Origin of the sequence: Streptomyces anulatus, assembly GCF_014650675.1 — a bacterium.
Classification (GTDB): Bacteria; Actinomycetota; Actinomycetes; order Streptomycetales; family Streptomycetaceae; genus Streptomyces; species Streptomyces anulatus.
Map to the genome: position 1 here is coordinate 224,483 of NZ_BMVK01000008.1, position 112,170 is coordinate 336,652.

Below are 112,170 nucleotides of genomic sequence, written 5' to 3' on the forward strand. Positions count from 1 at the left end.
GGTGGACGACGGGCCCGCCACCGCGATGTCACACGCCGCCAGCAGGCCCAGACCGCCCGCACGGACGTGGCCCGCCACCCGGGCCACGACCGGTCTGGGCAGCGCCACGATCTCCCGCATCAGACCCACGAACGCCTCCGGGTCCGGCGGCGCCTTCAGGTCCGCCCCGGCGCAGAACGTCGTGCCGGTGTGGGTGAGCAGCACCGCCCGTACGGTGTCGTCCGCCGCGCACGCCGCCAGTGCCGCGCGGAGTTCGCCCACCAGCGACGCGGAGAGCGCGTTGCGGTTCGCCGGGGAGTCCAGCGTCAGCGTCGTCACTCCCCGGTCCGCCGTCCGTCCGATCAGGGTCACTTCTCCTCCGATGTTTCCGCGTGGTCCGTCTTCTCCCGGTCGCGCAGCTCGCGCCGGAGGATCTTGCCGGACGCCGCCCGGGGCACCGCCTCGATGAACTCGGCCTGCCGCACCTTCTTGTACGGGGACACGCGCTCGGCGACGTACGCCATGACGTCGTCGGTGGTGAGGTCCCCCGCGGCCGGGCTCCGGACCAGGAACGCCTTCGGGACCTCGTTGCCCTCCGCGTCGTACACCCCGATCACCGCCGCGTCGGCGAGGTGCTCGTGTGTCAGGAGCAGGGCCTCCAGCTCGGCGGGGGCCACCTGGTAACCCTTGTACTTGATCAGTTCCTTGACCCGGTCGACGACGAACAGCCAGCCGTCCGCGTCCACCCGCCCGACGTCGCCGGTGTGCACCCAGCCGTCCGGGTCGATCATGTCGGCGGTGGCGTCGGGCCTGCCCAGGTAGCCCTTCATCACCTGGGGGCCGCGGATGAGGATCTCGCCGTCCGCCCCCGGCTCCGCGTCCTTCGCCGGGTCCTCCAGCGACACGATCCGCATCTCGGTGCCCGGCAGCAGCTTGCCGACCGTGCCGGGCGGCGGCTGCTCGACGGAGAGCGGCACCACGTGCGTACCGGGCGACAGCTCCGTCATCCCGTACGCCTGCCGTACCGGCGGCAGCCCCAGGCGGGCCGAGCAGGCGACGGCCAGGTCGGCGTCGAGCGGGGCGGCGGCGCTGACGATGTACTGGAGCGAGGAGAGGTCGTACTCCCCCACCAGCGGGTGCTTCGCCAGGGCCAGCACGATCGGCGGGGCCACGTACAGGCCGGAGATCCGGTGCGTCTGGATGGCCTCCAGGAACTGCGCCAGGTCGAAGCGGGGCAGCACGACGACCGTCGAGCCGCAGCGCAGCGGGGCGTTCATGAGCGCCGTCAGACCGTAGATGTGGAAGAAGGGCAGAACCGCCAGGATGCGGTCGCCCTCGCCCATCGGGATGAACGGTCTCAGCTGCTCCAGGTTGGTCGCGATCGAGCGGTGCGTCAGCATCACGCCCTTGGGCGTGCCCGTCGTGCCGGAGCTGTACGGGAGCGCCGCGACGTCCTCGCCGGGGTCGATGGCGATCTCCGGCTCGGGGGCGGTGGAGGACAGCATGTCCAGGACGGAGGTGTGGCCCTCGGCCTGGTCGCAGACGTAGATCTCCCTGATGCCGCCGGTCAGTTCGGCCGCCCGGCGGGCGGTCGTCAGGAGCGGGGAGACCGTGACGATCCAGGTGGCCCCGCTGTCGGCGAGCTGTTTGGCGAACTCCTCGGGCGTGGCCAGCGGGTGGACCGTGGTGACGGAGGCCCCGGCGCGGGTGGCCCCGTAGAAGACCGCCGGGTAGGCGATGGTGTTCGGGCTGTGGAGGGCGAGGACGTCGCCCTTCCGGAGCCCCGCCCCGGCCAGCGCGGCGGCGATGCGCCGGTGGAAGCCGTCGAGCTGGGCGTACGTGAGGGAGACGCCGTTCGTCCCGTCGATCAGGGCGACGGTGTCACCGAACCCGGCGGCCCCGCCGAGGACCGCTTCGTGGATGGGTGTGTCGAGGGCCGGTACGTCTGCGTACTCGCTGCGGAACACCATGGCGGTCCCCTGTCGTCGCGGATGCCCGCGCCGCCCGGGTGGCGGCGCGGGACGCCGTGCGGGTGTGGAGGGTCAGAATCACCCCTGTGGGGGAGGGATGGGGAGAGGTCGGACGGAAGAAGGATCAGGAAGGCCGTGGGGCTCAGTACGACTTCGGCAGGCCCAGCGTCTGGTGCGAGACGTAGTTCAGGATCATTTCGCGGCTGACCGGGGCGATCCGGGCCACCCGCGACGCGGTGATCAGGGACGCGAGGCCGTACTCGCGGGTCAGGCCGTTGCCGCCGAGGGTGTGCACGGCCTGGTCGACCGCCTTCACGCACGCCTCGCCCGCCGCGTACTTCGCCATGTTCGCCGCCTCGCCCGCCCCGACGTCGTCGCCGGCGTCGTACAGCCGGGCCGCCTTCTGCATCATCAGGCGGGACAGCTCCAGGTCGATGTGGGCGGTGGCCAGGGGGTGCGCGATGGCCTGGTGGGAGCCGATCGGGGCCTTCCAGACCTGCCGGGTACGGGCGTACTCGACGGCCTTGCCGAGCGCGAAGCGGCCCATGCCGATGCCGAACGCGGCCGTCATGATGCGTTCGGGGTTGAGTCCCGCGAAGAGCTGGAGGAGGCCCGCGTCCTCGTCGCCGACCAGGGCGTCGGCCGGGAGGCGCACGTCGTCCAGGACCAGCTCGAACTGCTTCTCCGGGGCGTGGAGTTCCATGTCGATCTGATTCCGCCCGAAGCCGGGGGCCTCGCGCGGGACGATGAACAGGCACGGTTTCAGGTTCCCGGAGCGGGCGTCCTCGGTGCGGCCGACGATCAGCGTGGCGTCGGCTATGTCGACGCCGGACACGAAGACCTTGCGGCCGGTGAGCAGCCAGTCGGCGTCCGGGCCCGTGCCGTCGCGGCGGGCGGTGGTGGTGATGCGGTGCGAGTTGGAGCCGGCGTCGGGCTCGGTGATGCCGAAGGCCATGGTGAGGCTGCCGTCGGCGAGGCCCGGCAGCCACTTCTGCTTCTGTTCGTCCGTGCCGAAGCGGGCGATGACCGTGCCGCAGATCGCGGGCGACACGATCATCATGAGGAGAGGCGATCCGGCCGCACCCAACTCCTCCAGGACGATGGAGAGTTCGGCCATGCCGCCGCCTCCGCCGCCGTACTCCTCGGGGAGGTTCACCCCGAGGTAGCCGAGCTTGGCGGCCTCCGCCCACAGTTCACCGGTGTGGGAGCCCTCGCGGATGACGGTGGTCATGTAGTCGCGCCCGTACCGCTTGCCGAGGGCGGCGACGGCGGCGCGCAGGGCCTGGTGCTCTTCGGTTTCGAGGGCGGTGCTCATGCGGTCTCCTCCGGTACGGGGATGGCGGCCGGGTCCTCCTGGACCACGGCGAGCAGCGCGCCGACCTCGACCTGGTGGCCGGGGGCGGCGTGCAGGGCGGTGAGGAGGCCGGAGGCGGGGGCGAGGATGCGGTGCTCCATCTTCATCGCCTCCAGCCAGATCAGCGGCTGCCCGGCCTCGACGGGGACGCCGGCGGCCAGGCCCTCCGCGAGGCGGACGACGGTCCCGGGCATCGGGGCGAGCAGGGAGCCCGGTTCGGTGTGGGTGGCGGGGTCGGTGAAGCGGGGCAGGGCGGTGAACGTGTACGAGGCGGCGTCGGTGTCCACGAACACCCGGTCGCCGTCGGCCCTGACCGTGAAGTGCCGGGCGACACCGTCCAGTTCGAGGGTGACCCGGTCCGGTGTGACGGCGAGGACCCGGACGCCCGGGGCATCATGCGGTTCCGGGGCGCCGGTGCGCGGGGTGCGGTAGGCGACCTCGTGCTCGGCCCCGTCGGGTTCGCTCCGGTAGCGCTTGAGCTGCGGCCCCGAGGGCACGTTGCGCCAGGCCCCGAAGCGGGTGGGGGCGGGGCCGCCCGAGGTGGCGGTGACGGCTGCCGCCAGGGCCCCGGCGAGGGCGGCCCGGGCGGGGTCGCGGCCGGCCGCCGGGGCGGTCAGGGCCGCCAGGTGCCGGTCGTAGAACCCGGTGTCCAGGCGTGCCGCCGCGAAGTCCGGGTGGCGCAGCGACCGTACGAGCAGCTCGCGGTTGGTCACCGGGCCGTGGATCCGGGCCCGCTCCAGGGCGCGGGCCAGCAGCCGGACGGCCTCGGCGCGGGTCGGGGCGTGGGCGATCACCTTGGCGAGCATCGGGTCGTAGTGCACGCCGATGGTGTCGCCGCCGGTGTACCCGGTGTCCAGGCGCAGGCTCGGCACGTCCGGCAGGTCCAGTGCGAGGAGGGCTCCGGTCTGCGGCTGCCAGTCGCGGGCCGGGTCCTCGGCGTAGAGCCGGGCCTCGACCGCGTGGCCGGACGGCGACGGGGGCGTCGCCCCCAGCGGCCCGCCCTCCGCCACACGCAGTTGCAGGGCGACCAGGTCGAGCCCGAACACGGCTTCCGTGACGGGGTGTTCGACCTGGAGGCGGGTGTTCATCTCCAGGAAGTACGGCCGCCCGTCGGCGGAGACCAGGAACTCCACGGTCCCCGCGCCCCGGTAGCCGACCGCCCGCGCGGCGGCGGTCGCCGCGTCGCGCAGCCGGGTGCGCAGGGCGTCGTCCAGGCCGGGGGCGGGGGCCTCCTCGATGACCTTCTGGTGGCGGCGCTGGAGCGAGCAGTCCCGGGTGCCGAGCGCCCACACGGTGTCGTGCTCGTCGGCCATCACCTGGACCTCGACGTGCCGTCCGCGTTCCACGTACGGCTCGGCGAAGACCTCGCCGTCCCCGAAGGCGGACGCCGCCTCGGCGGCGGCGGCCAGCAGTTCGCCGGGCAGCGCGCCGAGTTCGCGGACGATCCGCATCCCGCGTCCGCCGCCGCCCGCCGCCGCCTTCAGCAGCAGCGGCAGATCGTCCTCCGCGGCCGTCGCCGGGTCCACGGGGGCCAGCAACGGGACCCCCGCCCCGGCCATCAGCTCCTTGGCCCGGGTCTTGGACGCCATCAGCTCGATGGCCTTCACCGGCGGGCCCACCCACACCAGGCCCGCGTCCTGCACCGAGGCGGCGAAGGCGGCGTTCTCGGAGAGGAAGCCGTACCCGGGGTGCACGGCGTCCGCCCCGGCGGCCAGGGCGGCGGCCACGACGAGATCGCCGCGCAGATAGGTGTCGGCGGGGGCCGCCCCCGGCAGCCGTACGGCGAGGTCCGCCTCCCGTACGTGCAGGGCGCCGTCGTCCGCGTCGGAGTACACGGCGACCGTGGTGATGCCCAGGTCGCGGCAGGTGCGGAAGATCCGGCAGGCGATCTCGCCCCGGTTGGCGACGAGCAGGGTCTGGATCACGTCACTCCTCATGGGCGGGTCACATCCGGCAGGTGTCTCGTGGGCCTCATGGGCGGGTCACATCCGGAAGACGCCGAAGCCGCCGCGGGCGCCCTCGACCGGTGCGGTGTGGATCGCGGACAGGCACATGCCGAGGACGGTCCGGGTGTCGCGCGGGTCGATGACCCCGTCGTCGTACAGCCGCCCGGACAGGAACGTCGGCAGCGACTCCGCCTCGATCTGCTGCTCCACCATCGCCCGCAGCCCGGCGTCGGCCTCGTCGTCGTACGGCTGCCCCTTGGCGGCGGCGGAGGCGCGGGCGACGATGGACAGGACCCCGGCGAGCTGCTGCGGGCCCATGACGGCGGACTTGCTGCTCGGCCAGGCGAAGAGGAAGCGCGGATCGTAGGCGCGGCCGCACATGCCGTAGTGGCCGGCCCCGTAGGACGCCCCCATCAGGACCGACAGATGCGGGACCTTCGAGTTGGCGACCGCGTTGATCATCATCGCGCCGTGCTTGATGATGCCGCCCTGCTCGTACTCCTTGCCGACCATGTAGCCGGTGGTGTTGTGGAGGAAGAGCAGCGGGATGTCGCGCTGGTTCGCCAACTGGATGAACTGGGCGGCCTTCTGCGACTCCTCGCTGAAGAGAACACCCTGCGCGTTGGCGAGGATCCCGACCGGATAGCCGTGCAGCCGCGCCCAGCCGGTGACCAGGCTCGTCCCGTACAGCGGCTTGAACGCGTCGAAGTCCGAGCCGTCGACCAGCCGGGCGATGACCTCGCGCGGGTCGAAGGGGGCTTTCAGGTCGCCCGGCACGATGCCGAGCAGCTCGTCCTCGTCGTACTTCGGCGGTTCGGCGGGACCCGGGTCGGCGTGCGCCTTGCGCCAGTTGAGGCGGGCTACGATGCGTCGGGCCTGGCGGATCGCGTCCTGTTCGTCGACGGCGAAGTGGTCGGCGAGCCCGGAGGTGCGGGCATGCATCTCGGCCCCGCCGAGGGACTCGTCGTCGCTCTCCTCGCCGGTCGCCATCTTCACCAGGGGAGGTCCGCCGAGGAAGACCTTGGACCGCTCCTTGATCATCACGGTGTGGTCGGACATGCCGGGGACGTACGCGCCTCCGGCGGTGGAGTTGCCGAACACGACGGCGACGGTGGGGATTCCGGCGGCGGAGAGCCGGGTGATGTCGCGGAAGAGGGCCCCGCCCGGGATGAAGATCTCCTTCTGGGACGGCAGATCGGCCCCGCCCGACTCCACCAGACTGATGCAGGGCAGCCGGTTGGCGAAGGCGATCTCGTTGGCGCGCAGGGCCTTCTTCAGCGTCCACGGGTTCGACGCCCCACCGCGCACGGTCGGGTCGTTGGCGGTGATCAGGCACTCGACGCCCTCCACCACCCCGATCCCCGTGACGAGCGAGGCGCCGACCGCGTAGTCGCTGCCCCAGGCGGCCAGCGGCGACAGCTCCAGGAACGGGGTGTCGGGGTCGACGAGCAGCTCGATCCGCTCGCGGGCCGGGAGCTTGCCGCGCTTGCGGTGGCGGGCGACGTACTTCTCGCCGCCGCCCGCGAGCGCCTTGCCGTGCTCGGCCTCCAGCTCGGCGAGCCTGGCCACCATGGTGGCCCGATGCGCCGCGTATTCGGGGCCGTTGGTGTCGAGCCCGGTGGGCAGGACGGTCATGCGGTCACCTCCGGGGCGGGGACGCCTTCCAGCAGCGGTACGGGGACGGGCAGCGACCGGGACCGCAGCCACTCCCCCAGCGCCTTGGCCTGCGGGTCGAACCGGGCCTGGGCGGCGACGCCCTCGCCCAGCAGGCCGTGCACGGTGAAGTTCAGGGCGCGGAGACGGGGCAGCACATGGCGGACGACGGTCAGTTCGGCCGTCTCCGGCAGGAGTTCCTTCAGCCGCTCGACGGTCAGCTCGTGCGCCAGCCACCGCCAGGCGTCGTCGTCGCGCACCCAGACGCCCACGTTGGCGTCGCCGCCCTTGTCGCCGCTGCGGGCGCCCGCGACCAGACCGAGGGGTACGCGCCGGGTGGGGGCGCCGGAGGGATACGGCTCGGGGAGCGGCGGCGCGTCGAGTTCTGCCAACTCCTGGGTGCGGGCGGGTGGTTCCTGGACCTCTCTCCGTCCGTCCGGCAGTACGGCGGTGTGCTCGACGTCCGCCGCCGGTACGGGCCTGGCCTCGAACACCCCGTAGGGCGCGCCCTTTCCGGGCGGGGCGGTGACATGGAAGCCCGGGTAGCTGCCGAGGGCCAGCTCCACGGCGGCCCCGGAGACCGCGCGGCCGACCGCGTCGGCCTCCCGGTCGCGGACGACGAGCCGCAGCAGCGCACTGGCCCGCTCCTCGGTGGCGGCGTCGGCGTGGTCGGTCCGGGCCAGCTCCCAGCGCACCTCGGCCGGCGGGCGCCCGCCGGCCCGCTCCAGGGCGTCGGCGAACTGGTCCTTCACGAGGGCCGCCTTGGCCTCGATGTCCAGGCCGGTGAGGACGAAGACGACCTCGTTGCGCCAGCCGCCGAGCCGGGTGAGCCCGGCCTTGAGCGTGGGCGGCGGGGCCTCCCCGCGTACGCCGTCGATACGGACCCGGTCCGGGCCGTCCGGGGTCAGCGTCACGGTGTCGAGGCGGGCGGTGACGTCGGGGCCCGCGTACCGGGCTCCGCCGGTCTCGTAGAGGAGTTGGGCGGTGACGGTGCCGACGTCGACGACCCCGCCCGTACCGTCGTGCTTGGTGATCACCGAGGAGCCGTCGGCGTGGATCTCGGCGAGCGGGAAGCCGGGGCGGCGGAGGAGGCGGGCGTCGTGCTCGCCGAAGAACGCGTAGTTCCCGCCGGTCGCCTGCGTACCGCACTCCAGCACGTGCCCGGCGACGACGGCCCCCGCGAGCGCGTCCAGGTCGTCCGGGCCCCAGCCGAAGTGGGCGGCGGCGGGCCCGGTGACCAGGGCCGCGTCGGTGACCCGGCCGGTGACGACGACATCGGCCCCGGCCCGCAGACAGGCGGCGATCCCGGAGCCGCCGAGGTAGGCGTTGGCGGTGAGGAACCCGTCCGGGACGGGCAGGCCGTCGCCCTCGACGTGGGCGACGGTGACGGGCACACCGACTTTCTCCGCCAACTGCCGTACGGCGTCGGCGAGTCCGGCGGGGTTGAGGCCGCCCGCGTTGGCGACGATCTTCACCCCGCGCTCGTGGGCGAGGCCGAGCCCTTCCTCCAACTGGCGCAGGAAGGTGGTGGCGTAGCCCTTCTGCGGGTCCTTGAGGCGGCTCCGGCCGAGGATGAGCATGGTCAGCTCGGCGAGGTAGTCGCCGGTGAGGACGTCGAGGGGGCCGTCGGTGAGCATCTCGCGCAGCGCGTCGAAGCGGTCGCCGTAGAAGCCGGAGGCGTTGCCGATCCGGAGGGGCGCGGGGGCGGCGTTCACCGGTGGCCGTCCGGCTCCGCGCGGGGCGTGCGGCCGGGTCCGGGAGGTCCGGCGAACGCCTGGGCGATGGAGAGCCACTGGTCGGCTCCGCGCCCCTCGGCGGTGACCGCGAGGTCGGACCGGTGGGCGCGCTGGGTGACCAGGAGGCAGAAGTCGAGGAGCGGGCCGGTGATCCGCTGGGCGGCGTCCTCCGGTCCGTACGCGATCATCTCGCCGTCCGGGGTGTGGAGTTCGACGCGGAACTCCTCCTCGGGCGCGGTGATCCCGCGTACCGCGTAGGCGTAGTTCCGGGCCCGGACGCCGATCCGCGCCACGTGCCGGAGCCGGGCGGTGGGGGTCCGGGTCACCCCGAGGGCGTCGGCGATGTCCTGGCCGTGCGCCCAGGTCTCCATGAGCCGGGCGGTCGCCATGGACGCGATGCTCATCGGGGGCCCGTACCAGGGGATCCGGGTGCCGGCCGGGGCGTCCCTCAGCACCTTGTCGAGCCGCTGCCAGCCCTCCCGCCACCGGGCGAGCAGGGCATCCGGGGCATGGGCGGCGACCAGGGCGTCGGCCGCCTCGTCGACGAAGGTCTCGGGCGCGGCGAGGGCCCTGACCACCTCGTCCCCGAAGCGGTCCGGCTCGGTGGCGGCCAGCAGCGCGACCTCGTCGGTCCAGCTGAGGTGGGCGATCTGGTGGGCGACGGTCCAGCGCGCGGCGGGCGTCGGGCCGCGCCAGGCTCCGGCATCCAACACCCCCACCAGGGCATCGAGTTCGTCGCTCTCTTCGCGCAGATCGTCGATCACGGCTACGACAGCGGACACGTGCGCTCCCCTCGGGACCGGGTGTGGTGTCCAGGAGCATGGCAGCGCGCCAGGAAACAATCAAGCACGCTTGCATGATTTTCTGCTCGGGTGGTGCGGGGGGACGCGCAGCGCGTCCCCCCGCCGCCCGTCACTCGCCGCCCATGGCCGCCTTCGCCATCTGTTCGGTGGTGCTGGCCCCGTCGAGCGCCTCGCGCACGATGTCCGCGTGGCCGCTGTGGTGGGCGATCTCGCGGAACACGTGCAGCAGGACGTGCCGTACGGTCCAGACGAGGGGCTGCGGCGGTGACCAGGGGTAGCGCGGCAGCGTGACCGCCCGGTCGAGATCGGGCTCCTCGCGGACCGCGCGGTCGAAGGCGTCGGCCGCGGCGTGGAACGCGTCCAGGTGGCCGGCGAGGGTCTCGTCCTCGGTCATCCGGTTGCCGTCCGGGTCGAGGTCGGCCCAGCCGACCTCGGGGGCGGCGGTGCCGTCGATCACGGACAGCCAGCTCAGCTGGGTCGCCGCGAGGTGCTTCACGAGTCCGCCGAGGGTCAGCTCGCTGACCGTCGACCGGGCGCGGGCCTGCTCGTCGGTGAGTCCGGCGACCGTGTAGAGGAAGTTGGTGCGCTGGTCGACGACCATGGCCAGCAGGTCGTGGCGTTCACCCGCCCGCGGGTGACTCCCGGTCGGCTCGGCGGGTCCGGCGGGTCCGGTCGGTTCGGTGTGCTCCATGGCTGGGTCTCCTGGTGGGCGGGCGCGGGGCGGAAGTCGATCCGGCGACTGTAAGGTCCGGCCCCGCCCGGACGAGGGCATTCCGGCAGCCGTCGGCCGTGGCGCGCTGTTAGCCTCCGTCGATGACTGCCGAACCCCACGCGGTGACCGTCCGGTTCGACGCCGACAGGCTGGTCCTGGAGCCCCGGTACGACGACGAGGGCCCGCACTACGTCTTCCCCGACGGGCACGGCGGTGATCCCGGTGCGCCGCGCGCCGCGCTGACCCTGGCGGAGGCGGTGCACGCGCGCATCCGGCCCGCCGGGACGGCGGAGCGAATCCTGCGCGCCTGGGCGGAAGGAACACCCCCGCGGGGCCCGGCGGGCCTGGAGGATCCTGCGGCCGTGCCGCCGGTACGGGTGCGGGCCGGGGCGATCGTCATCCGTGACGGGGCCATGCTGCTGATCCGCTTCGAGGAGGACGGCGCGCCCTACTACGAGATCCCGGGCGGCGGGGTCGAGGCGGGCGAGACCCCCGAGGCGGCCGTCGTGCGCGAGCTCGACGAGGAGACCGGCCTGGCGGGGACCGTCGGGCCCGAAGTGGCGCGCGTCTGGAAGGGCGGACGCCGCGAGCACTACTTCACCGTGTCCGCGACGGGCGAGATCGGCCCGCCGGAGACGCTGGACAACTACGGCGGCGCCCCGGTCTGGATACCGGTGGAGCGCCTGCCCGTCACCCCGCTGTGGCCCCGGCGGCTGTCCTGGCGCATCGAGCACTGGCACCGGACGGGGTGGCCGGAGCGCCCGGCCGAGCTGGCCGACTCCATCACCGAGCTGGGCAGGCCGTGCAGTTGGTGAGGCGCTCCCGTGCCGAGCCGGGCCCGCGGTGCGGTCGATGAGGCGCTCGCGCTGAGCCCGCCCGGCGCGCGGGCCGCTACCGGGAGACGCCGGACGGTCCGGCCGCGTCCAGCGCCGGGGCGAGGAAGGCGAAGGCCCGGTCGGTGAGTGCGGCGGGGTCCTCGGCCCCGTCACTGTCGCTCCAGCGCCGCAGCACGGTGTCGAACGCGGCGAGCGCGGCCCCGGCGGCGAGGCGCGGGGAGAGGTCCCCCTCCGGGTCGAGCCCGAGCCGGTGGGCCGTCTCCACGGCGAGGTCGTCGCGCCACTGGGCCTGGTGCTCCAGGAAGCGGGCGCGCAGGGCGGGCGTGCGCAGGATCAGCTGGACGACCCGGAGGGCCCGGCCGGAGTGCTCGACGCCGTCGGCGCAGGCCGCCATCGCGACCCAGACGGCGTGGCGCAGCGCCTCGGAGGGGGGTTCGGCCGCGGGGCGGGCGGCCAGTTCGGCGCGCATGCCCGCCCCCATGCCGGCCAGGAACTGGACCACCACGTCCTCCTTGGACGCGAAGTACCGGAAGAAGGTCCGCTTGGACACTCCGGCGGCGGCCGCGATCGCGTCGACCGTGACGGCGTCGAACCCTTCCCGTGCCATCAGCTGGAGCGCCGCTTCGGTCAGTTCGTCCGTGACGAGCTGACGTTTGCGCTGGGCCATGGTCACTGCGGGGCGGGTACTCACGCCCACCATCGTAGCGCCATGCCATCTTTGGCACTCGGTATCCCCATGACACCAAGCACCTCCTTGACACCGAGTACCTTCTTGACACCGAGTGACACTCACGACAACGTGTGCCGCATGACGAAACAGGACGGGAAGCAGAAGAAGCCGCGTTGGACCGCCGAGCAGATCCCCGACCAGACCGGCCGGGTGTCCGTGGTCACCGGGGCCAACAGCGGCCTCGGCCTGGCGACCGCCCATGCCCTCGCCCGCCGGGGCGGGCACGTGATCCTCGCCGTGCGCGACGAGGAGAAGGGGCGCCGGGCCGCCGCAGGCATCACCGCCGACCGGCCGGGGGCCTCGCTGGAGGTGCGCCGCCTGGACCTGGCCGACCTCGACTCCGTACGGGCGTTCTCCGACGCCCTGCACACGGACCACGCGCGGCTGGACACGCTGGTCAACAACGCGGGAGTGATGGCGCCGCCCCGCTCGGCCAGTGCGCAGGGGCACGAGCTGCAGTTCGCCTGCAACCACCTCGGCCACTTCGCGCTCACCGGGCTGCTGCTCGACCTGCTGGCCGGGGGCCGGGACCCGCGCGTCGTCACGGTGACCTCGGTCAACCACCGGAAGGCACGGCTGCACTTCGACGACCTGAACGGCGAACGCGACTACGGGCCGATGGCCTTCTACGACCGGTCGAAGCTCGCCAACGCCGTCTTCGGGCACGAGCTGCACCGGCGGCTGACCGCGTCCGGCAGCCCGGTCCGGAGCCTGCTGGCGCACCCGGGCTACACCGCCACCGGCCTGCAGACTAGCGGGCCGACCGGCCTGGTGAAGCTGCTGTTCGGCCGCGTTCTGCGGCCCCTCGCCCAACATCCCGGCGCGGGCGCGCTTCCCCAGCTGTACGCGGCGACCGCCCCGGACGCGCGGGGCGGCGAATTCATCGGCCCGGACGGCCCCGGGGAGCTGCGCGGCGGACCGACCCGGGTGCTCCTCGCCCCGGCGGCCGTCGACGCCCCGACCGGGCGGCGGCTGTGGGAGGTGTCGGAGCGGCTGACCGACGTCCGCTTCCCGTCCGGACTGGACTCCTTCCGGATCCCGCCCGCCGACGACTGAGGGCCGGGGCCGGACGCGTCGCCCCGCCGCGGCTCACCCCTCGCGGCGTCGGCCCGTCCGGCTGCGCACCGCGCCGACGCTGGCCCCGATGACCAGGGCGATGGCGAGGGCGTCCGTCGTGGAGAGCGCCTGGTCCAGGATCAGGAAGCCCGCACCGGCGGCGATGGCCGGCTCCAGGCTCATCATCACGGCGAACGTGGGCGCGGGCAGCCGGCGCAGCGCCATCAGCTCCAGGGTGTACGGAAGGACCGAGCTGAGGAGGGCCACCGCCGCGCCGAGCGCCACGGTGGAGGGGACCGTGAGTTTCGCGCCGGACTCGATGATGCCCAGGGGCAGCGAGAGGACCGCGGCGACCACCATCGCCAGCGCCAGCCCGTCCGCCTGCGGGAAGCGGCGGCCGGTGCGGGCGCTGAACACGATGTACGCCGCCCACATCGCCCCGGCCCCCAGGGCGTACGCCGCGCCGACCGGGTCGAGGCGGTCGAAGCCCCCGCCGCCCAGCAGGACGACGCCGACGAGGGCCAGGCCCGCCCACACGAGGTTGATCAGGCGGCGGGAGGCGAACACCGAGAGGGCGAGCGGGCCGAGCACCTCCAGGGTGACGGCGATGCCGAGCGGGATGCGGTCCAGCGCCTGGTAGAAGAGCGTGTTCATGCCGCCCATCGCGACGCCGAAGGCGAGCACCGTGCCCCAGTCGGCACGCGAGTGGCCGCGCAGCTTCGGGCGGCAGATCACCAGCAGGATCAGCGCGGCGGCGGCCAGCCGCAGGGTGACGACGCCCAGCGCGCCCGCCTTCGGCATCAGGAGCGCCGCGACGGCCGAGCCGAACTGGACGGAGAGGCCGCCGGCGACCACCAGCACGATCGGCGTCAGCGCCGCCCGGCGGTCCGCCCCGGTCCGCCCGGCGGGCGCTCCGGTGCCCGCGCCCCCTTCGAGTGCCGTCACCGCTTCGGGTACGGCGACGGCTGCGGCGGCCGGTTCGGCGGCGCTGCGCTGGTCGTTCACGGGGGACCTTCCGAGGGAACGGGACAAGACAAGACGGGATGGGACGGCTCAGTACACTGTAATGGACTGGACGGTACGACAGGACGCACTGTCCTGCCAGAGGTTTCCTTTCACCGTATGGACACCCGCGCGTTCCGTGAAATACCGATCAAGCTCCCGTTATGCTCCCCACGCATGAACGAAGCGCCCCTCACCGGCCGCCCCGTGGAACTCCGGCATCTGCGGGCCTTCCTCGCGGTGGCCGACGAGTTGAACATCACGCGCGCCGCCGCCCGTCTCCGGCTGACCCAGCCCGCCGTGTCCCGCACCCTCGCGGCGCTGGAGCGGCACCTGGGGGTCCGGCTCGTCGACCGTTCCACCCACCACCTCGCCCTGACCCCCGACGGCGCCGCCTTCCGCGACAAGGCCGCCGCGGCGGTCGCCGCCTTCGACGAGGCCCTCGACTCCGGGCGGCTGCGCACCTGGCCGCTGCGGCTCGGGCACGCCTGGTCCGCGTTCGGGCCGTACACCACACCGCTGCTGCGGGCCTGGCAGGAGCGGCACCCGGGGACCCCGCTGGAGCTGCTCCGGATCGACGACCGCACCGCCGGACTGACCCGGGGCGAGGTCGACGCGGCGCTGCTGCGGGGGCCCGTGGACGCGCCGGGGCTCGTCGCCGAGGTGCTGTTCACCGAGGTCCGGGTGGCGGCGGTGACCGCGGACGGGCCGCTCGCCCGGCGGGGCTCGCTCTCCCTCGCCGACCTCGCCGACGGCCCCGTCGTCCTGAACACCGTCTCCGGCACCACCACCGTCGACCTGTGGCCGCCGCGCGCCCGTCCGGCCGCTACCGTCACGGTCGGGAACACCGACGACTGGCTCACCGCCATCGCCGCCGGCCGCGGCAGCGGGGTGTCCACCGCGTCGACCGCGACCCTGCACCCGCACACGGGGGTCGCCTACGTCCCGCTCGACGACGCCCCGGGCGTCCCGGTCCTCCTCGCCCGCCGCGACGCCCCCGGCCACCCCGCGCTGCCGGAGCTGGCCGCGCTGGCCCGGGAGATCGTCGCCCGGGGCGCGACGCACTGAGCCCCGGGCGACGCCCTACGCGCCGCCCCCCCGCCCCTCCCTCACGGCCGTCGAGGCCTCCTCGACGGCCTCGGCGACGACCTCCGCGAGGTGCCGGGCCCGCCGTCCGGCCAGCTGGTCGAGCTGCGTACGGCAGGAGAAGCCGTCCGCGAGGAGTTCCGTACCGGGTTCCGCGTTCCGTACGGCGGGGAGCAGTCGCTCCTCCGCGCAGGCCACGGACACCTCCCAGTGGCCCTTCTCGAAGCCGAAGTTCCCGGCGAGCCCGCAGCAGCCGCCGCTGAGTTCGCCGGTGAGGCCCATCCGTTCGCGCAGCCTGCGCTCCGCCGCGTCGCCGAGGACCGCGTGCTGGTGGCAGTGCGTCTGGCCGGCGACCGGGCGGTCCAGTCGGGGCGGGGTCCAGTCGGGGGCGTACTCCTCCAGGTACTGGGCGAACGTCCGCACGGAAGCGGCCAGTTCGGCGGCGCGCGGGTCGTCGGGGAGGAGTTCGGGCAGATCGGTGCGGAGCGTCGCGGCGCAGCTCGGTTCGAGGACCACGAGCGGGTGGCCCGGCAGGAGCCGGAGGCGGTCCAGGGTGCGGCGCATCACGCGGCGGGCCGCGTCGAGCTGGCCCGTCGACACATAGGTGAGGCCGCAGCACAGCCCGCGCGGGGGCGGCAGCACCGTGCGCCCCGTCGCCCTCTCCAGGACCCGGACCGCCGCCCGGCCCGCCTGCGGGTACAGGTGCTCGGTGAAGGTGTCCGCCCAGAGCGCCACCACCCGGTCCGACGAGAGGATCCGGGTCCCCTTCCCCTGGCGGCGGAGCAGCCACCGGCTGTACGTCTCCGTCGCCAGCACCGGGATCGTGCGCTCGGGCGCGATCCCGGCCAGCCGTTTCGCGAGCGCGGCGAGGGGGCGCAGCCGGGCCAGTGCGTTCAGCGGCCGGGCGAGGGGGGCGGCCAGGCGCAGCCAGCGGGGGAGGCGGCCCATCGCGTAGTGGGCGGCGGGGCGGAGGCGGCCCCGGTAGTGGTGGTGCAGGAACTCCGCCTTGTACGTGGCCATGTCGACGCCCACCGGGCAGTCGCTGCGGCAGCCCTTGCAGGAGAGGCACAGGTCGAGCGCGTCGCGGACCTCCTCGCTGCGCCAGCCGTCCGTGATGATCTCGCCCGCGAGCATCTCGTGCAGCAGCCGGGCCCGGCCCCGGGTGGAGTGGGCCTCCTCGCCGGTCGCCCGGAAGGACGGGCACATCACGCCCGCGCCGCTCGCCTCCGTCGTACGGCACTTGGCGACGCCGACGCAGCGGCGGACCGCGCCCGCGAAGTCCCCGCCGTCCTGCGGGTAGCCGAACTCCACGTCCACCGGGCGTCCGGGGAGGACGGCGAAGCGGAGGTTCGCGTCGAGGGGTGCCGGGCGGGCGAGGATCCCCGGGTTCAGGCCGCCGTCCGGGTCCCACAGGTCCTTGAACCGGTGGAAGAGGGCGACGAGTTCACTCCCGTACATCCGGGGCAGCAGTTCCGCGCGCGCCTGGCCGTCGCCGTGCTCACCGCTGAGGGAGCCGCCGTGCGCGACGACGAGATCGGCCGTCTCCTCGGAGAACCGGCGGAAGCGGGCCACCCCGCCCGCACTGATCAGGTCGAAGTCGATGCGCACGTGGACGCAGCCGTCGCCGAAGTGGCCGTACGGGGCGCCGCGCAGGCCGTGCTCGGCGAGGAGGGTGCGGAAGTCGCGGAGGTACGCGCCGAGCCGGGCGGGCGGCACCGCGCAGTCCTCCCACCCGGGCCAGGCCTCGGTGCCGTCGGGCATCCGGGTCGCGGTTCCGGCGGCGTCCTCGCGGATCCGCCACAGGGCCCGCTGCCCGGCCGGGTCCGTGACGACCGTGCCGTCCACGGCGTCGGCGGCCCGCAGGACGCGTTCGGCGTGCGCGCGTGCCTCGGCCGGGGTGTCGCCGCCGGTCTCGACGAACAGCCAGGCGGCCCCGCGCGGCAGCCCGGCGGACCCGGTGACGAGGTCGGCGGCCATGCCCTCGACGGTGAGCGGGCGGAACGGGAGGAGGCCCGGGGCGGCGTCGGCGGCGTCGGACTCGTCGGCGTACCCCAGGACTGCCAGGGCGCGGGCGCGCGGGGCCTCCACCAGGCGCACGGTGGCCTCGGTGACGACGCCGAGAGTGCCCTCGCTGCCGCAGAACGCCCGGACCGGGTCGGGGCCGCCGGGGTGTTCGGGGAGCAGGGCGTCGAGCGCGTACCCGGAGATGCGGCGCGGGAGGCCGGGGTAGCCGGTGCGCAGGAGGGCGAGGTGGGCGGCGACGAGCGCGCCGACACCCTCGGGGCCCGTGCCGCTCCCCTGTTCCAGGTGCAGGCTCCCGCCCCCGTAGCGGACCACCGACAGCTTCCGCACGTTGTCGGCCGTCGTGCCCCAGGCCACCGAGTGCGCGCCGCAGGAGTTGTTGCCGATCATTCCGCCGAGGGTGCAGCGGCTGTGGGTGGAGGGGTCGGGGCCGAAGGTCAGGCCGTGGGGTGCGGCGGCGGCCCTCAGGTCGTCCAGGATCACGCCGGGCTGGACGACGGCGGTGCGGGCGACGGGGTCCAGGTCGAGGATCGTGCGCAGATGACGGGTCAGGTCGAGGACGAGTCCGGTGCCGGTGGCCTGCCCGGCGATGGAGGTGCCGCCGCCGCGCGCCACCACCGGAACCCCGTGCTCCCGGCAGACGGCCAGGGCGGCGGCGATGTCGTCGGCGTCGCGCGGGGCGAGCACACCGAGCGGGACGCGGCGGTAGTTGGAGGCGTCCATCGTCGTCAGCGCCCGGGCGGCGGCCCCGAAGTCGCTCGCGCCGCGTACGGCGGAGCGGAGCGCCGCGACGAAAGCCGGGGCGGCCGCCGGGGGCGTGTCCGTATGCGGTCGATGCTGTTCGGCCATGGTCTCAGCATGCCGTCGCGTCAGGTGAACTCTTGGGATGCGCCAGGATCAAAGCACGTAAGCAGTACAAAAAAGCCCACAAGATCTTCCCAAACAGACCGTCAAGTCTCCTATAGTGACCAAGACTTGCGCAGGAATTGGCAGCTCCAGTTGTGCATGATCGCCCATAACCGTGCCGAACTGTCCTGAATTCGACTGGTCGAATTCGCCCGGTTCGCACCGCTTGAACCACCTCGCACCGTCCCGCACCGCCTCATACCGTCCCGCACCGTCCGCCACCGAGGACTCCGATTGCGCCCCTCACACCGGCCCACCGCACTCGCCCTGCTGATCTCGGCAGCCGCAACCGGCACGCTGACCCTGTGGGGCGTCGCCGCGGCCCCCGACGCGGTACGGACCCCGCTGGCCTGGTGCGCGGGCGCAGCCGCCGTGCTGCTGAGCGTCTGCGTGGCCGTCACCGTCCACACCCTGGGGACCGCGCGGACCCTGCGCACCCTCCGGGCCGCCGACGCCCAGCGGTTCACCGCCGAGACCTCGCGCCTGGTCTCCTCCTCCGCGGTCGAGGCCCAGCGCTTCACCGCGGAGACCGCCCGGATCAAGGGCGCCGCCTCCGCCGAGACCGCCCGGGTCGTCGCCGACGCCCGCGCCGAGAACGAGCGGATCGCCGCGGCGGCCGCCGCCGAGCAGGGCCGCCTGGCCGTCTCCGTCGACCGGCTGACCGCCCGTGCCACCCGTGCCGAGACCGAGCGGTCCGCCGCCGTCGCCGCCTGCGCCAACGCGGCGGGCCGGATGCAGGCCCTGGCCACCAGCATGCTGGCCGACCTCCGCGAGATGGAGCACCGGCACTCCGACGAGTCCGTCCTCGGGGACCTGCTCCACCTGGACCACCGCACCGCCCAGGCGGGCCGCCTCGCCGACTCCATCGCCGTGCTGACCGGGGCCCGCTCCGGCCGGCGCTGGGCGAAGCCGATCGTCATGGAGTCGATCCTGCGCGGCGCGATGGGCCGGATCGGCAGCTACCAGCGGGTCCGCCTGCACTCCACCAGCGATGTCGCCATCGCCGGCCACGCGGCCGAGGGCGTCATGCACGCACTCGCCGAACTCCTCGACAACGCTGCCAACTTCTCACCGCCCACCGCCGAGGTCCACGTGTACGTGGAAGAGGTCCCGGCGGGCATCGTCATCACCGTCGAGGACAGCGGGCTCGTCATGAGCGAGGTGCAGCTGCGCCGCGCCGAGAAGGCGGTCTCCGCGGAGAACCAGGACCTCACCAACCTCTCCGGCACCCGCCTCGGACTCGCCGTCGTCGGCCGGCTGGCCCGCAAGCACGGCCTGACCGTCTCCTTCCGGCCGTCCGCCCGGGGCGGCACCGGCGCGCTGATGATGCTCCCCCAGGACCTCATCTCCCGCTCGACCGCACCGACGCCGACGATCCCGGCCCAGCCCCAGGCCGTCGCGGCCCCGGCGGCCACCCCGGTCGCCGCCGCCCCGGCCACCCCCACCGCCCCCGCCGAGCCGGAGCCCTCGCACGGCTCGGCCGCAGGGGCGGACACCGCCGGCGCCGCCCCCGCGGCCCGGACCCTCCCCGAGGACGACGCCTCCACGCCCCCGACCCCGACCCCGGCGGCGGAGTCGGAGTCCGAGTCCACCGGCGCCGTGCCCGCGTTCGGCGAGAGCGGCCTGCCCAAGCGCCGCCGCGGCCGCACACTGGCCGCCGCCGAGTCCCGTACCGGCAACGCCACCCCCGGCGGAGCCGACAACCCCCGGGCCCGCACCACCGACCCGAAGGTCCAGGCAGCGCGCTTCAGCACCTTCAGCAAGGCGGTACGGGCCAACTCCACGCACCCGGAAGGCAACACCCGATGACCGCGACCACCGACGAGAAGCTCAACTGGCTGCTGGAGGGGCTGCTCGACCGCACCCCCGGTACCCGCCACGCCCTCGTCCTGTCCCGCGACGGCCTCAAGCTGTGCCGCACCCCCGAGCTCTCCGTCGACCAGGCCGACCAGCTCGCCGCGATCTCCGCCGGGATCCAGAGCCTGTCGCACGGCGCGTCCATCGAATTCGGCGACGGCACCGGCGGCGTACGGTCCGCGATGGCCGAGTTCTACGGCGGCGTGCTGTTCATCGTCGAGGCGGGGGCCGGGGCCCACCTGGCCGTCGTCGCCGACGAGGACTCCGACGTCGGCCTCGTCGGCCACAACATGAGCGAGCTGGTCGAACAGCTCGGCGAACACCTCGTCGCGCCGCCGCGCGAACCCGCCGAGGTCCGGGCCGTATGACGACGGCCCCCCGCCCCCGACCGGGCCGCGACGACGATCCGGACCGGCTGTACACCCTCACCGGGGGCCGCAGCCGCTCCGACTCCGCCGCGTTCGACCTGGTGACGCTCGTCGTCGCCGAGTGCGACCCGGCCCCGGGGATGCAGTCCGAGCACGTCGCGATCCTGCGGATGTGCCAGGGCCCCACCGCCGTCGTCGAGATAGCCGCGAGCCTGAACCTGCCGGTCAGCATCGTCCGCATCATGCTGTGCGACCTGCTCGACACCGGCCGGATCAGCGCCCGCCACCCCCGTACAGCCCGTGTCGCGGACCGGCTCCCCGACCCCGACATCCTGGAACAGGTGCTCGTTGGACTCCGCAACCTCTGACCGCGCCGCCCTGAGCGCGACGGCCGACAACGGACTGAAGATCGTTGTCGTCGGCGGCTTCGGGGTCGGCAAGACCACCATGGTCCGATCCGTGAGCGAGATCCGTCCGCTCAACACGGAGGAGACCATGACCCGCGCGGGCGAGGCCGTCGACCACCTCGACGGCATCCAGGCCAAGTCGTCCACCACCGTGGCGTTCGACTTCGGCCGGATCACGCTCGACGCACGGTCCGTGCTGTACCTCTTCGGCGCACCCGGACAGGAGCGCTTCTGGTTCCTGTGGGACCGGCTGTTCTCCGGCACGCTCGGCGCGGTCGTCCTCGTCGACACCCGGCGGCTCGCCGACTCCTGGTACGCCATCGACCGCCTGGAGCACCACGGCACACCGTTCATCGTGGCGTGCAACGACTTCGGCGGCCCGCTCCACAGCGAGCAGCAGATCCGCGAGGCCCTGGACCTCTCGGAGGACGTGCCGCTGGTGGAGTGCGACGCCCGCGACCGTTCGTCCAGCAAGTACGTGCTCATCACGCTCGTCGAACACCTCGCCGCGCTCTCCGCCGCCCGCCTCCACGCCCCCGAGGCGGCCCTGGCGGCGGCCGGCCCGACCCCGGAGCCCGCCCCGTGACCCCTGTCTCCGGCTGCCCCGTCACCCACGGATCCGTCCCCCTGTCCGGGCCCCGCTTCCAGAGCGACCCCGTCCAGCTCTACCGGGACATACGCCGCGACCACGGGGCCATCGCCCCGGTCGTCCTCGACGGCGACGTCCCCGCCTGGCTCGTCCTCGGCTACCGCGAACTGCACCAGGTCACCGGCGACCCGGTCCTGTTCAGCCGGGACTCCGACCTGTGGAACCAGTGGGACCGCATCCCCGACGACTGGCCGCTGCTGCCGATGATCGGGCGCAAGCAGCCCTCGATCCTCTACACGGTCGGCGAACGCCACAGCGTCCGCGCCATGATGATCAGCAACGCGCTGGAGGGCGTCGACCCGTTCTCCCTGAAGCGGTACGCGGAGGAGTTCGCCGACGAGCTGATCGACCGGTTCTGCACCAAGGGCTCGGTCGACATCATCGCGGACTACGCCAAGCTGCTGCCCGCCCTCGTGCTGGCCAGGATCTACGGCTTCTCCGACGAGAACGCCCACCCGCTGGCCGACTCGATCAACGACATGATCGACGGCCGGGAGCGGGCGCTCGCCGGACAGCAGCACCTCGCCACCTCGATGTTCCAGCTGCTGGCCGACAAGCACGCCGAGCCCGGCGACGACGTCGCCAGCCGGATGCTCGCGGACACCGGCGGCTTCACCGACGAGGAGGTCGCCCAGGACCTCATGGTGATGATGGCGGCCGGGCACCAGCCGACCTGCGACTGGATGGGCAACTCGCTCCGCCTGATGCTCACCGACGACCGGTTCGCCGCCTCGCTCTCGGGCGGCCGGCACAGCGTCGCCGAGGCGATGAACGAGGTCCTCTGGGAGGACACCCCCACCCAGAACGTGGCCGGCCGCTGGGCCTCCCGCGACACCCACCTCGGCGGCCGCCACATCCGCGCCGGCGACCTGCTGCTCCTGGGGATCGCCGCCGCCAACGGCGACCCGCAGGTGCGGACCCACGCCTCGGCGCTGACCGGCGGCAACAACGCCTTCCTCTCCTTCGGCCACGGCGAGCACCGCTGCCCGTTCCCGGCCCAGGAGACCGCCGAGGTCATCGCCCGTACCGGCATCGAGGTCCTGCTCGACCGGCTGCCGGACGTGGACCTGGCCGTCCCCGCCGAGCAGCTCACCCGCCGCCCGTCGCCCTGGCTGCGCGGGCTCACCGACCTGCCGGTGCTCTTCACACCCACCCCCGCCGTCGGAAGACCCGGAAGCTTCGGAGGCCCCGCATGACCCGCATCGCGCTCGACCCCTTCGTCAGAGACCTCGACGGCGAGAGCGCCGCGCTGCGGGCCGCCGGCCCGCTGGCCGAGGTGGAGCTGCCCGGCGGTGTACACGTGTACGCGGTCACCCGCCACGCGGAGGCCCGCGCGCTCCTCACCGACAGCCGCGTGGTCAAGGACATCAACGTCTGGAACGCCTGGCAGCGCGGCGAGATACCCATGGACTGGCCGCTGATCGGCCTGGCCAACCCGGGCCGCTCGATGCTGACGGTCGACGGCGCGGACCACCGCCGTCTCCGTACGCTGGTGGCGCAGGCGCTCACGGTGAAGCGGGTGGAGCGGCTGCGCGCCGGGATCGAGGCGCTGACGAACGCGAGCCTGGAGAGGCTGGCGGCCCTCCCGGCCGGACAGCCGGTCGACCTGAAGGCCGAGTTCGCCTATCCCCTCCCCATGAACGTGATCAGCGAGCTGATGGGCGTGGACGCGGCGGACCACCCCCGGCTGAAGGAACTGTTCGAGAAGTTCTTCTCGACGCAGACGCCGCCGGAGGAGGTCCCGCAGATGATGGCGGACCTCGGGACCCTCTTCACGAAGATCGTCGACTCCAAGCGGGCGAACCCGGGCGACGACCTGACCAGCGCCCTGATCGCGGCCTCCGAGGACGGCGACCACCTCAGCGACGAGGAGATCGTCAACACGCTGCAACTGATCATCGCCGCCGGACACGAGACCACGATCAGCCTGATCGTCAACGTCGTGGAGGCACTGGCGACCCACCCCGAGCAGCGCAAGAAGGTGCTGAACGGGGAGATCGGGTGGGACGGCGTGATCGAGGAGACGCTGCGCTGGAACACCCCGACCTCGCACGTCCTGATCCGCTTCGCGACGGAGGACATCGAGGTCGGCGACCAGGTCCTCCCGAAGGGCGAGGGCCTGATCGTCTCGTTCGGTGCGCTGGGCCGGGACGAGGAGCAGTACGGCCCGACGGCGGGCGAGTTCGACGCCACCCGCACCCCGAACCGCCACATCGCCTTCGGCCACGGCCCGCACGTCTGCCCGGGTGCGGCGCTCTCCCGCCTGGAGGCGGGCATCGCGCTCCCGGCCCTGTACGAACGGTTCCCGGAACTTGACCTGGCGGTTCCCGCCTCCGAGCTGCGCAACAAGCCGATCGTGACGCAGAACGACCTGCACGAGCTGCCGGTGGAGCTGGGCTGCCCGTTCGGCCACGACAGCTGATCCGCATCATTCGGCTCGGGGATCCACGGGTCGGAGCGCACGTCTCATCGGACGGACACGGTTACGGAGCCGTGCCACCGAGGGACTACGCTCCGTCCCGTGGCCGACATCCAGATTCCCGCTGACATCAAGCCCGCAGACGGACGCTTCGGCGCCGGTCCTTCCAAGGTGCGGACGGAGGCGCTCGACGCGCTGGCCGCCACCGGCACCTCTCTCCTCGGCACGTCCCACCGCCAGGCCCCGGTCAAGAACCTGGTCGGCGAGGTACGGGACGGCGTGCGCAGCCTCTTCTCCCTCCCCGAGGGGTACGAGGTCATCCTCGGCAACGGCGGCTCGACCGCCTTCTGGGACGTCGCGACGCACGGTCTGATCGAGTCGAAGTCCCAGCACCTGAACTTCGGCGAGTTCTCGTCGAAGTTCGCCAAGGCCGCGAAGCTCGCGCCCTGGCTGTCCGACCCCACCGTCATCGCCTCCGACCCGGGCACCCACCCGGACCCGAAGGCCGAGGCGGGCGTCGACGTCTACGCCTTCACCCACAACGAGACCTCCACCGGTGTCGCGGCCCCGGTCAAGCGCGTCGCGGGCGCCGACGAGGGCGCCCTCGTCCTGGTGGACGCCACCTCCGGCGCGGGCGGCCTGCCGGTCGACATCACCGAGAGCGACGTCTACTACTTCGCCCCGCAGAAGTCCTTCGCCTCCGACGGCGGCCTGTGGATCGCCGTGTTCTCCCCGGCCGCCCTGGAGCGCGCCGCCCGGATCCACGCCTCGGGCCGGCACATCCCGGAGTTCTTCTCGCTGCCGACGGCGATCGACAACTCCCTCAAGAACCAGACGTACAACACCCCGGCGCTCTCCACGCTCTTCCTGCTGAACGAGCAGCTGAAGTGGATGAACACCCAGGGCGGCCTGGACTTCACGACGGGCCGCACGGCCGCGTCCTCCCAGAACCTCTACGGCTGGGCCGACGAGTCCAAGTACGCCACTCCGTTCGTCACGGACCCGGCGAAGCGCTCGCAGGTCATCGGCACGATCGACTTCGCGGACGAGATCGACGCGGCGGCCGTCGCCAAGGTGCTGCGCGCCAACGGCATCGTGGACACCGAGCCGTACCGCAAGCTGGGCCGCAACCAGCTGCGCGTGGCGATGTTCCCGGCGATCGACCCGGCGGACGTCCAGGCGCTGACGGCGTGCATCGACTATGTGATCGAGAAGCTGTAGCTCTTCGGTTCTGTACGACTGTACGGAGACGGCCCGGCACCCACGCGGTGTGCCGGGCCGTTTCTGCTTCACTCGGCCGGGTGGCATATGCCAGAAGCGCGATCTTCGGCTGTCCCGTCCTACGATGATGCTCTCGACACCAGCCCATTCCAGGAGGCCCGCAATGTCTGCAGCAGCAGTCGAGCACCCCTGTGACGATGAGCCGGAAACGTTGCTGGAAACGGCCAACCGTCTCACCGAGCAGCTTCCGGGGCATCGCGTCGAGATCATCGGAGGCGTCATCACCGTGGCCCCACCTGCGGACGGCCCGCACGCCAACGCGCTGACCACGCTCATGGTCCCCTTCATTGCGGCAGGTCTCCATGGCGAGGAGTCGAGAGTCCTCCAAGCCATCGGCCTCTGGCTCCCCGGCGGCCCTCAGGACTTCGCGATCCCCGACCTGGCGATCGTCGACGCAGACTTCGACGAGCACCCGCGCGAGAACAACAGTTACGACCCCGCCTGCTTCCGCCTGGTCCTGGAGGTCACCTCCGGGAACTACCAGAACGACCTCCGCAACAAGGTCACCGCCTACGCCCAGGCCAAGATCCCGGTGTACGTGATCGTCGACCGCAAGCACGGCCGGGTCCACGTCCTGACCGAACCCCTCCCCGGCGGCTACGACCGCCACGAGGTCTACGCCCCCGGCCAGCAGGCCCCGCTGCCCGCCTCGATCGGTGCCGAGGTCTCCCTGAACGTCGACGAGCTGGTGCGGGCAGGCCGCCCGAAACGCTGAGGACGCGGCCTACTCCCCCGACGCCCCCACCAGCACCGCCCGCAGCGCGGCTATCCCGGCCAGCCACGCCTGGTCCTCACCGGCCTCCGCCCACAGGTCCAGCGGCTCCGCGTTCTCCGCGGTGAGGCGGTCCAGGGCACGGACGGCCAGCGGGCGCAGGTCGGCGGGGAGCGGCGGCAGGGGCTCCTTCGGGCCGTACGCGGTGGTGACGGGCTCTCCTCCGGGGCACTGCGCGGCGATCAGCGCGGCGGCGGCCACCGCCTCCTCCCCGCAGTCCGCGTACTGCTCCGGCCCGGTGTCCGCGATGGCGCTCAGCACGTCCCGGAGCACGTCGGCCTTCTTGCCGGGCTCCGCGTCGTCGACCCGTCCGCCGAAGTCGGCCGCGGTGTCGTTGTCGAAGTGGCCGATGTCCCAGGCGCCCATGGGGTCCCCCTCAATCCGCTGTGCCGGTCAACCCGTCGTGCCGGTGTCCCCATCCTCACAGCCACCACTGACAACCGGCCGCCCTGTCGGGCTCACAGCACGCGGGAACGCTTTCCGGAACCGCCGCCGTCCGAACCGTCCTCTTCCTCGTCGTCCTCGTCCGGGACGTGCACATCGAAGACGTTGATGTTGATCTCGACGACCTCCAGCCCGGTCATCGTCTCCACGGCGTCGATGACGTGCGTGCGGATCCGGTCGGCCAGCTCATGGATCGGAACGCCGTACTCCACCTCGACGTCGACGTCGATCGCCGTCTGTTTCTCGCCCACCTCGACCTTCACGGTCCGTCCCTTGCCCGAGGACCCGGACACTCTGCCCGTCACGGCGCCCAGTGCCTTCGACGCGCCCTTGCCCACCGAGTGAACGCCGTCGGTCTCGCGGATGGCGATGGCCGCGATGGTGGCCACGACGCCGTCGGCGATGGTGGTCCTGCCGCGCACGTCGCTGCCCTGGTTCCCGCCGCTCGTCTCCGGATTTCCGCTCCGGGATTCGATGTCGACCATGTCTGCCTCACAGAGAGTGATTGCCACGGGCGCTCCTCCCCGCCCGTGCGGGCCCCCTCATTCACTCTCCGCCCGCCTGCGGCCATCCGCCATTCGGGGTACCGGGCCTCAGTCGCGGGGCAGCAGCGTCCCCAGCGGTCCGAGGTCCAGATTGAGGTCCTCGGGTCGCACGCCGTGCTGGTCGCAGAGCTCCTTCATCCGCTGGTCGAGCAGCATGAGCGTGGTCCCGATCTCCTCGACCTGCTCGTCACTGAGGTCACCCTGTTCGACCCGGCGGATCGCCTGCCGCTCCATCAACTGCCGGAGAAGCTCCACCACGGTGAGGACCAGGGCCACCAGGTCCCGCCCCATCTGCTCGGAGTCCAGGTCGACCCGTGAGCCCGGGGCCCGGCCCGAGCCCGTCACAACGGGCCCCCGTCGGCCCAGGGCGCCGGAACCCGCTCGCTGACCGAGGACAGCAGGGCGTGCAGTGACACCCGCACCAGAGGTACGTCGGCGATGGCGATCACCAGGTCCCCGCTGACGACGACACCGGTCGCCAGAACACGGTCCAGCAGGTCGACCAGCGGCACCCCGATGGGCCCGCTCAAGGGCTCCGGGCTGTCCCAGGGCACCACCGCGCGCTCCGCCGCCACGGCTACACCTCCCCGACGAAGGAGTACGGCACCCAGGGGCCGGTCAGCTCGATCATCGCCCCGGTCCGCTCACCCAATCCCCGTACCAGCACGCCCAGTTCTTCCGACCGGTGCTCGGCGACGAGGTAGGTCGCGTTGAGCACGTGCACCCTGCCGTCACCTCCCGGTACGGCTCCGTGCGTACGGAGGCGGCGCGACGCGGCGGCCACCTCACGGAGTTCGGCGTCCACGGATTCCGCGACGGACAGGGCCCGTTCCCGGCGCTGCTCTCGTCGCTCCTGGACCCCGCGTCTGCGGTTCAGGTAGGCGAGCCCCGCACCGGCGGCGGGAGCTTCGAGCCCGCCGCCTCCGACGGTGACGGGTTCCGCTACCTCGGGGGCGGTCGCAGGCTCGTACACCTTCACGCCCCACTCGGCGTGGTGCGCGATGCGCTTCAGCACCCGGTGGAAGCGGTGTGCCTCGTCGTCGAGAGCGCGGCGGGCCCGGTCGTCGTCGTGGTAGAGCGTGGCGAGGGGCAGCGGTACGGCGGGCCCGTGAGCGGCCGCGGCGGACACGACCTCGTGGTGGGCCCGTGCGTATCGCTCGATCTCCCGCGGGTCGGAGAGCCGCGACTGCCAGACCTCGTCCGTGAAGTCGGCGGCAGGAACGGTCTGGACCACAGCGGTCAGCGGTCCGGAGGGCAGCAGCCGGACGGCCGCACCGCCGGGCATACCGACCAGGCCGGTGACATCGGCCGTGCGCGTGGCACGGGTGCCCCGACAGACGGCGAACACGTACGTGACACCGGTGTCCGGAGCCTGGTCCCGGTGGGCGCGATGCGTCATCTCTGCCCGGTCTCCTTGCTGTCGGTTCTGCGGGCGCTTCGGTCCGGGCCGGGGTCGCGGTCCTCGTCCGTCGCCGGTTCGAGGGCCTGGAGGCGTTCCCGCAGCCGGCGGTTCTCGTCCTCCAGAGCGTTGCGCGAGGCTCGGGAACTGAGGGCCGGATCGGTCTCCCACCAGTCGATTCCCGCCTTCTTCGCGGTGTCGACGGATGCCACGAAGAGGCGGAGCCGGATGGTGAGGAGTTCGATGTCGAGCAGGTCGATCTTGATGTCCCCGGCGATGACGATGCCCTTGTCCAGGACGCGTTCGAGAATGTCGGCGAGGTTGGTGGTCCCGGGGCCGTTGGCCGGCGGCGGCCCTCCCTGGCGGAAGTCGAGGTCGGTCACCGCGAGGCCCCCGACCGGCGCTTGCGGCCGCGCTTCGGAGCGGGCGGCTCCTCCGGCTCCTCCTCGTCCTCCTCCGGTTCCTCGTCCTCGTCTTCCTCGTCCGGTTCCTCGTCTTCCTCCGGTTCCTCGCCCTCCTCGTCGTAGTCCTCTTCCTCTTCCTCGTCTTCCTCCTCGGGCTCCTCTTCCCCGTCTTCCTCCTCGGGCTCCTCTTCCCCGTACTCCTCCTCGTCCTCCCCGTCCTCTGCCTCTTCCTCCTCCGCTTCCTCGCGCTCGACGGCTTCCTCGTGGCTGACCACGACCTCGCCGTCGCGGATCTCGCCGCGCCATCCCTCGGGCTCTTCTTCGGTGAGGGTCACGTACCGCTGGAAGTGCTTGAAGTCCAGCCGTACGCGGCGGCCCTGGGCGCGCCAGAGGTTGCCCGTCTTCTCGAAGAACCCGGACGGGTAGTACTCCATCACCAGCACGATCCGGGTCAGGTTCGGAGCCAGTTCATGGAAGCTGATGGCTCCGCGTGTGCTGCCCTTGGCGCCCTCGGAGGTCCAGACGATCCGGTCGTCCGGCACCTGCTCCTGCACCGTGGCCTTGAAGCTGCGGGAGGAGGGGCCGACCTTGACCTTCCAGTCGCTCTCTTCGTCCTCGCCCTTCGAGACGCTCTGGACGCCCTTCATGAAGCCGCTGAACTCGTCGTACTGCGTCCAGGCGTCGTAGGCGGTACGCAGCGGAACGCCGACGTCCATCACCTCGATGATGTTCATGAACTTGCCGCCGCCGGCCTTGCGGTTGCCCTTGCCACCGCCCCCGCCGAACGCGCTCTTCGCCTTGTCCACCACCGCGTCCTTGGCCCCCTTGGCCTTCTCCGAGACGAACGCCTTCACCGGGGATTCGCCCTGGAGCACGCGGGAACCGATGGCGGGCAGCGAGCCGCCGTTCTCGGCCGCGTCGGTCAACTGGCCGGTGAGGTCCTTGAGTTTGCCGCCCGCCTTCTCGGCGAGCGTCTGGACCTGAGCACTGGCGAACTTCGACAGTTCTTCTTTGATGCGGTCGACACCCGACTCCGCCGGAGCCTCGGATTCGTCCTTGTCCGTCGTTGCCATGGCTGACTACCTCCGGCGGTCGGCGCGCTTGGATGCTGACCGCTTCGACGTCGCTGTCTTCTTCGCGGCAGACTTCTGAGGGGCGGACTTCTTGGCCGTGGACTTCTTGGCGGCAGACTTCTTGGCCGGGGCGGTCTTCTTCGCCGACTTCTTCGCTGCCGACTTCTTGGCCGGCGACTTCTTGGCCGGCGACTTCTTCGCGGGAGCGGCCTTCTTGGCCGGGGCCGACTTCTTGGCCGGCGCCGACTTCTTGGCGGGAGTGGCCTTCTTGGCCGAGGCCTTCTTCGCGGGAGCGGCCTTCTTGGCCGGGGCCTTCTTCGCGGGAGCGGCCTTCTTCGTCGCTGCCTTCTTGGCCGGAGCGGTCTTCTTCCCGGCCTGCTTCCTGGCCGGTGCCGCCTTCCTGGCGGGGGACTTCCTCGGCCTGGACGGTTGCGGCGGGGCCTCCTCCTCTTCGAACTCCTCTTCCTCCTCGGGCTCCTCGCCTTCGTCCTCTTCCTCTTCCTCTTCGCCCTCTTCCTCTTCGCCCTCTTCCTCCTCGGGCTCCTCGTCCTCGTCCTCCTCGTCCTCCTCTTCTTCCTCTTCTTCCTCTTCCTCGCCCTCCGGCTCTTCCTCGGCCTCCGGCTCTTCCTCGGCCTCCGGCTCTTCCTCGGCCTCCTCGTACTCGTCCTCGTACTCGCCCTCGTCCTCTTCGTCCGCCTCGTCGTCCGGTGCCGCCGTGAGCCGGGCCGTCCGGTCGCCGATGGCGTCCGCCAGGGAAGCCATGGAGCGGTTGGCGGCGGCCGTCACCGCCTGGCGTCCCGCGTCGAGAACCTCCCCCCGCAACTGCTCCTGCAACTCGGCGACTTGCGGGACCTCACCGAGCCTGCGCATCCCTTCGGCCGCCAGCTGGCGGGGTTCGAGTCCGAACCGGCGCCCTGCCAGGTACGTCGCGACGCTCAGCGCCAACCGGCCCTTCTTCGTCCGGCCCAGCACATATCCGCCCACTACGGCGGCTGCGAGCGCCACCTTTGCCTGGTCATCCATGTCTGTCACCTTCTGTCGTCGGTGTCCGGCCGGTCTGCGCGGCGTACAACCGGTCGAGCAGCCTTTCCTCTTCTGCCTCGAACTCGTCCAGCCCGATGTGCCCCTCGTCGAGCTCCTGGTTGAGTGCCGCAAGCTGCGCGCGGATCACCCCGGGGTCGTAGAGTTCACGCTCGGCTGCGTCCTGCAACCGCTCCGCGATCCACATCACGCCCCGGGCGGGCGCGAGGGGGAGCAGCAGCACTCCGGAGATCAGCCCCATCGTCAGCCCCCACCGACCGGTGCGGGCGGGCTCACATTGCCGGCGCCGACGAAGCTGTAACAGGGCAGCGGGCCCGCGACGCGGAGCTCGACGTGGTCGCGATGGGCCGCCGCGAAACGCTCGGCGGTCGCACGGAACCGGTCGCTGTCGGCCTGCGCCACGAGGAAGGACAGGTTGAGCGCGCAGCCAGGAACCTCGGGGCCCTCGGCCGTCGCCCGAGCCATCGGGGCCAGATCGCGCAGCGCCCGCCGTCCCGCCTCGCCCGCCCGGCGTGCCAGGGCGGACGCGACGGCCGCGCCCAGGCGCACATTGGCCTCGTACCCGGGCCGCCTGCGGGTTTCGTCGCGCAGCCGCCGCACGGTCGCGTCGCCCGCCACGAGTGCGGCCAGGGAGTCGTGGGCCGGCAAGGCCTTGACGTTCATCTCGATGTGCCCGGCGACCCGGTCCAGGGCGGCGAGGTGGCCCGGCTCCGCCGCGGTCAGCTGGGCGCGCAGCGCGTCCTCGTCCGGTGCGACCATGCCGAAGCGCATCGGCAGGACGGGCCCGCTGCCCGCCAGGCGCGTCAGGAGCTCCTGGTGTGCCAGCAGGTCACGCCGCCGGGCCCGCAACTGTGCGGGGGAGGCGCTGACGACCGCGGCCACCGGGCCGACGGCGACCGTCCGCAGCGGGGCGGGCGGGCTGCCGACGCCCCCGGACTTCCGGGGCAGCGGCGTTCCGGCCCGGACGACCGCGTACACGTAGAGACCCGGTCCGTCGGCCGTGCCCGCCCCCGGGCCGTCCGCGCGCACGTCAGGCCTCCGCCCTGCGGCGACGGCTCGTGCCACCGCTGCCACTGCTGCTGCGGGCGGGGGCACGGCGCTTCTTCGGGCGCTCCGGCCGTTCCTCCGCCTCTTCCTCGTCGTACTCGTCGTCATCGTCGGATCCGCCGGCCCCGACCGCCTTGCGTACGGTGTCGCCGACCGTCTCGGCGGCCTTGCGCACCTTCCGCTTGCCGATGGACCGGGCGGCTGAGCCGCTGAGCAGCTCGGGGACGGTCGTGCTGCCGGAGTCACGTTCGAGGTCGAGACGGTTGCACGCCTCGGCGAAGCGCAGGTAGGTGTCGACGCTCGCCACGACTATGCGCGCGTCGATCTTGAGGATCTCGATACCGACCAGGGAGACACGGACGAATACGTCGATCACCATGCCCCGGTCGAGAATGAGCTCCAGCACGTCGTAGAGCGTGCCGGCGCGGGGCGGGCACGGAGCGGTGCCGTCGACGTAACTCGTGGTCGTCATGGGGGGTCCTTCCAGCTGTCGGACGAAGTCGGATCACTCGTCGGCGGCACCGCGCCGGTAGCGGCGGACCCGGGTGTACTCCACGAGTTCGCAGGCCCCGTCGAGCCGCACCTCGTACGAGGCGAGGAGACTGGTCGTGTCCGGGATGCGCGGCACTTCGAGGACGTCCACGACGACGCACCAGCCGTCGTCGTCGGAGCGCCGGATCGCGGAGACGCCCTCGGCCGGGTGGCTGATCAGCGCTTCCAGGCTCTGACAGGCGGCGCGGGCTGCGTGCTCGGGCCCCTTCCTGGCCGAGGACTTCTTCCGGGTCCCCGGGGAGGAGCGTTCGGCGCGCGCTGAACGTTGGTCTGCCATAGTGACCAGTCTGGTCACTATGGGGCGCTCCGCATCCTGGGTGAGCCGGTGGTGCGACACCGACACCCCGCCCGGGCCGGACAGCGAGCGGGGCCGGGCGGGACAGGCGGCGGGCGAGGTCGGACGACAGCCGGGGTCTGCCCTGGATCGGACGCCGGCGGGGGCGGTCAGACCGCGAGCGGCCTCCGCGCCAGCACGAACCCCTGCGGCGCCCGCTCCGGGAACGGCCCGTCCGTGTCCCGCTCCCGCCACACCACGGACCGGACCTCCAGGCCCGCCCCCCGCAGCAGCGCGGCGACCCGCTCAGGCTGCCGCCGGTGGAAGTCGAGCGAGATCTCCATGCCCCACGCCTCCGTCAGCCGCAGCGGCTCGTCCCCGACCTGGAAGCCCAGCTGTACGTGCGCGCCCGGGGCGAGTACGCGGTGGAACTCCGCGAAGGCGCGCGGCAGTTCCTCGTCCGGGACGTGGATCGTCGAGTACCAGGCGAGCAGGCCGCCCAGCGAGGCGTCCGGGAGTCCGAGGCCGAGCATGGACCCCTCCTCGAAGCGCAGGCCCGGGTGCTCCTCCCGGGCCACGGCGACCATCTGCGGCGCGAGGTCGATCCCGAACACGTCGAGCCCCAGGCCCAGTTCGTGCAGATGTGCGGTCACGCGGCCCGTTCCGCAGCCGACGTCGGCCACGGGCAGGCCGCCGCCGGCCGCCGCGAGTTCCGCGAACGTGCTCAACAGCGCGCGCTCCAGAGGCTTGGCCGCCAACTCGCCTCGGGCGAACTCGACGTAGGCGGGGGCCAGGGTGTCGTACGACTCGCGGGTCGCACGCTGGAAATCGGGCGTGGAGTCAGAGGCAGACATGGCCGCCACTCTAGGCGCGCCTTCACCGGCCCTGTTCTCGGGCGACCACGGGGAGAGGGAGTGGGTCCGCGCCCCTCCCTCCCCCCGGCCGTTCAGTCGCTGACCTTGCTGCGCGACTGGTACAGCAGGTCCTGGTACTCGGGGTGCCGGGCGATCCATCCCGCGTAGAACGGGCAGGTGGGCAGTACCCGCAGTCCGGCGGCGCGCGCCTCGTCCAGGGAGATGCGGGCCAGCGCCGACCCGACGCCCCTGCCCTCGTACGCGGGCGAGACCTCGGTGTGGAGGAACGCGATGAGTTCCGCCGTACGGAGGTAGTCCGCGAAGCCCGCGACCTCGGTCTCTCCGTCGACCCGGGCCTCGTACCGCTTGGCCTCGGGAACGTCCTTCACTTCGACTGCCATGTGTCCTCTGTCCGTTCTTTCGTCCACAACGTCCTGGTCAGGACGGTACTCGCCCCCGGTTCCGCCCCGGTGTCAGACACCGCTCCGGGCACTCCCGGCGAGGAGCTGCGTCTCCCAGGCGAAGGCCACCCCCGTCGCGCCGCCGTGCTGGGCCTGGACCTCTGCGGCCCCCGGGATGGTCTCCTCGCGGGCCCAGTCGCGCTGCCACTCCCCCATCACGGCCAGCCAGGTGATCGGCACGACGCCCGCCTGGACCATGCGCCGCACCGCCATGTCGTGGGCCTCGGCCGACACGCCCCCCGACGCGTCGGTGACGGCGTAGACCTCGAACCCCTCGCCCGCAGCCTGGATGGCCGGCATCGCCAGGCAGATCTCCGTCCAGAGCCCGGCCAGGATCAGCTTCTTCCGCCCGGTCGCCTTGACCGCGTCGACGACGCGCTCGTCCTGCCAGGTGTTGATGAAGGTCCGGTCGATCGGCTTCTGCTCCGGGAACACGTCCTGGATGCCCTGGACGATCAGGCCGCCGCGCTCCTCCAGAACGGTCGTCAGAATGGTCGGCACGTCGTAGACCTTCGCGGCCTTGGCGAGCCCGACGACGTTGTTGACGATCATCGTCGGCTCATGGCTGTTCAGGTTGGCGAACTGGAACGGCTGGTGGTCGATCAGCACCAGGACGCTCTCCTCCGGCGTCAGCAGCGCGTTGAGTCCGGCCTTGTTCTGGGTGCTCATGGGATTCCCCTTCTGGAGCTTCACGTGTGCGTGCCGCAGTCACTTAGTTGACGTGTCATCCACCCTAGGGACCGGTGATTGACACGTCAACTAGTCACCGTGGCAGCCGATTTGCGGAGGTGTACGGAAGACCGATCGCCCGGTGCGGGAACCGGCCCCGTCCAGGAGATGGCTGAGCCGCCGACCGCCTCGCTACGCTCCTCGCATGGACGCACCGCCACACTGGCTGACCCCGGAGCAGCAGGCCGCCTGGGACAGCTTCATCCGCATGCAGGAGAAGCTCATCGGACGGCTCTCACGCCAGGTACAGGCCGACTCCCGCATGTCCCCCTCCGACTACATCGTGCTGGCCAAACTCACCGAGGCCGGCGGCCGGATGCGCTTCATGGACCTGACCAAGCTGGTGGAGTGGGAGAAGAGCCGGATGTCCCATCAGGTGGGGCGGATGGCGAAGCGCGGACTGGTGACCAAGGAGGACTGCCCCGACGACGGACGCGGAGCGTTCATCGTCGCCACCCCGGCCGGCCGGAAGGCGATCGAGGACGCCGCTCCCCTGCACGTCGAGCAGGTCCGCCGGCTGTTCATCGAGGCCCTCACCCAGGAAGAGCTGGACTCCCTCTCCCACATCGCGAACCGTGTCCTCACGCACATGGAGAAGCAGCCCGACTGACCAGCTCCGGGACAGCGCCGCGAGGTACCGCACCGGACATCGGGACAACCGGCTTGTCGACGTGCGCTCAGACGGGTTTGAGCAGGTCGCGGAGGTTGTTCATGTGGGCCTTGACGTCGGCGATGTCGACGGGGCGGGGCGAGTCCTCGGCGGCTCCGGAGTGAGCCGTACGGCAGGGGCGGCAGAGGCCGCCGGGGAGGGCTTGCGGGGGCCCGGGGCGGCCGCAGTCCGTGCATTCCACAAGGAGGTGACGGACGGGGGTCGGTGCGCCGGGCGAGGGGCTTCCGGCCGTGGGCAGCCGGGGTGGGATCTTGTCGGTGAGTCGGCGGCGGAGGAGGCCGACGGGGGAGTCGACCTTGGCGGGGAGCCCCGCCGTCAGCGCACTGGTCAGGTAGTCGACGCTCACGCCCCGGGCGAGCCATTGTGCCGCTTGGGGTTCCAGGGCGGCGCAGTCGTCGGCGGAGAGGGTGAGGCGGTGGTCGTCCCGGCCGAGGCGGGCCAGGGCGAGGTAGGCGGGAGACCGGCCGGCTTCGACGGCGGGAGCGGCGTCCAGAGCGGGCGGCACGGGCTCGGCTTCCGGCACCCGGGCAGGGGTGCGCTGGTGCGGTACGGCGGTGGGCTTGGGGGTCTGTTCCGTACGGGGACGCTCCGGTGCAGGCGGCAGCAGTTCCTCGGCCGGGGCCCACGGTGGCGGTGGTGCCGCGTCGAAGGCGGACGCCTCCGGTACGGGGGCCGCGGCCAGGGCGGCCTGCTCGGTGGCGAGGTAGGTGTTCCACCACTCGTTGTCGCGTGCGGTGCGGGACCAGAAGGTGCGGAAGACCCAGCGGGTTTCGTCGCCCGCGCCGACGACCGCGCACCGTACGCGCCGCAGATGCCCGGCGACGGACAAGGCGGTCAGCGCGGTGGAGACGGCCTGCTGCCCGTAGAGCGGGAGCTGTTTGGCCAGGGTCTTCACGCTCATCGCGGCACCGTCGGGGAGGTGGTCGACGAACCCGGCGACGTACCGCTCGCGGGTCGGCAGGAGGGCGAAGTCGTGGCGTGTTCGGGCCTGTTGATGTGGTGCGGAGCGTTTGCCGTAGCCGGGCTTGGCCATCGGGTACGCGGGCGAGGCTGCTGGGACACGCAGGGCAGGGCTAAGGTGCTGAGTAGCCATGGGATCGCTTTCTAAGGTGCCGATCTTGTGGTGAGACCCCGGCCTGGTGCGACAACACCGCGTCGGGGTCGTTTGGTTCTCGCACCGTAAGCAGTCGTGACGCTGTGCCGCAAGCCGTCACGATTAGTCATATTTCCTGGCCGCGACGGGGCGGGGAGGTAGGGGAGGTTTCCCCAAACCCCTTCTTCTACCTACCGGTTAAAGAAGGCGCTCGAACCCCGGGTCCCGCATCCCGACACCCGAATCCCGGCACCCGAGCTTCGGGCCCGGGCCCCATCCACATACCCCCGCAGGAGTGACCCGACCGTTCGGGACCACGCGCCAATGCTCTGCCCTGATGAGAATCTGCAATTCCGCGCAATCGGTCCTCGGTCTCGCGCCATCCGCCGCATCCTGGATTCCCACCCAGCGCAGGCGGAGGACACTATGACGATCCTCAGGTTTCTCGGTACCACCAGCGACGACGGAGACTGCCCCACTCTTTACGAGGTCGAGGGCACCACCGACATCCTTGCCCAGGGCGACCGCGTCACCGACCCCGAGCAACTGGCGCAGCTTCGCGATGTGAAGGACAGCGAGACATTCGTGCTGGTGCCACGCGAACTCTTGGTCCGCTTCGCCCCACGCACTACCGATCCTGAGATGGTGCCGTTCTCCGAGATCGCACCGCTGTTCCGCGAGTTCAGGCACACCGCGTTCCGGCTGGAATCCCGGCGCGGATACGCCTCCGACCGCAACAGCCCGAAGTGGGAACGATGGAAAAGCGGCGTGGACATCTCGGCTGAGCCGGACAACGCATGGCGCGAGAATGTCCGGGCGCAGACTGCCCAGGGAAAGCGGTTCGAGCGGGTCCGGCTCGTCGACGAGCCTCCGACCGAGGGGCAGCAGTTTCTCCTGGCCAGCGGCCTGGGCAACGTGGCCGCTGGTGAGGACATCCGCAACTTGCCACGCTCCCAGGCAGTCCGACTTGGCCTGCCCGACCACGACTTCTGGCTGTTCGACTCCCGACTGATCGCCCGGTTCGTCTTCGCCGAGGACGACACGACCCTCGGCGTCGTCATCAGCGAGGACCCGGCCGAAGTCACTCTCGCCTGCCAGGTACGAGACGCTGCCTGGCACCACGCGACGCGCACCGCGGACTTCGCGAAGGCAGTACCTTCGACCGGGTGAGCACCGACTTCCAAACCGCGCGGGTCGCCCTCGGAGCACGGCTTCGCGAGCTTCGCAGCGAAGCCGGTCTCAACGGCAAGGGCGTGGCCGACGTGCTTGGCTGGCAACCCTCGAAGGTGTCCCGCCTGGAGACAGGAAAGCAGACCCCCACCGCGAGCGACCTCACGGAGTGGGCCCAGGCGGTGGGACGGCCTGGTGTGGCAACCGAGTTACGGGGGCGGCTCGTCGGACTGGAGTCGCAGTACCGGTCGTGGCGACGGCAACTCGCCGGTGGTCATCGGGCACGCCAGGAACTGGCTGTCACCGAGACGATGGCTACGCAGCACATCCAGGTTGTGGCACAAGTGGGTTGCCCGTCCATCGCCTCTCGCCGTCCTCCCACTCCCCGGTCGGCCGGAGGCCCGTCGCCGCGGCCACCGCCTCGGACGCGGCGTGGTCGGGGTGGACGTGGGCCACGAGCTCCCGGACGCCTCCGGCCTCGACCAGGTGCGCCGCGAGGCCCTTCGCCGCCTCGCTCGCGTAGCCCCGGCCCTGCCACGGCGTCCCGATCACCCAGGCGATCTCCGCCCGGGGCCCCCGTACCGTCGCCTGGACGTATCCGGCGAGGACCCCGTCCGCGCGGACCCGGAGCACCCAGTTCCACCACAGCTCCCCGGGGTCCGGCGAACCGGCGCTCTGCCGCTCGTACCGGGACCGCAGCGCGGCCGGGTCCGGTGGGCCGCCCCCGGTGAACACGTACAGCGCCGGGTCCGCGAGGACGGCCGCCATCTCCTCGGCGTACGCCGGTTCGAGGGGGAGCGCGTCGAGGCGGGTGGTGGTGAAGGGCAGGGGCGTGGTGGTTGTCGGCACGGTGTCCGACCCTATGCCGACCCCCGACCCCCGACCCCCGACCCCTGGGTCCCGGGACCCGGGCACCATGATGTCCGCAGCTCACAACCGGTGCGCGAGGACCTTCACCGGCTCAGGCGCTGGAACCGGCGGACCGCCAGCGGCAGGAACACCAGCGTGATCACGAGCGGCCACACCACGGCCATCAGCAGGGCGTGCTCCTCCACCCAGGTGTCGCCGCCCGCCACGGGGTTCCCGAACAGATCGCGGGTGGCCGTCGCGGTCGAGGAGATCGGGTTCCAGGCCGCGATCGTGCCCAGCCAGCCCGGCATCAGGGACGGGGCCACGAAGGTGCTGGAGATCATCGTGACGGGGAAGGCCACCGCGTACAGTCCGCCCGCCGCCTCCGGGGTGGGCACCAGCATGCCGAGCCAGACGCCCACCCAGATCAGGCTGAACCGCAGCAGCAGGAGCAGCCCGAACGCCCCGAGGCCGGCCATCACCCCGCCGTCCGCGCGCCAGCCCATCAGCAGCGCGGTGACGGCCAGGATGGTGAGCTCGGCCGCGGCCACCACCAGGTCGGCCGCCCCGCGTCCGGAGGCGAAGGCGGAGGGAGCCATCGGCATGGACCGGAAACGGTCGACGACCCCCTTGGCGGCGTCGGTGACGACGGCCACGGCGGTGTTCATGAAGCCCATGGCCATGGTCATGGCGAACATGCCGGGCATCAGGAACTCCCGGTAGTCCCCGCCCCCGGGCACCTTCATCGCGCTCCCGAAGACGTATCCGTAGAGAAGGACGGAGAGGATCGGGAAGCCGAGCTGCCAGACGACGGCGGAGGGGTGGCGCTGGTAGTGGGTGAGGGTGCGGCGGGTGATGTTCCAGCAGTCGGAGACCGCCCAGAAGACAGAGCCGTGGTTGCGGACCGGGTCCGCCGCAGGCGCCGTCGCAGAGGGGTTCTTTTCGCGTGTGGTCATGCCGCCGCCACCTCCGCGGAGTCGTGGTTCTCGGTGTCGTGGCTCTCGGGGTCGCGACGCCCGGGGTCTTGGTGCTCGGCGGCGCGGTGCTCGACTTCGGGGGCCGTGCCGTGTCCCGTCAGGCGCAGGAACACGTCGTCCAGGCTCGGCCTCCGCAGCCCGATGTCCTCCACCGCGATCGCGTCGTCCTGGAGGCTCCGGGCCACCTCGGTGAGTGCGGCCACCCGGTCGGCGACCTGGGCGTGCACCCGGCGGGTGGCGGCGTCGGTGACGACGAGCCCGCCCCCGGCCACCCGGTCGACGGTCCTCGCCACCGCGTCGAGGTCCCCCGCGTCGGCGGCCACCACCTCGATCCGGTCGCCGCCGACCCGGTTCTTCAGCGCGTCCGGGGTGTCGTCGGCGATGGCCCGCCCCCGGTCGATGACGGTGATGTGCGAGGCGAGTCTGTCCGCCTCGTCCAGGTACTGCGTGGTCAGCAGCACCGTCGTGCCGCCCGCCACCAGCGCCCGGACCGCGTCCCAGACCTCGCCCCGGCCGCGCGGGTCGAGCCCGGTCGTCGGCTCGTCCAGGAAGAGCACGTCGGGCTGGAGGATCATCGAGGAGGCGAGGTCGAGCCGTCGCCGCATGCCGCCGCTGTACTCCTTGGCGCCCTTGTCGGCGGCCTCGGTCAGGTCGAACCGGTCCAGCAGTTCCCCGGCGCGCTGCCGGGCCCGGCGGTTGCCGAGGTGGAAGAGCCGCCCGAACATCTCCAGGTTCTGCCGTCCGGTGAGGCCTTCGTCGACGGCCGCGTACTGGCCGGTGAGCCCGATCCGGCTCCGTACGCGGCGGGGTTCGCGCCCCACGTCGAGCCCGGCGACCTCCGCCCGGCCCGCGTCGTACCGCAGGAGCGTGGCGAGGACCCGCACGGCGGTGGTCTTGCCCGCCCCGTTCGGGCCGAGCAGGCCGTGGACGGTGCCGGGGCGGACGGCGAGATCGAATCCGTCGAGCGCCCGCTTCTCCGTCCCGCCCTTCCCCCGGCCCCGGTACCGCTTCACGACACCTTCGGCGAGCACCGCGTACCCGGACGCGGACCCCGACCCTGTTTTAGGCATGGGCATGGCGCAACCCCCTGTTCCTCGAACGACCGGAAGCTAACTGAGTACACCGTACCCCTGATTGGGTACAGCGTACTCCGATACGGGTACGGCGTACCCAACTCCATTCCCGAGCACTACGCTGGCCCCATGGCGAAAGACGGATCGACAGCGGCGACGGACGGCACGGCCACCGGGAGCGGCGACATCGCACGCAGCCTGGAACTCCTGTGGGGCACCGGGGACCGCCCCAGCCGCGGCCCCAAACCGGGCCTCACGCTGGACCGGATCGTCACCGCCGCCGTTGCCGTCGCGGACGCGGAGGGGCTGGCCGCCGTCTCCATGCGCCGGCTCTCCACCGAGCTGGGCACGGGCACGATGTCGCTCTACCGGTACGTGCCCGGCAAGGCCGAACTGCTGGACCTGATGCTCGACCGGGTGCTGGGCGAACCCCTGCCCTCCGGCACGGACCCCGTCGACGCTCCCGCGCCCCCCGCCGACTGGCGGGCGTCCATCGACGCCATGGCCCGTACCTACCTGGACAACCTGCGCCGCCACCCCTGGCTGCTGAAGATCAACCAGGCCCGTACGGTGCTCGGCCCCAGCGCCCTGCGCGGTCTGGAACTCTCCCTCACCGCGCTGCGGTCCATGGGGCTGCGCGACCCCGAGCTGATCAGCGTGATCATCACGGTCAACAGCTTCGTGGAGGGCCTCGCCCGCACCCGGGCCGACGCGGCGGAGGCGGTGCGGGAGACGGGGCTGAGCGACCAGGAGTTCTGGGACAACCAGAGCCCCTACCTGGAGCGGGCCATGCTCAGCGGCGCGTACCCGATGATGGCGAGCCTGTCGGAGGACACCTTCAGCGCCGAGTTCGATCACTTCGAGTTCGGGCTGCGACGGCTGATCGCCGGTTTCGAGGCCCTGGTCGAGGAGCGGACGACGAAAAGGGCGACAGACGGGACAGCGGAGCGGACAGCGGCCCGGAAATGACAGCACCCCCGGCCCGTGCCCCAATGGATATATGGACGCCAGCCGGGAGCTCGCTCCTTTCGTCAAGCAGTACGCCGTCCTGCTGAGCACCCATCGGCAGGACGGGACCCCCGTCGGCACACCGGTCAACATCGCCGTCGAGGGCGATCACGCGTTCATCCGCACGTTCTCCTCCGCCTGGAAGGTGGAGCGGATGCGCAACCACCCGCAGGTGGAGATCGCCCCCTGCACGGTCCGGGGCAGCCCCACCGGACCGCAGATCAGGGCGCACGCACGCCTGCTGCGGCCGGGCACGAAGGAGAACACGCACGCGGCGCGGATGCTGTCGCGCAAGTACCCGGTCGTGCAGGGCGTGCTCGTCCCGCTCGCGCACCGGCTGAAGCGGGACCGGACCCTGCACTACGAGGTGTGGCCGGTGACGGACGACGACGTCTGAGCCCGAGCCGGCGCGAGCGCACCGGCCGCGGCGAGCTCCGCTACTTACGCCGCCGCTTCAGCGCCAGCCAGAGGGCCGCGACCCCGACGAGGACGGCGGCCCCGAGGGCCGCGTTGCCGCTGCCGCCCTCACCCGTGCCGCCGGCGCTCCCCTGATCACCGCCCTTCGAAGGGGCCCCGGACCCTTCGCCGGACCCGGACCCGGAACCGCCCCCCGGCCCGCCCTCCGTCTCCACGCGGACGACATCGCTGCGGGCCCCCTCGGAGCCGAACATCAGGGCCGAGCCGTCCGCCGTGTACGTCACCGACTCCGCCTGCCGCTGGAACGGGGCGGCCACCGACCGGTCCTCACCGAGGCGGCCGTCCTCGAAGGCGTACTCGCGGGCGCTGAAGTACGAGCGCAGCACCAGCCGGGTCCCGTCGGGTGAGAACGCCCCGTCCGTGACCCACGGCACCTCGCCGACCCGCCGGAACACGTTCGCGGAGCCGGCGGTGAGCTTCGCGGGTCCTTCGTAGAGGCCGCCGCCGTCCTCGTTCTTGGAGGCGATGTAGACGCGGCCGGTCTTCGGGTGGACCATCAGCGCCTCGGCGTTGCGGGCCCCGTCGGCGTACGTCACGTCGTACTGGACGGCCGTGACGGTGGCGTCGCGCAGGGTCTTCGGCTCGGGGAAGCGGTAGATCCAGACGTGGTCCCAGGTGCCGTCGAGGTTGTCGCCGATGTCACCGACGTACAGATCGCCGTCCGGCCCGATCGAGATGCCCTCGACGTCCCTCGGCTCGCCCACACCCCGCATGGTGATGGTCGCGAGGGTCTTCCCGGTGCGGGAGTCGACGGCGTAGACGTAGGGGCCGTCGTCGCTGTCGTTGTGCGTCCAGTAGACGCCGGGGTGCGCGCGGCTGGCGGCGAGGCCGCTGGACTCCGTGATGCGGGGGTCCTCGATCGTGAAGTCACGGTCGGGCCGCCCGTCGTCGGCCACGGCCGGACCGGCCCCGGCGAACAGCGGAACGGCGACGGCGAGAGCGGCGGCGAGTGTGGCGGCGGCGCGGCCCGCCGGGCCGGTCGGATACGAGGGCATGACCCAAGTGTCCATCGTCACGTCGCAGGCCGGAGCCGTGATCGGCCATGATGACGCCATGCGTTTTCTCCCGGTCGGCGATTCCATGACCATCGGCGCCACCGGCGACTTCACCTGGCGCTACCGCCTGTGGCAGCACCTGGAGGCGTGCGGCCTCCCGTACGAGATCGTCGGCCCGCGCACGACGCTGTACGACATCGGGGCGAACGCCCCGCTCTCCCACGCGTACGCCGACCCGTCGTTCCCGCCCGCCGCCCGCCGGCATCTGTCCGGCTGGGGCGAGGGCTGGCTGCACATGGCCCCGGTGATCGCGGACGCGGTGCGCGAGGCGGAGGCGGACGTCCTGCTGGTCTCGCTCGGCCTGATAGACCTCGGGTTCTACACGGACGCCGAGCAGACGGCGGCCAACGCCCGCGCGTTCGTCACGGCGGCCCGCACCGCGAACCCGCACCTGCGCATGGTGCTGCTCCCGGTGATACCGAACGTCCGGGCCGTGACGGACGCCCCCTTCGCCGCCTCCTGCGACCGCTTCAACGAACTGCTCGCCAAGGCCGTGGCCGACCTCGACGAACCGTCCTCACCGCTCCTGCTGGCCTCGCACCCCACGGCGTACGACATCCGCACGGACACCTACGACGGCACGCACCCCGGCCCGACGGGCGAGCACAAACTCGCCGCCGCCTTCGCCGACGCGATGCACCAGGCGTGGGGGCTGGGCGAGCCGTACGCCGAGCGGCACGCGCAGGCACAGCCCGCCTGACTCCCGCGCTGCGCCGCCCCCCTCACCCGCTCCGCTGCGCCCCCAGCATCGACAGCGCCAGCTGGGTCAGTTCCCCCGACACCTCCCCGGGCTGGGCCCGGCGGCTGCGGCGGGTGTGGTGGGCCATCAGCTCGTGGACCGTGCCGACCATCACCATCACGTCGACCCGGTGGTCCCGGTCCTCCGCCTCGCCGCGCTCCACCGCCCGTTCGGCCTCCCCGGTCAGGAACTCCGTCCACAGGGCCCGCCAGAGCTTGCAGTGCTCGTCCACCACTGCGCTCACGCCCAGCACCTCGACGAACGTCACCCGGGCCTCGCGCGGGTCGCTGGTGACGGACTCCACGTACGCGTCGAAGAGCAGCTGGACCCGCTCCCCGATCGAGCGATCCTCGATGCCGTCGACCAGGAGTGCGTTCTCCGCCGCCCGCAGCCCGGTCGTCGTGACCCGGTTGTGGAGGGCGATGAGCAGCCCCTCCCGGGAGCCGTACTCCTGACGCAGCACCTCGACCGGCACACCGGCCGCCGCGCACACATCGTGCTCGGCGGTGGCCCGGTATCCGTTGATGCCGTACAACTCCCTGGCCGCTTCCAGAAGTTGTTCACGCGCCTGCGTGCGCGCGGCATCCCCGGGCCCGGCCCGCTGAACCGTCCAGCTCTCCGCCACCGGTCCTCCTTGAGCGCAAGGTGCGGGAGAGGAGCCTGCGCGCCTCTGCACGAACCGCCGCCCCATTGTGCTCGCCCCACCGCCGTCCGGACGGTCTCGCCACACCCATACGGGGGAATACCCGCACGCGGAAACGCTTCTTCTTTGCGCGCCCCGGATGCGCCCCAAACTCACCCCGCACTCGCCCGGGGCCCACCCCGCGAGAGCGCCGCCACAGTGCGGTCGCAGTGCGGCCGGAGCAGCCCGGACCCTGCCTTGAACGCGTTCAAACAGCTCTGACACGATGGCCGCAGCTGCCGCCCCGATGCGGGCGTGCCGCGTACATCACCGTGCGCGAGGGGGACTGAACGTGAAGAAGAAGCGGCTCTACGGGCTGTCACTGCTGCTCTCGATCCTGACCCTGCTCATCGAAGGGGTCATCGCGCTCATCGTGGCCGTTGTGTACGGCTTCACGCAGGAGTCGCCCAACGCGGGCGGCGGTTCGGCGTTGTTCATCTTCTTCTTGCCCGTGCTCGCCGTGTTCGGGATCGCGGTCGCGGGCACGCTGTCCGCGGTCATCGTCTTCCCGACCGCCTGGCTGAGCGACGTGCTGGGACGCCGGTTCGGCGGGCGTGAGGCGTGGTGGTGGGTACCGGTGGTGGCGTCGGTCGTCTCCTTCGTGCCCGCCGTCGCCCTCTCCGGCGGTGGGGGACCTGCCGGCATCGCGGTGGCGTGGCTGCTGACGACGGCCGCGCTCACCGTTCCGGCGCTGCTCTGGAGGTCGCGCCGGGAACGGATCTTCGGGCCGGTGATGCTGTGGGGGCTGGTCGCCGTGGTCCTCACCGCCGTCGTCGGCGGCGTCGGCCTGGCGACGGGGGTGTTTCCCGAGTACCGTCCGCCGGCGGTCACCTCGGCGGACATCGTCGGGCGCTGGTCAGACGGGCACGGCGGGACGCTCACCTTCACGGCGGACGGCCGGGTCAGCGCCGTCGGAGTCGACGATGCCGATACCGATACCGGTACGGATGCCGATGACGGCGAACTCGACTCGTGCACGGGACAGGGCACCTGGACGTACGAACCCGGCAGCGGCACGTGGTCCCAGGCGGTGGACGTCACCGTCGACCTGTGCACGTTCGACTACTGGAACGTCGGCGGCACGGAGAGCCGGCCCGTCCTCTACCAGTACATCGGCGACCCGGACTCCGGGAACCTGTACCGGCTGACGAGGACCTCCGACGGTTCATGACGGGGAGACCGCGGCCGACGGGAGACCGGGGCCGACGGGGAGCCGCAAGCAGCCCCGCCGGCCACGGCCCCGGCCCCCGGCTCAGCCCTTGACCGTGAACTCCCCCCGCAGCAGCGCCTCGTCCCGGGACGACGGGCCCACCAGCAGCTCGAAGCGGCCCGGCTCCACGACGCGGCGGCCCTCCGCGTCCACGAGGGTGCACTCGGCCGCCGGGAGTTCGAAGAGGATCTCGTGCGACTCCCCGGGGGCCAGCGCCACCTGCCGGTAGGCCTTCAGCTCCTTCTCCGCCCAGGTCACCGACGTCACCGTGTCGCTCACGTACACCTGCACCGTCTCCAGCGCGGGCCGCGTCCCCGTGTTGGTCACCGTGACCCGGGCCCGTACGGTCTCCGACTCGTCGACCACCGACGTCAGCACCTCCAGGTCCGTGTAGTCGACCGTCGTGTAGCTCAGCCCCTCGCCGAACGCGAACGCCGGGCGCTGGGTGAGGTCCGCGTAGCGCGAACCGTGCTGGCCGCGCACCTGGTTGTAGTACGTCGGCTGCTGGCCCGCGTGCCGGGCGAAGGACAGCGGCAGCCGGCCGGTCGGCTCGATCAGGCCGAGCAGCAGCTCCGCGACCGCCCGGCCGCCGAGCATCCCCGGGTTGGCCGCGTACACGATCGCCGCCGCTCCGAGCGCGGAGGGCGGCAGCACCAGCGGCTTGGAGCTGATCACGACGACGGCGAACGGCTTGCCCGTCGCCGCCAGCGCGTCCAGCAACGCCACCTGGTCGCCCACGAGTTCGAGCGTCGCGGTGGACTTGCCCTCGCCGATCAGCTCGATCCGGTCGCCGACGACGGCGACCACGTGGTCGGCGGCTTCGGCTGCGGCGACCGCGTCCGCGATCAGCGAGGCGTCGGGAGCCGCCGGGACGACGACCTCCGGGCGGGGCTGCCCGTCCGGGAAGAACGCGCCCTCCGGGTCCGGGCCCACGTCGAGGATGCGGGCTCCGGGCGCGTACGAGACGGTCCAGTCGGCGGGCACATGGTCGCGGAAGCCGTCGAGGACCGTACGGATCATGGTGCGCGGCTGGCCCTCCGGCAGCCAGTCGGCCTGGCCCGAGGACCCCGCCCAGTCGCCCAACTGGGTCTGCGCGTCGTCCGCGTTGGGGCCGATGACCGCCACCGTACGGGGACCGCCGGAGGCGAGGGGCCTGCCGCGGCGCTCCTCGTCCGCCGCCAGGCCGCCCGCGAACGGCAGCGTGCCGTCGTTGGTCAGCAGGACGAGCGAGCGGCGGGCCGCCTCCAGGTTCAGCACGGCGTGCGCCCCGCTGCCGATGACCTCGGCCTGCCGGGCCGCGTCGGGGTGGCGCGGGTTCTCGAAGAGGCCCAGCTCGAACTTGAGCGTCAGGATGCGGCGTACGGCGGCGTCGATCTCGGACTCCGTCAACGCACCCTGCGCCACCGCCTCCTGGGCGCCCGCGAAGAAGTTCGACGTGGTCATCACCATGTCGTTGCCCGCGCGGACCGCCGCCGCCGACGCCTGCGCGTAGTCGGCGTAGACCTTCTGCTCCCACACCATGCGGCCGACGTTGTCCCAGTCGGTGACCAGGGTCCCGGTGTAGCCCCACTCGCCGCGCAGCACCTCGTTGAGCAGCCAGTTGTTCACGGTGATCGGCACGCCGTCCATCGACTGGTAGCCGAGCATGAACGTGCGGCAGCCCTCCTTGGCGACCCGCTCGAACGGCGGCAGGAACCAGGAGCGCAGCTTGCGCCGCGAGATGTCCGCCTCGCTGGCGTCCCGGCCGCCCTGGGTCTCGGAGTACCCGGCGAAGTGCTTGGCGCAGGCCAGGATCGCGGTCGGGTCGTCGAGGCCGTCGCCCTGGTAGCCGCGCACCATCGCGGAGGCCAGCTCGCCGATCAGGAACGGGTCCTCGCCGAACGTCTCGCTCACCCGGCCCCACCGCAGGTCCCGGGTGATGCAGAGCACCGGCGAGAACGTCCAGTGCACCCCGGTCGCCGCGACCTCGACCGCCGTCGCCCGTGCGATCCGCTCCACCAGCTCCGGGTCCCAGGTGGCGGCCATCCCGAGCTGCGTCGGGTAGATCGTGGCCCCCTCCCAGAAGGAGTGCCCGTGGATGCAGTCCTCCGCGACGAGCAGCGGGATGCGCAGCCGGGTCTTCCCGGTGAGCACGGCGGCCTCGCCCACCCGTTCCGGCGAGGCGTGCAGGATCGAGCCCGCGTGCAGGTCCTCGACGAGGTGCCGCACTCCCTCCTTGGCGTTGAGCTGAAGCATCTGGCCGACCTTCTCGGGCAGCGTCATGCGCCCCAGGAGGTCGGCGACCCGCTCCGCGACGGGCAGCGCGGGGTCGAGGTACGGCGGCTGGAGGCCCACAGGAGTTCCTTTCACGAAAGCACTCCGCAGTACCGTACGCTCAATCCCGACCGCTTGGTAAGTATTGAGGGATCCGGGATTCGGTCCCTGTGAGAATCTGGGCCGGAGCGGCGGTGCGAGAGAGGTGTCCGATTCCGATGACAGCGGGTGATGGCGCGTGACTTCCGAGGCGCGGCGCGGCTACGCCAAGGGCCGGGCCAAACGGACCGAGATCCTCGACCAGGCGATGACCCTGTTCGGCGAGGCCGGTTACCGGGGCGCGTCGCTCCGGGTGATCGCGACCCGCTGCGGCATCTCCCACCCGGGCCTCCTGCACCACTTCCCGACGAAGGAGGCCCTGCTCCTCGCCGTGCTCCAGCACCGCGACGACGTGGACGACGAGTGGCTGGCCCTGGGCGTGACGCGGGGCGTCGACCATCTGCGCCGGCTGACCGACCTCGCGGAGCTGAACGCGAAGCGGCGCGGGATCGTCGAGCTGTTCTCGGTGGTCGCCGCGGAGGCCACGTCCCCCGACCATCCGGCGCACGCGTACTTCGAGGCCCGCTACCGCACCTCGGTCGCCAACACCGAACTGGCCTACCGCCAGGCCCGGGACGCGGGCGAACTCCGGGACGACGTCGACCCGTCGGCAGCCGCGCAGCAGCTCATCGCGCTGATGGACGGGCTCCAGATCCAGTGGCTGATCAGCGACTGCGCGACGGACATGGCGGGCGTGCTGCGGGCCCACGTCCAGGCGCAGGTGACCGTACGGTTCTGAGGGGCTTGGCGCGCCCCACGGCGGGGGATGCTCGCCGCGCCCACTACCCGACCGGCCCCCGCGCCCCTCAGCCGTCGAGGAACTCCGCGCAGCGCAAAGGTCCCAGCACCGGCCCCTCCCCCGGGCGGATCGTCACCTCCACGTCGTCCGCCCGGACCTCCGCCTCGCGCACGGACTGGAAGCTGGCGAGCGTGCAGACCAGCTGCCCCGTCACCTGGTCCCTGGCCTCCGCCCAGTACGGGCCCTCCAGCTCCACGGTGACGTGGGCCCCGTCCCCGGTCACGGTGTAGCCGGCGGGGGCGTGGAGCAGCGTGGTCAGCCCCTCGCGCCGCTCGGCTTCCGTCGGCCCCTGGGAGAGCAGTTTCATCACCGCGTCGAGACTGCTGATGTCCCGGTCGAGCACGGGCACGGCCCGCAGCCCGGTGTCGGACGCGTAGTACAGCCGCATCCCGCGCGTCAGCCCGGACGCGGCCTCGCCCGCCTCTATCACCCCGGTGGGCTGGACCCCGCACCCGACGAGCGCGGCCCCCAGCACCGTGAGGACGACTCCCCGCACGCGCCCCGTCCGCCCCTCTCCGCGCAAGCGCCTCACCCGTCCCCCTCCTCTTCCTCCTCCGGGTGCCGCAGGGGCAGATGCAGCGTGAACACCGCGCCGCCTTCCGGGCGTTCGGCCGCCTCGATGGTGCCGCCGTGCAGCCGCGCGTTCTCCAGCGCGATGGCCATGCCGAGGCCGCTGCCCTGCCCGAAGCCGCCCTGCCCGAAGCTCCCGTCCGCCCCGGGGCCGCCGCCGCCCCGGTCTCCGCCCCCGGATGTGCTGCGCGTGCGCGCCGCGTCCGCCTTGTAGAACCGGTCGAAGACCCGCTCCTGGGCCTCCGGCGGCAGCCCCGGGCCGCGGTCGGCGACCTCCAGCGTCACCCGGTCGCCGCCGGGCGCGGCCAGGGTGACCGTGACCGGCGGCGCGCCGTGCCGCAGCGCGTTGCCCACCAGGTTCGCCACGATCACGTCGATGCGCCGCCGGTCGACCACGGCCCGTACGTCCTCCCGGAGTTCGACGGTCACCCGGTCCGTCCACCCCCGCAGCGCCAGCGACGCCCGTACGGTGTCGGCGAGGTCCGTCACGGTCGCGTCGAGGCGGACCGCCCCGGCGTCGAAGCGGGAGATCTCCATCAGGTCCTCGACCAGCCGGGACAGCCTCGCCGTCTCCGCGCCGACGGTACGGGCCGCGTGGGCGGCGTCCGGCGGCAGCTGGTCGGCGTCCTCCTCCAGGACCGTCGCCACCATCGTCATCGCCGCCAGGGGCGTGCGCAGTTCGTGCGACACGTCCGCCACGAACCGCCGCGCCTTCGCCTCCTGGGCCCGCAACTCCGCGTCGGACGCCTGGAGTGCGTCGGCGGTCTCGTTGAACGTCCGGGCCAGGTCGGCCAGTTCGTCGTGGCCACGGACCGCCACCCGGCTGCCGAGGTCCCCTGCGGCGAGTTCACGGGTGGCCCGCCCCAGCTTCCGTACCGGCCGCAGGACCGTCCCGGCGGCCAGCAGCGCCAGCAGCGCGGCCAGCACCACCACGGGCACGGTCCCCGTCCGTACGGAGTCCAGCAGGGCGGCCGTGTCGTCGCGCTCGGCCCGCAGGTCGGTGATCACGAAGACCTCCAGGCCCGAGGTGCGCCGGTCCCCGTCGGCGTACGTCACGGGCGTGCCGACGACCAGATACGGATCGCCGCGCCACTGGACCCGCTGGAACCGGGCCCCGTCCCCGGACCGGACAGCCGCCCGCAGTTCGGCGGTGATCCGGCCCTCCGTGTCGGCGTACGCGTCGGAGACGGCGGTCAGGTCCTGGTGGCGGGCGACCACGATGCGCGCGCCCAGACCCTCGGAGACCTTCGCCGCGAACCGGGACAACGACCGCTGGTCGGGAGGCAGGTCGAGCCCCGCGCCGACGACGGCGACCCGCTCCCGGAGGTCGTTCACGGCGGTGTTCTGGGTGCGCTGGAGGACGGCGGTGCGGGCGTCACGGTAGGCGAGGGCCGTCGCGGTCACCGCGCTGACGAGGGCGACGAGGACGAAGGTCACGACGAGCCTGACCCGCAGCCCGCCGGCGAGCCGCCGCGAGCCACGCCCGAGGGAGCGCCGCAACGAGCGCCGGGGCCCGTGCCCGGAGGGGCGCCGGGGGACGGGCCGTCTCACAGCGGCCCGAAGCGGTAACCGAAGCCCCGCACGGTCTGTACGTACCGGGGCCTGGCCGGCACGTCCTCGATCTTGGCCCGCAGCCGGCCCACCGCCGCGTCCACCAGCCGGGAGTCGCCCAGGAAGGTGTGGTCCCACACCGAGGCGAGGAGCTGGTCCCGGGTGAGGACCCGGCCGGGCGAGGCCGACAGCTCCAGCAGGACCCGCAGTTCGGTGGGCGGGAGGGCGAGCGCCACCCCGTGCTTGGTCACGGTCAGCCCGGCCCGGTCGATCACCAGACCGGCGTGGTCGGTGCGGTCGGCGCCGGGCCCCTGCCGCGGATACGGTTCCGCGCGGCGCAGGGCGGCCCGGATGCGGGCCTCCAGGACGGGTGCGGTGACCGGCTTGACCACATAGTCGTCGGCCCCCGCCTCCAGCCCCGTCACGATGTCCCGGTCGTCGCCGCGCGCGGTCAGCATGATGACGGGCAGCTTCGGCGCCCGGGCCCGGATGCGGCGGCACACCTCGAAGCCGTCCATGCCGGGCAGCATCAGGTCCAGCACGGCCAGTTCGACCCGCGCGCCCCGCTCCCCGGCCAGCAGCGCGAGGGCCTGCTCGCCGGTGGCGGCCGTCTCCACGCCGTACCCGTGCCGGCGCAGCACGAGCTCCATCCCGTCCCGTACGGACGCGTCGTCCTCGATGAGCAGCACATGCGGCATGGGGCCGATTATGCGCACGCCCGGACCGTCCCCGCCTCCCCCTCCGAGGGCGGACGCTCAGGTCGGAGGCATTGTTACGTTCCCATCACCTGGCCATGCACGGGCCATCATCCACGGCGGCCAGCGTGAGGCCCATGAGCTTCCCCACCACCACCGCCGGGCTCCGCCTGGCCGCCTTCGTGGCCGTGCCCGTACTCGCCCTCACCGTCGCCTGCGGCGGGAACGACGACACCACCGGGACCAGGAGCCACGACACCGTCGCCGACGTACCGTCCCCGAAGAGCGAGGCCTCCGAGGCCGCGAGCACCCCGAGCGCGAAGCCCGCCGGCAAGAGCGCCTACTACGACGCCCAGGTCGCGTTCGTCCAGTGCATGCGCGCCAAGGGCGGCTACAAGGACTTCCCCGACCCCAAGCTCAGCGGCCACCTCGACTGGGAGAAGATCGGCGAGATCGGCTCCCAGCCGGGCCGCAACGACGGCATCAAGGCCGGAAAGAACAACGTCTGCGTGGACGAGCTCCGGGCGTCCATGGCGGTCGAGCCCAAGCGCGACCAGCAGAAGTCCTACGAGTCGATGCTCGCGCACGCCCAGTGCATGCGGGACAACGGCATCAGCCGGTTCACCAACCCGGTGATGTCCGGCGGCAACGCGGTGCCCGGCGGCGACCCGGACCCGGCCTCCCCGGTCTACGACCGCGAGTCTCCCGCGTACAAGGAGGCCCGTGCGGCGTGCAAGTCGAAGCTTCTCGACGGACTGGACGGCATGCAGTGAAGCGCCGTACCCGCTACGTCGCGCTCGGCGCGGTGGCGGCCGCCGCCGTGGTCGCCGTCGGCCTCTCCGGAGGCTTCCCGTTCCCCGGGAACGGCGACGACGCGAACGCCTCCGGCAGGGGCGACGGCCTCCCGCCCGCCACGGCCGCCGTCGTCCGCACCGACCTCGTCCTCTCCAAGACCGTCGACGGCAGGATCGACTTCGCCCAGCGCCGCGCCGTCAAGGCCGCCGTGGAGGGCACCGTCACGGTGGCGGCCTCCGAGGGGGAGACCGTGACGAGAGGGCAGGCCCTGTACGAGCTGAACGACAAGCCGGTCACGCTCCTCTACGGGCCGGTCCCGGCGTTCCGCGAGATGAAGACGGGCGACCGGGGCAGTGACGTACTCCAACTGGAGCGCAACCTGAGGGACTTGGGTTACGGAACCGGGCTGTACGTCGACACGGAGTACGGCAAGGACACCGAGGCCGCCGTCAAGCGGTGGCAGAAGCACCTCAACCGCGAGCCCACCGGCAGGGTCGGCCGGGGCGACGTCGTCTTCCAGCCCGACCGGGTCAAGGTGGTCTCCGCCGACGCGGCCCTCGCCGACCAGGTCGGCCCGGACGGGCCCGTCCTGACGATCGCCTCCACCGAGCCGGTCGTCCGGGCCCGCCTGGACCAGGCCGACGGCGCGCTCACCGCACGCGGCACGAAGGTGGAGGTGGCCCTGCCCAGCGGGAAGACCGTGCGCGGGAAGGTCGCCGGGACGGTACGCCCGGAGGAGGGCGGGGCGGAGGCCGAATCCCAGGAGGGCATCACCGTCGAGGTCGTCCTCGACGGCGGTCCCCGCGCGGCCTCCGGCGAGGACGCCGAGGCCGCGGCGAGCGTGACGTTCGTCAGCGAGGCCCGCAAGGGGGTCCTCGCGGTGCCGGTCGAGGCGGTGGTGGCGCTGCGCGGCGAGAACGGGGGGTACGGACTCCAGATCGTCCGGGGCGCGACCTCCACGATGGTCCGGGTGGAGACGGGCATGACGGCCGACGGGCAGATCGAGGTCAGCGGCGCGGAGCTGCGCGAGGGCATGAAGGTGGGAGTGGCGAAACCATGACCACCCCGCTGCCCCCGGTCTCCCCGCCTTCCCCGCTCTTCCCGGCCCCTGACGTCACCTCCGGCATCGACCCCGCCGCCGTTCCCGTCGTCGAACTCCGGAACGCCACGAAGTCCTACCCGGGCGGCGTCCACGCCCTGCGCGCCGTGAACCTCACCGTCCACGAGGGCGAACTCCTCGCGGTGGTCGGCCCGTCCGGCTCCGGCAAGTCCACGATGCTCAACGTCATGGGGACCCTGGACCGGCCCACCACGGGTACGGTCCGGGTCGCCGGATACGACGTGTCCGCGCTCTCCGACGCCCGCCTCTCCGCCCTGCGCGCCCGCCACATCGGCTTCGTGTTCCAGCACTTCCACCTGGCGGCGGGCCGCGACGCGGTGGACAACGTCGCCGACGGGCTGCTGTACACCGGCGTCCCCTCCCGGGAGCGGCGCAACCGGGCGCGCGAGGCGCTGGCCCGCGTACGCCTGGACCACCGGACCTCGCACACCCCGAACGAGCTGTCCGGCGGCGAGAAGCAGCGCGTGGCCATCGCCCGCGCCCTGGTGGGAGAGCCCCGGCTGCTGCTGGCGGACGAGCCGACGGGGGCGCTGGACACCGCGTCCGGCGAGATCGTCATGGAGCTGCTGCACGAGCTGAACGCGTCCGGCACCACGGTCTGCGTGATCACCCACGACCACGGGATCGCGGCCTCGCTGCCGCGCCGGGTCCGCTTCAGGGACGGCGAGATCGTGGCGGACGAAGGCTCCGCCCCGCACCGGCCGGACGACCGCTCCACCGCACGTACGCCGGACGACCGCTCCGTCCCACGCCCGCCCGACGACCGCTCCACCCCCCGTACGGAGGCCGGCGCATGACCCGTACCCACGACCTCAGGCCCGCCCGCCTCTCCTCCCGGGACGTCCTGCGCGTCGGCGCGGTCGGACTGCGGGCGCGCCGGGCCCGGGTGGTGCTCTCGGCTCTCGGCATCGCCATCGGCATCGCGACGATGGTCGCGGTCGTCGGCCTGTCCGAGTCGAGCCGCGCCGACCTGATGTCCCGGCTCGACCGCCTCGGCACCAACCTCCTCACCGCCGAGGCGGGCGAGGACCCGCTCGGGGGCACGGTCGAACTCCCCAGGAACGCGGTGGCGATGGTCGAGAGGATCGGCCCGGTGCGACACGCCACGGCCACCGCCGAGGTCGACGCCCGCATCCGGCGCAGCGACGTCGTCCCCGAGGAGCGCACCGCCGGGGTCACCACCCAGGCGGCCCGGACCGACCTGCTCTCCACGCTCGGCGGCGAGGTGGCGCGGGGCACCTGGCTGACCCCGGCCGGCGAGCGCCTGCCCACCACCGTCCTGGGCGCGGTGGCGGCGGACCGCCTCGGCATCACCCGCCCCGGCGAGACGATCATGCTGAACGACACCCGGGTGGCCGTCGTCGGGATCCTCGAACCCGTCGAGCTGGTCCCGACCCTGGACCGGGTGGCGCTGATCGGATTCCCCGCCGCGGCACGCTACTTCGGCTTCGACGGCCGCCCCACCACGATCTTCGAGCGCTCCTCGGACGCCTCGGTCGAGGACGTACGGGCGGTGCTGGCGCGGACGGTCAGCCCCGGCAACGAGGCCGGTGTCCGGGTCTCGCGCCCCTCGGACGCGCTGGCCGCCCGCGCCGCCGCCGACAAGGGGCTGACGACCCTGATGCTCGGGCTCGGCGCGGTGGCCCTCCTGGTCGGCGGGGTGGGCGTCGCCAACACGATGGTCATCTCCGTGCTGGAGCGCCGCCAGGAGATCGGTCTGCGCCGCTCGCTGGGGGCGACGCGCAACGCGATCCGGCTCCAGTTCCTGACCGAGTCGCTGCTCCTGTCCGCGCTGGGCGGCGTCGCGGGCGCGTTGCTGGGCGCGGCGGCCACGTACGGGTTCGCCCGGGCGCAGGGGTGGACGGCGGTGGTCCCGCCCTGGTCCCTGGCGGGCGGCCTGGCCGCGACCCTGCTGATCGGCGTGGTCGCGGGCCTCTACCCGGCGATCCGCGCCGCCCGCCTGCACCCGACGGTGGCGCTGAACGCGACGTGAGGAGAGCCGGGTTCAGAAGCCCGGCCGGGTCAGTCCCTGATCCCCGGCCGGGCCGGGGATCAGGGGCTGACCCGCTCGATGCCGCGGCGCTCGGCGATCTTCGCCACGGTCAGGCAGTACAGCGGGGCGAAGACGAGTTCGAGGACCAGGGCCTGCCAGGGGGCGTCGGCCGCGGTGCTGCTGTCGTCGAGTTCCCCGAAGCCCGCCGCCAGGCCGAAGGCCAGCACGTTGTTGGCGACGTGCAGGACGATGACCGCTTCGAGGCCGCCGGTGCGGATCACCAGCCAGCCCCACCACAGCGCCGAGTAGAGCAGCAGGAGGAAGCCGGAGAGTTCGCCGAACCCGTGGGCCAGGGCGAACAGGAGGGACGCCAGGACGATCGCGGGCCAGGGAGATCCCACGACCCTGCCGATCACCTGGACCAGCCAGCCCCGGAAGACGTACTCCTCGGCGGCGGCCTGGAACGGGACGAGCGCCAGCACCACGGCCAGGCTCAGCAGGAAGTAGGGCCAGCCCGGGAAGCCCGCACCGGACTCGGTGAGCGGTTCCGCGTCCCAGGTCCAGGCGATCAGCAGCCCGATCTGCACGGCCATCAACGGGAAGCCCACGGCGGCGCAGCGCCCGAGCCAGCCCCACCGCAGCCGTCCGACGACGGAGGAAACGGTCCCGGGGGGCCGCCGGCCGAGGAGGCGGACGACCCACAGGACGATGGGTATCCCGACGGCGATGCCGACGAGCGCGACGGCCAGTTCGGCGACCGGGTCCTCGAAGAAGAGTTCGCTGTCGGCGTCCGAGGGCCCCGCGTCCAGCACCTCGGCGATGATCGCGCCGAACACGCTGACGGCCAGCACGCCCACCACGACCAGCGCGAGGGCGGTCAGCAGCTCGCCCAGCCAGCCGAACCGTCCGCCCTGACCGTTGCGCCCCTGCTGGTCGTAGCGGGACCCCGAGGGCGCACGCACCGGCCCGGACGGCGGGCGGCTCCACTCCGGGGGCCGGTCCCAGCCCTGCGGGGCCGGGCCGGACCCGCGGGGCGGTTCGGCCGAGGACGGCGGCGGGGCCCAGGGCGACGGGGGCGGGGGCGGGGGCGGGGGCGGGGGCGGGGGCGTGTCGGAAGGGGGGTTCACACCAGCGATCTTCGGCGCGCACGGCGTACGGGGTCAACGCGGAGGCCCGGCACGGCGAGCACGAGATGCGGCGAAGCGACCGCGCGGGACACGCGCGACACGCGCCCCGAAGCCCGAACACCCATCCGGCCGACCGGGGTTGCTGTGGCAGACTGCGTCGACCGAATGGTCCACACCACGTGTATCAGGAGTCCGGCATGACGGCAGCGACGCCCCACCCCCCGATCGACACCGGCAAGCCCCACTCGGCCCGGGTCTACGACGCGCTCCTCGGGGGCAAGGACAACTACCCGGTGGACCAGGCGATGGCGGAACTCCTGCCCATCGAGGCGAAGATCGGCGCTCATCAGCAGCGCGCCTTCATGAACCGTTCGACGGCCTGGCTGGCGGGCGAGGGCGTGACGCAGTTCCTGGACATCGGGACGGGCATTCCCACCGCGCCGAACCTGCACCAGACGGCCCAGGAGATCCGCCCCTCCGCCCGGGTCGTCTACTGCGACAACGACCCGATCGTCCTGCGCCACGCGGAAGCCCTGTTGATCAGCCGGCCCGAGGGCGTCACGGACTACGTCCACGCCGACGTCCGCGAGCCCGCCATCATCCTCGACGCCGCCCGCGAGACCCTGGACTTCGACCGCCCGATAGCCCTGTCGCTCCTCGGCCTCCTGCACTTCCTGCCGGACGCAGAGGACCCGATCGGCATCGTCCGTACGTTCACGAACGCCATGGCCCCCGGCAGTTACGTCGTGCTGTCCCAGGGCGCGTCCGACGTGAACGCGGAGCTCGGGGAGCAGAGCGAGGACGAGTACAAGAAGGGCGGCATCCAGCTGGCCCTGCGGACCCGCGAGGAGTTCTCGCGGTTCTTCGAGGGCCTGGACATCGTCGCACCCGGCTTGGTGAAGGCCCCCGAGTGGTTCCACGGCACGCCCGCCCCCGCCCAGGAGCACAGCGGCATATACGTGGCGGTGGCCCGGGTCCCGTAGCCGGGAGGCCTCTCGGCTTGCGGTGATCAAATCGTTGCCGCACCGCGCACAACCCCGTACGGCCGTCCCCGGTCCCACAGTCGACCGCGAGGACGATCCTCGGCCCGGGTGCGCCTGCGCGCTCGGGCAGGGCGGGCAGGGAAAGGACGGGCTCGACGTGAAGAGAACGGCGCGAAGAGCGGTGGTGGCCGGTGCGGCCGCCGCCGTGTTCACCGGGGTGGCGGCGGTGCCGGCCGGGGCGGCGGAGGGCGGAGTCGCCTTCAGCCGGGTCACGGTGAACGGCGGGAAGCCGATCGTGATCGGGGTCAAGGAAGAGGTCGAGCTGTATGTGACCTTCCGGATGGCGACCAAGATCAAGCACAAGTCCGCCCCGATGGTGTTCCCCTACCGGGGAAAGCTGAGCAACATGGACACCCTGTGGAATTCCATCATCACCAGCGACTGCAGGGTCGTGGACAAGGCCAAGGGAATCTGCGACTTCGAGGAGTGGCTGTCCATCGACCCGCGGCACTACGAGTTCGGGAACGAGGACGCCGGCACCTGGAAGACCGCCGCGAAGCTGTACCTCCCCAAGGGCGCCGAGGACGTTGACGACGAGAACCTCCCGTTGCAGGTGAAGCGGGCCACGCGCGTCACGGTCAACGCCTCGCCGGAGCCGGTCGTCAAGGGCAAGACGATCACCGTGACCGGAAAGGTCAGCCGTGCGAACTGGGACACCCACACGTACCAGGGGTACGGGGGCCGCTCGGTGAGCCTCCAGTTCAAGGCGGCGGGCTCGTCCTCGTACAAGACGGTGAAGAAGGCGACGTCGAGCAAGACGGGGGCCCTCAAGACCACGGTGAAGGCCACCGGGCCGGGGTCGTGGCGGTGGACGTACTACGGCAACTCCACCTCCGGCCCCAGGTCGTCGAGCGGCGACTACGTCGCCATCCGCTGACACAGCCGGTGGACGCGTGCCGGGGAGGACGGGGTGCGGAAGCGTTCCTCCGGTGAACTCGCTGACCCGGGCGGGTGAGCAAGGACGCCCGGGCCGCGCGGGGGCGGGGCGCGGCCGGTAGAACGCGCTCGTGATCAAGAACCTGATGCGCGGTCTCGGCGCACTCTCCCTCTCCCTCGCCCTCGTCCCCCTTCTCCCGCCTCCCGCCGCGCAGGCGGCGCAGGCGGCGCAGGCCGCTCCGGCGGCTCCGGCGGCGGAGGTGACGACCCTGGCCGACGCGGTCGGCCTGCTGAAAGTGACCGAGGAGGACCGCGCCGGCTACACCCGTGCGTCCTTCCGGCACTGGACCGCAGGCGAAGACGCGACGGACGGGTGCGACACCGCCGCCGAGGTCCTCCTGGCCGAAGCGGTCGTCGCACCGGCCGTGGGGACCGGCTGCAAGCTGACCGGCGGCAGGTGGACGTCCTACTTCGACGGCCAGGAGGTCACCGACGCCGGGTCCCTGGACGTCGCGCACACGGTCGCGCTCGGCGAGGCCTGGGACTCCGGCGCTTCCGCGTGGACCGCGGGGCGGCGGGAGGCCTACGCGAACGACCAGGGGGCGGACGTCTCCCTGGTCGCGGTGACGTCGCGCACCAACCGGCGGAAGTCGGATCACGACCCGGCGGACTGGATGCCGCCGTCCCCCGAGGTCCAGTGCCGGTACACCGGGGAGTGGGTGTCGACCAAGCTCCGCTGGCAGCTCACCGCGGACGACCGTGAGCTGGAAGCGCTGAAGGTGTACGCGGAGGGGCCCTGCGAGGACACCATCGTCCGCTACGCACCCGCGTCCTGACCCGCCCGGGAGTGAGCGGACGAGCCGGCCTCGCTCACTCCCTCAGGCCGCACCCCGCCCTCGGCCGGGTCACGCGCCGGCCGGACGGACGAACGACGGCCACCGCTCGGCGGCCCACTCCGGCCAGCCCGCCCACCCCGGAGGCGGGGCGGAACGCGCGCGGCCCGACAGTTCCGCCTCGCCGGGCTCCTCGAAGTGTTCCCGCCCGTGCTGGAGGTCGGCCTCGTCGAGCGGGTAGGTCTCCTCGGCGGCGGTCTTCCAGCGGTGGGCGATCCGGGTGCGCTGGGTCTCGTGGTCGACCGGCAGGTAGACCATGCGGACGTGCGCGCCCTCCGCCTCCGCCAGCCAGCGGATCGCGGACCGTTCGTCGCGGGACCAGCAGCCGTAGTCCACGACCACGTCGGTTCCCAGCCTGACCGCCTCCAGGGCGAGCCAGAGCATGCGCCCCTCCAGCACGTCGCGCTTCCCGTCCGGCTCGGCCTCGCCGAACAGGGGGAGCATCCACTCGTCGGGCGTCAGGCGCAGTGCGCCGTGCTCCTCGGCGAGCTGTCGGGCGCGTGTGGTCTTTCCGGCCCCGGGCAGGCCGACCATCAGGAACAAGGTGGTCACCCCCGGATCGTGTCAGGAAGCCCGGCCGGACGACCACTGCATTCCCCGGCTGATCGTCGGTCCCCCGGAGCGCATCGGCTCGGCCGGCGGTGCTCAGCCGAGGATCCGGCTTTCGGTCGAGTAGAGGAAGCGGGTCAGGGAGCGGTCGAGGAACTTCTCCTCGTCCGCCGCGATGGTGGTGGTGTAGGTGTCGGAGGTGAACCAGCGAGCGGCGTCGTCGATGCTGTCGACCCACAGCTCGGCGACACCGTCGTAGACAGCGGTGGCCACACCGGGGATCTCGTCGTCGGTGGGCAGCAGTTGGACGTAGCGCCGGACCGGGACCTCTCCGCCGGGCAGCGTCGAGAGCAGAGGGGTGTGCTTCTGCGTCCAGTAGTCCACGAACTCGTCGTGGGAGAGGTCCGCTCGCCGGGTCAGGAAGATGCTGAGCTTGATCACAGGGGCTCCTCGATGCCGAGATTGACTTGCCTGAGCAAGTCACAAGGTAGAGGACATTGACTTGCCTAGGCAACAGATCTCTGTTGCCTAGGCAAGTAATATGGATCACGTGGACGAAGACGGCAGGGCCTCCCGGGACGGTTCGGCCGGCTTCGCACCCCGAACCCCGAGAGGCCCCGCACGCGTACGCGTATCACCGGACTGCGGGCGACCCCACCACGTGGACGGCCGCCCGCGATCTCGACCGCGGCTACTCCTGAACGGCCCTACGGCGTCGGCGCATCCACCACATCAGCGCGCCACCGGCCGCCGCGAGAGCTGCGGCGATGCCGACGAAGAGGCCGACCGGGGTGCTGCTGCCGGTGTCGGCGAGGTCGCCGTCGGGGTCCGGCTTGTTCCCGGGCGGGGCCGGCGTGCCGTCGTCACCGGGGGTACTGGGGTCCGGTGCCGGGGACGACGGAGGGTCGGTCGGCCTGCCCGTGTCCGACGGGGTCGGTGTGGGCGTGGGCTTGGGGTCGCCGCCCGGGTCCTCACCGCTCCCCCCGTCCGCGGGGCCCGCTCCGAGGTAGACGGTGTCGAGGTCCCGGTAGGAAGCGTCGTCGGACTTACGGGAGTTGACGACGGTGTTGTCGAGGTCCCGGTTCTGCGCGGTGAACTGGGCCTTGGGGATGTTCCGCTTCGGCTGCCGGGAGAAGTCGACGCCGCCGACTCCCTGGTTGTAGACCTTGCCGCCGTACTTCAGCTCGAACCACTCGATCCCCTTCTTGATCGAGTCCATGTAGCGGTTCCAGACCTGCTCACGGTTCCAGTCCTGGTGGGGGTCGCGCAGCGGCCACGCGGTCACGTCGTCGCTGTTGATGATCTTGCGGAAGTCCGTGGGCTTCTTGGCGTCCTGCTGCCGGATGTACTCGGCGGCGACACGGGCGGTGTAGACGGCCCGCAGGTCGGCGTAGTCGCGGTCGGTGTTGACGCGCTCCTCCACGAGCGGCATCACGTTCGTGGCGATGGACCGCTCGATCGCCTTCTTCTCGGCGTCGGACAGGTCCTTGCACTCGGTGGAGCCGGGGACGGTGTAGTCCACGTCGAGCCACTGCGTGCTGACCTTGAGGGGTGCGTCGAGGATGTAGATCCCGCCGTCCTCCTCACGGACCTGGGCGGGCTTCGGCTCGATCCACATCCGTACGCCCGGGAAGCACGGCATCCCGTTCCGGCGCGGCGCCGTGTCCCAGTACCGCTTGGCCCCGGGGTGCTTGTCCGGGTTCACGGCCTCGCTGAAGTCGTGCTTCATCTCCAGGTCGGCCTCCAGGAGGACACGTCCGGCGTCGGTCTTGCCGAACTTCGTGTCCATGACCTTGTTCGGCTGGTCCGGGTTCAGGTTCACCCAGAACTTGTCGGGGGTGAGCGCGAGCCAGGTGAACAGGGCGTCGGAGGAGAGCTGCATCCGGACCTCGCCGCCGAAGCCGGGGTTGTTGTCCGGGTCGGGCATCTGGTCGGACTTCATCGAGTACGACATGCCCTTGCCCTTGCCGAGCCCCCCGACGTAACGGAGTTCGAGGGTGGTGAAGTCGACGCCGCCCGGGCCGCCCCTGGGGAGGGTGCCCCTCGGGTCCAGCCGGTTGGCGTCCCGCTGGAAGCGCTTCGCCTCCTCCAGGGTCTTGCCGGAGGACAGGGCGCGCTCGTTGGCGGGGCCGCGGGTGCCGCAGGTGTTGGCGCCGGCCGCCATCAGCCGGGGACCGGTCTGGCAGGCGGGGGCGAACCAGCGCTGGTGGTCGGAGTACCCGCGGATCGGAGTGGTCTTGGGGACCGGGTTGTACATCCGCTGGTTGCCCCGGACCTGGCCGGTCTTCCCGTTGCGCATGTTCCGCACGTCGCGCTCCAGGTCGGCGATGTGCTTGACCTGGCCCTTGGTGAACTTCTTCGCGCCGCTGTAGCGGAAGGTGTGGTCCGGCATCGACCGGGCGACGACGCGGTCCTTCGCGAGCTGCTTGGTCGTCAGCTTCGAGTTCGACTTGAACTCGTTGAATTCCTTCTTCGCCTTGTTGTAGGCGTCGTACCGGCGTTCGCCGACCTTCTCACCGTTCTGGTCGAACAGCTCGACGGTGACCTCGCACAACCAGTCCGGGCCGATCAGCTTGTAGTCGCGGACCAGTTGCCGCTCGAAGCCCGAGCCCTTGTGGTTGTTGACCTGGTTGCGAATGTACCGCTTGTCGAACCAGTGCTTGAATCCCAGGCCCTCTTTGTTCGCGAAGTACCGGGCGTAGATCTCCATCGCACGGTCGGCGGGATTCTTCGACGTGTCGGCGATCTTCTTCCAGGCGGCGACATTCTTGTCCGGGTCGCCGGGCACCTGGGACAGGGCCTTCTTCTTCTCGGCGGCCGTCGGGGCCTTCAGCCCGTCGTACGCCTGCCCGGGAAGGTCGAACTCGAAGTTCTTCGGGAGAGCCCTGTCCTTGTAGATCGGGCCGGTGAGATCATCAGGGAACCCGGAGTTCGCCGGGGTCTGCGCGGCGGGCTTGAAGCCGTTGCGAACGTCGCAGCGCTTCCCCGAGCCGGGCTTCATCTTCGCGGTGACGGGCGGACCCGCCGCCCGGGCGGTCTCGATGGCGGGCAGACCGGTCACGGCGACTGCGGCGGCAAGGCCGAAAGCAGCAGTGAAACGGGCCGCGAACCGCCACCAGGACGGTATACGGAACGTGTGATTCAAGGGCTCGTCTTTCCCTCTCGTGAGGGGCCTTGATGGGTCGTGGGCGGCACGCCAGGCCCCCGTGACATGTACGCGCCGCCCGAACACCATAGACCCGGCGAGCCCCGCGAGAAGAAGGAGTTCCGGGCGTGTCGACGGCCCGAACTTCCTTATGAAGAACGTGAGTTCACACGAAGTACAAGGCCTCCATACTCTGCACGGAATCCTCGGAATGCCTCACCCGGAATGCCGTGGTCTCCATCTCCTCCCACCCCCATGGATCGGAGGGGCCCAGCGCCAGCCCGGCCAGTGACGCCCACGCGACCTCGTTCGCGGCCTCGCGCAGGTCGACACCGGCGTTGTCGAGCTGCCAGCCCTTCAGCCCCAGAGAGGCGATCACCGCGCGCGGGTCGCCCGTGACGACGAACGGCTCGCCCCCGGGCCAGCCGGAGGCGTGGAACATCGCCCCGTCCGGCAGCCACACGAGGTCCTCGGTGTGCTCCATGCCGCCGTAGTAGGTGACCCGGCCCACGATCCGGGCGTCGGGGAACCGCTCGCGCAGCGCCCGGGCCGCCGACCGCAACGGCTCGTCGTTGCCGTCGGTCGCGAACGCCGGATGCACGATGCTCAGCGTTCCGCCCCACGCGGCGGCGTGGACGACGTCCAGATCGGCACGCACGGAGGACGGCAACGGCGTCAGCACCGAGCGCGCCCCGAGGTCCTCCAGGACCTCCTCGATCCCCTCGAACGACGCCGCGAACGCACGGGCCCGCTCCGGGTCCTGGGGAGGGAGGCTGCGGGCGTCGACGTCGAACGGCGGCTGGGCGACGGTGAGATGGCACAGTCCCATCGAGCCGCGCACGGTCCGGTCCGGGGCGGATGTCCAGTGGTCGGTGTCAGTCATGCGGGCCACGGTAGTGGCCCGAGGTTCCGCACCCCCCGCCCCGGTTCACCACCCCCGGCCGTGCCGATGCCTACCGGAACGCCTCCGCCACCGGCCGTTCGGGGCCGGTGGCGGAGGCGGATCGCACTGCGTACGAAAATCGGTGCTGGAGGGACTAGTTGGCAGGCGGCGGGGTGATGACGGGGGTGCCGAAGCTGCCGTTGCCCTTGCCCGGGTAGGCGAGGATGTTGCCGTTGGCGTGCAGGGCGATGAGGTCGTGCTTCTTGTCGGCGTTGAAGTCCGCGGAGTCGAGCATGCGCATGTTCTGCCAGCCGTCACCGGTCTTGACGCCGGTGTTGAAGGTGCCGTTGCCCTTGCCCTCGTAGAGGTTCAGGCTGCCGTTGTCGTGGACGGCGTAGAGGTCGATCCGGCCGTCGCCGGTGAACTCACCGCCGGCGACCAGGCGCATGCCCTGCCATCCGGTACCGGCCTGGACACCGGCGGCGAAGCCGTTGCCCTTGCCCGCGTAGAAGTAGAGGGTGCCGTTGGTGTGGACGGCCATCAGGTCGGCCTTCTTGTCGCCGTTGAAGTCACCGGCGCCGACCAGGCGGATGTTGTTCCATCCGCTGCCGACGATCGAGGACCCGGTGACGCCGCCCGTCCCGTTGCCGGGGTAGAGGTAGAGGTCGCCATTGTTGTGGGTGCCGAGAATGTCCGGCTTGCCGTCTCCGGTGAAGTCGGCGGTGCTCAGCATGCGCATCCCGCTCCACCGGCCCGGGCTGACCTTGACGGGCGCACCGAAGCCGCCCTGGCCGTCACTGGGGTGGAGGTAGAGAAGCTCGTCGTCCCCGTCGACGGCGAGCAGGTCGCCCTTGCCGTCGCCGTTGAAGTCGGTGGACGTCATCAGCAGCGCCCACGACCGCTTCACGGTCGTGGCGATCCAGCCGGCCACGTCGTCGGTGCGCGTGGCGAGGGCGTCGGTGCGGGTCTCGGTCACGCCCAGGCAACCGCCCTGGAAGGAGCGGGTCGCGATGCCCTGGAGTTCGACACCGCCGGCGGTCTCGCGCAGCAGCGGGGCCCCGGTGTCGCCCTTGCACAGTGCGTCGTTCGCGGTGGCACCGGTCAGGGACAGCTCGGTGGCGGAGACCGAACCCACCGTCATCGATGCCGCGTGGGCCGTGTCCGGCACCCACTCCGTCTTGGTGCGGCCGAAACCGACCGCCCGCAGGGTGTCGCCCTGGCCCGCGGGAGAGGCGCTCACCGCGAAGGGCGTGCTGCCGGTGGCGGGCGCGGCGATACGGGCCATGACCAGGTCGCGGCCGGCGGAGGGGATCAGCTCGACGACTTCGGAGACGTGTCCGCCGGTGCCCGACAGCGAGCTGCGGCCGATGGTCGCCATGGTCTTCAGGGCGGGCTTGCCCGCGGGGATCTCCACCGATTCGCCGGGGTTGGCGGCGAAGCAGCTCGCCGCGGTCAGCACCCACTGGCGGTCGACCAGCGCGCCGGAACAGGAGCGGGTGGTGTCGCCCTCACCGATGTGGAGGCGTGCGGTGGATGCCTGAAGAGCGGCGGGGGCCGCGGAACCGACGACGGCCACGGCCTGGGTGCCGGTGATGGCGGCAGAGCCGGCGGTGGCTGCCAGGACCGTTCCGAGAACGGCGAGGCGCGTGCTTGTACGTGTACGTCTGCGGGACACGGGTGGGATCATCCTTGCTGTAGGTCGAAGGACGACTGGGAGGGGCCGTCGTCCGCTACGGCCGGTGCGATGAGCCGCTCGGTGCCCGATCCGTCCGACGCCCCTCCCGTCGTCAAGCGGATCGACGCGTCGGCGTGAGTCCGCCGAAATGATCCACCCCCCGGCCCGGCATTGCCGATCATTGAATAAGACCAGCTGCAGCAAGATCCGACCAGGCGAAAACAGGCGAGTAAAGCATTGCAAAAACCGCTTCACGGACGTGAGTTGTGTCACTCGCGCAAGAGTTGTGGTTATTTTGCGCAGGATTTAGACCTGAATTCGGTCATCCAGTCGTCCGGTCGTCCGGCATCCAGTCATCCGGCCGTCCGGTCATCCGGCCGGAAAGCTCGGCCCTCCTGGTCCGGGGCGGTGGACCGTACCAGGGAGACGGGCTCCGTCTGCTGGTCCGAGGCGGAGACGCGGGTGGTGTGGCGGGTGAGGCGCAGGCCCATGGCGGTGAGGACGTCGGTGTCGTAGAGCGCGCACAGGAGCGCCGCCGCGGCCGGGAGCGACAGCGGAGTGGCCGGATCGTGCCCGAGCAGGGCGGCCGTGTCGGGGTCGTTGAGGGCGGCCTGCCCGGCATGGGCGAGCACCTGACGGGGGTCGTCGACGATGAGCTCGTCGATCTGGATCCGCTGGGCGCGGACGCGCAGATCGAGCGGGCGGGCCGGGGCGGGCCTCGGGGCCCCGACGACGGACCGGAGCTTCGGGTGGGCCGGGCGGGTCAGGTCGGTCAGGTCGGTCAGGTGCTTCATGCGGTGGCTCCAGAGAACGGTCCGCCGGAACGGCGGTGCGTGGAACGGCGGTGCGCGGAACGGCAGTGCACGGAACGGCTGGGGCGCGGGTGGCCGGGGGCGGGACGGCTGGGGCGGGCCGAGGCAGGAGGGCGAGCAAGATCGGTCCGGTCTCACCGAGTTGGTGTGCGGAGGGGCCGGACATGCTTACCTTGAGAGCGCCGTGCGACCGTCGCAAGGTGCGCTGTGTGCACTGTGCGCAGACTGCGCGGAATGTCGGATAGATCGAGCCGGAGCGGGGACCGGAGCGGGAAGGGGGACGCCGTGGCGCGCGAGCGGTCGGGCCGGACGGCGCGGCATCTGGTCCTGGTGGCCCGCCTGCGGCGACTGCGGGAGGGCGCCGGTCTGTCCGTCCCCCAGGCCGCCACGCAGCTGGGATGGCATCCCTCGACGCTGCGGCGGCTGGAACAGGCGCAGACCTCCCTCGACGTGGGGCAGGTGTCCGCCCTGCTCGCCGCCTACGGGGCGGGGGCGGCGGAGGCCGACGACATCATGGGGCGGCTCAACGCGGCCAACATGCCCGGCTGGTGGCACCCGTGGCGCGACGCGATGGCTCCCTGGCTGATGGACCTGATGAGCGTGGAGTCCGCGGCCGGCGTCGTACGCACCTGGGACCCGGCGCTGGTTCCCCTGCTGCTGCGGACCCCGGCCTACGCGATGGCCGTGGACGAACTCAGGTGCCCCGACCGGGACGCGGCCGGGCGGCGGCGGGCGGACTTCCTGGTCGAGCGTCAGAAGCGGCTCCAGGAGCAGCAGACCCGGCTCTGGGCGCTGCTTCCCGTCACCGCCCTGCGGGTCCGGGTGGGCGGCGACGACGTGATGCGCGAGCAGGTCAGGACGATCCAGCAGATCGCGGAGCGCGGGGATGTGACGGTGCAACTGCACCCCGAGTACGCGCCGCCGCACCCGCTGACCGGTGTCCCGGCACTGACCCTCTACCGGGTGGAGATCCGGGAGATCGCGGACCATGTGGTGCGGGAGGGCGGGCTCCCCGGCACGGCGGAGGTGTGGGACAGCCCCCACCCCGTGCAGACGTATCAGGGAATGCTGGACGTGTCCTGTGTGATGGCGATGCGGCCGGCCCGAACAGGAGAGGTACTACAGGATGAGTACGACCGGAAATGGGCCTGAACTGCCCGCGCAGATCGACACGAGCGTCGCGCACTCCGCACGTGTCTGGAACTACTGGCTCGGCGGCAAGGACAACTTCCCGGCGGACCGGGCGGCGGGCGACGCCTACCGTGAGAAGTACCCGCTGATCGAGACGTTCGCGAAGGAGTCGCGGGACTTCCTGCGCCGGACGGTCACCCATCTCGCCCGGGACGCCGGAATCCGCCAGTTCCTCGACGTGGGCGCGGGGCTGCCGACCGCGAACAACACGCACGAGGTCGCCCAGCGGATAGCCCCGGACTCCCGGATCGTCTACGTCGACCACGACCCCCTGGTGCTCCTGCACGTCCACGCGCTGCTGACCAGCACCCCCGAGGGTGCGACCGCCTACGTCGAGGCGGACATGCGCGACACGGAGACCGTGCTCACCGGGGCGGCGAAGACCCTGGACCTGACCCGGCCCGTCGCCCTCGTGATCAGTGACGTCCTGGGGCACATCGTGGACTGGGACGACGCCCTGTCCCTGGTGCGGCGGCTGGTGGACCGCCTGCCCTCCGGCAGCTACCTCTCGCTCAGCCACTCCACCGCCTCCGACGACGCCCACCGCGCCGTCCAGGACGAGTACAACGCGAGCGGCGCGATCCCGTACATCTTCCGGGAGCCGGAGACCACGATCGCGTTCTTCGACGGGCTGGAGATGGTGGAGCCGGGCATGGTGTCCTGGCCGAACTGGCGGCCCGACGCGAACACCGGCACCACCACGGCCCGGGCCGGGTGGGGCGCGGTCGCCCGCATTCCCTGACCCACGTCCGCAACTGCCGCGCCGCGCGCGGAACTTCCCCGCGCGCGGCGCGCACGGCCCGCAGAGGCTCGCCCATGAGCAGCACAGGCACGACCGACCACGAGGCCACCGGCCCGCGGGGTGCCCGGCACGAGCGGGATGCGGCGGACCGGCTGCTGCGGGCGGCGACCCGGTCCGGTGCGCACCTGATCGCCGAGGCCGCGTCCCTGGTCCAGGGGTGGGCGGTGCTGGCCGACCCCATCGCCGGGGCCGTCTACAGCACCCCCGCCGCCGCGGCCGCCGACGGTGTGCACGCGGCGGCCGCCCCGCGGGAACACCCGCACTGCACGCAGCGCCCGGCGGCCGGAGCCGTCCTCGTCCTGGCCGCGGCGCCCACCGTGCCCCCGGGGCACGCCTGCCACGTCGCCACGACCACCGCGGCCCTCCTGGAGGTGCGCGGGCAGCGGGCCGCTGAGCTGCGGGGCGAACAGATGCGGCTGCACACCACCCTCATCCGGCTGCTGCTGGCCGGCCACACCGCCGCCGTCACCGAGACCCTCGGCGGGAACAGGCTCACGCATGTCACGGTCTACCGGCTCTCCGGCGTCGACCTCCCCACCGCCCACGAGGTCCTCTGGCGGGCCGTACGCCCCTCACTCGCCCCGTACGCCGACGCCGTCACCCTGATGGGCAGGCGGGACGGCGAGCTGGTCGTCGCCGAGCTCCACCGCGGCGGCGACGACGGGCGGATCCTGCGTCTGGTCTCCCGGCTGAGCGAGCGGCACCACCTGCTCGCGGGCATGGCCGGGCCGCTGCCCCTGGCCGAGATGCCCACCGCCCACAGCGACGCCGCCGCCGCCCGGCACAGCGCCACCCCCGACCGCCGCGTCGTCCCCGCCGACGCCGTGGGCGCCTCCCGGCTCACCCCCCTGCTGCCCACCGCCCCGTACACCCGGTGGGCGGAATCCGTGCTGCGTCCGCTGTCCCCGGCCCACCAGCACCTGCTCCTGGTGTGGCTCCGCACCGGCAGCAAGCCCCGCGCCGCCGCCGCGCTCGGCCTGTCCGCCGGTACGGTCCGGGCCCGGATACGCGACCTGTCGCGGCTGCTCGGCGCGGACCTGGAGGACGCCACCGTACGGGCGCATCTCCTGCTCGCCCTCCGCGCCCCCGCTCCCGGCGACGACAGCGACAGCGACAGCGACAGCAACAGCAACAGGAGCCGCAGCGGCAGCAGTCCTCCCGGTCCGCCCCGTCCTCCCTTTCCCGCCCGGCTGGAGAGCCTGCCGGACGGCCTCCTGGACACCGAGGCGGTCCGGACCTGGGCCGTCGGACTGGTCGGCGGACTGGAGCCGCACCTGCGGATCGCCCTGGCCTGCTGGCTGCGCCACCACGCCCGAACGGCCCCCGCAGCGGCCGAACTGCACGTCCACCGCACCACCCTGGCCGACTGGCTCACCCAGTGCGCCGAACACCTCGCGCGGAACCTCGCCGACGCCACCGTGCGCGCCGAGATCCATCTCGCGCTGAAGGCCACCCGGAACGGCCCCGACGACCCGGCGGCCCTCCCCCGGCGCGGCGGCCGCACCTACCGCCGGCTGTGACCGGAATCGAGCGGGCGGCCGTTCTCAGGACGGCGCCTGGCCCGTCTCGAAGCGGCTGACGCGGTCGCCGGTGACCGTGAAGACCCAGCGGGTCCGCATCGTGCCCCAGGTGTCGTTGGTGTAGTCGACGACGAGGGAACGGCCGTCGTCGGAGGCGTCCACGACCTTCATGCGGCCGTTGGCCTTCGGGGAGAAGATCTCCTTCTCCGTCCAGGCCGCCAGGTCCCGCTCGCTGCCGTCGTCGGACATGGTGGCGTCCTCGGTGAGGACGTCGGCGAAGAAGGCGTTCCGGTCGCCCGCGTTCACCGTGGCGATGAACTTCTCCACCACCGGGTCGCTGATCGATGAGGTCATCGTGTTCCTCCTCGGCGCGTCCGGGAACGGGCGTCCCGGAGATCCTCACCGAGTCTCTGTCGGCACGCCCGCCACCGCATGTCGGGCGTGCCGGACCGTGTGACCCCGTGGCGCCCCGGCCGGGGGCGGCGGATCAGGCGGGCGGCCCCGAGAGGGTGAAGCCGGTGTAACCGTCGCGCGCCGAGGCGGCGCACGCCTCGCGGTAGCGGTCGGCGCCGCCGACGTAGGCGAGGAAGACCCGGGGCTTGCCCGGGGCGTTGGCGCCCAGATACCAGGAGTCGGCAGCCGGATAGAGGGTCCCGGAGGCGAGTTCCGCGACGTGGGCGGTCCAGGCCGCCTCGGCCTCGGGGGTGGCGTCGATCTCCGTGAGGTCGTTGCTCCGCAGATGGGCGAGGCAGTCGGTGATCCACTCCACGTGCTGCTCGATGGAGACGACCATATTGGTGAGCACCGACGGGCTCAGCGGCCCGGTGACGGTGAAGAGGTTGGGGAAGCCCGCCGAGACCAGGCCCAGCTGGTTCACGGGTCCGTCCGCCCACTTCTCGCGGAGGGTGACACCGCCCTTGCCCACGATGTCCGGGGCGAGCAGCGAGCCGGTGACGGCGTCGAACCCGGTGGCGTGGACGATCACGTCGAGGAGGTGTTCCCGGCCGTCCGCGGTGCGGACGCCCTTCGGGGTGATCTCCTCGATCGGGGTCTCGCGCAGATCGACCAGCGTCACCTGCGGCTTGTTGTACGTGGCGTAGTAGCCGGTGTCCAGACAGGGACGCTTGGTACCGAAGGGGAAGCCGCGCGGCGAGAGCCGTTCGGCGGTCCTCGGGTCGTCGACGACGGCGCCGATCTTGGACCGGATGAACGCGGCGACCGTCTCGTTGGCCTCCTCGTTCACCAGGATGTCGGTGAACGAGCGGAGTATCGCGCTGAGCAGTCCCTCCTGCCAGGCCGCCTCGTAGGCGGCGGTCCGCTCCTCGTCGCCCACCTCCAGCGCGGAGCGGGTCGGCATCTCGCAGACGCTGCCGCCCTTGGACCGCCGCTGGGCCGCCCGGAACTCCGGGTAGCCCGCCTTCCACTCGGTGACCTCGGCGGCGGTGAGCGGGCGGTTCCGGGCCGGGAGCGCGTACGCCGGTGTCCGCTGGAAGACCGTCAGTTCGGCCGCCTGCTCGGTGATGAGCGGGATGACCTGGACGCCGGAGGACCCGGTGCCGATCACCGCGACCCTGCGGCCGGTGAAGTCGATCTCCTCCCGCGGCCAGCGGGCGGTGTGGTGCACCGGTCCGGCGAAGCTGTCGGCTCCGGGAATTCCCGGGTCCTTCACGGTGGAGGAGCAGCCCGACGCCATCACGAGGAACCGGGTGGTGACGCTCTCCCCGGTGTCGGTGGAGAGCTGCCAGAGATGCCGCTCCTCGTCGTACACCGCCCGGGTGACCCGGGTGTTCAGCGTGATGTCCCCGCGCAGGGCGAACCGGTCGGCGACATGGTGGATGTAGCGCAGGATCTCCGGCTGGGTCGCGTACTTCTCGCTCCACACCCACTCCTGGTCCAGCTCGGGGGAGAAGGAGAAGGAGTACGACATGCTCTCGATGTCGCAGCGTGCGCCCGGGTAGCGGTTCCAGTACCAGGTCCCCCCGACATCACCCCCGGCCTCGAACACGCGGGTACGCAAGCCGAGTTCGCGCAGCCGGTGGAGCTGGTAGAGACCGGCGAGCCCGGCTCCGACGACGACGGCGTCGAGCGGCGGGGCGTCGGCCGGTAAGGCGTCGACCGGCGGGGTGGCGGGCGGCGGGGTGGCGGGCGGCGGGGTGGCGTTCATGGGAGAGGTCCTCCTGAGTCGCGGCTTCCGTGCGGGTCGCGCCGGTCCGGTGCGGAGCACGGCAGCCCGGCCGAACCGGCCAAGAGGACGCGCCGCCCGCGCGTGCTCCTCGCGAAACGGAACCCTTCTCCACCGGGAGCCCCTTGGGAAGACCGCCCGCCGGCCCGGGGTGCAGCGGCCCGGCCGGGGCTCGGTGAACGGTCGGCCACGCAGGTCAGCGCAGGCGCAAGGGCGTCGTCCGCGTGTCCGGAAAGGCCATTGACGTACGCGTACGGGTCACGAAGGATCACCGCGTGACGACCTCCGAACAGCCTTCGCCCACCCCCGGACCGGTCCGCCCCATCGCCCTGATCACGGGCGTCGGCCGCAGCATCGGCATCGGCGCGGGCATCGCGCGCCGGCTGGCGGCCTCCGGCTGGGACGTCGCCTTCACCTACTGGACGCCGTACGACCGCCGCATGGACTGGGGCGCCGAGCCCGGGGCCGCCGCGGCCATCGCGAAGGAGCTGGCGGAGGCAGGGGCCCGTACGGCGGCGATCGAGGCGGACCTGTCCGGCCCCGACGCGCCGACGCGCATCTTCGACGAGGCGGAACAGCGCCTCGGCGGGCCGGTGACCGCGCTCGTCCTCTCGCACGCGGAGTCGGTGGACTCGGGGCTGCTGGACACCACCGTGGAGGCGTTCGACCGGCACTTCGCGGTGAACTCCCGGGCCAGCTGGCTGCTGATCCGCGAGTACGGGCTGCGCTTCCGCAGCGCGCCCGGCACCGCGACGGGCAGGATCGTCGCGCTCACCAGCGACCACACCGTCGGTAACCTTCCCTACGGGGCGAGCAAGGGGGCCCTGGACCGCATCACGCTGGCCGCCGCGCACGAGCTGGCCCACCTCGGGGTGACGGCGAACGTCGTCAACCCCGGCCCGGTGGACACCGGCTGGATGAACGACGAGCTCCGCGAGACCCTGGTCCGGGGCACTCCGCTCGGCCGGCTCGGCACCCCGCAGGACACCGCCCACCTGGTGGAGTTCCTGTGCTCCCCCGAAGGCCAGTGGATCAACGGCCAGTTGTTGAAGAGCAACGGCGGCGCGGCTTCCTAGAGCCCGTCACGGGGCCCGATCCGCACCGCCGATCGCCGGGGCGTGAACCGGCACGTCATGTCAGTGCGTCCGAGCAGGACGGAGCGTCTAACCTGGCGTGGTCCATGTAGTGCACAGGGGGTCGTATGCACAACGAAGACAGGGCCGGCAGAGCGGGCGACGGGGCACGGGGTCCCGAGGACCGCCGGTCGGGCGACGACCCCCGGCGGCCGGACGCCGTGGCGCCGCCGGAATGGCCGAGCACGCCGCCGCACGGCGGGCCGCCCTCCCCCCGGACCGTGATCGACGGCCGCTACGAGCTGCTGGAACCGATCGGCAGCGGCGGGATGGGCGAGGTCTGGAAGGCCCACGACCTGCGGCTGCGCCGGTTCGTCGCCGTGAAGGGCCTGCTCGACCGGAACGCCATGACCCCGGCCACGCAGACGGCCGCGCTGCAACGGGCGCGGCGCGAGGCGGAGGCCATCGCCAAGATCGAGCACCAGAACGTGGTGACGGTCCACGACCAGGTCGAGACCGACAACCAGGTCTGGATCGTGATGAAGCTGCTCGAAGCCAGGTCCCTGGGGGACCTGTTGAGCGGCGAAGGGGTCCTCGCCGTGCCGAGGGCCGCGAACATCGGCCTCCAGGTCCTCCAGGGTCTGCGGGCGGTCCACGCGGCCTCGGTCGTCCACCGCGACGTGAAGCCGGGCAACGTCCTCGTCCGGGACGACGGCCTCGCGATCCTGGTGGACTTCGGCATCGCCACCTTCGAGGGCGCGGACCGGGTGACCCGGACCGGAAGCGTCATCGGCACTCCCCCCTACCTGGCGCCCGAGCTCTTCGCCCCGGCCTCCCCCGGCCCCACGCCCGCCTCCGACCTGTGGGCGCTGGGGATCACCCTGTACGAGATGGTCGAGGGCCGTGTGCCCTTCGCCGGGCACGAGGTCTGGGAGGTCCAGGAGAACATCCGGCAGTCCCCCGACCCGGCCATCCGCTACGCCGGGCCCCTCGCCCCGGTCATCCAGGGGCTGTTGATCACGGACCCGCGGGAGCGCCTGGACGCGGCCGCGGCGGAGGCGATGCTCCGCGAGGTGCTCGGGGACCCCGCCGCGCCGAACGCGGCCCGTGCCGCCTCGGCGACGCACCCGCCGACGGCCCTCTCCACGCCGAATCCCTCGACTCCCGCCCCCGCGCCCGGTCCCGCCGTCCCTCCGCCCGCACCGGCACCGGCGCCGGTGATGCCCACTCCCCCGCCCGCTTCCGCGGCGGCGGGCGGGCCGCCCGGCCGGTACCGGGGCTGGAAGGTGGCCGCGGCGGTGGTGTGCGTGGCGCTGCTGGCCGGCGCGGGCTGGGTGGCCTCCCGGGGCGACGGCGAGAAGGGCGGGGACGGCGACCGCGCGGGCTCGGTGCAGGGCCAGGGCGGCAGCGAGGGCGCCGCCGGCAGCGGCTCCGAGGAGCGGTGGAAGGACACGCACCCCACGCTGGAGATCGGCGTCAAGGACGATCAGCCCGGACTGAGCAAGTTCGACAAGAAGACGCGTACGTACCAGGGGTACGACATCGACCTGGCGTACGCCATCGCCGAGAGCATGGGCTACGGCAAGGGCGAGGTCGCCTTCACCACGGTCGCCACGGACTACCGGAGCACCGCGCTGAAGACCAAGCAGGTGGACCTGGTCATCGCGTCGTACAGCATCACCGACGACCGCAAGACCGCTTCGCCCGGCGGTTACAGCGTCGACTTCGCCGGCCCGTACTACGAGGCGAGCCGGGGCTTCCTGGTCCGTGAGAAGTCGAGCAAGTACACGATCAACGACTCCAGCGACCTGCGGGATCTCGGCGTCGAGGTCTGCACCGCACGGGAGTCGACGTACGAGAAGGCGCTGCCGAAGCAGGGCTTCACCATGGCGAAGTCGCAGCCCAACACCTATCAGGACTGCCTGGACAAGCTGCTGGACCCCGAGTCCGACGTGTACGCGGTGGCCTCCGACGACATCATTCTCGCCGGGTACGTCGAGGCCAACCCGGGCAAGGTGCGGCGGCTGGAGAACATCCAGGGCGCGGAGGGCTACGGCGTGGCGATGCGGCCGAAGACCCCGGTCCTGAAGGGCGAGGTGTGCTCGGCGCTCCGGACGATCCTGGCCGGCCGGATCTGGGAGGACATGTACAAGGAGAATCTCTCCGGCCTGGTGGGCGACAAGAATCCGCCGGGTCGGCCCGAGCTGACGGAGTGCCAGGGGCTCTGAGGGTCGCGTCGCCCCCGGACCGCCGGGGCTCCGGCGCACCCGGGCTCAGCGCTCGGGGAACCGCTCCCCGCACCGGCTGCAGAAGACCGGCGCGGGGTCCTGCGACAGCCGCCCGCACTCCGGGCAGACCCGGTCCAGCATGCAGGGGCCCTCGCCCCCCTCGTACGCCCCGCCCCGCGCCGTGATCGCGAGGCCGGGGCGGCGGCGGTGGACGGTGAGGTACCCGAGCCCGTCGGGCCCCGCGGCGAGCGCGCGGCGGGACGTACGGGGCAGCCAGAGGGCGGTACCGGGCCCCAGCTCCAGGACGTGGCCGCCCTCCGCCGGCCTGACGCTCCCCGCGCCCTCCAGTACGACCAGGAGGACGTCGAGCACGTCCTCCTGGTGCTCACCGACCTCGGCGCCCGACGGCAGCCGCACCAGATTGGCGTCCAACTCCCGTCCGGGCTCGGCCAGATGCCACAGCGCGCCGCGCGCGCCCGGTTCGGCGGAGGCGAGGAGTTCGTCGAGGACGGCAAGGATCCGGGGAGCGGCGTTCACGGCGTCCAGGCTACGCGGCGGCGGGGGTGGGGGTGGGCGGAGCTGCCGCCGCCACGCAGAACTCGTTCCCCTCCGGGTCGGCCATCACCACATGGTGCCCGTCGGCCTCCGCCAGGACGGACCCGCCGGCCGCCACCAGCCGCGCGGCCTCCGCACGGATGCGGGCCCACCGCTCGGCGGGGGTGCCGTGGCCGGCGATCCGTACGTCGATGTGCAGCCGGTTCTTCGCGGCCTTCGGCTCGGGGACCTTGAGGAGGGAGAGCCGGGGGCCGACGCCGTCCGGGTCGCAGAGCCAGGCGACGTCGTCCAGTGACTCGCCCTCCGGCAGTTCCAGTTGGGCGAGCCACTCCTCCCGGGTCGCGAACCGCGGCGGCGGGGGCTGGTCCACATAGCCCAGGGCCGACTTCCAGAAGACGGCGAGGAGTTGGGCGTCGGCGCAGTCAAGGGTCAGATCGATGCGTACGGCGGTCATGGGCAGGACCGTACGGGATGCCTCCGACGATCGCACCCGCGTAACGTGGCCCACCGCCCACCCGCCCGCCGCACCGAGGGGAACTGCGCCGTGAACCGCGAACCGAACGACCCGTACCCGCCGATCGAGCCGTACGGCAGCGGCATGCTGGACGTCGGCGACGGCAACCACGTGTACTGGGAGGTGTGCGGCAACCCGGACGGCAAGCCCGCCCTCGTGGTGCACGGCGGCCCCGGCTCCGGCTGCACGCCGCGCGCCCGCCAGTACTTCGACCCGGACCACTACCGGGTGGTCCTCTTCGACCAGCGCGGCTGCGGCCGCTCCACACCGCACGCGAGCGACCCGGCGGCGGACATGTCGCACAACACGACGGCACACCTGATCGCCGACATGGAACGCCTGCGGGAGCACCTGGGTATCGCCACGTGGCTGCTGTACGGCGGCTCCTGGGGCTCGACCCTGATCCTGGCGTACGCCGAGGAGCACCCGGAGCGGGTCACAGAGGCGGTGATCCCCGCGGTGACGACGACCCGCCGCAGCGAGATCGACTGGCTCTACCGGGGTGTCGGCCGGCTCTTCCCCGAGGCCTGGGACGCCTTCCGCGCGGGCGTGCCCGAGACGAGCGACCCGAAGGGCCTGGTCGCGGCGTACGCCCGCCGCATGGAGAGCGAGGACGCCGCCGTACGGCAGAAGGCCACGGCGGACTGGTGCGCCTGGGAGGACGCGGTCGTCTCGATGGAGGCGAACCAGGGCCCGCCCCCGTACAGCGGCCGCCCGGACCGCGACCAGCAGGCGCTCGTCCGGATCTGCTCCCACTACTTCGCCAACGGAGCCTGGCTGGAGGAAGGCCGGCTCCTCGCCCGCGCCCACCGCCTGGCCGGCATCCCCGGAGTCCTGATCCACGGCCGCTTCGACCTGGCCGGCCCCCTGGTCACGGCCTGGGAGCTGAGCCGCGCCTGGCCGGACGCCGAGCTGACGATCATCGAGAACGCGGGGCACACGGGCGGCACGGAGACCCGGCGGGCGGTGCTGGCGGCGCTGGACGGGTTCCGGGAGTGAAGCGAGCGGTGTCCGCGTGCCCCCTCCTCGGCCGCCGCCCCCGGTCGAGGAGGGGGGCGGCCGCCGGGCGCGGGCGCGCGGATACCGCCGCGGTCTACCAGGCGAAGGCCTCCGGAGACGGCCCCGGGCCCGGGAAGATCTCGTCCAGGCCCGTGAGCACGGCCTCCGGGAGGTCCAGCTCCAGGGCGCGCAGGGCGCTGTCCAGCTGGTCGGCGGTGCGCGGGCCGACGATCGGACCCGTGATGCCGGGGCGGGTCAGCAACCAGGCCAGGGCCGCTTCGCCGGGTTCCAGGCCGTGCTTGTCGAGCAGGTCCTCGTACGCCTGGAGCTGGGACCGGGTGGCGGGGTCGGCCAGGGCGTCGGCGGCGCGGCCCGAGGCGCGGCGGCCGCCCTCGGCCGTCTTCCTGATGACGCCGCCCAGCAGGCCGCCGTGCAGCGGCGACCACGGGATGACGCCGAGGCCGTAGTCCTGGGCGGCCGGGATGACCTCCATCTCGGCGCGGCGCTCGGCGAGGTTGTAGATGCACTGCTCGCTGACCAGGCCGAGCGAACCGCGTCGGGCGGCCTGCTCGTTGGCCTGGGCGATCTTGTAGCCGGGGAAGTTCGAGGAACCGGCGTACAGGATCTTGCCCTGCTGGACCAGGACGTCGATCGCCTGCCAGATCTCGTCGAAGGGCGTGTTCCGGTCGACGTGGTGGAACTGGTACAGGTCGATGTGGTCGGTCTGGAGGCGCTTGAGGGAGGCGTCGACCGCGCGCCGGATGTTCACGGCGGAGAGCTTGTCGTGGTTCGGCCAGGCATCGCCTTCGGCGGCCATGTTCCCGTACATCTTGGTGGCCAGGACCACCTTGTCGCGCCGGCCGCCGCCCTGCGCGAACCAGGTGCCGATGATTTCCTCGGTGCGGCCCTTGTTCTCGCCCCAGCCGTAGACGTTGGCCGTGTCGAAGAAGTTCAGGCCCGCGCCGAGCGCGGAGTCCATGATCGCGTGGCTGTCCGACTCGTTGGTCTGCGGGCCGAAGTTCATCGTCCCGAGGACGAGCCGGCTGACCTTGAGTCCCGTGCGTCCGAGCTGTGTGTACTTCATGACGCCCCAGCCAACTCCTTCGAGTCCACTCCAGGCAAGCATGTGCACCGGACGCGCCGGACGGACCGGGCTCCCGGACGGCGTGGCACGCCCGCCGTCGGGCGGCCCGCCGGTGTCAGCCGCCCAGGGCGGCCCCCACGGCGACGACGACGAACATCAGCACGAGCACGGCCGCCATGATGCGGTTTCTGGTCTTCGGGTCCACCCTTCGAGCGTAACGGCACCGCTCACCTGCCCAGCGCCCAGGCCCGCACCGTCTCGTAGCGCGGCCGCTCCCCCGGCACGCCGGACACCGGCAGACCGCTCCGTACGAGACGCAGCTCACCGGCCTCCCAGCGCTCCCCCTCGAACCCCGCCAGCGCTGCGGTGAAGGGTCGCAGGTCCGCCTCGCCCCGGCTCCGGGCCAGCGTGAGGTGCGGGGCGTAGCGGCGGTGCTCCTCCATCGGCAGCCCGGCCCGCCGGGCGGCGGCGTCGGCGCGCTCGGCGAGCAGCCGCAGCGTGTCGAGCCCGCCCGCCGCCCCGGCCCACAGCGCCCGCCCGCCGAAGTGCCCCGCTCCGTGGACCCGGAGCGGAAAGGGCTCGGTGCGGTGCGCGGCCCGCTCCAGGCGCGCGTACAGCTCCGGCAGGACGTCCTCCGGCACCTCGCCGTAGAACGCCAGCGTGTAGTGCCAGCCCTCGGGCCGCGTCCACCGCAGGTCCCCCGCGCCGGGCAGCGTGTGGAGCGGGGCCAGCGCCGCACGGAGTCCGGCGACGGCCCCGGCGGGCGGCAGGACGGCGGCGAAGAGGCGCTGGGTGGGCGGACGGCCGGAGCTGTGGCTGCTCATGCGCGCGAGTCTCCCAGGTCCGGGTGTGTCCGGGGCGCCCGGGCGCAGCGTCGCCTCCGGCTTCGCCGGCCCCGTCGTCGCGGTCGGCGCCTTCCCCCGCTACCGGCACCGCCGCACGGACAACGCCCTCCTCCCGGTCGCTCCGGGAGGAGGGCGTTTCCCCGTACTGCCGTGTCGCGCGTTCTACGCCGCCGTCGCCAGCTGCTCGCGCGGGACGAAGCGGACGTGCGGGCGGCCCGGGCGGAGGTCGACCTTCAGGCGGAGGCCGCCGACGCGGGCGAGGGCGAAGCCGACGCCCAGGGCGGCGATCACCGAGATCGCGCCGCCGGCCGCGAAGCCGGTGCGGGCGCCGTACGTGTCGCTGATCCAGCCGACGATCGGGGCGCCCACCGGCGTACCCCCGGCGAAGACCATCATGTACAGGCTCATCACCCGGCCCCGCATCTCCGGGTCGGCGGCCATCTGGACGCTCGTGTTCGCGGTGATGTTCGTGGTCAGGCCGAGCATGCCGATCGGGACCAGCAGGATCGAGAACAGCCAGACCGACGGGGACAGCGAGGCGGCGATCTCCAAAAGCCCGAACGCCGTGCCCGCCGCGACCAGCATCCGCAGCCGGGTGGAGCGGCGACGGGCCGAGAGCAGTGCGCCGGCCAGCGAACCGGCCGCCATCAGGATGTTGAAGAAGGAGTACAAGCCCGCGCCGCCGTCGAAGATCTCGTCGGCGTAGGCGGTCAGCCAGATCGGGAAGTTGAAGCCGAACGTGCCGACGAAGCCGACCAGGACGATCGGCCAGATCAGCTCGGGGCGGCCCTTCACGTAGCGCAGGCCCTCGCGGAGCTGGCCCTTGGCGCGGGGGACGGTCACCGAGGCGTGCATCTCGTTGGTGCGCATCATCAGCAGGCCGACGAGCGGGGCCAGGAAGGAGAGGCCGTTGAGCAGGAAGGCCCAGCCGCTGCCGACCGTGGTGATCAGGACGCCCGCGACTGCGGGGCCGATGAGCCGGGCGGACTGGAAGTTCGCCGAGTTCAGGCTGACCGCGTTGCGCAGTTGCGCGGGGCCGACCATCTCGGAGACGAACGACTGGCGGGCCGGGTTGTCGACGACGGTCACCATGCCGAGGAGGAAGGCGACCAGATAGACGTGCCAGACCTCCACGACCCCGGCCAGGGTCAGGACGGCCAGCGCGATGCCGCACAGGCCGAGCAGGGCCTGGCTGACGAGCAGGATCTGCCGCTTCGGCAGCCGGTCGGCTATGACGCCGCCGTACAGGCCGAAGAGCAGCATCGGGAGGAACTGCAGGGCCGTCGTGATGCCGACGGCGGTGGCGCTACCCGTCAGGCTCAGCACGAGCCAGTCCTGCGTGATGCGGGACATCCAGGTACCGGTGTTGGAGATCACGGCGCCCGTGGCGAACAGGCGGTAGTTACGGATCTTCAGCGACGAGAAGGTCCCGCCGGTCTTGCTCTCGTGGGTGGAAGTCGGTGCGGGGGCGGAGTCTGCTCCGGATCCCGTACTCAAAAGGGTTCGCCTCCTCGGGCGTCTGCGGCGTTCGGTCCGACGAGGACGTGACGACGGGCGCTCCGGCGGTGATCCGGGACAGACCGGAAGGTGCTTCCGGTCCGGCGGCGGATCATCGTCGGCGCGCCCGCGGGGTCACAGGTGGGCGAGCTTCTCCAACACGGGCGCGGCGGCCCGAAGCGTCTCCCACTCGTCCTCGTCCAGGCCCTCGGCGAGGTGGGACAGCCAGGCGTTCCGCTTGGTGCGGCTCTCCGCGAGCATGGCCTCGGCCTGCTCGGTCTGGCTGACCCTCTTCTGCCGACGGTCATCGGGGTGCGGTTCCAGCCTGACCAGCCCCTTCGCCTCCAGCAGCGCGACGATGCGGGTCATCGACGGGGGCTGCACGTGCTCCTTGCGGGCCAGCTCACCGGGGGTGGCCGAACCGCAACGGGCAAGGGTGCCGAGCACCGACATCTCGGTGGGGCTCAGCGACTCGTCGACACGCTGGTGCTTCAGGCGACGGCCCAGCAGCATCACGGCGGAGCGGAGGGAGCTCACGGCGGCGGCACTGTCGCCGTCGTGGATCAGGTCAGGCATGTTTGTTAGCGTAACTCATTACCCAACCTAAATACCACCCGATGGTACACGCGCGAGAAACTGGTCACCCGAACGAGTGAGTTAGAAGCGGAAAGTGACGCAAAGAGCGCTCCGGGGCGGCGACCCTGCTGGACATGGGATCGACAGTGCTCAGCCTGCGGATAGACGGTGAGCTGCTCGACCGGCTCCGGCAGCACGCCGCGAAACGCGGAATGAGCGTCCAGGACTATGTGGTCCGGACGCTCATTCGCGACGACTTCGACGAACGCTTCACAGCGGCCGTCGAGGAGACGGAGAAGTTCTACGGCGACGCCCGAGGGAGCGTGACGCCACCGATCACGTGAGGCCGGGCCACGGCATCACGGAGGAACCGATCACGTGAGGCCGAGCGCCGGCATCGCGTAGTAGAAGACGAACACCGCCGAGACCACGTACATGGCCACCGGCACCTCGCGGCCGCGGCCGGCCGCCAGGCGCAGCACGGAGAAGGCGATGAAGCCGATGCCGATGCCGTTGGTGATCGAGTACGTGAACGGCATCATCACCATCGCGAGGAACGCCGGGACCGCGAGCGTGTAGTCGCTCCAGTCGATGTCCCGCACCGAGCCCGCGATGATCAGGAAGCCGACCGCCAGCAGGGCGGGAGTGGCCGCCTGCGACGGGACCATGGTCGCCAGCGGTGTGAGGAACAGCGCCACCGAGAAGAGCAGACCGGTCACCACGCTCGCCAGTCCGGTGCGGGCGCCTTCGCCGACGCCCGCGGTGGACTCCACGAAGCACGTGGTGGCGGAGGAGGAGCTCGCACCGCCCGCGGCGACCGCGATGCCGTCCACGAACAGCACCTTGTTGATGCCGGGGAAGTTGCCGTCCTGGTCCATCAGCTTCGCCTCGTCGCCGACGCCCAGGATGGTGCCCATCGCGTCGAAGAAGCAGGACAGCAGCACGGTGAAGACGAACAGCACGCCGGTCAGGACGCCGACCTTCTCGAAGCCGCCGAACAGGCTGACCTCGCCGAGCAGACCGAAGTCCGGCGCGGAGACCGGGTTGCCCGGCCATGCGGGCGTCGTCAGACCCCACGCCCCGTCGGGCAGGCCGGCCACCGCGTCGATGACCAGGGCGACGACCGTCATGGCGACGATCGAGATCAGGATCGCGCCGGGCACCTTGCGCACGATCAGCGCGAGCGTGAGCAGCGCGCCGAGGACGAAGACGAGTACCGGCCAGCCGTCGAGGTGGCCGCTGCCGCCGAGCTGGAGCGGCACGGTGGTGTGCGCGGCGTCGGGAATGCGCGAGACGAAGCCGGAGTCGACGAGGCCGATCAGCAGGATGAAGAGGCCGATACCGATCGCGATGCCCTTGCGGAGCGACTTCGGCACGGCGTTCATCACGCGTTCCCGCAGCCCGGTGGCGACCAGCAGCATCACCACGATGCCCGCGAGGACGACCATGCCCATCGCGTCCGGCCAGCTCATCCGGGGAGCGAGCTGGAGCGCGACGACCGTGTTGACGCCGAGGCCGGCGGCGAGCGCGATCGGCACATTGCCGATGACGCCCATCAGCAGGGTGGAGAACGCGGCGGACAGCACGGTGGCGGTGACCAGCTGACCGTTGTCGAGCTGGTTGCCGTACATGTCCTTCGCGCTGCCCAGGATGATCGGGTTGAGCACGATGATGTACGCCATCGCGAAGAACGTGGCGAACCCGCCGCGGAACTCGCGGGCGACGGTCGACCCCCGCTCGGAGATCTTGAAGAACCGGTCCAGGCTGCCCTGGGACTGCGGAGCCGAGGGGGGCGGGGAGTCGACCGGAGCGGGGGCCGAGGGGGGCATGGGTGACCTCAGTCGTACGTAGAGGGGGTGGGCGCAGTGGGACGGCAGATGATCGAAATTGGATGTTCAGACGAACAATTCGAGCCAACCCAAAGCAGATTCAGTATGAATACATCAAGCGAAGATCGCTATCTCCGCGCGTAGACCCGCGTGGCCCCTGGGGCCGACCGGCCCGTACACCCCCCGATCAGGTGGCCCCATACACTGAACTCATGGAGAAGTGGACACCGAAGCACGAGGCGCCCGAACCCCTGGAGGGCCCCGTCGTCGCCACCGTCGTCGGCGGCACGATCCTCTGGTTCGTCCTCTTCCTCGCCCAGCTCCCCTTCTACGGCTGGTTCGCCGACCGCGGCCACACCTGGTGGGTGTGGACCCCGCTGGCCGGCGCCGGGCTCGGCCTGATCGGCATCTGGTACGTCCGGGGGCGCGACGCCGCCCTCAAGCGGCACGCGGCCAAGGTCGAGGCCAAGGACGCCGCGGGGGCCGAGGCGGCGGACAGCGCGCTGGGCGGCGACCCGGCGGGACGCACCGACCGGACCGCCTGACACCGCCCCCGGGCCGCCCGCATCCGTCTCCGTGCGACACCTGAGCAGGACGCCTCCGCGAAGCTCCCGTACGACCTCGGTGCCGACTTCGTCCTCCCCTGGTCGGATCTTCGCCCCTCCGGCGGGTGATTCGCCGCGCACGCCCGTACCGTCGAACCCATGACGCAGCGGGCACTCGATTCCTCCGGGGAGCAGACCCCCGGATCCTCCCGGCCGACCATGATCGACGCGGGGGCGGAACTCGACCCCGTGCACCCCATGGAGCCACCGCCGGCCCGCCGGCCCGACGGTCTGAGCACCGCCGAGGTCGCCGAACGGGTCGCGCGCGGCGAGGTCAACGACGTACCCGTACGGTCCTCGCGCTCGGTCACCGAGATCGTCCGGGCCAACGTCTTCACCCGGTTCAACCTGATCATCGGCGTGCTCTGGGTGATCATGCTGTTCGTCGCGCCGATCCAGGACAGCCTCTTCGGCTTCGTGATCGTCGCCAACACCGGCATCGGCATCATCCAGGAGTGGCGGGCCAAGAAGACCCTGGACAGCCTCGCGGTGATCGGCGAGGCGAAGCCGACGGTGCGGCGCGACGGGGTCGCCGCCGAGATCTCCACCTCCGAGATCGTCCTCGGCGACCTGGTCGAGCTCGGCCCCGGCGACAAGGTGGTCGTGGACGGCACGGTCTCCGAGGCCGACAGCCTGGAGATCGACGAGTCGCTGCTCACCGGGGAGGCCGACCCGGTGATCAAGCGGGCCGGCGACCCCGTGATGTCCGGCAGCTTCGTCGTCGCGGGGGGCGGCGCGTTCACCGCGACCAAGGTGGGCCGCGAGGCGTACGCCGCGCAGCTCGCCGAGGAGGCGTCGCGCTTCACGCTCGTCCACTCGGAGCTGCGCAGCGGCATCAGCACGATCCTGAAGTACGTCACCTGGATGATGGTGCCGACGGCGATCGGGCTGATCATCAGCCAGCTGGTCGTGAAGGACAACAACTTCAAGGAGTCCGTCGCCAGGACCGTCGGCGGCATCGTCCCGATGATCCCCGAGGGGCTGGTCCTGCTGACCTCGGTGGCCTTCGCCATCGGCGTCGTACGGCTGGGCCGCAAGCAGTGCCTGGTGCAGGAGCTGCCCGCCATCGAGGGCCTCGCGCGGGTCGACGTGGTCTGCCTGGACAAGACGGGGACCCTCACCGAGGGCGGCATGGACGTCACGGAGGTCCGGCCGCTCAACGGGAGCGACGAGGCGTACGTGACGCAGGTGCTGCGGACCTTCGGCTCCTCGGACCCCCGGCCCAACGCCAGCCTCCAGGCCATCATCGACGCGTACCCGGCGTCCGGCGGCGACGCGCTTCCGGCGAGCGGCGGCGACGCGCTTCCGGCGTCCGGCGGCGACGCGGAGAGCTGGACGGTCACCGACGCGATGCCGTTCTCCTCGGCGCGCAAGTACAGCGGCGCGGCGTTGACGGAGGCCGACGGAACGGACTCCGTCTGGCTGCTCGGCGCCCCCGACGTCCTGCTGTCCGAGGGCGACGCGACCCTCACCGAGATCGAGCAGCTCAACGAGCAGGGCCTGCGGGTGCTGCTGCTGGCCCGTGCCGAGGGCGAGCTGGACGCGCCCGGCGCGGCGGCCGGGGCCGCCCCCACCGCCCTGGTCGTGCTGGAGCAGCGGCTGCGGCCGGACGCGGGCGACACGCTCGCCTACTTCGCCGACCAGAACGTGGCCACCAAGGTCATCTCCGGCGACAACGCGGTCTCGGTCGGCGCGGTCGCCGGGAAGCTGGGTCTCGCGGGCGCGGAGAACACGCTGGACGCCCGCCGGCTGCCCACCGACCCGGACGAGATGGCCACGGCCATGGAGGAGAACGCGGTCTTCGGCCGGGTCACCCCGCAGCAGAAGCGGGACATGGTCGCCGCCCTCCAGTCGCGCGGCCACACGGTCGCGATGACCGGCGACGGCGTGAACGACGTGCTGGCGCTCAAGGACGCCGACATCGGCGTCTCGATGGGTTCGGGCTCGGAGGCGACGCGGGCGGTGGCACAGATCGTGCTGCTGAACAACAGCTTCGCGACGCTGCCCTCGGTGGTCGCCGAGGGCCGCCGGGTGATCGGCAACATCACCCGGGTCGCGACGCTCTTCCTGACCAAGACGGTCTACTCGGTGCTGCTGGCGATCCTGGTGGTGTGCTTCCAGGTGGAGTACCCGTTCCTGCCGAGGCACCTGACCCTGCTGTCCACGCTGACCATCGGCGTCCCGGCGTTCTTCCTGGCGCTCGCGCCCAACAAGGAGCGGGCCCAGCCCCACTTCGTACGCCGGGTCATGCGGTACGCGATCCCCTCGGGCGTCATCGCGGCGGCGGCCACCTTCGCCACGTACCTGGTGGCGCGGCACTACTACAGCGGCGAGGGCGCGCTGGAGGCGGAGACGAGCGCGGCGACGCTGACGCTGTTCCTGGTCTCGATGTGGGTCCTGGCGATCATCGCCCGCCCGTACACCTGGTGGCGCGTCGGCCTGGTGGCGGCGATGGGGCTCGGCTTCCTGATCGTGCTCGTGGTGCCGTGGCTCCAGGGCTTCTTCGCGCTGAAGCTGGTGGGCGCGCCGATGCCGTGGACGGCGGTCGGCATCGCGGTGGCGGCGGCCGCCCTGCTGGAGTTCACCTGGCGCTGGGTGGGGCGGCGCTTCGGGATGTAGGGGGCGGGCCCGCGCAACCCCCGGGAAGCGCGGGCACGGGAAAGCCCCCGGGAGGACGGTGGTCCTCCCGGGGGCTTTCGCCTGTCGGTCCTACTTCACGTCGAGGTAGTCGCCCTTGGCCGAGACGGCCGGGGTGCTCGGCGTGCCGGCGAAGCTGTAGCGCCAGGTGCCGTCGGCCGAGGCCTTGACGGTGGTCTTCAGGGTGCCGGTCGAGCTGGTCTTGACCGTCTTGACGGTCGTGTAGCTCTTGGCGCCCTTCTTCTTGAACTGAAGCTTCACGGCCTGCTTGCTGTAGCCCTTGTACGTGCCGGTGTCCCAGTTCGCACGGGTCAGCTTGCCGGTGACCGTGATGGTCTTGCCCTTCTTCACGGGCTCCGGGGAGGCGTTCACGGTCAGCTTGGAGAACCGCTGGACGCGGACCTTGGAGACCGCGTCGCGCTCCAGTTCCTGGCCGTCGTTGGCACCGGCCGCCGCCCCGACGCGCCACCAGGTCGCGTCCGAGTTCAGCATCAGACCCGGGTCGAGGGTGATGGTGCCCTTGCAGGTCGTGGTGGTCGCGTTGACCACCTTGCAGGAGACCGACTTCTCGTTCGGGCCGAAGCCGAAGCTGTTCTCGTCGTCGACGGACGAGCCGATCCAGATGAACACGGCGGCGCCGGCGATGCCGGAGTCGTCGGTGGCCGTCACGGTGTAGGGCACCGTCTGCTTCGACTTGGTGCCGACCACGATCGGCTTGCCGCCGTTGACGACCGCCGAGGTGATCTTCGCGTCGTCGGCCTGGGTGGCGGCGAACGAGCGCTTCGTCTTCTCCCCGGCCGAGGGCTGGGGGGCGGTGACTCCGTGGTCCACGGTCCACGAACGACCGTCATCGGCCTGCGCGGCCGGTACTGCGAGAGCGGAAAGGGCCAGGGCGCCGGAAACGGCGGCCACGGTGGCACGAATACGCATGTGTCCCCAAGTGGAGAAGGGGTCCCGGGGCGCGCTTGTGTCGTCAGCCCGGCGGGACCCATCTGATCCATGAGCCTCTTGGCTCACAGGAACAGACAGGCGAACCATGCCAATGGTTGTACGATCTATGACTTTTTCGTGAAGACCATTCGGGACGACCGTTCGGGACGACCGTGCGCCCGCCGCGAGCCCGTAGGAGCCGACGGCGGACGCACGGCGGCCGCTACTTGACGTCGACGAAGTCGCCCTTGGCCGAGACGGCCGGGGTGGTGGACGTACCGGCGAAGCTGTAGCGCCAGTAGCCGTCGGCCGAGGCCTTGACGGTCGTCTTCAGGGTGCCGGTCGAGCTGGTCTTGACCGTCTTGACGGTCGTGTAGCTCTTGGCGCCCTTCTTCTTGAACTGGAGCTTCACGGGCTGGTTGGTGTAGCCCTTGTACGTCTTGGTGTCCCAGTTGGCACGCGTGAGCTTGCCGGTCACGGTGAGGGTCTTGCCCTTCTTCACCGGCTCCGGGGAGGCGTTCACGGTCAGCTTGGAGAACCGCTGGACGCGGGCCTTGGCGTGGGCGTCGCTCCAGATGAAGTCTTCCTGGCCGCCGGTGGCCGCGAGCGCTCCGGCTGCGACGTTCCAGGTGCCGGCGAGGCCGCTCGTGTAGAGGTCTTCGGATCGCGGGTCGACCGTGACCGAGACGGTGCACGTGGAGGTGGTCGGGTCGGCCGAGACCTTGCAGTTGCCGAACTTCTGGGTGGGGCCGAGGAAGCCGTCGACCTCGTCGACGTGACCGTGCCACAGGTAGGCGAACGCGTCTTCGATGCCGGACGGCGTCGAGGCCGTGATCGCGATCGTGAACTTCTGCTTGGACTTCGTGCCCACCACGATGTTCTTGCCGCCGTTGACGACGACCTTCTTGATGACGGGCGTCTCGACGGCACGGGCGGCGCGGGCATCGGCGGCGGGCGCGCCCGGCTCGGCGGCGAAGACATCGGCGCCGGACGGCACGCTGAAGCCCGCCTCCGGCTTCTCGTCGGCCTGAACGGCCGGTACGGCAAGAGCGGAAAGGGCCAGGGCGCCGGAAACGGCGGCCACGGTGGCACGAATACGCATGTGTCCCCAAGTGGAGAAGGGGCCCCGGGGCGCGGTTGCGTCGTCAGCCCGGCGGGACCCGTCTGTTGCTGTGAACCTGTTGGCTCACAGGTACAGACAGGCCGCACAGGTGAACGGTTGTGCGTGGTTGTGACTTTTCTGTGAAGCCCGCGCCCCTCGGTGCGGCCACCGCCCGGAGGGACTCAGTCGAACCAGCGGTCCCGGGCCAGCTCCTCCGTCCGGGACGGGTCCTCCAGCAGGGCCGCGACCTCGAAGCGGCGGGGCCACTGGTCCGCCGCCCAGGCCAGGCCGGCCGCCACGCCCTCCAGCGTCGCGGCGTGGACGACCCCGTCCGGGGTGCGGCGCCAGTCCAGTTCGACGCCGCCCGCGCGGAGTTCGGAGTGCTCGACGTACGTGTCCGGGGTGCCGGGACCGAGCAGGACGCGGACCGGCTCCGGTACGCGGTGCTCCTCGCCCTCACTCGTCACCCCGGCCTCGATCGTCTCGCCGAGCCGTCGCACCTGGAGCAGCTCGGCCAGTTCGGCGGCGCGGGACGGGGCGACCGGCAGCAGGGGCAGGCCCTCCGTCAGCGGCAGCACGTCGGGGGCGTCCGCGATCACGGCGTCGGCCGCGTCGACCACCGCCACGTCGCCGTCCACCACCGCGCGCAGCTCGTCCGGCAACGTCACCTGGTCCGGGTCCAGTTCGGCCAGCGCCGTGTAGAGCGCGTGCAGTTGTACGGGAGTGACGGGCCGGTCCTCGTCGGCCAGCCGGCCCAGCAGTTCGGCCGCACCGCCCGGCTCGTCCAGCAGGGCCGCGACCGAGGTGCGCACCCCGAGGGCCCGCAGCACCTGGGCGTCGTCGAAGCCGGTCGCGTCCACCGCGTCGTACAGCCCGGCCAGCCGGGGGTCGCCGCCCGCCGCGCGCAGTCCGGCCGGGCGGCGGCCGTCCAGCACGGGGTGGTCGCGCAGCCACCACGCGGTGTACGGGCGCACGGACTGCGTCGTGCCGTCCGGGAGCAGCACCCGCACCGGCTGCGTCAGCGCGTCGCGCAGCGGCGGCCGGGCCAGCATGGCGAGCGCCTGCGGCCAGGCGTCGTCGTCGACCAGGTCCAGATCCCGTACGGCGACGATCTCGGTGGCGACGGGCGGCACGGGGGTCTCCGGCAGCTGGTCGAGGAGGTCCTCGCACCACACGTCGACGGCGTCCAGCAGCCCGGCGTCGTCGGGTTCGGCGAAGTCGCTGTCGCGGGGCTCCAGTTCGTCCGGGTCCAGGACGACGTCGGTGGCCCGTACGAGGGCGAAGGTGGCGAGCACCCCGCAGGCGGTGAGCGGGCCCTCGCCCCAGCGGTCGGCCAGCTCCTGGTCGGTGAGGGCGAGTTCACCCTCGCGCATGACCTGCGCGAACGGGCTCCCGGGAAGGACGAGTTCACCCGCCGGGGCCGGTTCGCCGTCCTCGTCGGGGAGGGCGAGCGCGCCGAGCCAGGGCTCGTCGCCGGGGGCCAGCTCGGCGTCCCGGACGAGGGTGAGCACGGTCTCGGCCAGCTCGTCGCCGTCGAGCGCGTCCTCGTCCCAGATCTCCCCCGCGTCCAGCGAACCGGCGACGGCGGCCCGCACCTGAGGGGTCGTCAGCACGGCGCGGGGCGTGGCGGGCAGGGCCCCGAGCTTCTCCAGCAACGGGTGCGCGGCGTCCGGGTGGGCGACCTTGAGGCCGAGGCGGGAGAGCCGGGCGAGGACGGGGCCGGTGAGCGCGTCCGGAAGCGGCAGCAGGATCTGCCTCGGTCCGATCGTGGTGCGCGGCGGGCGCCCGGCCCGCTCGTCCTCCGGGTCGCCCGCGAGCGGAACGGGAAGCCCGGAGAGCCGGTCGGGATCGGTGCCCGCGAGGCTGTCGTAGAGCCGGTGCCACCAGGCGGGGTCGCGCTCCAGACCGGCGAGGCGGTCGATGGCCTCGGTCAGGGGAACACGGGCGACGCCGAGGGTGCGCAGCTCGGTGCGCCGCTCCAGGCCCGCGGGCAGCAGACAGGGCAGCACCTCGGCGAGGACCCGTACGGTCTCGGCCCCGACCCCTTCGACGACCTCGGCCTCCACGGGCCGCAGGGCAGCGGTGTCGGGGGCGGAGGCGTCGGAGGCGGCCTCGCGGTCCTCACGGTCCCAGTCGTCGGCCCAGCTCTGCCCGGCCTCGGGGTCCCGGGGCGCGGCGGGCTCCAGGAACGCGACCCGGGGCAGCCGGGCCAGGATCGCGCCGCGCAGGGCCCCGTCCAGGCCGCCCTTGCCCAGCGGCCCCGGCACCAGGTCGATGGTCCCGGTCGACACGGGCCGCCAGGAGCCCAGCAGCTCCGCGTACGCGTCGGCCGCCCGCTCCACCAGGAAGTCGGTCAGCGGCCCCGGCGCGGGGTGCCTGCGGGCGGTGTCCAGCGGGAGGGAGGCGATGAGCAGGGCGGGGATGCCGAGCGGTTCGTCGGTGGGCGTCGGGGCGTGCACGACGGGTGCCGTACGGGGGTGGAGCGGGGCGCCCGCCTCGTCGACCGGGACCGCCCAGGTCACCGACCAGTGCGGGCGCAGCCGCTCCTCGACCGGGCGGTCGGCGAGCAGGGCGGGCTCGATGGGCCCGTGGTGGAGAACGGTGCGCCAGCGGCCCAGGCCGTGGGCGGAGTCGTCGATGTGCGTGTACGGGCCGTGGGCCGAACGGCTCAGGGTCCGCGTCCCGTCCGGGGTCTCGATGACGACCTCGTCCAGGCCGGGCAGGGTAAGCAGCAGCGCGTCGTCCACGGCGGCCAGCAGCCGGGCCACCAGGTCCTCGGCGGTGCCGTCGCGCAGCGGCAGCACGACGACGGTGTCGTACCCCTCGGGCGCGGAGCCCTCGGCGGGCAGCGGCAGGCGCAGCAGCGGTACGTGTCCGTCGCGGCGGCGCAGCTCGTCCCCGAGGCCGGGGCTGCCGACGGCCGCCTGGCGGGCCAGCTCGCGCGCCTCGGCCAGGGACCAGCGCACGCCGCCGTGCCGGCCGAGCACCGCGGGCTCGTCGCTGACCGCGAGGACCGCGGCGAACCCGACGCCGAAACGGCCGACGGAGGACTCGTGGCCCTCGCGCTTGGCGGAGGCCCGCAGGGTGCTCAGGGACTCCACGCCGGTGGCGTCGAGCGGTGCGCCGGTGTTCGCGGCGGCCAGCACGCAACGGTTGTCCGGGTCGCCGGGGGCGGCGGGGTGCAGGGTGAGGCGGAGCCTGCCGGGGACGCGGGCGCGGGCGGCGGCGTCGGCGGCGTTCTGGGCCAGCTCGACGACGAGGCGGTCGCGGTAGCCGCCGAGCGCGAGGTCCTCCTCGGCGTTGGCGTCCTCCCGGAACCGGGCGGGCCCGGCCCCCCACGCGTCGAGCACGCCGCGCCGCAGCCGTGCCGTCCCGAACGGATCGGCCCCCTCGGTCGCCTTCATGCTCACGCTCTCGACTCCGTCCGCTGGGTGGGGGACCGCGTATGCCTGTGCGGCCCAGTGTGCGCCCGAAGGTACCGCGCGCGCCGCCCCCGCCGTACCGGCAAGCCCGGCCAACCCAGCCCGTCCGGCGATTGAGGACGGAACCCTTGCCCGGGTGGGCGTGCACGGAGAAGGTCCCTGGAGCCCAGCACCCTCGCAGCGGCAGCCGCCACCACGTCAACGGTTCCGTCCTCAAACGCCGGACGGGCTGGAGGGGTCACCCCGCACCGCTGGAAGGGGCACCGCCCCGGCGCTGGAGGGGGCACAGGGACGGCGGGAGGGGCACCGCCCCGGGCACTGAAGGGGGTCACCGCGCACGGCTGAAGGGGTCACCGTCGGGAGGTCGAGCCCGTCCGGCGATTGAGGACACCGGTGCGCTCCCCTCAGGAGTGGCCCAGGTCCTCCGACGCCCCGTCCGTCTCGGCCGGCACGGAGCCCCCGCCCCGCTCCGGCCGCAGCGAGTACGCGTCCACCCGCACCGTGTCCAGCGCGTGCGGCGCCGGCTTCGGCGGCGCCGGCATCACCGCGGCCTCCGAGTGCCCGCCGCAGCCGTACGCCAGCGACACCACATGCCCGTCCGCCGGACCGAACTCGTTCGCGCACACCCCGAAGGCCTGCTTCAGCGAGCCCGCCATCGGGATCAGGAACGCACAGCTGACGCACGTCGCCGGGGCCGCCTGGGCCATCGGCGTCTTCGGGCCGAACGCCTCGTCCCAGCGGTCGGCCGCCGCGTACAGCCCGTACCGGGACAGCACCCGCGCCCGGCGCGTACCGAGCTCGTCCGCGACCGCGGCGATGGACCCGCGGCTGGTCGCGGCCACCGGCCGGTCCGTCAGCTCGGCGTCCTCCGAGTCGACCAGCTCCGCCAGCTCCTCGGAGACCACGGAGTTCGGCGGCGGCTCGTCCTCGCCGGTCCAGCCGGGCTCCAGGCGCAGGTCCTCCGCCTCGGTGGGCAGCAGGTCACCGGGGCCCATGTCGCCGGGGCGCAGCCGCTCGCTCCACGGCACCCACTCCGGCGCCAGGAGCGCGTCGTCCCCCGGCAGCAGCACCGTTTCGTCCAGGGTGACGTTCTTCGCGCGGGAGGCCCGCGCCACCGTCACCGCCCAGCGCCAACCCCGGTACCCGGGCTCCTTGGCCTCGAAGTAGTGCGTGACGACCCGGTCTCCCTCGGAGACCACGCCGATGTGCTCACCGACCACACCGGGCGCGGCGGCCTCCTCGGCGGCCGCACGCGCGAGGTCCACCGCCTCGGCGCACAGGCGGTCGGGAACGGGGGTCCGGGCCGTACGGCTTCGCGTCGTCGTCGCAGCACTCACAGGTCTTCGCTTCTCTCCATACGCCAGTCTCACGAGCGCGCCAGCTGCTGCACGATTGCCGTTTCGGCCAGACAAGTGCGGGCGGAGCGGACCTGGGGGCCGCGTCGACGTCCACACCCGTTGTGCCTGCCTCGGGCGCGCCTTCTGCCACCCATTCTGCGGGATCGCCGAGAGGCGCGCGGCCAAGAACAACCGCCGGTGGCGCGTTACGCACGCTACCCTCTCCGCCGCTCTGCGCCCACCTGCCCGTCCCAAACGTGCCGTATCCGTTCCCGCCGGGTTCCCGCCGATGCCGATCGGACGGCGGTGGCCGCAGGGCCCCGGACGGTCCCGGCGCGCTCGTCCGACAGGGCGTCACACGCGCGTCCGCGCCCGATCACCGTTCATACCGGCCAGGGTTGGGGCACTATGACGGAGTGACTGCCGCCAGGTCGCACGACGGTCCCGGCCCGCTCCGCAGGGCGGGACGGGCGACGGGCCGTGCCCTGCGCGCCCCGTTCACCGGCACGGCGCGCGGTATCCGCAGGGCGACGCACGCCCACGGCGCGGGGGAGTCCGGCCTCGGAAAACTGATCGAACTGCACGCGGTGAACGGCGCGGGCGACGTCATGATCACGGTCGCGCTCGCCTCCACGGTCTTCTTCTCGGTGCCCACGGACGAGGCGCGGGGCAGGGTGGCCCTCTACCTCGCCATCACCATGGCCCCCTTCACCCTCCTCGCCCCGGTGATCGGCCCGCTCCTGGACCGGCTGCCGCACGGCCGCCGCGCCGCGATGGCGGGCGCGATGCTGGCCCGTGCGCTGCTGGCGATCACCATGTCGGGCGCGGTCGCCACGGGGGGTCTGGAGCTGTATCCGGCGGCACTGGGCGTCCTGGTCTGCTCGAAGGCGTACGGCGTGGTGCGCAGCGCGGTCGTGCCACGCCTGCTGCCACCCAATTTTTCCCTGGTGAAGGCCAATTCCCGGGTCACCCTGGCCGGGCTGCTGGCGACCGGGGTGGCGGCCCCGATCGGGGCCGGCCTCCAGACCATCGGCTCGCCGTGGCCGCTCTACGGCGCCTGCGCGATCTTCGTCGCGGGCACGTTCCTCGCCTTCACGCTGCCGCCCAAGGTCGACTCCGCGAAGGGCGAGCGCCGGGCGCGGCTGATCGTCCCGCACCACGAGGACGCCACGCCGCGGCCCGCCCCCGGCAAGGGCAGCACCCGGGCGGGCCTCCGCAGGGGCGGCAACGGGCAGAAACCCGCCAAGGAGCGGCCGCCGGGCCTGCGGTCCGTCGGCGGGTCCGTCCTGCACGGGCTGCAGGCCAACGCCGCGCACCGGGCCCTCTCCGGCTTCCTCATCTTCTTCCTGGCGTTCCTGCTGCGCGAGCACCCGCTGGCCGGGCAGAGCGCGGCGGTCTCGCTCGGCATCGTCGGCGTGGCGGCGGGGGTCGGCAACGCCTGCGGTACGGCGGTGGGCTCCTGGCTCCGGGCGCGCGGCCCCGAGGTGATCATCGCGACGGTGCTGGGGCTCGCGCTGAGCGTGGCGGTCCTGGCCGCGGTGTTCTTCTCCACCGTGCTGGTCGCCGCGCTCGGCGCGGTCGCCGGCTTCACCCAGGCCCTGTCCAAGCTGTCGCTCGACGCGATGATCCAGCGGGACGTGCCCGAGGAGGTCCGCACCTCCGCGTTCGCCCGGTCCGAGACGTTGCTCCAGATGGCGTGGGTGGTCGGCGGCGGGATCGGCATCGCCCTGCCGCTCAACGCGGTGCTCGGCATGTCGGTCGCCGCGGGCATCCTCGCGCTCGGCGCGGCCACGTCCGTACGGGGCCTCCTGGGAGCCGCGCGGCGCGGCACGCCGCACCCCCGCGTGGCATGAGCGGAGGCGACCGATAGCCTTCGGCCCATGACCGTTGCGTTCTTCTCCGGTAAGGGCCGTCGAATCGGCGTCGCTCTTGGTGCCGTGTCCGCGGGACTCCTTGTCCTGTCCGCCTGCGACAAGCCGACGCCGCTCGCCACCGTGACGGTCGGCAGTGACTCGGTGAACACCGAGGCCGCCTGCTACAACGACGGCGATGCGATCAAGGAGTCCCTGATCCAGGGCTGCCTGAACAAGAAGGCCGAGAAGTCCATCACGGTCTCCATGGACGACAAGGTCCGCTTCGGCGTCGACCCCGAGATCGCCGAGAACGGCTGGACGCTCTTCATCAACGGCCAGCAGGCCGAGCAGGAGCCGTACAAGAAGACCTACCGGACGATCCCCGGCAGCGCCTTCTTCGCCAGCCAGACCGGCCAGCCGTCCGAGAAGACGAACATCTCCATCGTGGAGACCAAGGGCAAGAAGCTGACGGGCATCTGGCAGTTCGAGCTCAAGAAGGACTGACCCGCTCGACCGAGAGCGCCCTTCCCCCCGTCCTCGACCCTGAGGCTGTACCCGTGCGTGTGCTGGTCGTGACCGCTGTCCCGGTGGAACGGGACGCGGTCACGCGTGCGTTCGGGGGCACACCGCAGATCGTGGCGCTGCCGGGGGCCGAGCTGCACCGCGTCGGTGCGTTCGACGTCCTGGCGGGCGGTGCGGGCCCGGCCGCCGCCGCCGCGGCCACCGCCTTCGCCCTGGCGTCGGCGTCCGCGCCGTACGGACTCGTCGTCTCGGCCGGGATCGGCGGGGCGTTCACCCCGCTGACGCCGCTCGGCTCGCTGGTCGTGGCGAGCGACATCGTCGCCGCCGACCTGGGCGCCGACACCCCCGACGGCTTCCTGCCCGTCACCGCGCTCGGCTTCGGCCGGGACCGCTTCGCCCCGCCGCCCGCGCTCGTACGGAAGGTGGCGGCCGCCGCGGGCGCCGCCCCGGGCACCGTCCTCACCGTCTCCACCGTGACCGGCACCGCCGAACGCGCCGGCGCCCTGCTCGCCGCGCACCCGGGGGCGCTGGCCGAGGCGATGGAGGGCTTCGGCGTCGCGGAGGCCGCCGCCCGGGCCGAGGTGCCCGTACTGGAGCTGCGGGCCGTATCGAACGCCGTGGGCCCCCGCGACCGGGACGCCTGGCGCATCGGCGACGCGCTGGCGGCGCTCACGGAGGCGTTCGGGAAGACGGCACCCGTACTGGAAGGTTGGAACCGGCATGACGACCGACACCGCAGCTAGCCGGGGCCCGGCCGGGAACGCGATCGAGATCGCCTTCTCCCCCTGCCCCAACGACACCTTCGTCTTCGACGCCTGGGCGCACGGCAGGGTCCCCGGCGCGCCCGCGCTGGACGTGACCTTCGCCGACATCGACATCACCAACGGCATGGCCGAGCGCGGTGAACTGGACGTCCTGAAGGTGTCCTACGCCGTGCTGCCGTGGGTGCTCGACGACTACGCGCTGCTGCCGTGCGGCGGGGCGCTGGGCCGGGGCTGCGGTCCGCTGGTCCTCACCAAGGAGCTGGGCCTCGACCTGACCGGCCGGACCGTCGCCGTGCCGAGCGAGCGCTCGACGGCGTACCTGCTGTTCCGGCTCTGGGCGGCGGAGATGGTCCCGGGCGGCGTCGGCGAGGTCGTCGTGATGCCGTTCGACGAGATCATGCCCGCCGTACGGGACGGCAAGGTCGACGCCGGTCTGGTCATCCACGAGGCCCGCTTCACGTACCGGAACTTCGGTCTGCACAACCTCGCCGACATGGGCCGGCACTGGGAGGACACCACGGGCCTCCCGATCCCCCTCGGCGCGATCATCGCGAAGCGCTCGCTCGGCGAGGAGACCCTGCGCCGCCTGGCCGACGCGGTCCGCAGTTCGGTCCGGCTGGCCTGGGACCACCCGGAGGTCTCCCGGCCGTACGTCCTGGAGCATGCCCAGGAGATGGACCCGGCCGTCGCGGACCAGCACATCGGGCTGTACGTGAACGAGTTCACCGCCGACCTCGGTGAGGACGGCTACGCGGCGGTCCGCGGCCTGCTGACCCGTGCGGCGGCCGAGGGGCTGGTACCGCCGCTCGGCCCGGACGCGCTGGCGTTCCCCTGAGCGGACCGGAAGGACACCCCACGGTGCACACGCCGACCGCGTCGACCGCCCCGTTCACCCTGGCGTTCTGGAAGGAAGGCCGCACCCACGAGCAGCGGGCGGGCTACCGGGGCACGGCCGCGGAGTTCGGCGAGATCGTCCTCACCGCCCCGCTGCCCCGGAAGTACACCCCGGACCGTGTGGTCTCCGAGGTGCGCGGCCCGTCGGTCCCCACGGCGGTGTTCGAGACCCGCGGCATCCACACCGAGGCCGCCGACCTGCCGACGCTCAACCGCTCGGTGCTCCGGGTCGGCGACGCCATGGTGCATCTGCGGCGCAACCGCTTCGGTCTGACGCGCCGGGCCCGTGCCCTGCACTTCCGGTACGGCGGCGACCACTACCGGCTGCGGGCGGTGAACCGGAAGCAGTTCGTCCTGGTACGCCGGGCCGATGACGAGGACCCCGGTGCGTCCCTCACGGCGAAGCTGTCCGGACTCGGCGGCGGCAGGAAGCTGGTGGTGCGGACGGCGGGCCGGGCCGTGGCCGCGGACATCGTGCTCGTCACGCTCTTCGCCGGTGTCGACCGCGCGCCGCTGACCCGCTCGGGCGCTGTGCGCGCGGCCCTGGGCAGGTCCACCCGGCTCTTCGCGGAGAGCCAGGCCTGACCGGCGGGGGCCGCGCTGCGACAGCGCCTCGGCGGGTCGTGCCCGCTACACGTCGAGCTGGTCGGCGACCGCCCTCAGCAGGCCCGCGATCTTCGCGCCGGCGGCCTTGTCGGGGTAGCGGCCCCGCTCCAGCTGCGGCGTGATGTTCTCCAGGACCGTCGTCAGGTCCTGCACGATCGACGCCAGCTCGTCCGGTTTGCGTCGCTGCGCCGCAGCGACGGACGGGGTGGGGTCGAGGACCACCACGGAAAGGGCCTGGTCGCCGCGCTGGCCCGCGACCACGCCGAATTCCACGCGCTGGCCGGGCTTGAGGGCGTCGACTCCGGCAGGGAGAACCGACGAGTGGACGAAGACGTCGCCGCCGTCGTCGCGGGAGAGAAAGCCGAAGCCCTTCTCGCTGTTGAACCACTTGACCTTGCCGGTGGGCACGTCTGTCCTCGTCCTCGTACTCGTCGGTGTGCGGAAAGAGCCGGTCTCCCGGGGAGAACGGCTCCGGATAGCAGTACAGCGGGTCACCGTGACCCGCCCGGTCCCAGGCTAATGGGCCCCCGGCCGGTGACAAGACGTCGCCGGAGAGTTCCTCCGGGCTGGGAACTACCCTGGTCGCGTGAGTACTACTCCTTCAGGCGCAGGTGACCGGCTTGTTCAGGTCGGCGCGATCGTCTTCTTCGTCGGCGCACTGGCCACACTGGTCACGGTCGCCCCACTTTTCCTGGGCACGGACCCGTTCCCTCCGGTCGCGTACGCGGTCTGCATGCTGATGGGCGTCGGGTTCCTCATCGCCGGGGCGGGCGTCGTGCGCTCGGCCTGGGTCAGCTCCCCGAAACGGGCCGCGAACCGCGCCTGACCCCCCTCCGCGTCACGCCGCCCGGTCCGCCTCGAAGGCCGCCAGCCAGGCCGGGAAGCCCGTCAGGTCCTCCAGCACCACGTCCGCGCCCGCCGTCCGCAGCTCCGCCGCGTCGCACGGGCCGGTCGTCACCGCGACCGACAGCGCACCGGCCACCCGGGCCCCGCGCACGTCGCCGGTGTGGTCGCCGACGTACACCTGCGCACCGTGCTCGCGCAGGGCCTCGCCCTTGGCCTCCGCCCACAGCCAGCCGACCACCGTGTCCGGCTCGATGCCGAGGTGGGCCAGGTGCAGCTTCGCGTTCGGCTCGTACTTCGCCGTGACGACGATCGCCCGCCCGCCGAGTGCCCGCACCGCGGCCACCGACTCCCGCGCCCCGGCGAGGGCCGTGCTCGGGGCTATCGCGTGGTCGGGGTAGATCTCCCGGTAGCGGTCGGCCGCGGCGGCCACCCCGTCGGCCGGGAACCAGTGCGCCAGCTCCGTCTCCAGCGGCGGGCCGATCCGGCTCACCACCAGGTCGACGTCGATCGGCACCCCCGTCTCCGCGGACAGCGCCCGGTAGGCGGCGGCGATACCGGGCCGGGAGTCGACGAGCGTCATGTCGAGGTCGAAGCCGACCGTCAGGGGGTGCCGAAGCGGGTGCTGGGGAGCGTTCTGATCCGTGGAAGCCATGTCTGCCATTGTGCCGACCGGCCGGGGACGGTCCCGAAGCCCCCGTCGGCCCCGAAACGCCGCCGCTTAGACTGAGACGCGCACTTAGCCAAGCCTTACCGTCCCGGCCCCGCGCCCCGGCGTGGCCTCACGTTCCGTCACGTCCGCGTCCGTCCCGATTGGGTGAAATGTCAGCGTCAGCGCCCGTGCGGACCGCCGCGCCACCCCGTGCACCCCGCCTCTCCCGCCGCGCTGCCTCGACGGCCGCGGCCGTGCTCGCCCTGCTGCTGGCGGTCCTGCTGAGCCTCGCCGTGGGGGCGCGTTCCATCCCTCCGGGCGAGGTGCTCGACGTCCTGCTGCACGGCGGGCACTCCGACGCCGCCGAGGTGATCCGCACGATGCGGGTGCCGCGCACGCTCATCGGGCTGATGGTCGGTGCGGCGCTGGCCCTCGCGGGCACGGTGCTCCAGGGCATCACCCGTAACCCCATCGCCGATCCGGGCATCCTCGGCATCAGCCAGGGCGCTTCGGTGGCGGTGGTGGTGGCCATCGCGTTCGCGGGGGTCCACACGCTGACCGGGTACGTGTGGTTCGCCTTCGTGGGCGCGGCGCTCGCCTCGGTCGCCGTGTACGCCATCGCCTCCAGCGGGCGCGGCGGCGCGACCCCGGTGAAGCTCGCGCTCGGCGGTGCGGCGATCAACGCGCTGCTGGTGTCGGTGACGGTGGGGATCCTCACGACGAACGCCGCCGCGCTGGACGAGTTCCGCTTCTGGCAGGTCGGCTCGATCGCCGGGCGGGAGTCGGACGTCGTCCAGCAGGTGTGGCCGTTCCTCCTCGTCGGGGTCGTCCTCGTGCTCTCCGTCGCCCGCGGCCTGGACGCGCTCGCGCTCGGCGAGGACGTGGCGAAGGGGCTCGGGCAGAACGTCGCGGCGGTCCGGATCGTCGGCGGCATCGGGGCCACCGTGCTGACCGGGGTCGGGGTCGCCGCCGCCGGGCCGATCGCGTTCATCGGTCTCGCCGTCCCGCACATCGCCCGCGCGGTCGTCGGCAACGACCACCGCTGGGTGCTGCCCATGGCGGCGCTGATCGGGCCCGTGATGCTGCTCGTCTCGGACGTCGTCGGCCGGATCGTGTTCCCGCCGAGCGAGGTCCCGGCGGGCGTGATGACGGCCCTGATCGGGGTGCCGTTCCTGGTCGCCCTCGTACGCCGGAAGGCGGTGCCCGCATGACCGAGTCGTCAACGGCCGTACGGGTCCGGCCCGCCGGCTACTCCGTCGTGAAGGCCGGGCCGCGCGGCCGGTTCCTGCTGCACCGGCGGGCCTCCGTCGTCGCGGCCGGCCTCGTCGTGCTGCTGGCCGCCGTCTGCGTCGCCTACCTCTGCGTCGGGGAGAGCTTCGTCGCCCCCGGCGAGGTCGTGAAGGTGATCCTCGGGCAGCCGTCGTCGGCCGAGCTGGTCGTGGGCACGCTGCGGCTGCCGCGCATGGTCGTCGGACTGCTGGTGGGCGCCGCGTTCGGGATCGCCGGGGCGCTGATCCAGACGGTGGCCCGCAACCCGCTGGCCAGCCCCGACATCATCGGCATCAGCCAGGGCGCCAGCGCGCTCACGGTCGGCGCGATGACCTTCGGCATCACCTCGTACACCGTCCTGCCCTACCTCTCCGTCATCGGCGGCATCGCGGCGGCGGCCCTCGTGTACGCCTTCGCCTGGCGCGGCGGACTGCACGCCACCCGCTTCGTGCTCATCGGCATCGGCTTCGCCATCGCGCTGCGGTCGGTGACCACACTGTTCCTGACCAAGGGCGACTACCTCGTCGCCCAGCAGGCGCAGATCTGGATGACCGGTTCGCTGAACGGGCGCGGCTGGTCGGAGGCCGCCCCGATCGGCTGGACGCTGCTGATCCTGCTGCCCGCCATCGCCTGGGCGGCCCGCGCGCAGCGCACCGTCACGATGGACGACGACACCGCCACCGCGCTGGGCGTGCGCCTGGGGCGCGTACGGCTGGGACTCGTCGCGCTCGGCGTGGTCCTGGCGTCCGTGGCGACGGGTACGGCGGGCCCGGTGGACTTCGTGGCGCTGCTCGCCCCGCAGATCGCCCGCCGGATGACCCGGACCGCGCAGATCCCCCTGCTGTCCTCGGCGCTGCTGGGCGCGGTGATCGTCGTCCTCGGCGACCTGCTCGCCCGCAAGCTGTTCTCGCCCACCGAACTGCCGGTGGGCGTCCTCACGGCGGCGGTCGGCGCCCCGTATCTGATCTGGCTGATCATCCGCGGTCACCGCGGCCGCAGTGGAGGCACCGCATGAGCCCGAGCCCGACGACCGACACGGCGCAGCGGACCGGCAGGCTCGCCGCGCGCTCCCTGACCCTCGCGTACGAGGACCGCACCGTGGTCCACGAGCTGGACCTGACCGTGCCCGACGGGCAGGTCACCGTCATCGTCGGCCCGAACGCCTGCGGCAAGTCCACCACCCTGCGGGCGCTCGGCCGGCTGCTGAAGCCGCGCGGCGGGGCGGTCCTGCTGGACGGCACGGAGCTGGCGCGGATACCCACGAAGCAGATCGCCCGGTCCATCGGGCTGCTCCCGCAGACCCCGGTCGCGCCCGAGGCGATCAGCGTCTCCGACCTGGTCGCGCGGGGCCGTCAGCCGCACCAGAGCTGGTGGCAGCAGTGGTCGGACGAGGACGAGCGGGCGGTGACCGACGCGATGGCCCGCACCGACGTCACGGCGCTGGCCGACCGGTCGGTGGACGAGCTGTCGGGCGGGCAGCGCCAGCGGGTGTGGATCGCGATGGCGCTGGCCCAGGAGACGGACCTGCTGCTGCTCGACGAGCCGACGACCTATCTCGACATCGCGCACCAGGTGGAGGTCCTCGACCTGGTACGCCAGTTGGCGTCGCCCGCCGACGACGGCACCCGGGGCCGCACGGTCGTCACCGTCCTCCACGACCTCAACCAGGCCGCCCGGTACGCGGACCGTCTGGTCGCGATGAAGGAGGGCCGGATCGTCGCCGAGGGCCGGCCCGGTGACGTCGTCACCGCCGAGCTCGTCGCCGAGGTCTTCGGCCTGGAGGCGGTGATCGTCCCGGACCCGGTGACGGGTTCGCCGCTCGTCGTCCCGAGTGCCCCCTGGACCCCGTCCCCGGCGGGTTCCCCCTCCCAGAAAGGTCTGTGACATGACTCCCCTCCTCCGCGACCGCCGCGCCCTCGTCGCCGGCTCCCTCGCCGTGACCGCCGCGCTCGCCCTCGCCGGGTGCGGCTCCTCGGACCCGGCGGCGGACTCCTCCGACTCCCCGGCGAAGACGCGCACCGTCTCCACCGCGAACGGGGACGTCGACGTCCCCGCGTCGCCGAAGCGGGTCGTCGTCCTGGACTCCGGCGAACTGGACTCCGCGATCACCCTCGGCGTCCGGCCGGTCGGCGCGACGCACTCGGCGTCCGAGGACGCCTTCCCGACCTACCTCCCCGCGAGCGAGACGAAGGACATCACCCCGGTCGGCGAGATCGCCAACGCGAACCTGGAGTCCGTCGCCGCGCTCAAGCCGGACCTGATCCTCACCAGCAAGGTCCGTGACGGGGAGCGCTACGACGAGCTCAGCAAGATCGCCCCGACCGTGATGACGGAGGCGACCGGCAGCGCCTGGAAGGAGAACTTCCAGGTACACGCGGAGGCGCTCGGCAAGCAGGCCGAGGCCAAGAAGGTCCTCGCCACGTACGACACCCAGGTGGCGAAGGTGACGGAGGCGCTCGGCGGCAAGGAGAAGGCCGCCGCGACGGACGTCAACTTCGTCCGCTTCGTCGAGGGCGCCGAGATCCGCATCTACGGCAAGCAGAACTACATCGGTTCGCTGCTCGCCGACATCGGCACCGGCCGCCCCCCGATCACGGACAAGGCGAAGGACGGGTTCTCGTACGACGTGTCGCCCGAGAAGATCGACCTCGCGGACGCGGACGTCATCTTCACGTCGACGTACGGCGACCCGGGCAAGGCCGGGACGACGAAGACGATGAACAGCGGTCTGTGGAAGAGCCTGAAGGCGACCGAGAACGACAAGGTCTTCAAGGTCGACGACCGCCTGTGGATCGCGGGCATCGGCTACACCGCAGCCGGCAAGATCCTGGCGGAGTTCGAAACCCTCATGACGAAGTAACCCCTCGTCACCTGCTTCGCCGGAGCGGGCCGGGGCGGGGCGGGCGGGCCGGGCTCAGTAGCCCCGCGCGCGCTCCCGGCCGGCAGTCCGTGGCCGGGGCCGACGCGCCGAGCCGCGGCCCGGACCCGGCTCAGCCGGCCCGCCTCCGCGCCCGCCACACCAGGTAGAGCGCGGAGGCGACGGCGGCGACGCGGACGACCACCGGCCAGGTCTCCGACAGGACGTCCCGCATCGCGCCCTCGCGGATCGGCTCGCCCCAGCGCCCCTCCATCCGCCCCCACACCCAGGCGAGGGCCCCGGCCGCCACCACGCCCGGCAGGCCGAGCGCCGCCCACTTCGCCTCCGTACGGGAGAGGGTGCGCGAGCTGTACGCGATCAGCCAGCCGCCCGCCAACGGCAGCCAGGAACCGGTGACCACACCGGCGACGAGCAGGACGGCGGCCAGGAGCAGCAGCGGGTGGGCGAAGCCGCCGCGGGGGCCGGAGGCGGCGGCCTCGGGCTCGGCGGCCACCGCGGCCTTGCGGCGGCGGAGCTTCAGGAGGCGCAGGGCGCGGCGGCGCGCGGCGGTCCCGGTCGCCCCCTCCGCCCCGGCCTTCCCGTCCGGCTCGTCGGCCCCGCCCTCCGCGCCCTTCTCGTCCTGCCCGTCCTTCGCGTCCTTCTCGACGGGGCCCGGCCGCCTCCCGAGCAACTCCGGGGCCTCGATGCCGCCGAAGAACCCGGGGATGGCGGTCCCCTCGTCGAAGGGGCCCGGCTCCAGGCGCCACCAGTCGGTCGCGCCGTCCGTGTCTCCCTGCTGGTCCTGGCCGAGCATGTGCGGGGCGGAGGGGTCGGGCCAGGCGCGGACGGGGACGCCGTCGTCGGCGGCATGGTCGTCGGGGGCGTCGGCCGGACGGGGTACGGCGGCGGACCGCGCACCGGAAGCGCGGTCGGAAGCACCGCCCGGAGCACCGCCGGCGCCGTCCTCGGGATCGCGGCGCGACGCGCCCCGCCCGAAACCGGCTTTCGGCTTCCTGAAGGCCTTCGCCTCCCGGCCGTCGCCCACCCCCGGAGCGGGCTCCTTCGGCTTCCTCGGCCCCTTCGGCTCCTTGCGGAGAAGTCCGCCCCGGGGCCGGGGAAGGGAGGCCCGCCGCTGCTGCTCGCCGGCCCCCGCCCCGGTCCGGGCGGACGGCAGCGCGACCGTGCCGTCGGCCGACTCCGCCGCCGCGGCGACCAGTTCGTCCGGGCTGCCCAGCCTGCCGATGATGCGCCGCACGGTCGCCGGTGAGTCCGCGCCCTCCGTGCCGCGCTGCCGGTCGATCTCGCCCCGAAGCGCCGAAACCAGGCGCATCCGGGCGCCCGACGACAGCTGTTGCTGCTGAGCCAGGTCGCCGACCCGGCTCAGGTAGTCGTAGACGAGCTGGTCGCTCTCGATCCCCACGCGGTGCATCCCCTCTACCGGCCCTGCCCCGACGGTAGCGTTCCAGCGGCTACCGTGGGACGGATGGGGACGACCACACCACCGCGCACGCTCGCCGAAGCCCTGCGCGCCCGGGGCGACGAATCGCTGGCCGGGCTGCTGCGCGCCCGCCCCGACCTCCTCAACCCGGTGCCGAACGACATCACCCAGCTCGCCACACGGGCCGGCACGCGGGCGTCCGTCGTCCGCGCGCTGGAACACCTGGACCGGTTCGCCCTGCAGACCGCCGAGGCACTGGCGGTGGCCCCGGACCCGGCCCCGTACGACACCCTGCTCTCCCTGCTCACCGGCGACGGCCTGGACGACGGCGACCAGCGCGACGACGCGGGGGCGGCGATCACCGCCGCACTGCCGGGCGCGCTCTCGACGCTGCGCGAACAGGCCCTGGTCTGGGGCGAGGACGACCGGCTGCGGCTGGTGCGCACCGCCCGCGAACTGCTCGCCCCGTCCCCTCAGCACCCCTCGCCCACGGGCCTCGGCCCCACGGTCTCCGAGGCGACGGCCGGGATGTCGCCGGGCCGGCTCCAGGAGATCCTGGCCGCGACCGGACTGCCCGCCACCCACGACCCGGTGTCCGCGGTGGCCGCGCTCGCCGCCCTGTTCACGGACCGGACGCGGATGGCGGAACTGCTGGACACCGCCCCGGTGGAGGCACTGTCGGTCCTGGACCGGCTGGTGTGGGGCCCGCCGTACGGGGAGGTCACCCCGAACCCGACGCCGCCGGTCAAGTGGCTGCGCGACCGGGGCCTGCTGCTGCCGGTCTCCACCCGCACGGTGGTCCTGCCGCGCGAGGCGGCCCTGCATCTGCGCGCCGGACGCGCGCACCGCGTACCGGAACCGGTCCCCCCGGTCGTCGGGGCGGCCGCCGAACGCGATCCACAGGCTGTGGACAGAGCGGCGGCCGGACAGGCGTTCACGGCGCTGTCCACCGTCGAGGAACTGCTGAAGCTCTGGAACGGCGGCGGCCCCGCCATCCTGCGCGCGGGCGGACTGAGCGTACGGGAGCTGAAACGCGCCGCGAACTCCCTCGACGTGACCGAGCCGATCGCCGCGTTCTGGATCGAACTGGCCTACGGTGCAGGCCTGTTGGCCACTGACGGGGAGCCCGACGAACGGTACGCGCCGACGCCGGCGTCCGACGAGTGGCTCGACCTGTCCGCCGAGGACCGCTGGACGCACCTCGCCACCGCCTGGCTCGCCGCCACCCGCACCCCGGGGCTGGTCGGCGGCCAGGACGCCAAGGGCCGGGCGCTGTCCGCACTCGGCCCGGAGCTGGACCGCTCGGCCGCCCCCGACGTACGCCGCCGGGTCCTGGCCCTGTTCGCCGAACTCCCGCCGGGCACCGCACCGGACGCCGAGACACTGCTGCGACGGCTGCGCTGGGAACGCCCGTTGCGCGGCGGAGCGACCCCGCCGGCCGCCACGGGCCCCGGCGAGGGGGCGGACCTCCGCTCCCGCCTCGCCCTGTGGACGCTCAACGAGGCGGAGCTGCTGGGCATCACCGGCCGGGGCGCGCTCTCCTCACAGGCCCGCGCACTGCTGGACGAGGGCCCGGACGCGGCGGCGGCCCGCCTCGCGCCGCTCATCCCCGAGCCCCTGGACCACGTCCTCCTCCAGGCCGACCTGACGGCGGTGGCGCCGGGCCCGCTGGAGCGCCCGCTGGCGGAGACGCTGTCCGTCCTGGCCGACGTCGAGTCGAAGGGCGGGGCGACCGTGTACCGCTTCACGCCCGGTTCGGTGCGCCGCGCCCTGGACGCCGGGCAGGCGGCGGCCGACCTGCACGCGTTCCTGGCCGCGCACAGCCGTACGCCGGTGCCGCAGCCGCTGAGCTATCTGATCGACGACGTCGCCCGCCGCCACGGCCACCTGCGGATCGGGTCGGCGTCCGCGTACGTACGCTGCGACGACGAGGCGGTCCTCAACGAGATCCTGGCCGACCGCCGTTCCACGGGACTCCGCCTCCGCCGCCTGGCCCCCACGGTCCTGGCCTCCCAGGCCGACCCCGGCTCCCTCCTGGAGGCCCTGCGCGACATGGGCTACGCCCCGGCCGCCGAATCCGCCGAGGGCGACGTCCTGATCACCCGCGCCGGCGCCCGCCGCACCCCGCCCCGCACACCCCCGTCCCCGGTCCCCGAAGGCCCCCCGGTCCCGGACGACACCCTGCTCGGAGCGGCGGTACGGGCCATCCGCGCGGGCGACACGGCCGCCACGGTGATCCGCAAGGACACGTCCGAGGACCCGTCGTCCACCACGCCTGCCGGCTCCCTCCCCCGCACCACCCCCGCCGAGACCCTGGCCACGGTCCAGGCGGCCGCGATGACGGGCTCCGCCGTCTGGATCGGCTACGTCAACGCGGACGGCGCGGCCAGCCAGCGCGTGATCGCCCCGGTCCGGGTGGAGGGCGGCTTCGTCACGGCCTACGACCACACGGCCGACGAGGTCCGCACGTACCCGCTGCACCGGATCACGGGGGTGGCGGAGCTGGCGGAGGACGGGAAGCCCTGACGGCTGTCCCGTAGCGGAGGCGCGCGGGTGCGGTTTTCCGCAGGGTGCACGGTACGGAGAACCGCACGGAACCGGACGGTCATCCCCGTACCCCCGTCGACCTGCGATTTCTAGCGTGGAGGGCAGCCGGGGCGTCCGCCCCGGGCGACCGACCCGCCGCCCTGGAGACCACATGCAGCTCACGTCCTTGGCACAGGAGCCCGCCGACGGCATCGCGGGCTGGGCCGCCGGCCTCGTCGACACCCTGGGCGGTCCCGGGGCCGGCCTGGCCATCGCCCTGGAGAACCTCTTCCCGCCGCTGCCGAGCGAGGTGATCCTGCCGCTGACCGGGTTCGCCGCCGGGCAAGGGGTACTCACCCTGGCCTCGGCACTGTTCTGGACCACGCTCGGCTCGGTCGTGGGGGCCATGGCCCTCTACTGGATCGGGATGCTCGTCGGCCGGGACCGCATGCACGCGATCTGGGCGAAGCTGCCGCTGGTGAAGGTCTCCGACCTGGAACGCACGGAGCGGTGGTTCCTCAGGCACGGCACCAAGGCGGTCTTCTTCGGCCGCATGGTGCCGATCTTCCGCAGCCTCATCTCCGTCCCCGCCGGGGTGGAGCGCATGCCGCTGCCCGTGTTCGTCCTGCTGACCACACTCGGCAGCCTGATCTGGAACTCCGTGCTCGTGATGGCCGGTTACTGGCTGGGAGACCAGTGGGAGGTCGTGGAGACCTACGTCGGGGTCCTCTCCAAGGCGGTGGTGGTCCTGGTGGCCGTCGCGCTGGCCGCGTACGTCGCCGTACGGCTGCGCGGCCGCAACCAGGCCCAGCACCGCCGCACTTCATGACCCACCGCACGCACTCCCCCGCGGTGGCCGGGTCTCCCGGACCGCCGCCCCCTGAGCGATCTTGCTCCGCTCCGGGAGCCTCACTACGCTCGGGCCCCGTGCAGGGGGACACCGCGGGCATCAGCGGCCATCGCCTTCCGGGCCCGTCGGACCAGGACGGCTCCGCCGGGGGCGACATTCCGCACGTCCGGCCGCCCTCCTGGCCGGCCCGGTGCGCCGGCGCCCTCCTCGGCTGTGCCACCGCCGTGCTCGGTCTCCTCCACTTCCTCGGTGCCGGCACCGTTCTCGGCGCCTTTCTGCTGTGGCCGCTCACCAGGGCCGGTGCCCTCGGCGTCCTCATGGCCGGGGCACGCCGGCTGGCGGCCCTGGAACGGGCCCGCCGAACCGTGTTCTTCGGCGACCGGTTCCCCGAGCGGTACGAGGTGTCCGACCGGAAGATCCTGCGCTACCTGGCGGTCCGCGTGTTCGCGGGGCTGGTGTGCGGTGTCGTCGTCGCCCTGCTGGTCTTCGGCGCCGTACTGGCGGGGGTGCTCCTGTGGGGCGTGCTCCGGGGCAGCGTCCGCTGGCCCGACGCGCTGGGACAGGCAGTTCTCGGCGGGGCCCTGCTCTTCCTCGACCTCCAGGGGCTGCACTCGCTCGGCGCGCTGGACGCCCGGATCGCCCGTGCGTGCTTCGGCCCCTCCGAGCAGGAGCTGCTGCGGCAGCGCGTCCGCGAACTGGCCGCCAGCCGGGCGGCGGTCGTCCAGGCCGTGGACGCCGAACGCCGGCGCATCGAACGGGATCTGCACGACGGGATCCAGCAGCGCGTGGTGGCACTGGCCATGCTGCTCGGCAGGGCCCGCCGGGGCCGCGGCGCCCCCGAGCGCGCGGACGCGCTGGTCCGCCAGGCGCACGACGAGGCCCAGGACCTCCTCGCGGAGCTGCGCGAGGTCGCCTGGCGCGTCTACCCCTCGGCGCTGGACAGCCTGGGCCTCAAGGAGGCCCTGAGCGGTGTGTCCGAGCGGTGCGGCATCCCCGTCGTCACGGAGTTCGACGTCGGCGGCGAGCTGCCGCGACCGGTGGAGACCGCCGCGTACTTCGTGGTGTCGGAGGCCGTGACCAACGCGGCCAAGCACTCCGGGGCCACGGCCGTCTCCGTGCGGGTGGCGCTGCGTGGCGGCGTACTCGCGCTACAGGTCCAGGACAACGGCAGGGGCGGCGCGGACCCCTCGGGCGGCGGGCTGAGCGGGCTGGGCGGCCGGGTGGCCGCACTGGATGGCATCCTGCGCGTCGACAGCCCCGAAGGGGGACCCACCACCATCACCGCGGAGCTGCCATGCGCCTGATGATCGCCGAGGACTCGACCCTGCTGCGTGAGGGACTGGTCCGGCTCCTCGCCGAAGAGGGCCACGAGGTCCTGGGCGCGTTCGGTGACGCCGGCCCGCTGCCGCGGGAGATGGCCCGACGGCTGCCCGATGTCGTCGTCCTCGACATCCGGATGCCTCCGACGCACACCGACGAGGGGCTGCGTGCGGCGCTGGAGATCCGTGAGCGGTGGCCGGAGGTCGGCGTACTGCTGCTGTCCCAGCACATCGAGCGCACCTACGCGGCTCAGCTGCTCGCCTCCAGCGCGGAACGGGTCGGCTACCTCCTCAAGGACCGGGTCGCCCAGGTCGAGGAGTTCCTGGACGCGTTGGACCGCATCCACGCGGGCGGCGCGGCCATCGACCCCGAGGTGGTGCGGCAGTTGGTCATCCGCTCGACGCACACGGATCCGCTGACCCGCCTCACGCCCCGCGAACGCACCGTCCTCGAAGCCCTGGCCCAGGGCCACACGAACACGGCCATCGCGCAGAAGCTGCACATCTCCCTGAGTTCGGTGGAGAAGAACCTCAACATGATCTTCGACAAGCTGGAGTTGTCGCGCACCACCGGCTACAACCGGCGGATCCTGGCGGTGCTGAGGTATCTGGAGGGGTAGGCGGACGCGGCACTGCCGGACGGGCGTACGGCCGGACGCGGCACTGCCGGACGGGCGTACGGCCGGTCTGCGATGCTGCGGGCATGTCCGTCGCCCGCCCCGCCCCCGCCCCCGAGCCCGTGTCCCCGGACCCGCCCGCCGCCCCGCCGCATCCGCTGCTCACGCAGTCCTGGCTGGATCTGGCGTTCCTGCACTGGGCCGTCGACCCCGCGGACGTGGCGCCGCTGCTGCCGCCGGGCACGGTGCCCGACACGTTCGACGGGACGACGTACGTGGGGCTGGTGGCGTTCCGGATGCACCGGGTGGGGTGGCTGGGGCTGCCCGGCGTCCCGTATCTGGGGACGTTCCCCGAGACCAACGTCCGGCTGTACTCGGTCGACGAACACGGCCGGCGCGGAGTCGTCTTCCGCTCGCTCGACGCCTCACGGCTCATCCCGGTCGTCGTGGCACGGACCGCGTTCCGGTTGCCGTACGTGTGGTCCCGGATGGGCATCGAGCGGTCCGGCGACACCCTCACGTACACGAGCAGCCGCCGCTTCCCCGGTCCGCGCGGCGCACGGAGCAGGATCGTGCTGCGGGCCGGTGGGGTGATCGAGGAGCCGACGCCCCTGGAGCACTTCCTCACCGCACGGTGGGCCCTGCACAGCGGGTTCTTCAGCCGGACCCTGTACCTGCCCAACGTGCATCCCCGGTGGCCGCTGCACCGGGCGGAGCTCCTGGAGTGCGACGAGGACCTGGTGGCGGCGGGCGGCCTGCCCGCACCGGCCGGCGACCCCATCAGCGTGCTCTACTCCCCGGGCGTCCCGGTCCGCTTCGGCCGGCCGCCCGCGCGACGGTCCTGAGACGGCAGGCGGAGGCCCGGCGGAGTGCGGGCGGGCGCACGCCCACCCCGCCCCGCCCCCCGATGCGGCACACTGGACGTTTGGCCGCATCCGTGGCCGCACCCCGCAGAAAGGGCCGAAGCGCGTGACCGGACCCCTCATCGTCCAGAGCGACAAGACGCTGCTCCTCGAAGTCGACCACGACCGGGCGGACGCCTGCCGTCGTGCCATCGCGCCGTTCGCGGAGCTGGAGCGTGCACCCGAGCACATCCACACGTACCGGGTCACCCCGCTCGGGCTGTGGAACGCCCGTGCCGCCGGGCACGACGCCGAGCAGGTCGTCGACGCCCTGGTCGAGTACTCCCGCTACCCCGTGCCGCACGCGCTCCTGGTCGACATCGCCGAGACGATGGCACGGTACGGGCGGCTCACCCTGTCCAAGCACCCCGTGCACGGGCTCGTGCTCACCAGTACCGACCGGCCCGTGCTGGAGGAGATCCTCCGGTCGAAGAAGGTGCAGCCGCTGGTCGGGGCGCGGATCGACCCGGACACCGTGGCCGTGCACCCCTCCGAGCGGGGGCAGGTCAAGCAGACCCTGCTCAAGCTGGGGTGGCCCGCGGAGGACCTCGCGGGGTACGTGGACGGCGAGGCCCATCCGATCGAGCTGGCCGAGGACGGCTGGTCGCTGCGGCCGTACCAGAAGCAGGCCGTCGAAGGGTTCTGGCACGGCGGCTCCGGTGTCGTCGTGCTGCCGTGCGGGGCGGGGAAGACGCTCGTCGGGGCCGGCGCCATGGCCGAGGCCAAGGCCACCACCCTGATCCTCGTCACCAACACCGTCTCCGCCCGGCAGTGGAAGCACGAGCTGGTGAAGCGGACCTCGCTGACCGAGGACGAGATCGGCGAGTACAGCGGGACGCGGAAGGAGATCCGGCCGGTCACCATCGCCACCTACCAGGTGCTGACCACCCGGCGGAAGGGCGTCTACCCGCACCTGGAGCTGTTCGACTCCCGCGACTGGGGCCTGGTCGTCTACGACGAGGTCCACCTGCTGCCCGCGCCCGTCTTCAAGTTCACCGCCGACCTCCAGGCCCGGCGGCGGCTGGGTCTCACGGCGACGCTGGTGCGCGAGGACGGGCGGGAGTCGGACGTGTTCTCGCTCA

General features: G+C 72.6%; 109 protein-coding genes and 1 pseudogene (2 of these 110 only partly in view). 51 read left to right on the forward strand and 59 right to left on the reverse strand.

What is annotated here, in order from left to right; genetic code table 11:
• From IE272_RS21755 to IE272_RS21790, 8 genes are all read right to left on the reverse strand, one after another.
• Positions 1-351, reverse strand: the 5' end (the start) of a protein-coding gene (locus IE272_RS21755) for an enoyl-CoA hydratase family protein (protein WP_098892145.1). Its footprint begins 384 nt before the window's first position; the window shows 351 of its 735 coding nt (coding positions 1-351); its start codon is at positions 349-351; its stop codon lies beyond the left edge, outside the window.
• On the reverse strand, positions 348-1,949 hold the full coding sequence (locus tag IE272_RS21760) for a 4-coumarate--CoA ligase family protein (protein ID WP_190007582.1): 1,602 nt from the start codon (positions 1,947-1,949) through the stop codon (positions 348-350). Before IE272_RS21760 ends, IE272_RS21755 begins: the two co-directional genes overlap by 4 nt.
• Positions 1,950-2,091: 142 nt before the next feature.
• The gene (locus IE272_RS21765; protein WP_056701443.1) at positions 2,092-3,264 is read right to left on the reverse strand and encodes an acyl-CoA dehydrogenase family protein; all 1,173 of its coding nucleotides are present in this window, start codon (positions 3,262-3,264) and stop codon (positions 2,092-2,094) included.
• On the reverse strand, positions 3,261-5,240 hold the full coding sequence (locus IE272_RS21770; protein ID WP_190007585.1) for an ATP-binding protein: 1,980 nt from the start codon (positions 5,238-5,240) through the stop codon (positions 3,261-3,263). Before IE272_RS21770 ends, IE272_RS21765 begins: the two co-directional genes overlap by 4 nt.
• 45 nt (positions 5,241-5,285) lie before the next feature.
• Positions 5,286-6,884: an acyl-CoA carboxylase subunit beta gene (locus tag IE272_RS21775; RefSeq protein WP_050361177.1), complete on the reverse strand. Its 1,599-nt coding sequence runs from the start codon at positions 6,882-6,884 to the stop codon at positions 5,286-5,288.
• Positions 6,881-8,617: an acyclic terpene utilization AtuA family protein gene (locus IE272_RS21780; RefSeq protein WP_190007587.1), complete on the reverse strand. Its 1,737-nt coding sequence runs from the start codon at positions 8,615-8,617 to the stop codon at positions 6,881-6,883. Before IE272_RS21780 ends, IE272_RS21775 begins: the two co-directional genes overlap by 4 nt.
• A complete protein-coding gene (locus IE272_RS21785; RefSeq protein ID WP_190007589.1) occupies positions 8,614-9,420 on the reverse strand; it encodes a TIGR03084 family metal-binding protein in 807 nt (268 codons plus the stop codon). Before IE272_RS21785 ends, IE272_RS21780 begins: the two co-directional genes overlap by 4 nt.
• A gap of 130 nt (positions 9,421-9,550) precedes the next feature.
• Positions 9,551-10,132: a DinB family protein gene (locus tag IE272_RS21790; RefSeq protein WP_078961373.1), complete on the reverse strand. Its 582-nt coding sequence runs from the start codon at positions 10,130-10,132 to the stop codon at positions 9,551-9,553.
• A gap of 122 nt (positions 10,133-10,254) precedes the next feature.
• Here IE272_RS21790 and IE272_RS21795 point away from each other — a divergent pair, with 122 nt between their 5' ends.
• The gene (locus IE272_RS21795) at positions 10,255-10,968 is read left to right on the forward strand and encodes an NUDIX domain-containing protein (RefSeq protein ID WP_190007591.1); all 714 of its coding nucleotides are present in this window, start codon (positions 10,255-10,257) and stop codon (positions 10,966-10,968) included.
• A gap of 76 nt (positions 10,969-11,044) precedes the next feature.
• Here IE272_RS21795 and IE272_RS21800 read toward each other — a convergent pair whose 3' ends face one another.
• Positions 11,045-11,689, reverse strand: coding sequence for an acyl-CoA-like ligand-binding transcription factor (locus tag IE272_RS21800; RefSeq protein WP_056701451.1), 645 nt, complete (start codon positions 11,687-11,689; stop codon positions 11,045-11,047).
• Between the two features lie 108 nt (positions 11,690-11,797).
• On the opposite strand from IE272_RS21800, the gene IE272_RS21805 reads away from it, so the two are divergent.
• The gene (locus tag IE272_RS21805; RefSeq protein ID WP_057665056.1) at positions 11,798-12,775 is read left to right on the forward strand and encodes an oxidoreductase; all 978 of its coding nucleotides are present in this window, start codon (positions 11,798-11,800) and stop codon (positions 12,773-12,775) included.
• 33 nt (positions 12,776-12,808) lie between these two features.
• On the opposite strand, the gene IE272_RS21810 is transcribed toward IE272_RS21805, so the two are convergent.
• On the reverse strand, positions 12,809-13,780 hold the full coding sequence (locus IE272_RS21810; protein ID WP_050361183.1) for an EamA family transporter: 972 nt from the start codon (positions 13,778-13,780) through the stop codon (positions 12,809-12,811).
• A gap of 174 nt (positions 13,781-13,954) precedes the next feature.
• Between IE272_RS21810 and IE272_RS21815 the strand changes: the two genes are divergently transcribed.
• On the forward strand, positions 13,955-14,845 hold the full coding sequence (locus IE272_RS21815) for a LysR family transcriptional regulator (RefSeq protein WP_050361184.1): 891 nt from the start codon (positions 13,955-13,957) through the stop codon (positions 14,843-14,845).
• A 15-nt stretch (positions 14,846-14,860) separates the two neighbouring features.
• On the opposite strand, the gene IE272_RS21820 is transcribed toward IE272_RS21815, so the two are convergent.
• Positions 14,861-17,734, reverse strand: a complete 2,874-nt coding sequence (locus tag IE272_RS21820; RefSeq protein WP_190007593.1) for an FAD-binding and (Fe-S)-binding domain-containing protein — start codon at positions 17,732-17,734, stop codon at positions 14,861-14,863.
• Positions 17,735-18,025: 291 nt separating this feature from the next.
• On the opposite strand from IE272_RS21820, the gene IE272_RS21825 reads away from it, so the two are divergent.
• From IE272_RS21825 to IE272_RS21860, 8 genes are all read left to right on the forward strand, one after another.
• Complete coding sequence (locus IE272_RS21825) at positions 18,026-19,600, forward strand: sensor histidine kinase (RefSeq protein ID WP_190007595.1); 1,575 nt, start codon at positions 18,026-18,028, stop codon at positions 19,598-19,600.
• A complete protein-coding gene (locus IE272_RS21830) occupies positions 19,597-20,016 on the forward strand; it encodes a roadblock/LC7 domain-containing protein (protein WP_007449966.1) in 420 nt (139 codons plus the stop codon). Before IE272_RS21825 ends, IE272_RS21830 begins: the two co-directional genes overlap by 4 nt.
• Entirely contained in the window at positions 20,013-20,384 is a 372-nt protein-coding gene (locus IE272_RS21835; RefSeq protein WP_007449967.1) for a DUF742 domain-containing protein, read from the forward strand. Before IE272_RS21830 ends, IE272_RS21835 begins: the two co-directional genes overlap by 4 nt.
• On the forward strand, positions 20,365-21,009 hold the full coding sequence (locus tag IE272_RS21840) for a GTP-binding protein (protein ID WP_007449968.1): 645 nt from the start codon (positions 20,365-20,367) through the stop codon (positions 21,007-21,009). Before IE272_RS21835 ends, IE272_RS21840 begins: the two co-directional genes overlap by 20 nt.
• Positions 21,006-22,268: a cytochrome P450 gene (locus tag IE272_RS21845; protein WP_050361187.1), complete on the forward strand. Its 1,263-nt coding sequence runs from the start codon at positions 21,006-21,008 to the stop codon at positions 22,266-22,268. Before IE272_RS21840 ends, IE272_RS21845 begins: the two co-directional genes overlap by 4 nt.
• Complete coding sequence (locus tag IE272_RS21850) at positions 22,265-23,494, forward strand: cytochrome P450 family protein (protein WP_050361188.1); 1,230 nt, start codon at positions 22,265-22,267, stop codon at positions 23,492-23,494. The genes IE272_RS21845 and IE272_RS21850 overlap by 4 nt, the downstream gene beginning before the upstream one ends.
• Before the next feature lie 99 nt (positions 23,495-23,593).
• Positions 23,594-24,712: a phosphoserine transaminase gene (serC, locus tag IE272_RS21855; RefSeq protein ID WP_007449973.1), complete on the forward strand. Its 1,119-nt coding sequence runs from the start codon at positions 23,594-23,596 to the stop codon at positions 24,710-24,712.
• Between the two features lie 163 nt (positions 24,713-24,875).
• Positions 24,876-25,487 carry a Uma2 family endonuclease gene (locus tag IE272_RS21860; protein ID WP_050361189.1) on the forward strand — a complete coding sequence of 204 codons (612 nt, stop codon included), beginning with the start codon at positions 24,876-24,878 and terminating at the stop codon, positions 25,485-25,487.
• Positions 25,488-25,496: 9 nt separating this feature from the next.
• Here IE272_RS21860 and IE272_RS21865 read toward each other — a convergent pair whose 3' ends face one another.
• The 15 genes from IE272_RS21865 to IE272_RS21935 all read right to left on the reverse strand — a co-directional run bounded on the left by IE272_RS21865 (position 25,497) and on the right by IE272_RS21935 (position 34,307).
• A complete protein-coding gene (locus IE272_RS21865; protein WP_050361190.1) occupies positions 25,497-25,910 on the reverse strand; it encodes a DUF4259 domain-containing protein in 414 nt (137 codons plus the stop codon).
• A 92-nt stretch (positions 25,911-26,002) separates the two neighbouring features.
• Positions 26,003-26,473 carry an Asp23/Gls24 family envelope stress response protein gene (locus IE272_RS21870; RefSeq protein ID WP_050361191.1) on the reverse strand — a complete coding sequence of 157 codons (471 nt, stop codon included), beginning with the start codon at positions 26,471-26,473 and terminating at the stop codon, positions 26,003-26,005.
• A gap of 108 nt (positions 26,474-26,581) precedes the next feature.
• Entirely contained in the window at positions 26,582-26,878 is a 297-nt protein-coding gene (locus tag IE272_RS21875) for a gas vesicle protein K (RefSeq protein ID WP_007449980.1), read from the reverse strand.
• Positions 26,875-27,108: a gas vesicle protein gene (locus IE272_RS21880; protein WP_032791411.1), complete on the reverse strand. Its 234-nt coding sequence runs from the start codon at positions 27,106-27,108 to the stop codon at positions 26,875-26,877. The genes IE272_RS21875 and IE272_RS21880 overlap by 4 nt, the downstream gene beginning before the upstream one ends.
• A gap of 2 nt (positions 27,109-27,110) precedes the next feature.
• Complete coding sequence (locus tag IE272_RS21885; protein WP_050361192.1) at positions 27,111-27,932, reverse strand: GvpL/GvpF family gas vesicle protein; 822 nt, start codon at positions 27,930-27,932, stop codon at positions 27,111-27,113.
• Positions 27,929-28,315: a gas vesicle protein gene (locus tag IE272_RS21890; protein ID WP_007449987.1), complete on the reverse strand. Its 387-nt coding sequence runs from the start codon at positions 28,313-28,315 to the stop codon at positions 27,929-27,931. Before IE272_RS21890 ends, IE272_RS21885 begins: the two co-directional genes overlap by 4 nt.
• A complete protein-coding gene (locus IE272_RS21895) occupies positions 28,312-29,409 on the reverse strand; it encodes an SRPBCC family protein (protein WP_050361193.1) in 1,098 nt (365 codons plus the stop codon). The genes IE272_RS21890 and IE272_RS21895 overlap by 4 nt, the downstream gene beginning before the upstream one ends.
• A 6-nt stretch (positions 29,410-29,415) precedes the next feature.
• Positions 29,416-30,432, reverse strand: coding sequence for a hypothetical protein (locus IE272_RS21900; RefSeq protein ID WP_057665044.1), 1,017 nt, complete (start codon positions 30,430-30,432; stop codon positions 29,416-29,418).
• A complete protein-coding gene (locus IE272_RS21905) occupies positions 30,425-30,691 on the reverse strand; it encodes a gas vesicle protein GvpG (RefSeq protein WP_007449992.1) in 267 nt (88 codons plus the stop codon). Before IE272_RS21905 ends, IE272_RS21900 begins: the two co-directional genes overlap by 8 nt.
• A 2-nt stretch (positions 30,692-30,693) precedes the next feature.
• Positions 30,694-31,479 carry a GvpL/GvpF family gas vesicle protein gene (locus IE272_RS21910; RefSeq protein ID WP_050361196.1) on the reverse strand — a complete coding sequence of 262 codons (786 nt, stop codon included), beginning with the start codon at positions 31,477-31,479 and terminating at the stop codon, positions 30,694-30,696.
• 1 nt (position 31,480) lies between these two features.
• The gene (gene gvpJ, locus IE272_RS21915) at positions 31,481-31,969 is read right to left on the reverse strand and encodes a gas vesicle protein GvpJ (RefSeq protein ID WP_007449996.1); all 489 of its coding nucleotides are present in this window, start codon (positions 31,967-31,969) and stop codon (positions 31,481-31,483) included.
• Positions 31,970-32,002: 33 nt separating this feature from the next.
• The gene (locus IE272_RS21920; RefSeq protein ID WP_032791414.1) at positions 32,003-32,326 is read right to left on the reverse strand and encodes a gas vesicle protein GvpO; all 324 of its coding nucleotides are present in this window, start codon (positions 32,324-32,326) and stop codon (positions 32,003-32,005) included.
• Positions 32,327-32,493: 167 nt separating this feature from the next.
• Complete coding sequence (locus tag IE272_RS21925; RefSeq protein WP_057665042.1) at positions 32,494-33,177, reverse strand: class I SAM-dependent methyltransferase; 684 nt, start codon at positions 33,175-33,177, stop codon at positions 32,494-32,496.
• 92 nt (positions 33,178-33,269) lie between these two features.
• Entirely contained in the window at positions 33,270-33,578 is a 309-nt protein-coding gene (locus IE272_RS21930; protein ID WP_056701472.1) for a GNAT family N-acetyltransferase, read from the reverse strand.
• Positions 33,579-33,650: 72 nt separating this feature from the next.
• Positions 33,651-34,307 carry a hydrolase gene (locus IE272_RS21935; RefSeq protein WP_057665040.1) on the reverse strand — a complete coding sequence of 219 codons (657 nt, stop codon included), beginning with the start codon at positions 34,305-34,307 and terminating at the stop codon, positions 33,651-33,653.
• Between the two features lie 205 nt (positions 34,308-34,512).
• Between IE272_RS21935 and IE272_RS21940 the strand changes: the two genes are divergently transcribed.
• A complete protein-coding gene (locus IE272_RS21940; protein WP_190007597.1) occupies positions 34,513-34,977 on the forward strand; it encodes a MarR family winged helix-turn-helix transcriptional regulator in 465 nt (154 codons plus the stop codon).
• A 67-nt stretch (positions 34,978-35,044) separates the two neighbouring features.
• Here the strand turns inward: IE272_RS21940 and IE272_RS21945 are convergent, their stop codons facing one another.
• Positions 35,045-36,130: a MarR family transcriptional regulator gene (locus IE272_RS21945; protein ID WP_190007599.1), complete on the reverse strand. Its 1,086-nt coding sequence runs from the start codon at positions 36,128-36,130 to the stop codon at positions 35,045-35,047.
• 426 nt (positions 36,131-36,556) lie between these two features.
• On the opposite strand from IE272_RS21945, the gene IE272_RS21950 reads away from it, so the two are divergent.
• Both IE272_RS21950 and IE272_RS21955 read left to right on the forward strand, forming a co-directional pair.
• Positions 36,557-37,300, forward strand: a complete 744-nt coding sequence (locus IE272_RS21950) for a DUF6879 family protein (protein ID WP_190007601.1) — start codon at positions 36,557-36,559, stop codon at positions 37,298-37,300.
• A pseudogene (locus IE272_RS21955) lies at positions 37,297-37,632 on the forward strand (helix-turn-helix domain-containing protein); the annotation flags it as partial. The gene IE272_RS21950 and the pseudogene IE272_RS21955, both read left to right, overlap by 4 nt.
• On the opposite strand, the gene IE272_RS21960 reads toward IE272_RS21955, so the two are convergent.
• From IE272_RS21960 to IE272_RS21970, 3 genes are all read right to left on the reverse strand, one after another.
• The gene (locus IE272_RS21960; protein WP_190007603.1) at positions 37,616-38,149 is read right to left on the reverse strand and encodes a GNAT family N-acetyltransferase; all 534 of its coding nucleotides are present in this window, start codon (positions 38,147-38,149) and stop codon (positions 37,616-37,618) included. The pseudogene IE272_RS21955 and the gene IE272_RS21960 sit on opposite strands and share 17 nt — an antisense overlap.
• Before the next feature lie 104 nt (positions 38,150-38,253).
• A complete protein-coding gene (locus IE272_RS21965; RefSeq protein WP_190007605.1) occupies positions 38,254-39,105 on the reverse strand; it encodes an ABC transporter permease in 852 nt (283 codons plus the stop codon).
• Positions 39,102-40,202 carry an ATP-binding cassette domain-containing protein gene (locus tag IE272_RS21970; RefSeq protein WP_190007607.1) on the reverse strand — a complete coding sequence of 367 codons (1,101 nt, stop codon included), beginning with the start codon at positions 40,200-40,202 and terminating at the stop codon, positions 39,102-39,104. Before IE272_RS21970 ends, IE272_RS21965 begins: the two co-directional genes overlap by 4 nt.
• A gap of 126 nt (positions 40,203-40,328) precedes the next feature.
• Here IE272_RS21970 and IE272_RS21975 point away from each other — a divergent pair, with 126 nt between their 5' ends.
• Both IE272_RS21975 and IE272_RS21980 read left to right on the forward strand, forming a co-directional pair.
• Positions 40,329-41,168 carry a TetR/AcrR family transcriptional regulator gene (locus IE272_RS21975; RefSeq protein ID WP_190007609.1) on the forward strand — a complete coding sequence of 280 codons (840 nt, stop codon included), beginning with the start codon at positions 40,329-40,331 and terminating at the stop codon, positions 41,166-41,168.
• Positions 41,169-41,199: 31 nt separating this feature from the next.
• On the forward strand, positions 41,200-41,604 hold the full coding sequence (locus IE272_RS21980) for a PPOX class F420-dependent oxidoreductase (RefSeq protein WP_190007611.1): 405 nt from the start codon (positions 41,200-41,202) through the stop codon (positions 41,602-41,604).
• A 40-nt stretch (positions 41,605-41,644) separates the two neighbouring features.
• Here the strand turns inward: IE272_RS21980 and IE272_RS21985 are convergent, their stop codons facing one another.
• On the reverse strand, positions 41,645-42,679 hold the full coding sequence (locus IE272_RS21985) for an SdiA-regulated/phytase-like domain-containing protein (RefSeq protein ID WP_190007613.1): 1,035 nt from the start codon (positions 42,677-42,679) through the stop codon (positions 41,645-41,647).
• A 58-nt stretch (positions 42,680-42,737) separates the two neighbouring features.
• Between IE272_RS21985 and IE272_RS21990 the strand changes: the two genes are divergently transcribed.
• The gene (locus IE272_RS21990; RefSeq protein ID WP_229897387.1) at positions 42,738-43,439 is read left to right on the forward strand and encodes a GDSL-type esterase/lipase family protein; all 702 of its coding nucleotides are present in this window, start codon (positions 42,738-42,740) and stop codon (positions 43,437-43,439) included.
• A gap of 22 nt (positions 43,440-43,461) precedes the next feature.
• On the opposite strand, the gene IE272_RS21995 is transcribed toward IE272_RS21990, so the two are convergent.
• The gene (locus IE272_RS21995; protein WP_050361211.1) at positions 43,462-44,103 is read right to left on the reverse strand and encodes a TetR/AcrR family transcriptional regulator; all 642 of its coding nucleotides are present in this window, start codon (positions 44,101-44,103) and stop codon (positions 43,462-43,464) included.
• A gap of 349 nt (positions 44,104-44,452) precedes the next feature.
• Here IE272_RS21995 and IE272_RS22000 point away from each other — a divergent pair, with 349 nt between their 5' ends.
• The gene (locus tag IE272_RS22000; RefSeq protein ID WP_190007617.1) at positions 44,453-45,331 is read left to right on the forward strand and encodes a hypothetical protein; all 879 of its coding nucleotides are present in this window, start codon (positions 44,453-44,455) and stop codon (positions 45,329-45,331) included.
• Between the two features lie 81 nt (positions 45,332-45,412).
• Here IE272_RS22000 and IE272_RS22005 read toward each other — a convergent pair whose 3' ends face one another.
• On the reverse strand, positions 45,413-47,704 hold the full coding sequence (locus IE272_RS22005) for an exo-beta-d-1,3/1,6-glucosidase (protein WP_190007619.1): 2,292 nt from the start codon (positions 47,702-47,704) through the stop codon (positions 45,413-45,415).
• A gap of 157 nt (positions 47,705-47,861) precedes the next feature.
• Between IE272_RS22005 and IE272_RS22010 the strand changes: the two genes are divergently transcribed.
• On the forward strand, positions 47,862-48,461 hold the full coding sequence (locus IE272_RS22010; RefSeq protein WP_047178060.1) for a TetR/AcrR family transcriptional regulator: 600 nt from the start codon (positions 47,862-47,864) through the stop codon (positions 48,459-48,461).
• A gap of 67 nt (positions 48,462-48,528) precedes the next feature.
• On the opposite strand, the gene IE272_RS22015 is transcribed toward IE272_RS22010, so the two are convergent.
• The 3 genes from IE272_RS22015 to IE272_RS22025 are packed head-to-tail and all read right to left on the reverse strand — an operon-like array spanning position 48,529 to position 51,340.
• A complete protein-coding gene (locus IE272_RS22015; RefSeq protein ID WP_050361215.1) occupies positions 48,529-49,017 on the reverse strand; it encodes a GerMN domain-containing protein in 489 nt (162 codons plus the stop codon).
• Between the two features lie 32 nt (positions 49,018-49,049).
• Positions 49,050-50,591: an ATP-binding protein gene (locus IE272_RS22020; RefSeq protein ID WP_190007621.1), complete on the reverse strand. Its 1,542-nt coding sequence runs from the start codon at positions 50,589-50,591 to the stop codon at positions 49,050-49,052.
• 47 nt (positions 50,592-50,638) lie between these two features.
• The gene (locus IE272_RS22025; RefSeq protein WP_190007622.1) at positions 50,639-51,340 is read right to left on the reverse strand and encodes a response regulator transcription factor; all 702 of its coding nucleotides are present in this window, start codon (positions 51,338-51,340) and stop codon (positions 50,639-50,641) included.
• Between the two features lie 134 nt (positions 51,341-51,474).
• Between IE272_RS22025 and IE272_RS22030 the strand changes: the two genes are divergently transcribed.
• From IE272_RS22030 to IE272_RS22045, 4 genes are read left to right on the forward strand one after another with little or no spacing between them, the layout of a single operon-like run.
• Positions 51,475-52,110, forward strand: a complete 636-nt coding sequence (locus tag IE272_RS22030; protein WP_050361218.1) for a hypothetical protein — start codon at positions 51,475-51,477, stop codon at positions 52,108-52,110.
• Complete coding sequence (locus IE272_RS22035; RefSeq protein WP_057665015.1) at positions 52,107-53,192, forward strand: peptidoglycan-binding protein; 1,086 nt, start codon at positions 52,107-52,109, stop codon at positions 53,190-53,192. Before IE272_RS22030 ends, IE272_RS22035 begins: the two co-directional genes overlap by 4 nt.
• Positions 53,189-54,049 (forward strand): ABC transporter ATP-binding protein, encoded by an 861-nt coding sequence (locus IE272_RS22040; RefSeq protein WP_079044244.1) that lies wholly within the window; start codon positions 53,189-53,191, stop codon positions 54,047-54,049. The genes IE272_RS22035 and IE272_RS22040 overlap by 4 nt, the downstream gene beginning before the upstream one ends.
• Positions 54,046-55,245, forward strand: coding sequence for an ABC transporter permease (locus IE272_RS22045; RefSeq protein WP_057665013.1), 1,200 nt, complete (start codon positions 54,046-54,048; stop codon positions 55,243-55,245). The genes IE272_RS22040 and IE272_RS22045 overlap by 4 nt, the downstream gene beginning before the upstream one ends.
• A 59-nt stretch (positions 55,246-55,304) precedes the next feature.
• On the opposite strand, the gene IE272_RS22050 is transcribed toward IE272_RS22045, so the two are convergent.
• Positions 55,305-56,207: a CPBP family intramembrane glutamic endopeptidase gene (locus IE272_RS22050; protein WP_050361221.1), complete on the reverse strand. Its 903-nt coding sequence runs from the start codon at positions 56,205-56,207 to the stop codon at positions 55,305-55,307.
• A 362-nt stretch (positions 56,208-56,569) separates the two neighbouring features.
• On the opposite strand from IE272_RS22050, the gene IE272_RS22055 reads away from it, so the two are divergent.
• The 3 genes from IE272_RS22055 (at position 56,570) to IE272_RS22065 (ending at position 59,127) form a co-directional block, all read left to right on the forward strand.
• The gene (locus tag IE272_RS22055) at positions 56,570-57,355 is read left to right on the forward strand and encodes an SAM-dependent methyltransferase (protein ID WP_050361222.1); all 786 of its coding nucleotides are present in this window, start codon (positions 56,570-56,572) and stop codon (positions 57,353-57,355) included.
• Between the two features lie 184 nt (positions 57,356-57,539).
• Positions 57,540-58,292, forward strand: coding sequence for a hypothetical protein (locus IE272_RS22060; RefSeq protein WP_057668407.1), 753 nt, complete (start codon positions 57,540-57,542; stop codon positions 58,290-58,292).
• A 130-nt stretch (positions 58,293-58,422) separates the two neighbouring features.
• Positions 58,423-59,127, forward strand: a complete 705-nt coding sequence (locus IE272_RS22065; RefSeq protein WP_190007624.1) for an HNH endonuclease — start codon at positions 58,423-58,425, stop codon at positions 59,125-59,127.
• 69 nt (positions 59,128-59,196) lie between these two features.
• On the opposite strand, the gene IE272_RS22070 is transcribed toward IE272_RS22065, so the two are convergent.
• From IE272_RS22070 to IE272_RS22095, 6 genes are all read right to left on the reverse strand, one after another.
• Positions 59,197-59,736 carry a P-loop nucleotide/nucleoside kinase family protein gene (locus tag IE272_RS22070; RefSeq protein WP_056701498.1) on the reverse strand — a complete coding sequence of 180 codons (540 nt, stop codon included), beginning with the start codon at positions 59,734-59,736 and terminating at the stop codon, positions 59,197-59,199.
• 93 nt (positions 59,737-59,829) lie between these two features.
• Positions 59,830-60,174 (reverse strand): EthD domain-containing protein, encoded by a 345-nt coding sequence (locus tag IE272_RS22075; protein WP_050361225.1) that lies wholly within the window; start codon positions 60,172-60,174, stop codon positions 59,830-59,832.
• Positions 60,175-60,424: 250 nt separating this feature from the next.
• The gene (locus tag IE272_RS22080; RefSeq protein ID WP_159392641.1) at positions 60,425-62,878 is read right to left on the reverse strand and encodes an LPXTG cell wall anchor domain-containing protein; all 2,454 of its coding nucleotides are present in this window, start codon (positions 62,876-62,878) and stop codon (positions 60,425-60,427) included.
• Between the two features lie 166 nt (positions 62,879-63,044).
• Positions 63,045-63,761 carry a DUF6333 family protein gene (locus IE272_RS22085; protein WP_229897391.1) on the reverse strand — a complete coding sequence of 239 codons (717 nt, stop codon included), beginning with the start codon at positions 63,759-63,761 and terminating at the stop codon, positions 63,045-63,047.
• 154 nt (positions 63,762-63,915) lie between these two features.
• Positions 63,916-65,337 (reverse strand): FG-GAP-like repeat-containing protein, encoded by a 1,422-nt coding sequence (locus tag IE272_RS22090; RefSeq protein WP_050361293.1) that lies wholly within the window; start codon positions 65,335-65,337, stop codon positions 63,916-63,918.
• 452 nt (positions 65,338-65,789) lie between these two features.
• The gene (locus tag IE272_RS22095; protein ID WP_050361228.1) at positions 65,790-66,230 is read right to left on the reverse strand and encodes a hypothetical protein; all 441 of its coding nucleotides are present in this window, start codon (positions 66,228-66,230) and stop codon (positions 65,790-65,792) included.
• Positions 66,231-66,533: 303 nt separating this feature from the next.
• On the opposite strand from IE272_RS22095, the gene IE272_RS22100 reads away from it, so the two are divergent.
• The 3 genes from IE272_RS22100 (at position 66,534) to IE272_RS22110 (ending at position 69,761) form a co-directional block, all read left to right on the forward strand.
• Positions 66,534-67,400, forward strand: coding sequence for a helix-turn-helix domain-containing protein (locus IE272_RS22100; protein WP_190007667.1), 867 nt, complete (start codon positions 66,534-66,536; stop codon positions 67,398-67,400).
• A complete protein-coding gene (locus IE272_RS22105) occupies positions 67,375-68,181 on the forward strand; it encodes an SAM-dependent methyltransferase (RefSeq protein ID WP_050361230.1) in 807 nt (268 codons plus the stop codon). The genes IE272_RS22100 and IE272_RS22105 overlap by 26 nt, the downstream gene beginning before the upstream one ends.
• Before the next feature lie 74 nt (positions 68,182-68,255).
• Complete coding sequence (locus IE272_RS22110; protein ID WP_190007626.1) at positions 68,256-69,761, forward strand: PucR family transcriptional regulator; 1,506 nt, start codon at positions 68,256-68,258, stop codon at positions 69,759-69,761.
• A 24-nt stretch (positions 69,762-69,785) separates the two neighbouring features.
• Here the strand turns inward: IE272_RS22110 and IE272_RS22115 are convergent, their stop codons facing one another.
• A complete protein-coding gene (locus tag IE272_RS22115; protein WP_056701510.1) occupies positions 69,786-70,115 on the reverse strand; it encodes a hypothetical protein in 330 nt (109 codons plus the stop codon).
• A gap of 133 nt (positions 70,116-70,248) precedes the next feature.
• Positions 70,249-71,925, reverse strand: coding sequence for a flavin-containing monooxygenase (locus IE272_RS22120; RefSeq protein ID WP_190007628.1), 1,677 nt, complete (start codon positions 71,923-71,925; stop codon positions 70,249-70,251).
• Positions 71,926-72,218: 293 nt separating this feature from the next.
• On the opposite strand from IE272_RS22120, the gene IE272_RS22125 reads away from it, so the two are divergent.
• Both IE272_RS22125 and IE272_RS22130 read left to right on the forward strand, forming a co-directional pair.
• On the forward strand, positions 72,219-73,019 hold the full coding sequence (locus tag IE272_RS22125; protein ID WP_050361234.1) for an SDR family oxidoreductase: 801 nt from the start codon (positions 72,219-72,221) through the stop codon (positions 73,017-73,019).
• 125 nt (positions 73,020-73,144) lie between these two features.
• On the forward strand, positions 73,145-75,244 hold the full coding sequence (locus IE272_RS22130) for a serine/threonine-protein kinase (RefSeq protein ID WP_057664991.1): 2,100 nt from the start codon (positions 73,145-73,147) through the stop codon (positions 75,242-75,244).
• Between the two features lie 45 nt (positions 75,245-75,289).
• On the opposite strand, the gene IE272_RS22135 is transcribed toward IE272_RS22130, so the two are convergent.
• Together IE272_RS22135 and IE272_RS22140 are read right to left on the reverse strand one after the other, a co-directional pair.
• Positions 75,290-75,781 carry a hypothetical protein gene (locus tag IE272_RS22135; RefSeq protein ID WP_190007630.1) on the reverse strand — a complete coding sequence of 164 codons (492 nt, stop codon included), beginning with the start codon at positions 75,779-75,781 and terminating at the stop codon, positions 75,290-75,292.
• 10 nt (positions 75,782-75,791) lie between these two features.
• On the reverse strand, positions 75,792-76,253 hold the full coding sequence (locus IE272_RS22140; RefSeq protein ID WP_190007632.1) for a VOC family protein: 462 nt from the start codon (positions 76,251-76,253) through the stop codon (positions 75,792-75,794).
• Positions 76,254-76,343: 90 nt separating this feature from the next.
• On the opposite strand from IE272_RS22140, the gene pip reads away from it, so the two are divergent.
• On the forward strand, positions 76,344-77,312 hold the full coding sequence (gene pip / locus IE272_RS22145) for a prolyl aminopeptidase (RefSeq protein WP_050361238.1): 969 nt from the start codon (positions 76,344-76,346) through the stop codon (positions 77,310-77,312).
• A gap of 94 nt (positions 77,313-77,406) precedes the next feature.
• Here the strand turns inward: pip and IE272_RS22150 are convergent, their stop codons facing one another.
• From IE272_RS22150 to IE272_RS22165, 4 genes are all read right to left on the reverse strand, one after another.
• Entirely contained in the window at positions 77,407-78,396 is a 990-nt protein-coding gene (locus IE272_RS22150; protein ID WP_050361239.1) for an aldo/keto reductase, read from the reverse strand.
• A 227-nt stretch (positions 78,397-78,623) separates the two neighbouring features.
• The gene (gene thpR / locus IE272_RS22155; protein WP_056701521.1) at positions 78,624-79,220 is read right to left on the reverse strand and encodes an RNA 2',3'-cyclic phosphodiesterase; all 597 of its coding nucleotides are present in this window, start codon (positions 79,218-79,220) and stop codon (positions 78,624-78,626) included.
• A gap of 183 nt (positions 79,221-79,403) precedes the next feature.
• Positions 79,404-80,738, reverse strand: coding sequence for an MFS transporter (locus IE272_RS22160; protein ID WP_050361241.1), 1,335 nt, complete (start codon positions 80,736-80,738; stop codon positions 79,404-79,406).
• A gap of 135 nt (positions 80,739-80,873) precedes the next feature.
• The gene (locus IE272_RS22165) at positions 80,874-81,314 is read right to left on the reverse strand and encodes a MarR family winged helix-turn-helix transcriptional regulator (protein WP_007452526.1); all 441 of its coding nucleotides are present in this window, start codon (positions 81,312-81,314) and stop codon (positions 80,874-80,876) included.
• A gap of 134 nt (positions 81,315-81,448) precedes the next feature.
• Between IE272_RS22165 and IE272_RS22170 the strand changes: the two genes are divergently transcribed.
• A complete protein-coding gene (locus IE272_RS22170) occupies positions 81,449-81,658 on the forward strand; it encodes a hypothetical protein (protein WP_073740655.1) in 210 nt (69 codons plus the stop codon).
• A gap of 30 nt (positions 81,659-81,688) precedes the next feature.
• On the opposite strand, the gene IE272_RS22175 is transcribed toward IE272_RS22170, so the two are convergent.
• A complete protein-coding gene (locus IE272_RS22175) occupies positions 81,689-83,143 on the reverse strand; it encodes an NCS2 family permease (protein ID WP_050361242.1) in 1,455 nt (484 codons plus the stop codon).
• A gap of 212 nt (positions 83,144-83,355) precedes the next feature.
• Between IE272_RS22175 and IE272_RS22180 the strand changes: the two genes are divergently transcribed.
• A complete protein-coding gene (locus IE272_RS22180) occupies positions 83,356-83,688 on the forward strand; it encodes a DUF2530 domain-containing protein (RefSeq protein WP_056701525.1) in 333 nt (110 codons plus the stop codon).
• A gap of 159 nt (positions 83,689-83,847) precedes the next feature.
• A complete protein-coding gene (locus IE272_RS22185) occupies positions 83,848-86,367 on the forward strand; it encodes an HAD-IC family P-type ATPase (RefSeq protein ID WP_190007634.1) in 2,520 nt (839 codons plus the stop codon).
• A 90-nt stretch (positions 86,368-86,457) separates the two neighbouring features.
• Here the strand turns inward: IE272_RS22185 and IE272_RS22190 are convergent, their stop codons facing one another.
• The 4 genes from IE272_RS22190 to IE272_RS22205 form a co-directional block, all read right to left on the reverse strand.
• Complete coding sequence (locus tag IE272_RS22190; protein ID WP_057664985.1) at positions 86,458-87,315, reverse strand: DUF5707 domain-containing protein; 858 nt, start codon at positions 87,313-87,315, stop codon at positions 86,458-86,460.
• A gap of 223 nt (positions 87,316-87,538) precedes the next feature.
• Positions 87,539-88,417 carry a calcium-binding protein gene (locus IE272_RS22195; RefSeq protein WP_190007635.1) on the reverse strand — a complete coding sequence of 293 codons (879 nt, stop codon included), beginning with the start codon at positions 88,415-88,417 and terminating at the stop codon, positions 87,539-87,541.
• A gap of 182 nt (positions 88,418-88,599) precedes the next feature.
• Complete coding sequence (locus tag IE272_RS22200; protein WP_190007669.1) at positions 88,600-91,821, reverse strand: sacsin N-terminal ATP-binding-like domain-containing protein; 3,222 nt, start codon at positions 91,819-91,821, stop codon at positions 88,600-88,602.
• Between the two features lie 422 nt (positions 91,822-92,243).
• Positions 92,244-93,176 carry a DUF3027 domain-containing protein gene (locus tag IE272_RS22205; RefSeq protein ID WP_032792316.1) on the reverse strand — a complete coding sequence of 311 codons (933 nt, stop codon included), beginning with the start codon at positions 93,174-93,176 and terminating at the stop codon, positions 92,244-92,246.
• A 416-nt stretch (positions 93,177-93,592) separates the two neighbouring features.
• On the opposite strand from IE272_RS22205, the gene IE272_RS22210 reads away from it, so the two are divergent.
• The 5 genes from IE272_RS22210 to IE272_RS22230 are packed head-to-tail and all read left to right on the forward strand — an operon-like array spanning position 93,593 to position 97,794.
• A complete protein-coding gene (locus IE272_RS22210) occupies positions 93,593-95,029 on the forward strand; it encodes an MFS transporter (protein WP_050361248.1) in 1,437 nt (478 codons plus the stop codon).
• Between the two features lie 27 nt (positions 95,030-95,056).
• Positions 95,057-95,533, forward strand: a complete 477-nt coding sequence (locus IE272_RS22215) for a hypothetical protein (RefSeq protein ID WP_047178029.1) — start codon at positions 95,057-95,059, stop codon at positions 95,531-95,533.
• Between the two features lie 53 nt (positions 95,534-95,586).
• Positions 95,587-96,294: a futalosine hydrolase gene (locus IE272_RS22220; RefSeq protein WP_057664980.1), complete on the forward strand. Its 708-nt coding sequence runs from the start codon at positions 95,587-95,589 to the stop codon at positions 96,292-96,294.
• On the forward strand, positions 96,272-97,150 hold the full coding sequence (locus IE272_RS22225) for a 1,4-dihydroxy-6-naphtoate synthase (RefSeq protein WP_056701532.1): 879 nt from the start codon (positions 96,272-96,274) through the stop codon (positions 97,148-97,150). Before IE272_RS22220 ends, IE272_RS22225 begins: the two co-directional genes overlap by 23 nt.
• Positions 97,151-97,173: 23 nt before the next feature.
• Complete coding sequence (locus IE272_RS22230) at positions 97,174-97,794, forward strand: hypothetical protein (protein WP_073958058.1); 621 nt, start codon at positions 97,174-97,176, stop codon at positions 97,792-97,794.
• A 45-nt stretch (positions 97,795-97,839) separates the two neighbouring features.
• On the opposite strand, the gene IE272_RS39230 is transcribed toward IE272_RS22230, so the two are convergent.
• Positions 97,840-98,223 carry a cold-shock protein gene (locus IE272_RS39230; protein ID WP_006126557.1) on the reverse strand — a complete coding sequence of 128 codons (384 nt, stop codon included), beginning with the start codon at positions 98,221-98,223 and terminating at the stop codon, positions 97,840-97,842.
• Between the two features lie 178 nt (positions 98,224-98,401).
• On the opposite strand from IE272_RS39230, the gene IE272_RS22240 reads away from it, so the two are divergent.
• Complete coding sequence (locus tag IE272_RS22240) at positions 98,402-98,641, forward strand: hypothetical protein (RefSeq protein WP_007452509.1); 240 nt, start codon at positions 98,402-98,404, stop codon at positions 98,639-98,641.
• A gap of 12 nt (positions 98,642-98,653) precedes the next feature.
• Here IE272_RS22240 and IE272_RS22245 read toward each other — a convergent pair whose 3' ends face one another.
• Positions 98,654-99,313 (reverse strand): HAD family hydrolase, encoded by a 660-nt coding sequence (locus IE272_RS22245; protein ID WP_050361252.1) that lies wholly within the window; start codon positions 99,311-99,313, stop codon positions 98,654-98,656.
• A 167-nt stretch (positions 99,314-99,480) separates the two neighbouring features.
• Here IE272_RS22245 and IE272_RS22250 point away from each other — a divergent pair, with 167 nt between their 5' ends.
• Genes IE272_RS22250 through IE272_RS22265 form a run of 4 tightly spaced genes read left to right on the forward strand, consistent with a single transcriptional unit; the run spans position 99,481 to position 103,439 of the window.
• A complete protein-coding gene (locus tag IE272_RS22250; RefSeq protein WP_050361253.1) occupies positions 99,481-100,521 on the forward strand; it encodes a FecCD family ABC transporter permease in 1,041 nt (346 codons plus the stop codon).
• A complete protein-coding gene (locus IE272_RS22255; RefSeq protein ID WP_050361254.1) occupies positions 100,518-101,594 on the forward strand; it encodes a FecCD family ABC transporter permease in 1,077 nt (358 codons plus the stop codon). Before IE272_RS22250 ends, IE272_RS22255 begins: the two co-directional genes overlap by 4 nt.
• The gene (locus tag IE272_RS22260) at positions 101,591-102,463 is read left to right on the forward strand and encodes an ABC transporter ATP-binding protein (protein ID WP_056701536.1); all 873 of its coding nucleotides are present in this window, start codon (positions 101,591-101,593) and stop codon (positions 102,461-102,463) included. The genes IE272_RS22255 and IE272_RS22260 overlap by 4 nt, the downstream gene beginning before the upstream one ends.
• A gap of 1 nt (position 102,464) precedes the next feature.
• Positions 102,465-103,439: an ABC transporter substrate-binding protein gene (locus tag IE272_RS22265; protein WP_050361256.1), complete on the forward strand. Its 975-nt coding sequence runs from the start codon at positions 102,465-102,467 to the stop codon at positions 103,437-103,439.
• Positions 103,440-103,569: 130 nt separating this feature from the next.
• Here the strand turns inward: IE272_RS22265 and IE272_RS22270 are convergent, their stop codons facing one another.
• Complete coding sequence (locus tag IE272_RS22270) at positions 103,570-104,865, reverse strand: hypothetical protein (protein ID WP_190007637.1); 1,296 nt, start codon at positions 104,863-104,865, stop codon at positions 103,570-103,572.
• Positions 104,866-104,919: 54 nt separating this feature from the next.
• Here IE272_RS22270 and IE272_RS22275 point away from each other — a divergent pair, with 54 nt between their 5' ends.
• The 6 genes from IE272_RS22275 to IE272_RS22300 all read left to right on the forward strand — a co-directional run.
• Positions 104,920-107,400 (forward strand): helicase C-terminal domain-containing protein, encoded by a 2,481-nt coding sequence (locus IE272_RS22275; protein ID WP_073958060.1) that lies wholly within the window; start codon positions 104,920-104,922, stop codon positions 107,398-107,400.
• Between the two features lie 172 nt (positions 107,401-107,572).
• Positions 107,573-108,229 (forward strand): DedA family protein, encoded by a 657-nt coding sequence (locus tag IE272_RS22280; RefSeq protein ID WP_073958061.1) that lies wholly within the window; start codon positions 107,573-107,575, stop codon positions 108,227-108,229.
• Between the two features lie 98 nt (positions 108,230-108,327).
• A complete protein-coding gene (locus tag IE272_RS22285; RefSeq protein ID WP_190007639.1) occupies positions 108,328-109,554 on the forward strand; it encodes a sensor histidine kinase in 1,227 nt (408 codons plus the stop codon).
• Positions 109,545-110,189, forward strand: coding sequence for a response regulator (locus IE272_RS22290; protein ID WP_050361259.1), 645 nt, complete (start codon positions 109,545-109,547; stop codon positions 110,187-110,189). The genes IE272_RS22285 and IE272_RS22290 overlap by 10 nt, the downstream gene beginning before the upstream one ends.
• Before the next feature lie 83 nt (positions 110,190-110,272).
• Positions 110,273-111,031, forward strand: a complete 759-nt coding sequence (locus tag IE272_RS22295; RefSeq protein WP_190007641.1) for a YqjF family protein — start codon at positions 110,273-110,275, stop codon at positions 111,029-111,031.
• Positions 111,032-111,155: 124 nt separating this feature from the next.
• A protein-coding gene (locus IE272_RS22300) for a DNA repair helicase XPB (RefSeq protein ID WP_050361261.1) crosses the window boundary here: on the forward strand, positions 111,156-112,170 show its 5' portion. The gene runs 629 nt beyond the window's last position; 1,015 of the gene's 1,644 nt are visible here — the first part of the coding sequence; its start codon is at positions 111,156-111,158; its stop codon lies off the right edge, out of view.

What these genes read in the sequence shown, in the direction of transcription:
- IE272_RS21925 (WP_057665042.1), bottom strand. Translation starts at nt 33,177, where the DNA reads ATGTCTGCCTCTGACTCCACGCCCGATTTCCAGCGTGCGACCCGCGAG.
- IE272_RS21790 (WP_078961373.1), bottom strand. Translation starts at nt 10,132, where the DNA reads ATGGAGCACACCGAACCGACCGGACCCGCCGGACCCGCCGAGCCGACC.
- IE272_RS21870 (WP_050361191.1), bottom strand. Translation starts at nt 26,473, where the DNA reads ATGGTCGACATCGAATCCCGGAGCGGAAATCCGGAGACGAGCGGCGGG.
- IE272_RS21935 (WP_057665040.1), bottom strand. Translation starts at nt 34,307, where the DNA reads ATGAGCACCCAGAACAAGGCCGGACTCAACGCGCTGCTGACGCCGGAG.
- IE272_RS21965 (WP_190007605.1), bottom strand. Translation starts at nt 39,105, where the DNA reads ATGACCACACGCGAAAAGAACCCCTCTGCGACGGCGCCTGCGGCGGAC.
- thpR (WP_056701521.1), bottom strand. Translation starts at nt 79,220, where the DNA reads ATGAGCAGCCACAGCTCCGGCCGTCCGCCCACCCAGCGCCTCTTCGCC.
- IE272_RS22040 (WP_079044244.1), top strand. Translation starts at nt 53,189, where the DNA reads ATGACCACCCCGCTGCCCCCGGTCTCCCCGCCTTCCCCGCTCTTCCCG.
- IE272_RS21990 (WP_229897387.1), top strand. Translation starts at nt 42,738, where the DNA reads ATGCGTTTTCTCCCGGTCGGCGATTCCATGACCATCGGCGCCACCGGC.
- IE272_RS21900 (WP_057665044.1), bottom strand. Translation starts at nt 30,432, where the DNA reads ATGGATGACCAGGCAAAGGTGGCGCTCGCAGCCGCCGTAGTGGGCGGA.
- IE272_RS21775 (WP_050361177.1), bottom strand. Translation starts at nt 6,884, where the DNA reads ATGACCGTCCTGCCCACCGGGCTCGACACCAACGGCCCCGAATACGCG.
- IE272_RS21905 (WP_007449992.1), bottom strand. Translation starts at nt 30,691, where the DNA reads ATGGGGCTGATCTCCGGAGTGCTGCTGCTCCCCCTCGCGCCCGCCCGG.
- IE272_RS22180 (WP_056701525.1), top strand. Translation starts at nt 83,356, where the DNA reads ATGGAGAAGTGGACACCGAAGCACGAGGCGCCCGAACCCCTGGAGGGC.
- IE272_RS21980 (WP_190007611.1), top strand. Translation starts at nt 41,200, where the DNA reads ATGGACGCCAGCCGGGAGCTCGCTCCTTTCGTCAAGCAGTACGCCGTC.
- IE272_RS22250 (WP_050361253.1), top strand. Translation starts at nt 99,481, where the DNA reads ATGTCAGCGTCAGCGCCCGTGCGGACCGCCGCGCCACCCCGTGCACCC.
- IE272_RS22275 (WP_073958060.1), top strand. Translation starts at nt 104,920, where the DNA reads ATGGGGACGACCACACCACCGCGCACGCTCGCCGAAGCCCTGCGCGCC.
- IE272_RS21940 (WP_190007597.1), top strand. Translation starts at nt 34,513, where the DNA reads ATGGACGCACCGCCACACTGGCTGACCCCGGAGCAGCAGGCCGCCTGG.
- IE272_RS21765 (WP_056701443.1), bottom strand. Translation starts at nt 3,264, where the DNA reads ATGAGCACCGCCCTCGAAACCGAAGAGCACCAGGCCCTGCGCGCCGCC.
- IE272_RS21770 (WP_190007585.1), bottom strand. Translation starts at nt 5,240, where the DNA reads ATGAGGAGTGACGTGATCCAGACCCTGCTCGTCGCCAACCGGGGCGAG.
- IE272_RS22215 (WP_047178029.1), top strand. Translation starts at nt 95,057, where the DNA reads ATGACCGTTGCGTTCTTCTCCGGTAAGGGCCGTCGAATCGGCGTCGCT.
- IE272_RS22085 (WP_229897391.1), bottom strand. Translation starts at nt 63,761, where the DNA reads ATGACTGACACCGACCACTGGACATCCGCCCCGGACCGGACCGTGCGC.
- IE272_RS21895 (WP_050361193.1), bottom strand. Translation starts at nt 29,409, where the DNA reads ATGGCAACGACGGACAAGGACGAATCCGAGGCTCCGGCGGAGTCGGGT.
- IE272_RS22255 (WP_050361254.1), top strand. Translation starts at nt 100,518, where the DNA reads ATGACCGAGTCGTCAACGGCCGTACGGGTCCGGCCCGCCGGCTACTCC.
- IE272_RS22270 (WP_190007637.1), bottom strand. Translation starts at nt 104,865, where the DNA reads ATGCACCGCGTGGGGATCGAGAGCGACCAGCTCGTCTACGACTACCTG.
- IE272_RS21930 (WP_056701472.1), bottom strand. Translation starts at nt 33,578, where the DNA reads ATGGCAGTCGAAGTGAAGGACGTTCCCGAGGCCAAGCGGTACGAGGCC.
- IE272_RS22150 (WP_050361239.1), bottom strand. Translation starts at nt 78,396, where the DNA reads ATGAAGTACACACAGCTCGGACGCACGGGACTCAAGGTCAGCCGGCTC.
- IE272_RS22280 (WP_073958061.1), top strand. Translation starts at nt 107,573, where the DNA reads ATGCAGCTCACGTCCTTGGCACAGGAGCCCGCCGACGGCATCGCGGGC.
- IE272_RS21815 (WP_050361184.1), top strand. Translation starts at nt 13,955, where the DNA reads ATGAACGAAGCGCCCCTCACCGGCCGCCCCGTGGAACTCCGGCATCTG.
- IE272_RS21920 (WP_032791414.1), bottom strand. Translation starts at nt 32,326, where the DNA reads ATGGCAGACCAACGTTCAGCGCGCGCCGAACGCTCCTCCCCGGGGACC.
- IE272_RS22200 (WP_190007669.1), bottom strand. Translation starts at nt 91,821, where the DNA reads ATGAAGGCGACCGAGGGGGCCGATCCGTTCGGGACGGCACGGCTGCGG.
- IE272_RS22245 (WP_050361252.1), bottom strand. Translation starts at nt 99,313, where the DNA reads ATGGCTTCCACGGATCAGAACGCTCCCCAGCACCCGCTTCGGCACCCC.
- IE272_RS22225 (WP_056701532.1), top strand. Translation starts at nt 96,272, where the DNA reads ATGACGACCGACACCGCAGCTAGCCGGGGCCCGGCCGGGAACGCGATC.
- IE272_RS22110 (WP_190007626.1), top strand. Translation starts at nt 68,256, where the DNA reads ATGAGCAGCACAGGCACGACCGACCACGAGGCCACCGGCCCGCGGGGT.
- IE272_RS21830 (WP_007449966.1), top strand. Translation starts at nt 19,597, where the DNA reads ATGACCGCGACCACCGACGAGAAGCTCAACTGGCTGCTGGAGGGGCTG.
- IE272_RS22185 (WP_190007634.1), top strand. Translation starts at nt 83,848, where the DNA reads ATGACGCAGCGGGCACTCGATTCCTCCGGGGAGCAGACCCCCGGATCC.
- IE272_RS21945 (WP_190007599.1), bottom strand. Translation starts at nt 36,130, where the DNA reads ATGGCTACTCAGCACCTTAGCCCTGCCCTGCGTGTCCCAGCAGCCTCG.
- IE272_RS22175 (WP_050361242.1), bottom strand. Translation starts at nt 83,143, where the DNA reads ATGCCCCCCTCGGCCCCCGCTCCGGTCGACTCCCCGCCCCCCTCGGCT.
- IE272_RS22045 (WP_057665013.1), top strand. Translation starts at nt 54,046, where the DNA reads ATGACCCGTACCCACGACCTCAGGCCCGCCCGCCTCTCCTCCCGGGAC.
- IE272_RS22130 (WP_057664991.1), top strand. Translation starts at nt 73,145, where the DNA reads ATGCACAACGAAGACAGGGCCGGCAGAGCGGGCGACGGGGCACGGGGT.
- IE272_RS21850 (WP_050361188.1), top strand. Translation starts at nt 22,265, where the DNA reads ATGACCCGCATCGCGCTCGACCCCTTCGTCAGAGACCTCGACGGCGAG.
- IE272_RS22290 (WP_050361259.1), top strand. Translation starts at nt 109,545, where the DNA reads ATGCGCCTGATGATCGCCGAGGACTCGACCCTGCTGCGTGAGGGACTG.
- IE272_RS21865 (WP_050361190.1), bottom strand. Translation starts at nt 25,910, where the DNA reads ATGGGCGCCTGGGACATCGGCCACTTCGACAACGACACCGCGGCCGAC.
- IE272_RS21970 (WP_190007607.1), bottom strand. Translation starts at nt 40,202, where the DNA reads ATGCCCATGCCTAAAACAGGGTCGGGGTCCGCGTCCGGGTACGCGGTG.
- IE272_RS21800 (WP_056701451.1), bottom strand. Translation starts at nt 11,689, where the DNA reads ATGGTGGGCGTGAGTACCCGCCCCGCAGTGACCATGGCCCAGCGCAAA.
- IE272_RS22025 (WP_190007622.1), bottom strand. Translation starts at nt 51,340, where the DNA reads ATGCCGCATGTGCTGCTCATCGAGGACGACGCGTCCGTACGGGACGGG.
- IE272_RS21860 (WP_050361189.1), top strand. Translation starts at nt 24,876, where the DNA reads ATGTCTGCAGCAGCAGTCGAGCACCCCTGTGACGATGAGCCGGAAACG.
- IE272_RS22265 (WP_050361256.1), top strand. Translation starts at nt 102,465, where the DNA reads ATGACTCCCCTCCTCCGCGACCGCCGCGCCCTCGTCGCCGGCTCCCTC.
- IE272_RS22120 (WP_190007628.1), bottom strand. Translation starts at nt 71,925, where the DNA reads ATGAACGCCACCCCGCCGCCCGCCACCCCGCCGCCCGCCACCCCGCCG.
- IE272_RS21805 (WP_057665056.1), top strand. Translation starts at nt 11,798, where the DNA reads ATGACGAAACAGGACGGGAAGCAGAAGAAGCCGCGTTGGACCGCCGAG.
- IE272_RS21795 (WP_190007591.1), top strand. Translation starts at nt 10,255, where the DNA reads ATGACTGCCGAACCCCACGCGGTGACCGTCCGGTTCGACGCCGACAGG.
- IE272_RS22195 (WP_190007635.1), bottom strand. Translation starts at nt 88,417, where the DNA reads ATGCGTATTCGTGCCACCGTGGCCGCCGTTTCCGGCGCCCTGGCCCTT.
- IE272_RS22260 (WP_056701536.1), top strand. Translation starts at nt 101,591, where the DNA reads ATGAGCCCGAGCCCGACGACCGACACGGCGCAGCGGACCGGCAGGCTC.
- IE272_RS22165 (WP_007452526.1), bottom strand. Translation starts at nt 81,314, where the DNA reads ATGCCTGACCTGATCCACGACGGCGACAGTGCCGCCGCCGTGAGCTCC.
- IE272_RS22170 (WP_073740655.1), top strand. Translation starts at nt 81,449, where the DNA reads ATGGGATCGACAGTGCTCAGCCTGCGGATAGACGGTGAGCTGCTCGAC.
- IE272_RS22115 (WP_056701510.1), bottom strand. Translation starts at nt 70,115, where the DNA reads ATGACCTCATCGATCAGCGACCCGGTGGTGGAGAAGTTCATCGCCACG.
- IE272_RS22105 (WP_050361230.1), top strand. Translation starts at nt 67,375, where the DNA reads ATGAGTACGACCGGAAATGGGCCTGAACTGCCCGCGCAGATCGACACG.
- IE272_RS21950 (WP_190007601.1), top strand. Translation starts at nt 36,557, where the DNA reads ATGACGATCCTCAGGTTTCTCGGTACCACCAGCGACGACGGAGACTGC.
- IE272_RS21760 (WP_190007582.1), bottom strand. Translation starts at nt 1,949, where the DNA reads ATGGTGTTCCGCAGCGAGTACGCAGACGTACCGGCCCTCGACACACCC.
- IE272_RS22030 (WP_050361218.1), top strand. Translation starts at nt 51,475, where the DNA reads ATGAGCTTCCCCACCACCACCGCCGGGCTCCGCCTGGCCGCCTTCGTG.
- IE272_RS22190 (WP_057664985.1), bottom strand. Translation starts at nt 87,315, where the DNA reads ATGCGTATTCGTGCCACCGTGGCCGCCGTTTCCGGCGCCCTGGCCCTT.
- IE272_RS21835 (WP_007449967.1), top strand. Translation starts at nt 20,013, where the DNA reads ATGACGACGGCCCCCCGCCCCCGACCGGGCCGCGACGACGATCCGGAC.
- IE272_RS21820 (WP_190007593.1), bottom strand. Translation starts at nt 17,734, where the DNA reads ATGGCCGAACAGCATCGACCGCATACGGACACGCCCCCGGCGGCCGCC.
- gvpJ (WP_007449996.1), bottom strand. Translation starts at nt 31,969, where the DNA reads ATGACGACCACGAGTTACGTCGACGGCACCGCTCCGTGCCCGCCCCGC.
- IE272_RS21975 (WP_190007609.1), top strand. Translation starts at nt 40,329, where the DNA reads ATGGCGAAAGACGGATCGACAGCGGCGACGGACGGCACGGCCACCGGG.
- IE272_RS22140 (WP_190007632.1), bottom strand. Translation starts at nt 76,253, where the DNA reads ATGACCGCCGTACGCATCGATCTGACCCTTGACTGCGCCGACGCCCAA.
- IE272_RS22095 (WP_050361228.1), bottom strand. Translation starts at nt 66,230, where the DNA reads ATGAAGCACCTGACCGACCTGACCGACCTGACCCGCCCGGCCCACCCG.
- IE272_RS21985 (WP_190007613.1), bottom strand. Translation starts at nt 42,679, where the DNA reads ATGCCCTCGTATCCGACCGGCCCGGCGGGCCGCGCCGCCGCCACACTC.
- IE272_RS22055 (WP_050361222.1), top strand. Translation starts at nt 56,570, where the DNA reads ATGACGGCAGCGACGCCCCACCCCCCGATCGACACCGGCAAGCCCCAC.
- IE272_RS22295 (WP_190007641.1), top strand. Translation starts at nt 110,273, where the DNA reads ATGTCCGTCGCCCGCCCCGCCCCCGCCCCCGAGCCCGTGTCCCCGGAC.
- IE272_RS21885 (WP_050361192.1), bottom strand. Translation starts at nt 27,932, where the DNA reads ATGACGCATCGCGCCCACCGGGACCAGGCTCCGGACACCGGTGTCACG.